Source organism: Demequina sediminis, assembly GCF_039545075.1.
Taxonomy (GTDB): domain Bacteria; phylum Actinomycetota; class Actinomycetes; order Actinomycetales; family Demequinaceae; genus Demequina; species Demequina sediminis.
The window spans coordinates 1-97,812 of the sequence record NZ_BAABRR010000012.1 but is presented as its reverse complement, the minus strand read 5'-3'; the positions used below and the strand labels follow the sequence as shown (position 1 = coordinate 97,812).

The window sequence follows — 97,812 nt, the reverse complement described above, 5'->3', positions numbered from 1 at the left end:
TTATGGGCGCGGGGGGGGGGGGGGGGGTGATTTTGCCATTTGGGGGCGGGGGGGGGGGGGCGCCCCCCCCGGCGGGGGCCCGGGCGGGGGGGGGGGGGGGCCCCCCCCGCCCCCCGCGTCGCTCACGACGTCTCGCTAGAGGAAGGGCTTGGGTGCCGCGATCCCCGTGACGGGAGCGTCGTCGGTGCCCTCGGCCTCGAGAGGCTCGACCGGGCCGTCCGCCGGCGCCTCGGGATCGACCTCGTCCTCGTGTGGGTCGGGCAGGTCGAACTCGCTGCGACCCTGCTCGCGCTCCTGCTCGACCTCGTCGGCGAGATGCTGCAACGCAGCCGTGCCTTCGTCCATGCTCTGGTCGTCGGTGTCGGACATGTCCGCCTCCTCGTTTCCATTCGAGGACGGCCGGGCGACCGCCCCACTACGTGAACGTCTCAGTCCGGTGCGACGTCCCACGAGAACAGGTCCTCGAGCGTGTCGCGGCGCACATGCACCGTCGAGGCGCCGTCCGCGACCGAGACCACCGCGGGCCGCAGCACCGCGTTGTAGTTGTTCGCCATGACCCTGCCGTATGCACCCGTCGCGGGCACCGCGAGCAGGTCGCCCCGCGCGATGTCGCTCGGCAGGTCGACGTCGCGCACGACGATGTCCCCGCTCTCGCAGTGCTTGCCCACCACGCGGCTGAGCGCGGGCTCGGACTCGGACAGCCGCGACGCAATGGTCGCTGTGTACTCCGCGCCGTACGTGATGGTGCGCATGTTGTCGCTCATGCCGCCGTCGACCGCGACGTACTGGCGCTGGCCGCCGTCCTCGAGACCCACGTGCTTGACCACGCCCACGCGGTACAGCGTGAGGCCAGCGGGACCGGCAATCGCACGACCGGGCTCGATGCTGAGGCGCGGCCACGTGCCGCCCACGCGCGACATCGCGGCGGCGACGGCCTCCGCCATCCCTGCCGCGGCATCGTGCGGGCTCAGGGCCTCTCCCGCGGGGGTGTACTGGATCGCGTAGCCGCCCCCAAGGTCGACCTCGGGGAGGTCGACGCCGATCTCCGCGCGGAACGCGGCGCGCAGGCCCAGCATGCGCTCGGCGCTCTCTTGGAACGCCTCGAGAGAGAGGATCTGGCTGCCGATGTGCGTGTGGATGCCGCGCAGGTCGATGCCCTCGGCGTCCTGGCACGCGACCAGCGCATCGAAGGCCGCGCCCGAGGCGAGCGACAGCCCAAACTTCTGATCCTCGTGAGACGTCGCGATGTACTCGTGGCCGCCGGCGTGCACACCCGTGGTCACGCGCACGAGCACCGGCGCGCGCGTCCCGAGCCCGCGCGCGATCTGGTCGAGCGTCTCGATCTCCGTGAACGAGTCGACGACGATCCTCCCCACGCCGGCCTCGAGGGCGCGGCGCAGCTCGTCGTCGGACTTGTTGTTGCCGTGGAGGCCGATCCGTGCGGCGGGCATCCCCCCGCGCAGCGCGATCTCGAGCTCGCCGCCCGAAGCGACGTCCATGAACAGGCCGTCCTCATGCATCCACTTGGCGACTTTCGAGGACAGGAAGGCCTTCGACGCGTAGAACACGTCGACCTCCGCGCCGTGGGCGCCGAAGGCCGCCGCGAACTCGTCGCGGAAGGCACGCGCTCGGCCCCGCATGTCGTGCTCGTCGATCACGTACAGCGGCGTGCCGTACTGGCCCGCGAGCGCGCGCACGTCCGCGCCGCCCACGGCAAGCGCGCCGTCGTCCTGACGCACCACGGTGCGGGAGAAGACTGCGCTCACCGCCATCGCTACATCCTTTCGGGGGCCGAGACACCCAGGAGGCGCAGGCCGTTGCGCAGGACCTGTCCCGCGGCATCGTTCACCCACAGGCGCGTGCGGTGCACGTCCGAGACCTCCTCGTCGCCCTGCGGGGTGACGCGGGTGCGGTCGTACCACTGGTTGAAGGCCGCGGCGACGTCCTCGAGGTAGCGGGCCACGCGGTGCTGCTCGCGGAACTCGACGGCCTGAGCGACCACGCGCGGGAACTCGCCCAGGATGCCGAGCAGCTTGGACTCCGACTCGTGAGTCAGCAACGACGGGTCGAAGCCGTCCTCGCGGCGGATGCCGTACTCGGCCGCGTTGCGCGCCACGCCCGCCGAACGCGCGTGGGCGTACTGCACGTAGAACACCGGGTTCGCGTTGGACTGCGACGCGAGCAGGTCGAGGTCGATGTCGATCGTTGAGTCCGCACTCGAGCGCGCGAGCGCGTAGCGCGCGGCATCGACGCCCACGGCCTCGACCAGGTCCTCGATCGTGACGACGTTGCCCGCGCGCTTCGACATCCGCACCGGCTGGCCGTCCTTGACCAGGTTGACCAGCTGGCCGATCTTCACCTCGACCGTGTCGGCATCGTCGCCGAAGGCCGCGGCGGCGGCCTTGAGACGGGCGATGTAGCCGTGGTGGTCCGCGCCCAGAAGGTAGATGCACAGGTCCGCGCCGCGGTGGCGCTTGTCCTTGAAGTAGGCGAGGTCGCCCGCGATGTACGCCGGCTTGCCGTCCGACTTGATGACCACGCGGTCCTTGTCGTCGCCGTAGTCGGTCGACCGCAGCCACCAGGCGCCGTCCTTCTCGTACAGCGCGCCCGTCTTCTTCAGCTGCTCGACGGCCTCGTCGACCGCGCCGGAGTGGTGCAGCGAGTCCTCGTGGAAGTAGACGTCGAAGTCGACTCCGAAGTCGTGCAGCTGACGCTTGATCGAGTCGAACATGAGGGCCACGCCGTGCTCGCGGAAGAACTCGAGCTGCTCCTCGCGCGGGAGCTCGAGCGGGTCGCGGTAGCCGCCGGCTGCGGCCTGCATCATGACCTCGTTGGCAATGTCCTGGATGTACTCGCCGCCGTAGCCGTCCTCGGGGGCGTCCTCGCCCGTGACGACCGCGAGCAGCGACGCGGCGAAGCGGTCGATCTGCGCGCCGTGGTCGTTGAAGTAGTACTCGCGGATGACCTTCGCGCCGTGGAACTCGAGCAGGCGCGCGAGCGAGTCACCCACCGCGGCCCAGCGCGTGCCGCCGATGTGCACGGGTCCGGTCGGGTTGGCCGACACGAACTCGATGTTGACCGTCTTACCCGTGAGCGACTCGCCGCGTCCGTAGTCGTCGCCGTAGTCGACGATTCCCTTGGCGAGCAGGCCCGCCGCGTCCGCCGCGAGGCGAATGTTGATGAAGCCGGGACCCGCGACCTCGGCCGCGTCGATTCCGTCCTCCTGCACGAGGCGCTCGACCAGGGTCTGCGCGAACTCGCGAGGATTGGTGCCCGCCTGCTTGGCGAGCTGCATCGCGACGTTGGTCGACCAGTCGCCGTGCTCGCGCTGGCGGGGGCGTTCGACGCGCACCTCCGGAACATCGAAGGGCGACAGCTGGAAGTCGCTGTCGTCGATTCCGGCGAGGATGGCGGCGCGGATGGTCGCGGAGAGCTCTTCAGGGGTCACCCATCGAGTCTATCCGTGCGCGCGTGTGTCGCTCACGCGGGTGGGCCTCCAGGGGTCGCGTCGGCTTCCAGGGTGTCGCGCACGCGGCGCGGCAGCTTCGCACGCACCACCTCGTAGCCGGCCTCGATGGCCTCGACCACGACGTCGCGCGGCACGGAGGCGTCGTCATCTACGGCGAGCGAGATCCACAGCCGCTTGTCCGCGTAGTAGCCGGGCGAGACGTCCTCGTACCGCGCGACGAGCGTCGCGTTGACCTCCGGATCGCCCTTCACGGTGACGATGCGCCTCCCCTCAGGCGACCCGCCCACCCTGCCGAAGTGCTTGCCTCCCACCTGGAAGGTCTGCGAGCCCCAGTCGGGGTAGGGCACCACGTGCGCGCCGGGAAGACCGGCGATCACCGCCGCGATCCACTCCTCCACCGGCGCGAGGCCGTCCTGCATCGTCTCCATGCCACGACCCTAGACGCGCCCTCCGACAGCCGCCGCGCGGCCCCCGAGTCGCACCGCGGCTCCCTTGTCCAGGAGGACGATGCGGGGGCGGGCGGGGTCGTCCGCGAGCGCCGCGCGCAGGGCCGGACGGGGCTGGGAGAAGTGCGCCCAGTCGTCGATGTGGACGGGCACCACCGTCGCGTCGGGCCAGAGGTCGGCGACCGCACAGACCCGCGCGGCGTCGGCGGTCAGCAGCGCGTCGCCCAGCCGATCCACTCGCGCGGCGCCCGCGCACACGAGCGCGACCCCGACGTCGGGGAAGCGGTGTGCGACCGCCGCGGCGGCGTCGAGTTCCGAGTTGTCTCCCGAGAAGTACACGGTGGGCCAGCCCGCCGCCCGCAGGACGAATCCCGCAACCTCGCCCAGGGCGTCGGCCACCCCGGGAGGACCGTGCAGCGCGGGAACCGCCGTGACGCACACCGGAGCGTGCGCGCCGTACAGCGTGACGCTGTGCCACGGCTTGAGGCCCACGACACCGGGGACGCGCGAGGCCGCGCCAGGGGTCGACACCACGTGGCCGGCATGTGCGAGCAGCTCGCGTCCCGCGGTGTCGAGGTTGTCCTCGTGCTGGTCGTGAGACAGCAGGACCAGGTGCACGTGGCCGATGAAGGCGGGCTCGAAGGCGGGTCCGGCGAGCTTGGTGAGGGTGCCGTACGTGCCCGGTGGGTCGAACGTCGGATCCGTGACGATCGTGAGACCTGCGTAGCCCAGCACCACCGTGGGCCCGCCCACCAGAGAGATCTCGACTGGGCTGAGGTCCGCGTCGCTCATGGGTCCAGTGTCGCGCTCGGCGCACGCGCGCGCTAGGGAAGGAGGCGTCCGTACGGGTCCGCGCACTGGACGGGGAAGGACTCGGCGCACGCGTCGACCCACACCTCGAGGCGCTCGCCCACCGCGACGTCGGACGCCGCGGCAGGCTCGCCGTCCGGCCGTTCGAGCGCACCACCCTCCGCGAACGCGAACGTGGTGCCCTCGAAGTACTCGTAGCCGGGATCTGGCGCGAACACCACCGTGATCGCGTCGCCCAGGGTCTCCACGCTCACGACCGTGCCCACCGCATCGGGCTCGCGCGCGTCGCGCGGGTCCCCTCCGGCGTCCCCGCACGCCGCGACGCCGGTGGCCAGGCCGCTGGCAAGGATGAGGGCCGCGAGGAACTGCGACGTCTGCGTGCGCATGTCTCAGCATCGCACGGGCGGGAGAGCGCAGCACGGGAGAGCCCTGCCTGCTGATATCCTCATTCGGCCCGGTCCGTCCGGGCATGCCCCCGTAGCTCAGCGGATAGAGCGCCGGTTTCCGGTACCGTAGGTCGCAGGTTCGACTCCTGTCGGGGGCACGATCCGCACACGCAAGGCCCCTCCTCGGAGGGGCCTTTGTGGTTCCCCGGCGCTAGGGTCGAGACAGACCCCACCGACGAAGGAGCCACGCATGCCAACGCTCGCGATCATCGGCGCAGGACCCGGCCTCGGAGCGGCGGTCGCGCGCCGGTTCGGGCGCGAGGGATTCTCGATCGCCCTCGTCTCCCGCGACCAGTCGAAGCTCGATGCGCTCGCGGGCGAGCTCGCGCAGGACGGGGTCACCGCGGCGGGCTTCGCGGCCGACGTCCGCGACGGCGCCTCGCTCGAGGCGGCGCTCGCCGACGCCTCCGCACGCCTGGGCCCCGTCACCGCGCTGCAGTACAGCCCACTCCCCTCGCGGGCCTACCTCGAGCCGGTGCTCGACCTCACGCCCGAGCTGGCCCTCGAGGCCCTGCGGTTCTCCGCGCTGGGCCTCATTCACGCGGCCCGTGCCGTGCTGCCCGCGATGCGCGCGGCGGGAGAAGGAAGCATCGTCCTCATCAACGGCGGCACGTCCGTGAAGGCCCGCGCGGGATTCTCGGGAACGTCCGTCGCCTTCCCCGCCGAGAGCGCCTACGGCGAGATGCTGCACGATGCCCTCGCGGGCGAGGGGGTCCACGTCGCCCAACTCGTGATTCCCGGCGCGATCCCCAAGCTCCGCTACACGCTTGAGGAGGTCGCGGACCGCATCTGGGACCTCCACCGCGGACCCGGAGACTTCCGGACCATGCTCATCCCTCTCGAGGAGGGGCGGGAGTAGGGCGGTCAGTCCGCGACGGGCACGGCGCCGGTCACGGCACCGGTCGCGAAGTCGCCGAGGCTTCCCAGCGTCGCCGAGGAGTCAAGCGCACGCCCGTCCTCGACGTCGACCGTGCACGCCAGGTGCTCCTCGGACTCGAGCCACCACACCACCGTGACGCGGTCGCGCCCCGCCTCCGCGAGCGCCGCAGCCGAGGCGTCGACGGACGGCGCGATCGCAGCAGCGACGTCCGTGCCGGCGGAGTCGAGGACGCCCTGCGCCTCGAGGAACGACCGCAGGTCGCGCCAGTCGGCGCTGCCGTAGACGTCGCCCGCGACGATTTCGGGGGCGCCGTCGCCCGCCTCGGCGTACGCGGCCTCACATGCCCTCACCGCATCGGCGTGGGCCGGGCTCATGCGCGACGTCAGCCACGTCGCCACCACCGCCCCCACGATCACCAGGACCGCGACCGCGGCGGCCGCGGCAAGGGGAAACCAGGTGCGACGCGGTTCGGCAGGGGTGTCGGACATGACATCCAGCCTATTCGCGCCGCCCCGCCTACTCTGAACGGGTGACCACCGACCTTCGGTACGAGCCTCACCTGGGACTGGCCCTGGGGGGAGGCGGCGCGCTCGGTGCGGCCCACGTGGGCGTCCTCCAGGTGCTCGCGGAGCGCGGGATCACGCCCTCGCTCGTCGTGGGGACGTCGGCGGGATCGCTGATCGGAGGCGCGTATGCCTCCGGCATGGACCCGTACACGATCGAGGCCATGGTGCTGCGCGCGGAGTGGGGACACTTCGGATCGCTCACGTTCCGCCCGGGCCTGGGCATCCTCGACACGGCGGGGCTGCGTGCCACGATCGAGGCGATCTCCGGCGGGGATCCGCGCATCGAGGACCTGCCTGTGCGCTACGCGGCCGTCGCCACGGACCTCACCACGCGCCGCGTGGTCCTGCTCGATCACGGCAGCCTCGCGGATGCCATGAGGGCGTCGATCTCGGTGCCGGGGCTATTCCGGCCGCTGAGGCTCGACGGTCACCTCCTCGCGGACGGCGGCCTGCTCGAGAACCTGCCGCTCGAGGCGACGTTCGAGCTGGGCGCACGCCACGTCATCGGGGTGCGTCTCGCGCCCGAGTGGGAGGCTCCGGGCTTCGAGACCACGCTCAAGGTCCACGCCCTCGAGATCCGCGCGGACGTCACCCTCATCTCCCCCCAGCTGGGCGGCCGCTCGCAGTGGGTCCGCGAGGACATGCCCGGCCTGATCGCGCTCGGGCGCGCGGCCGCGGAGCAGGCACTCGACGCGTATCCGGTCGTGGCGCCGCGACCCGAAACGCTTCCCGAGGTCGAGGTGCCCACGCCCGCGCGGCTCCCGGAGCCGCTGCGCGACCTGCTCGAGCCGCGCTCGGAGTGACCTATCTGCCGAGCGCCTGGGCGACCGCGGGATGCACCACACTGCCGGCGCGCACGTTGATCCCGCGCGCCAGGGCGGGATCCGACGCGACGGCATCGTCCACCCCGCCCGCGAGCCTCACCACGTAGGGCAACGTGACGTTGGTGAGCGCGCGCGTCGCGGTCGCCCCCACCGCGGCGGGCATGTTCGCGACGCAGTAGAGCAGCGACCCCTCGACCTCGAGGACGGGGTTGTCGTGCGTGGTGGGGCGCGAGTCCTCGAAGCACCCACCCTGATCGATCGCGATGTCGACCAGCACGCTGCCGCGCCGCATGTCCCTCACCATCGCGTGAGTCACGACCTTCGGGGCCGGGCGACCGGGCACGAGGACCGCGCCGATCACGAGGTCCGAGCCGAGCACCTCCTCCTCGACCTCGTGGGGCGTCGACACCACGGTGCGGACGCGACCCGCGTACCTGTCGTCGAGCGCCCTCAGCCGCCCCACGGCGAGGTCGACGGCGGTGACCTCGGCGCCCATCGCGACGGCCTGCGCCACGGCATTCGAGCCGGCGACGCCTGCCCCCAGCACCGTGACGCGGGCGCCAGGCACGCCGGGCACACCGGGCAGGAGCACGCCGCGCCCGCCCTGCGGGTTGAGCAGGTGGTGCGCGCCCGCGAGCACCGACAAGCGGCCAGCGACCTCGCTCATCGGGGTGAGCAGGGGCAGCGATCCGTCCTCGAGTTGCACCGTGTCATAGGACAGCGCGGTCGTGCCTGCCGCGCACAGCAGGTCGGCGAGCGCTGGGTTGGCCGCGAGGTGCAGGAACGTGAAGAGCACGTTGTCACGCAGCAGCGCGTACTCGTGCGGCTGCGGCTCCTTGACCTTGAGGACCACGTCGGCCGCCCACGCCTCCGCGGCGCCGGCGAGCGTCGCTCCCGCCGCGGCGTAGTCCTCGTCCGCGATCGCCGAGCCGCGACCCGCCCCCTCCTCGATCACCACGCGATGCCCGCGTTCGACGAGCGCGCGCACGCCCGCAGGGGTCAGCGCGACCCTGGTCTCGCTGTTCTTGGTCTCCGTGGGGACTCCGACCAGCACCGCGGCCTCCTCAGCGCTCGGGCGACACCGCGCGCGGCTCGTGGCCGGCGCATCGTCGCGCGGGGGCGGGCGACCAGGGATGATGGCCGCCCTCGTCTCCCTTCCTACACCTCGGGGAGACGCGCCACGCGCTGGTTCGGACACCGCGCACGGCGTGCGCCCACGTCGCGACAGTCCGCTCGGAGCCAGGCAGCCTGCCCGGCAACGCCCTACTCGTACGCGGTGAAGGTCTGGTACTCCCAGTGCCAGGGCTCGTACTTCGACGTCTTCGCCCAGTCCGGGTTCCAGAAGCCGTAGGTCGCGGCGTTGCGCTTGAACCACGACAGGTACACGCCCGAGGCGTGAGAGCGGCAGAAGTCGACCGCGAGGCCCAAGCCATGCATCGAGGTGCCCGGCGTCGCGGCCAGGTAGCCGCGCGTCGCCTTGGTCGAGTACTGGTCCGAGATCGAGCGGTACGTGTCGGCGATGCAGATGTCCGTGCCGAACTCGGTCTTGAAGCGCTCGTTAAGCGCCGCGAGCGCGAGTGCGGCGTCGGGTCGCATCTGCTCTCCCGAGACCCACAGGTTGCACAGCTGGTCGCTGCTGAGCTGGCCGTTGCTCATCGGGCCGGAGAACTCCGGGTCGCAGTCTGGAAGCAGGTTCGACGCGACGGGGACGTCGGCCGACGTGAGGACCGCACCCGACTGGTCGTCGACCGTGGGAAGCGGAAGGTCGGAGGCCTCGAACTGCGGGCCGGCACCCAGGATCGCCGTGGCGGTGGTGGGGGACTCGCCCACGACCACACCGGGCAGCTGCTCGGCTGCGTTCGCGTAGGGGGCGATCGTGCCCATCACGGGGTAGACCACCATCGCGGCCACGAAGCCCACAAGCACGCCCGTGCGCGTCGCGATCTTGCGTCGCAGGTGGGTGGTCCGGATCTGGATTTCCTGCGTCTGCTCGATGCGCCGCTCCTTGCGCGACGGGTGCCGCGCGGGGTGGCGAGAGGGGTGGGCGGAACGCGGCGTGTGCAGTGCGCCGCGCATGCTCACCATGTCCTCCCGGACGTCTCGGAAACAGAAGATTCGTGCCCCGCCAAGCAACGGGGACCGGGTCAATTATTACCAAATGGTAACGATGAGGCCAACCCCCCTGTGTGTCACGTCAGTCACATCGGCACGATGCCGGGGGAACCTGAGCCCGTCAGGCGCCGCTCTCGCGGCGAGCGAGGGAGTCCCTCACCTCTCCGACGAGCTCCTCGATGATGTCCTCGAGGAAGACGATGCCGAGCGTCGTCGAATCCCGCGTCACGGCGGCCACGTGGGCGCCCGAGCGGCGCATGAGCGCGAGCGCGCTCTCTACCTGCGCGTCGTGGGCGATCGTCGGCAGATCGCGCACGCGCCACGCCTGGATGGGTTCCTCGCGCTCTCCCGGCCGCGCGTAGAGGGCGTCCTTGATGTGGAGGTAGCCCACGAGCGCGCCGTCTTCGCTCACCGGGAAACGCGAGAAGCCGGTGCGCGTCGCCGCGTCCTCGAGTCCGTCGACCGTCACCCCGCGCGGCACGGCATGCACCTGGTCCGCGGGCACCATGACCTCCTCGACCGACCTCTCCGAGAACTCGATCGCGGTCGTCAGCAGCCCCGTGGGGTCCGAGATCGTGCCCTCCGCGGAGGACCGTTCGACGATGCTGTGGACCTCGTCCGCCGTGAAGGCCGAGGTCACCTCGTCCTTGGGCTCGAAGCCCAGCAGCCTCACGATCCCGTTGGCCACCCAGTTCAGCGCCCCGATGATCGGCCGCGCGGCGCGCGCGATCGCGACGAGCGGCGGCCCGAAGACCAGCGCGGCCCGGTCGGGGCTGGAGACCGCGGCGTTCTTGGGCACCATCTCGCCCACGATCACGTGGAGGCCCACGATCACAAGCAGCGCGATCGCGACGGCGATGCCGTGCGTCGCCGCGAGCGGCACGCCCAGCGACTCGAGGACAGGCTCGAGCGCGTGGGCGAGAGCGGGCTCGGCCACCACGCCCAGCGTCACCGAGCACACCGTGATGCCCAGCTGGGCCGTCGCGAGCATGAGCGACACGTTCTCCATCGCCCACAGCACCGTGCGTGCCGCGCGCGATCCGGCGGCGGCGCGCGGCTCGATCGAGCTGCGGCGCGCGGAGATGATCGCGAACTCGGCGCCGACAAAGAAGGCGTTCGCGAGCAGCAGTCCCACGACCGCGAGCGTCATCCCGGGGCTCACGACTCGTCCTCGTCTCGCTCGGGAGACACGGGCTCGAGGCGCAGGCGATCGATCCTGCGACCCTCCATGCGCTCGACGCGCAGACGCACGTCCGCGCCGTCGACCGTGTCGCCCGGCTCCGCGACGCGCCCCAGTGCGGCCATCACATAGCCACCGACGGTCTCGTACGCTGGCGACTCGGGGATCACCAGTCCCGTGCGCTCGTGCACCTCGTCCGGCCGCAGCTCGCCTGGCACGATCCACGCCCCGCCGGGAGCGCGGTGGACGGCGGCGCGCCTGCGGTCGTGCTCATCGGCGACCTCCCCCACGAGCTCCTCGACCACGTCCTCAAGCGTCACGAATCCCGCGGTACCGCCGTACTCGTCAACCACGATCGCGCACTGGTACCCGAGGCCGCGCAGTTCGACCAGGAGCGGGCCCATCTGCAGGGTCTCGGGGATGCGAGGGGCGTCGACCATGAACGCCCTCACCGACCGCCGCGCACGCTCATGGGCCGGCACCGCGATCGCGGAACGCAGGTGGACCAGCCCCACGACATCGTCCGATCCGTCACCCACCACGGGGAAGCGCGAGTGGCCGCTGGCGCGCGACGCCGCGATGACATCGGCCGCGGTCGCGTCCCTGCCGAGGGTCGCCATGCGCGTGCGGTCCGTCATGACGTCGATCGCGGCCAGGTTGTCGAGCTCGATCGAGTTCTTGAGCAGCAGCGCGGTCGACGGCGCGAGCGTGCCCGCCTCGGCACTGCGACGCACCAAGGCGGCGAGTTCCTGCCGCGAACGCCCGCCCGCGAGTTCCTCCCGGGGCTCGATGCCCAGCAGCCGCAGGATCGCGTTCGCCGCGCCGTTGAGTGAGGCGATGACGGGACGCAATGCGGCCGTGAAGGCCATGTTGAGTGGCGCGGCGATCTTTGCCGTGCGCATGGGCTCGGCCAGGGCCATGTTCTTGGGCACCAGCTCGCCCACGATCATCGAGAAGGCGTTGACGATCACGAGCGAGAGCGCTCCGGCGAGCGCCGCGACCGCGGCACGCGACGCGACCGTCGTGGACAGCGGCACCTCGAGGAGCGACACGAGCGCCGGCTGCGCCGTGTAGCCCAGCAGGATGGTCGTGAGCGTGATGCCGACCTGCGCGCCGGACAGTTGCGTCGACAGGTGGCGCAGCGCACGGCGCACGCGCTTGCCGCGCAGTGAGTCCTCGACGTGGGCCGGGTCGAGAGCGACCAGCGAGAACTCGGCGGCGACAAAGATCGCGGTGCCCAGCGTCAGCAGGACGCCAAGCCCGAGGAGGACCCAGGCGGTCATCGAGGACGGGAACTGTCAGGGTCCATGGTGATGAAAGGATAGACGGACGCCAACGACGGAGGGAAGACGATGCGGGGTCCGTTGATCGAGGTGGAGTCGCTGACCAAGCGCTTTGGTGCCGTCACAGCGGTCGAGGGCGCCACGTTCGAGGCCAAGCCAGGGCGCGTTACCGGCTTCTTGGGACCCAATGGCGCCGGGAAGTCCACCACGCTGCGCGCGCTGCTCGGCCTGGTGACGCCCACGTCGGGCGACACGCGCATCGGCGGCGCGACGTATCGCGACCTCTCCTCTCCCGGCACGGTCGTGGGCGCGCAGCTCGAGCCCGCGTTTCACCCCGGGCGCACCGCGCGCGACCACCTCCGGGTGGTCGCCCCGCTCGTCGGCGCCACCGACGCCCGCTGCGACGAGGTGCTGGGCCTCACGGGCATGAGCGACGCCGCGAACCGGCGTGTGGGCGGCTTCTCGCTGGGCATGCGCCAGCGGCTGGGACTCGCGACGGCGCTGCTGGGCGACCCGCAGGCGCTCATCCTCGACGAGCCAGCAAACGGCCTCGATCCCGCCGGCATCACCTGGATGCGGGCCTTCCTGCGTGCCTATGCGGCGCGCGGCGGCACGGTGCTGTTGTCCTCTCACCTGCTCGCCGAGGTCGAGCAGACGGTCGACGACGTCGTGATCATCGCGCGCGGCCGCGTGCGCCACGCGTCGGCGCTCGCGGACCTGCGCGGCCTTGCCCGCCCCAGGGCCACGCTGCGCTCCCCCGACGCGGAGCGGCTATCACGCCTCGCGGCCGACCTCCCCGGCGCCACGCTCGCCTCCACGCACGAGCTCACGGTGCCCGACATCACCGCGGCCGACCTCGGCGCACGCGCGTTCGCGGCTGGACTCGAGGTCCACGGGCTCGAGGGCGGCGGCGAGAGCCTCGAGACGGTGTTCCTGCGCATGACGGAGGAGGCGGCATGAACGCGGTGCGATCCGAGCTGCGCAAGGCCCTCACCACGCGGCTGTGGTGGGTCCTGCTGGTCATCCAGTCCGGAGCGGTCGCGTTCTTCGCGGCGGTCTTCGCCTTCGCCTTCGCGTTCGGCGGCACGGCGTCGGGTGCCGCGGGCGAGCCGGGCGCCCTCGCGCCCGAGCAGCTCGCGCTCACGGTCTACACCGCGGGCGTCTCGCTCGCCTACGTCTTCCCCCTCGCGTTCGGCGCACTGCTCGTCACGTCCGAGTTCCGTCACCGCACGATCGAGACCACGCTGCTCGCCGAGCCGCGCCGCGCGCGCGTGATCCTCGCCAAGGTGGGTGCCGCGCTTCCGTTCGCGGTCCTCTACGGGCTCGCGACCGCAGCGGTGTCGCTCGGGGTCGGGTCCGCGTCTCTCGCGGCGGCGGGCCAAGAGACGATGCTCGGGGAGCCCGACACCTGGAAGGCGTTGGGTCTCACGGTGGTCGCGATGGGCGCGTGGCTGCTCGTCGGGGTGGGCTTCGGATGCGCCGTCACCAACCAGGTGGTGGTGATCGTGGGGCTGCTCGCGTGGACGCAACTGGTCGAGCCGCTGCTGCGCGTCGCGGCGGGCTTCTGGGAGGCCGCCGCTCCCGTGGCGCGCTTCCTGCCGGGCGCGGCGGGTGAGGCGATCGTGGGATCGAGCCTCTACTCGGCCTCGGGACTCGCGTCGCTCCTGCCGTCGGGGGCCGGACTCGCGGTCCTGCTGGCCTATGGTGGAGTGGCAGCACTGATCGGCTGGCTCACCACGTTCCGGCGCGATCTCACGTAACGATTTACCCAAATGGCGGGCACACGGTTCCGGGCCCGCTCGTTGAAGGACGAAGATAGGACCACCAGTCACCACCGACGCTGATGCGCCAAGAAAGTGAGCGGCCTCAACGTGTCCCCAGACACCTCCGTGCCCGAGACGGACCGCGTCTCCGTCACCCGAGCAGCAGGTGCCCCGTCCGTCGCGTCGCTCATTCTCGGCAACGCGCATGGGGCCGCCGGCGCCGACGAACCGGCATCTGCCTCCGACGCAGACGCCCCGGCACCGGCCTCCTCGCAGGCGGTTCCCCCGCCGCCACCACCCCCGCCCGCTCCCCCGGCTCCCGCGCCCTCTCAGCCTCAGGCATCGTCCTCACCTCAGGCATCGTCCCCGCCCCAGGCATCGTCCTCACCGGCCAACCCGGCCGCCGAGGAGGCACCCGCGTCCGCGCCAGCCGAGTCCGCCCCCGATGCCGACCCGAGCGTGACCCAGCCCATCGCGACCGCGCAGGCACCCACCGCCGCGTACCTGCAGCGCCCCGACCACACGCCGCTCGAGGCGAAGGACGTCGAGCAGGGCATCTCGCGCCTGCGCGGACCCGCCGCGCGCGTGGTCGAGAACATGGAGGCGAGCCTCGCGGTGCCCACCGCGACCTCGGTGCGCACCATCCCCGCGAAGCTGCTCATGGACAACCGCGTCGTGGTCAATAACCACCTCGCGCGCACCCGCGGCGGCAAGGTCAGCTTCACGCACCTCATCGGCTTCGCGATCGTCGAGGCGATCGCCGAGTTCCCCGCGATGAACGTCGCGTACGTCGAGGAGGACGGCAAGCCCGCGCTGCAGACGCCCGCGAGCGTCAATCTGGGCCTCGCGATCGACCTCGCGCGACCCGATGGCACGCGCCAGCTGCTGGTGCCGTCGATCAAGGGCGCCGACCAGATGGACTTCGCGGCCTTCTGGGCCGCCTACGAGGACGTCGTGCGCCGCGCGCGCGGCGGGGCCCTGCAAGCCACCGACTTCCAGGGCACGACGCTCACGCTCACCAACCCCGGCACGCTCGGCACGGTCCACTCGGTGCCGCGCCTCATGCGCGGCCAGGGCGCGATCGTCGGCGTGGGGTCGATGGACTACCCCGCCGAGTTCCAGGGCGCCTCCGAGGAGGTGGTCGCTCGCCTCGGCATCTCGAAGGTGATGACCCTGACCTCGACGTACGACCACCGCGTGATTCAGGGCGCGCAGTCGGGCGAGTTCCTGGGCCTGGTGCACCGCAAGCTCCTCGGCCTCGACGGCTTCTACGACCGCGTCTTCTCCTCAATCCGGATCCCGTACGAGCCGGTGCGGTGGGTCCAAGATTCCGCGACGGACCCCGCGGCCGAGGCTGCCAAGCCCGCGCGCATCGCCGAGCTCATCCACGCGTACCGCTCGCGCGGCCACCTCATGGCCGACGTCGACCCGCTGTCGTCCCGCCCGCGCAAGCACCCCGATCTCGACGTCCAGACACACGGCCTCACGCTGTGGGACCTCGACCGCTCGTACCAGACCGCGGGATTCGCCGGTCAGGACGAGTGGACGCTGCGCGGCGTCCTCGGGCGCCTGCGCGACGCGTACTGCCGGACCATCGGCCTCGAGTACATGCACATCGCGGATCGCGAGCAGCGTCAGTTCTTCCAGGAGCGGCTCGAACACGGCTACACCAAGCCCACGCGCGAGGAGCACCTGCGGATCCTGCACCGCCTCAACGCCGCGGAGGCGTTCGAGGCCTTCCTGCAGACCAAGTACGTCGGACAGAAGCGCTTCTCGCTCGAGGGCGGCGAGTCGCTCATTCCGCTGCTCGACTCCGTGATGAGCGCCGCGGCCGAGGCCGGGGTGCACGAGGTGTGCATCGGCATGGCGCACCGCGGCCGCCTCAACGTGCTCGCGAACCTCGCGGGCAAGAGCTACGGGCAGATCTTCTCGGAGTTCGAGGGCACCGCGGTGCCCGGCTCGGTCCAGGGCTCCGGAGACGTCAAGTACCACCTCGGCACCGAGGGCACCTTCACCGCCGAGTCCGGCGCGACCACGCGCGTCTACCTCGCTGCCAACCCCTCGCACCTCGAGGCGGTCAACCCCGTCCTCGAGGGCATCGTGCGCGCGAAGCTCGACGCGCTGGGTGCCGACCCCGCGACGGACGGCTACCCCGTGCTTCCGGTCCTCATCCACGGTGACGCGGCCTTCTCGGGCCAGGGCGTCGTGATGGAGACCATCAACATGGCCCTGCTCAAGGGCTACCGCACGGGCGGCACGGTCCACGTCATCATCAACAACCAGGTGGGCTTCACCACCGGGCCCGAGAGCTCGCGGTCGACGCGCTACTGCACGGACATCGCCAAGGGCTACCAGATCCCGATCTTCCACGTGAACGGCGACGACCCCGAGGCGTGCGTGCGCGCCGCGCGGCTCGCGTTCGAGTACCGCGAGCGCTTCGGTCGCGACGTGATCGTCGACATGGTCTGCTACCGCCGCCGCGGCCACAACGAGGGCGACGACCCCTCGATGACGCAGCCGCGCATGTACGACCTCATCGAGGCCAAGCGCTCGGTGCGCCACCTCTACACGGAGTCGCTCATCCGCCGCGGGGACATCACCACGGAGGAGGCAGAGGCGGTCTCGAAGGACTACCTGTCGCAGCTCGAGCGGGTGTTCATCGAGACGCGTGAGGGCTACAAGCCGGCGGAGCACGCCGAGTCTGTGGCCGGCCTCGAGCTACCCGCCTCGCAGTCCTCCGATGCCGGCGTCATGGTGGGGTGGAAGACCGCCGTCACCGCGAGCCAGATCGAGAGGATCGGCCGCGCCCACGTGCGCCCGCCCGAGGGCTTCGCCGTCCACCCCAAGCTCGAGAAGTTGCTCGAGAAGCGCGAGCAGATGAGCCGCGAGGGCGGCATCGACTGGGGCTACGGAGAGATCCTGGCCTTCGGCACGCTGCTGCAGGAGGGCGTGCCCGTGCGCGTCTCGGGCCAGGACAGCCGCCGCGGCACGTTCGTCCAGCGCCACGCGGTCTATCACGACCGCAACACCGGCGCCGAGTGGACCCCGCTGCTGTATCTGTCCTCCGACCAGGCGCGATTGCACATCTTCGACTCGCCGCTGTCCGAGTACTCCGTCGTGGGCTTCGAGTACGGCTACTCGGTCGAGCGCCCCGACGCGCTCGTGTTGTGGGAGGCGCAGTTCGGCGACTTCGTCAACGGCGCACAGACCATCATCGACGAGTTCATCTCCTCGGCAGAGCAGAAGTGGGGACAGTCCTCGTCCGTCGTGTTGCTGCTGCCGCACGGCTTCGAGGGTCAGGGACCCGATCACTCGTCGGCACGCGTCGAGCGCTTCCTCCAGCTGTGCGCGGAGGAGAACATGATCGCCGCGATGCCGTCGACCCCGGCCAGCTACTTCCACCTGCTGCGCCGCCAGGGCTACAACCGCCCGCGCAAGCCGCTCGTGGTCTTCACCCCCAAGTCGATGCTGCGCCTGCGCGCGGCGCAGTCCTCGGTCGAGGACTTCACCACGGGCACCTTCGAGCCCGTGATCGGCGACCCCAGCGTCGACCCGGCGAACGTGGACCGCGTGCTCATGTGCGCGGGCAAGGTGTACTACGACCTGGTCGCCGAGCGCGACCGGTCGGGCGACACCTCGACCGCGATCGTCCGCTTCGAGCAGCTCTATCCGCTCGTACCCGAGTCGATCAAGGAGGCGCTCGCGCCATTCGACGGCGCGGAGCTCGTGTGGGTCCAGGAGGAGCCGCACAACCAGGGCGCATGGTCGCGCATGTCGCTCAGCCTTCCCCAGGTGGTGGGCTCGACGGTGTCGGTCGTGTCGCGGTCGGCCTCGGCCTCCCCCGCGTCGGGGCTCGCCTCGCGTCACGCGGCCGAACAGACCGACCTGGTCCGGCGGGCGTTCGCGCGATGAGAAACGTCTTCCTCGTGGGCGACGAGCTCGTCGCGGGCCACGGCGACCCCAAGGCGATGGGATGGGCGGGACGGGTCGCGGCGCGCACCCTGCCACTCGCGCCCGACCTCGCGTTCCACACCCTCGCGGTGCCGGGAGAGACCACGGGAGAGCTCACGAGCCGCTGGGACGAGGAAGCGCTGCGCCGCACTCGTCACGCCGAGGCCGAGACCAGCTACGTGCTCTTCGCGATCGGTCGTCACGACGCGCTGCGCGGCGTGTCCGCCACCATGACGCGGCTCAACGTCGCGAACTTCCTCGACCGCGCGCACGCGCTGGGCTTCGAGACCCTCATCGCGGGCCCTCCCCCCGGTCGTGACCAGGACAACCCTCGCATCGCGGAGCTCGCGGCCGTGTGCGAGGACGCCGCCTCCCGGCGTGGGGTCGGATACGTCGACATGTACGGGCCGCTCGTACGCCACGAGCAGTGGGCGGCGGACATGGCCACCGGCGACGATGCGCTCCCCCGCCAGGCCGGCTACGGCCTCATGGCGTGGCTCGTGCTGCACTCGCGGTGGCACTCGTGGCTCGGAATCGAGCAGCCGGCCGTCTAGCCCGGCGTCCCAGGCCCGAGCCTCCCATCCGAGCCGCCGATCCGAGTCTCAGACCCGAGCCGCGGACCTGTGCTGCGGGCGCTGCGCGGATCCGTGCGCGATGGAGGCCGGATCGACCCGGATCGCGGGCGACCGACGCGACTCGCCCGCGCTTCAGGCCGCCCGGCCCGCGTCAGTCGACGATTCCCGCTCCGCGCAGCTCAACCAGCAGGTCGTGCGGGCGGGAGGCGATCGCCACGGCATCGTCCAGCCCCACCACGCCGTCGCGCACGAGCGCGAACAGGTGCTGGTCGAAGGTCTGCATCTTGTAGTACTCGCCGTCGGCGATGAGGTCGAGGATGGGCGGCTGGCTCGAGGGATCCACGATCGCCTCGGCGGTGCGGCCCGTGTTGACCATGACCTCCGCGACCAGCGTGCGTCCCGTGCCGTCGCCGCGGCGCACGAGGCGCTGCGACACGATTCCGCGCAGCGTCTGCGCGAGCGTCGCGCGCACCTGGCTCTGCTCGTGCGGGGTGAAGAAGTCGACGATGCGGTTGATGGTGTCCTGCGCATCCACCGTGTGGAGAGTCGCGAGCACCAGGTGGCCCGTCTCGGCGGCCGAGAGCGCGGCGCGCACCGTCTCGATGTCGCGCATCTCGCCGACCATGATGACGTCGGGGTCCTGGCGCATCGCGGCCCGCAGCGCGCTCGTGAAGTCGAGCGTGTCGGAGCGCACCTCGCGCTGGGAGATGATCGCCTTCTTGTCCGCGTGGAGGACCTCGATGGGGTCCTCGATCGTGACGATGTTGACCTCGCGGTACGTGTTGATGAGGTCGATCATCGACGCGAGCGTCGTGGTCTTTCCGGATCCGGTGGGGCCCGTCACGAGCACGAGCCCGCGCGGCTCGAGAGCGAGGTCCGCGATGACGGGCGGCAGCCCCAGCTCCTCGAAATTCTGCGCGCCCACCGCGACACGGCGGAACACCAGGGACTCCGTGCCGCGCGCGACGTATGCGTTGACGCGGAAGCGACCCACGCCGGACAGCGAGAACGCGAAGTCGGCCTCGTGCGTGTCGCGGAACACCGCCACCAGGTCCTCCGGCAGCACCTGCGCCACCATGTGTCGCGTGTCGTCGGCGGTCAGCGGCGGCACCTGCAGCTTGCGCAGGCGCCCGTCGACGCGCACGCGCGGGGCAGAGCCGACCTTGCAGTGCAGGTCGGAGCCGCCCGTCGAGGCGAGCGCGTGCAGGAACGGGATCACGGACTGGGGCTGATCACTCACGGTCACTCCATCGGCATGAGCGGGGGGCGGCTTGAGGCGAGCGTAGCGTCCCGCACGGCCCGCCGATGCGGGGGTGTGACGAGTCCGTCAGGTGTGGGAGGATAGGGGGTCTGAATTCGTGTCCAGAAAGGGGAACGCAAGTGAGCAAGCGAGGCCGCAAGCGCAAGTCGCGCGCGAAGTCCGGCGCCAACCACGGCAAGCGGCCCAACGCCTGAGCCGCGTCCGCCCGGATCTACGACGAAGCCGCATCGGCAGTGCCGATGCGGCTTCAGTCATCTCTAGGGGCTCCCGCGCCCGGGTGACGGTCGCGCCCCCGCGAGCGCGGCATCGTCCCTGGGGACGATGCCCTGCCTAGTTCCCGCCGACATCCGGGCGCGCGGCCCGGATGGTCATGAGGATGCGATCACGCAGGTCCTCCGGAGCGACGTCGTGGCCCGTGCGGTTGACGAGTCGCTTGATCTTCTCGTTGATCTTGTGCTCCGCCTCGCACGGAGGGCACTCCTTGAGGTGCTCACCGATCCGGTGAATCTCCTCCTCGGGGAGCTCGTGATCGATGTACTCAAAGAGGCGATCCAGGGCCTCTTCACACTCTGGCTTAGGCACGGCACACGCCCCCGTCCTCGTCCTTCTTCACCGGGGTCCTTTCGTAGAGACCACGCTCGGCGGCGTAGTCCCGAAGCTTCTCGCGCAACAGCTTGCGTCCGCGGTGCAGGCGCGACATCACCGTCCCCACCGGTGTGTCCATGATCTGCGCGATCTCCTTGTAGGCGAACCCCTCGACATCCGAGAGGTAGACGGCCATGCGGAAGTCCTCCGACAGCTCCGACAGCGCGCGACGAATCTCGTCGTCGCCCAACGCATCGAGGGCAGAGTCCTCGGCGGACGCGAGCCCGCTCGAGGTGTGTTCCGCCGCCGCGGCCAACTGCCAGTCCTCGACCGTCTCCGCGTCCGAGCGCTTGGGTTCGCGCTGCTTCTTGCGGTACGTGTTGATGAAGGCGTTGGTCTGGATGCGGTAGAGCCACGCCTTGAGGTTGGTGCCAGGCGTGAACTTGTCGCGTCCGGCGAAGGCCTTCGCGAAGGTCTCCTGCACCAGGTCCTCGGCGTCGGCCCCATTGCGCGTCATGCGTAGCGCGGCGGCATAGAGCTGGTCCATGTAGCCCAGCGCCTCTGCCTCGAAATCGAAATCCGTCGTGTCAGTCATCGCCTGCGAGCGTACAGCGGCGCGCGCGGACGCGACAGTCGCGGGTCGCGAGGTCTGCTCCACGGTGGTCGTCACGGGGGTGGAACGGAGAGATGACGCGTCACATTCCCGCCCCGCGCGGCGGCCTATGGCGGGGGCCTTGCCCGCACCGCGTCCGCCGCCCTGACGCCGGACGGCGGTGTTGATAGCGTAGGAGACATGTTGCGCGCTCTTGCCAGGCCTCTGCTCGCCTCGTGGTTCATCTACGGAGGTGTGCAGTCCTATCTCGATCCCGAGCCCCGCGCGGCGCGCGTCGCGCCCGCCGTGGAGCCCGCGCTCAAGGAGCTTGGCCTCGAGGAGGTGCGCGCCACGGACCTGGTGAAGGCGCACGGCGCCGCGTCGATCGCCTTCGCATCGGCGCTCGCGCTCTCGCGCAGCCCGCGCTCCGCCGCGCTCGGGCTCGCGGGACTCGCGACGGCCACGGCGGTGCTCGCACACCCGTTCTGGAACGAAACGGACGAGGCCCGCCGCGAGGCCGAGCTCGAGCAGTTCCTCAAGAACGTGTCGCTCGTGGGCGGGGTGCTGCTCGCGGCGACCGCCGGCCACAGCGCTCGCCACATCGCGCGCAAGAAGGCCAAGAAGGTCAAGGCCAAGGACAAGGCCGCGGCCGCAAAGATCAAGGCCAAGGAGGCCAAGATCGCCGCCAAGGCGGCGGTGTCCAAGAAGCGCTCCGCGTGAGCGGCGCCTCGACACTTCCCCAGGGCACGGGACTCGGCGAGGTCTGGGACGCGCCCGTCGCGAGCGCCCCGCTCGACGCCACGGTGTCCGTCCCAGGGTCGAAGTCTCTCACCAACCGCTACCTGGTGCTCGCGGCCCTCGCCGCCGAGCCCGTGACCGTGCGCGGCGGTCTGCGCTCGCGCGACTCCGACCTCATGATGAGTGCGCTGCGCGCGCTCGGAATCGGCATCGACGACTCGACCGACGAATGGCTCGTCACGCCCGCCGCGGTGCGCGGCGGCGCGCACGTCGACTGCGGCCTCGCGGGAACCGTGATGCGCTTCGTCCCCCCGATGGTCCTGCTGGCCGACTCGCCGGTGTCCTTCGACGGCGACGAGGGCGCGCGCGTGCGGCCCATGGGACCACTCCTGGACGCGCTGCGTCTCTTGGGCGCGACGGTCGATGACGACGGTAGGGGCACGCTGCCCTTCACCGTCACTCCCCCCGCCGAGGTTCCCGACGTGGTCGAGGTCGACTCGTCGTCCTCCTCGCAGTTCGTCACGGGGCTCCTGCTGACGGCGCCGCGCCTGCCGCAGGGGCTCACCATTCGCCACACGGGCGCGACTCTGCCGAGCCTTCCGCACATCGACATGACGTGTGAGACGCTGCGCGAGGCCGGAATCGTGGTCGACCAGCCCGACGAGCGCACGTGGGTGGTTCACCCCGGCGACCTCCGCCTGGGCGACGTGCGCGTCGAGCCTGACCTCTCCAACGCGGGACCTTTCATGGCGGCAGCGCTGGTCGCGGGCGGCACGGTGCGCATTCCCGGCTGGCCGGCAACCACCACGCAGCCCGGCGCGTACTACCCCGAGCTGCTCACCCGCATGGGCGCCACCTGCACGCTCGAGGGCGACGTCATGACCGTGACGGGCACGGGAACCCTGCGCGGAATCGACGCCGACCTCTCCCCCGCCGGCGAGATCACCCCCACGATCGCCGCGCTGTGCGCGCTCGCCGAGGGGCCCTCGCGGCTCACGGGAATCGGGCACCTGCGCGGCCACGAGACCGACCGCCTTGCGGCGATCGCCACCGAGGTGAGCCGTCTGGGCGGCGACTGCACCGCCGACGCGGACTCGCTCACGTTCGGCGGCCTGCCCGCGGGCGTGAGCGCGGCCGACGCGCTCGGCGGCGCCGTGATGGAGACCTATCACGATCACCGCATGGCGACCTTCGCCGCGATCATCGGGCTGGCGGTGCCCGGCGTCAGCGTTCTCAACGTCGGCACCACGGCCAAGACGATGCCGGACTTCCCCGCGCTGTGGCGCGGCATGCTGGATGGCTGAGTGACGCCGCGCGAGTACGACGAGTCCGACGCCAGGGTCAGGCCCAACCGGCGCGGCTCGCGGCCGCGCACCAAGATCCGGCCCGCGCACGAGGACGCCGTTCCCGGCACCGTTGTGGGGGTGGACCGCGGCCGCTACACCACGCGCGTCGACGGCACCCAGGTCATCGCGGTCAAGGCGCGTGAGCTCGGCAGGCGCGGGCTGGTGATCGGCGACGCGGTGGGCATCGTGGGCGACGTCTCGGGCCGCCCCGACACGCTCGCGCGCATCGTGCGCCGCGACGAGCGCCGCACCGCGCTGCGCCGCACGGCCGACGACACGGACATCACCGAGCGCGTGATCGTCGCCAACGCCGACCAACTCGCGATCGTGACCGCGCTCGCCGACCCCGAGCCCAACGCGCGCATGATCGATCGCTGCCTCGTGGCCGCCTTCGACGCACGCATGACCGCGCTCCTGGTGCTCACCAAGGCCGACCTCGCGAGTGCCGACCCCCTGCGCGCGGCGTATGAGCCGCTCGGCGTGAGGGTCATCGAGACGTCGGTCCTGCGCGCGGGCGGGCCCGCGGCGGATCCCGGCTTCCTCGACCTGCGCGCCTCCCTCGCGGGCCTCACGACCGTCATGGTGGGCTACTCCGGCGTGGGCAAGTCGACGCTCGTCAACGCGCTGGTGCCCGACGCGGGCCGCGCGGTGGGCGTGGTGAACGACGTCACGGGCCGCGGGCGTCACACGTCGACGTCGGCCGTGATGTACGAGCTGCCCGGCGGCGGGAGGATCGTCGACACTCCCGGCGTGCGCTCGTTCGGCCTCGCGCACGTCGACCCCGAGCACTTCATCCTGGCCTTCCCCGACGTGGCCGCGGCGGCCGACGAGCACTGCCCGCGCGCATGCGCGCACGAGTCGGCGGAGTCCGGCTGCGCTCTCGACGCGTGGGCGGCCGGCTCCCCCGACCGGCACGTGCGCGTGGAGTCCATTCGCCGCCTGCTCGCGTCCCGCGCCGCGGGCGACGCCTACTGATCCCCACCCCAGGCATCGTCCCCCCGCCGGTAGCCTGGGCGCATGACGGACGCCCCCTACGCCGACGATCTCCTGCTGGCCCTCGCGATCGCCGACGAGGTGGACCGCCTCACGCTCGCGAACTTCGCGACCGGCAATCTCACCGTGGAGACCAAGCCCGACGACACCCCGGTGACGGCCGTCGACCGCGCCGCGGAGCAGACGGTGCGCCGGCTCATCGCGCAGCACCGTCCCGCGGACGCGTTCGTGGGCGAGGAGTACGGCACCGCGGGAGAGGCGGCGCGGCGCTGGGTGGTCGACCCGATCGACGGCACCAAGAACTTCGTGCGCGACGTCCCCGTGTGGGCGACGCTGATCGCCCTGCTCGATGGGGACGATGCCGCGGTGGGCGTGGTGAGTGCCCCCGCCCTGGGACGGCGCTGGTTCGCGGCGCGCGGCCAGGGCGCGTGGGCGGGCCAGTCCGAGGCGACCGCGCGCAGGCTGCACGTATCGGACGTCGCCGCGCTCGAGCGTGCGTCGGTGTCGTACTCGTCGCTCAGCGGCTGGCGAGAGATCGGACGCTACGGGCAGTTCCTTGACCTGCTCGACGCGGCGGGGCGCACGCGCGCGTACGGCGACTTCTGGAGCTACATGCTCGTGGCCGAGGGCGCGGTGGACATCGCCGCGGAGCCCGAGCTCGAGCTCTACGACATGGCCGCGCTCGTGGCGATCGTCGAGGAGGCTGGCGGGCGGTTCACGGGGGTGGATGGCACGCCGGGGCCGTACGGCGGCAACGCACTCGCGACGAACGGCCTGCTCCACGACGAGGTCCTGAGCCGCCTCGGCTGAGGGCCCGGCACGCGGTCCACGGACGATGCACGGCCTACGTCAGCGGGAAGTTCGCGAGCTCTGACGCGTCGTACCAGAGCAGGTCGCGCTCCTCGAGGCGATCGAGGGCATCGTCCGAGCCGCCGACGGCGTCCCGCACGTCGCCCGCCGCGGCGGACTCGTCGACGAACGCGCACGCGATCGCGCTCGCCGGGATGCGTCCCGAGACGCGCACGGCCGCGGGGTGCAGGTCGGGGTCGGGAGTGAGCTCGGCGCGCGTGAGCTCGGCGACCACCACGACGCGCAGGGGCGACCCGACCTCGATCACCGAGGCGCGAGCGGCCTCGTCGCGTGCGATCTCCGCGAGCTCGTCGGCGTCGTCCGTCTCGGTGATCTCGAGCAGCCTCTCGGTCACGGCATAGGCGAGCGGCGGCTCCCACAACCCGTCCGCGCAACGCGGCAGATCGACGACCGTGGCGGGAATGTAGACGCGCATGCCTTCAGTCTGGCATCGGGACGGACACGCCACGCGAGGCGCGCGCGGAGGCGAGCACCGCGGCCCCCATCGCGGCGATCGCGCGCACCAGCGGAGACCGCGGGGCGACCTCGGTGAGCGTCCGTCCGTCGCGCACCGCGGCGTCGCACGCGCGCTGATCCCACGGCAGCGGCCACACCTCCGTGATGCCGGCGTGACGGCCCAGGGTGGCCGCGATCGCATCCTCGGGGCGTGCCCCTGCCACGGACGCGCGGATCCGGTTGACCGCGACGACGGGAGGAGGGCCCTCACGGTCGAGCAGCGCATGCACGAGCCTGACCAGCTGGTGGGGCTCGGCTCCGCCGACGGCGATGACCGTGTCGGCCTCGTCGAGGGTCGCGACGGTCGCGGTGTCGCGATGGGGGGCGGTGCCGGCGTAGGGTCCGCCGTCCTCGGCCGGCGCGGCCAGGTCGACCACGATCAGCTCGGCAGCGGCGCGCAGCGCGGGCCACAGCCGCTCGAGTCCCGCGCGCGTAATCTCGGGCCACCGCGCCGCCCGCGTCAGCCCGGTGAGCACCGTGAGGGAGGGCGCCACCGTCACGGTGTGGCGCGCGAGGACGGCGGAGGGATCCTCTCCCCTGGCGGCGGCACGCACCACGGCCGCGACCCCCGGCGTCTCGTCGGCCAGGCCCCACGCGGTGGCGACCGACGCGCCGTAGGTGTCGAGGTCGACCAGCAGCGTCGAGACCCCTGACCTCGCCGCCTCGGTCGCCAGGGTCACGGCGACGGTCGTGCGACCGGGAGCCCCACCCGTGCCCCACACGGCGACGACCACCCCGCCGCCGAGCGCTGGCGGGGCGATCAGCTCGGGTGCGGGTCGCTCGATCGCGGCGAGCACCGCCTCGGCGAGCGGACCGGACGGCACGGGCACCCCGAGGGATGCGAGGCGTGCGGCGTCGGGAGAGGCCACCCCCAGCACCCGCACGCCCGCGCCGCGGATTGCCGCGAGCGCGTCGCCATCCAAGTGGGGCTGGTCCGACACGATCACGACCGCGCCCAGCCCGGCCTTGGCGGCGCCCACGGCCTCGGCCAGGTCCGCGCATCGGCGCACCACCGCAAGGCCGGGATGCGCCTCGATCTCGGCGACCACCCTGGCCTCCTCGGGGCCCATCACCGCGACCACCACCCCCACGGCCGCCATCAGCCGATCCCCACGACCGCGACCTCCGCCGCCGAGGCCAGCGCGTCGAGCATCGTCCCCACGTCCTGCGCGGGCACCACCACATACACGGTTTCGCCGCCCAGCGAGAAGCCGCCCTCCTCGCGGTCGATCGCGGAGACCACGAGCGCCTCGCCCATGCGCGCGGACGGCGCATCCTCGGGCGTGACCCACACGTCGACGAGCGTGCCGGGACGGACCGCCTCGGCGACGGGTGCGGTCGTGACCACCGCGACGGGACGGCCGTCGAAGCGGTCGGGTTCTGTGAGCGCCGATGCGGGGATGAGCTCCCCGTCGGCGACGGTGCGGGTCAGCACCCTGCCGAACGGCGCATCGGCGGGCGATTCGAGGTATCCCTCGCCTACCCGGACGTGCACCACCGCCACGGTCGACTCGTCGAGCACCGTGCCGGGCACGAGCGTGCCGTGGGCCGCGTACACCGGCACCGTGCGGTCTGCGTCGCGCAGCACGCTCACCACCGCGACCACGGCCACCGCGATGAGCACGAGCCCCACCACGAGCCGCGGGTCCTTCCACGTGGGTGGGCGCACCCTCGCCGCCACCGGTCGAGTATCTCCGCTCATCGGCACCCCCCCCTTTGGCCGCTCGCTAGGTTCATCATGCCTGGTGCAGAGCGTCCTCGCGAGGGCTGTGGACACGACGCATGCCGCCGTGTGGCGTGTCACAATGCTGAGGTGCAGTCTCGGTTCCTCAAGCTCAGCGACGTGCAGGAGATTCTCAACATCTCCTCGCCGCAGGCCTACGCCCTCGTGAGGTCGGGCGATCTGCCCGCGATCCAGGTCGGCGGGCGCGGCCAGTGGCGCATCGAGCGCACGGTCCTCGAGGAGTACATCGCGCGCCAGTACGCCGCGACCCGCGAGCAGGTCCGCGAGCGCGAGACGCACTAGCCGCCGCTTTCGGCGCCCCCTCGGGCGGCGTCGCTTTCGCTAGGGCGCGGCCCTCACCATGAGCACCGCCGCGAGCGGAACCGCCCGTTCGCCGCGCGGACCCGCGAGGTCGACATGGTCGGCTCCCACTGCGACGATCACCCCTCGCCACTGATCGCCGTCGACCTCCACGATCACCGGCACGCGCGCCTCGGCAAGCTCACGCAGCACGGTGCTCATGCGGAGGCGTGCGTCCACGGCTCCCACGGCGGCAGCGACGCGCGGCAGGCCCTCGACGGACGTGACGGCGGCGAGCGGGACGAGCGCCTCGCCCGTCACCGACTCCACGAGCGCCCACGTTCCCGCCCCGTCCACGAGGGTGCCCGCCACGCGCGTCCCTCCGCGCACCACCAGCACGATCCGCCGACCCTTGGCCGCGAGCAGTCGGGCGGCCAGCGCGACGTCGGCACGCTCGTCGCGTGCGCGCTCGTCGATCTCGGCGTCGAGTTCGGCGCGCTCGGCCGCGGTGAGCCGCGCCTCGAGGTCGGCGAACAGGAGTTCCCAGCGCATGGCGCCACGCTAGCCGCGCCGTCCACAGTTGCGCCGTTCGAGTGGACAGGCCACCTCAGCTATGCACATCATGTTTCATCAAACTGCACCAAACAGCATGACACGAGGGGTGGAAGATGCGCGACGTGGGGGGCACGGCAATGGCGCAGGGGCGCGCGCGACAGGAGCAAGGCGGATGGCAGGCGGCGCGAGCGGCGGCGGGAGCGGCGGCGGGAGCGGCGGCGGGAGCGGCGGCGGCCGTGGTCGCCGTGGCGGCGCTGGGGACCGCGGGGGCCGCGCTGTCGTGGCGGCTCGCGAGCGCGACGGACTGGCGGGCCTGGGAGGCGGCGGACGTCATCGCCATCGCCGCGGGGGCCGTGGCGGCTCTCGCGGCGGCGCGGTTTCTCGTCGAGGTCGTGGCCGCGTCGGCGGCGCGGCTGCGAGGCCGCGCCGCGCCGCGATGGACCGGGCGCGTGGCGCGCGGCGTGGCGGGCGGGCTCGTGGCCGCCGCGTTGAGCGCGGGAGCGGCGCATGCCGCGGATCCGCCGCCTTCCGCGGGATGGCTGCCCACCTCACCCGCGCCCTCCGCCGCCACGTCCCAGCCCCCCTCCCCCACGCCTGCACCCGTCGTGTGGGCGCCCGCCACCGAGGCGCCGTCGCCGGTCCCGCCAGCGCACCACGCGGAGCAGCCAGCGTCGGGGCGGGAGTCCGAGCCGGCGCCTGAACCGGCGCCGCCCCCGTTTCGCGTGGTGGTGGCGGGCGACTCGCTGTGGTCGATCACCGCGAGCGCCCTCGGCGAGGGAGCGCGTGAGGCGGAGATCGCCGCGGCGTGGCCGGCGCTCTACGACGCAAACCGCGAGGTGATCGGCGATGACCCTTCGCTCATCCACCCCGGCCAGCGCCTCGAGCTGCCCTCCGCTCTCACGGGAGAGCGCTCGTGAGCGCCGAGCCGGAGTGGGCGCCCAGCCCCGCTCACCGCGACATCTACGGACGCGCCCGCCCGAGCCTGGGAGACCCGACCCCGCTCGCCTGCACGGTCGCGTTGACGGCAATCGAGGTGGTGCATGGCGGCGGCGGGCTGGACACGCTGCTGCGATGGATCACGCCCGAGGTGCGTGCGTCGCTCGCGCGGCAGTACTCGCTCGCGCGACGCGCCGGCAGGCGCGGGGGCGTCGAGCCACAGATCCTGCGGGCGCGTGCGTGCCGCGTGTCGCGCGGCGCCGCGGAGGTGGGAGCGGTCGCGCAGATCGGCACGCGCTCCCACGCGATCGCGATGCGCCTCGAGGACCTCGCGGGACGGTGGGTCATCACCGTGCTCGACATCGGCTGACCTCCCCCGCCAACGCGACAGGGCGGCACTCCGGTGGAAGGAGCGCCGCCCTGTCGCGGGTGAGAAGCGGGGCTACAGCTCCGCGTTCTCGTCGTTCTTGCCGTGGCACATCTTGTACTTGCGACCCGAACCGCACGGGCACGGCGAGTTCTTGCCCGCGCCCTCAAAGACGCGGCCGTCCTCCCAGGGCTTCGAACCCGACGCGGCGGGCTTCGCGACCTTCGCCGTTCCGGTGCCGTCCTGAGACGGGCCCGAGAACGTCAGCGCACCCATGTTCGCCTGGACGGGACCGCCCACCGAGCCGGTGGCCGGCGTGGCGACCAGTCGCTGCCCCGCTGGGCCAGGCACCGTCGCCGCGCCACCGCCGGGCGCCCGCGGCGCGGGGCTCGCGGCACCCTGGCGCTGCGCCTGAGCCGTCTGCGCCGCCTGCGGGGTCTGAGCCGCGGAATCCGCCGTCACGCCCTGCTGCGGCTGCGCCTCGCGCTTCTCGACCCGGTACAGGATCGAGACGGCCTGCTCCTTGATCGCCTCGGTCATCGACTCGAAGAGACCGTAGCCCTCGCGCTGGTACTCGATGAGGGGGTCGCGCTGGCCCATCGCGCGCAGCCCGATTCCCTCCTTGAGGTAGTCCATCTCGTAGAGGTGCTCGCGCCACTTGAAGTCGAGGACCTGCAGCAGCACCTGGCGCTCGACCTGACGCATGACGCTCTCGCCCAGCTTCTGCTCGACGAGGTCGTACTGGAGCCGGGCATCGGCCTTGATCTCGCGCTCCAAGAAGGCCGTCGAGAGACCGGACAGGTCGCCGGCCTCTTCGACGACCTCGTCGATCGTGAGGGACACGGGGTACACGGTGCGCAGGTCGCGCCACAGCGCCTCGAGGTCCCACTCGTCGGGCGAGCCCACCAGGGTCGACGCACGCACGTAGCCGCCCACGACATCGTCCACGAAGCCCAGCATCTGGTCGCGCAGGTCCTCGCCGTCGAGCACGCGGCGGCGCTCGGCGAAGATGATGTGACGCTGCGAGTTGAGGACGTCGTCGTACTTGAGGATGTTCTTGCGGATCTCGTGGTTGCGACCCTCGATCTGCGCCTGCGCGCTGCGCACGCCGCGCGTGAGCACCTTCGACTCGATCGGAAGGTCGTCGGGCAGCGCCGCGGAGTTCATGACGGACGCCGCGAGTCCCGACTGGAACATGCGCATGAGGTCGTCCTCGAGCGACAGGTAGAACCGGCTCTCGCCGGGGTCGCCCTGGCGTCCCGAGCGTCCGCGCAGCTGGTTGTCGATGCGGCGCGACTCGTGACGCTCGGTGCCGAGCACGTACAGGCCGCCCGCCTCGAGCACCTCCTCGCGCTCGGTCTCGACGTCGGCCTGCGCCTGCGCGAACACGTCCTTCCAGGCGCGCTCGTACTCCTCGGGGTTCTCGTGCGGGTCGAGCCCGCGCTCCTGCATCTGCGCGACGGCACGGAACTCGGGATTGCCACCGAGCATGATGTCGGTACCGCGGCCGGCCATGTTGGTGGCGACCGTCACGGCGCCCTTGCGGCCCGCCTCGGCGACGATCGCCGCCTCCTTCTCGTGCTGCTTCGCGTTGAGCACCGTGTGCTGGATGCCGCGCTTGCGCAGCTCCTTCGAGAGCGTCTCCGACTTCTCGACGGAGACGGTGCCCACGAGCACGGGCTGGCCCTTCGCGTTGCGCTCGAGGATGTCCTCGATCACCGCGTCGTACTTGGCCTTCTCGGACTTGTACAGCAGGTCCGACTTGTCCTCGCGAATCATCGGCCGGTTGGTGGGGATCGGGATGACGCCCATGCCGTACGTCGAGTGCAGCTCCGCCGCCTCGGTCTGCGCGGTACCGGTCATGCCCGCGAGCTTGTCGTACAGGCGAAAGTAGTTCTGCAGCGTGATCGACGCGTAGGTCTGGTTCTCCGCCTTGATCGGCACGCGCTCCTTGGCCTCGATCGCCTGGTGGAGGCCCTCCGAGTAGCGGCGGCCCTTGAGCAGGCGGCCCGTGTGCTCGTCGACGATGTCGACCTCGCCGTTCTGCACCACGTAGTCGCGGTCGCGGCGGAACAGCTCCTTGGCCTTGATGGCGTTGTTGAGGAAGCCGATCAGCGGCGTGTTGGCGGGGTCGTAGAGGTTCTCGATGCCGAGCGCCTTCTCGATCTTGTCGATGCCGGGCTCGAGCACGCCCACGGCGCGCTTCTTCTCCTCGACCTCGTAGTCGACCTCGGCCTCGAGCTCGCCCACGAGCCGCGCGAACTCGACGTACCAGCGGTTGTTGTCGCCCGACGCGGGACCGGAGACGATGAGCGGCGTGCGCGCCTCGTCGATGAGGATCGAGTCGACCTCGTCGACGATCGCGAAGTGGTAGCCGCGCTGCACGAGCTGCGACGGCTGCAGCGCCATGTTGTCGCGCAGGTGGTCGAAGCCGAACTCGTTGTTGGTGCCGTACGTGATGTCGGCCTCGTACTGGCGCCTGCGCACCTCGGGAGTCTGGTTGGCGACGATGCACCCGGTGGTGAGGCCCAGGAAGCGGAACACGCGCCCCATGAGCTCCGACTGGTAGCTCGCGAGGTAGTCGTTGACGGTGACGATGTGCACGCCCTTGCCGTCGAGCGCGTTGAGGTACGCGGGCAGCGTCGCGACGAGGGTCTTGCCCTCACCGGTCTTCATCTCGGCGATGTTGCCGTGGTGGAGGGCGCCGCCGCCCATGATCTGGACGTCGAAGTGGCGCAGGCCGAGCGTGCGGCGCGAGGCCTCGCGCACGGCGGCGAATGCCTCGGGCATCAGCGCCTCGAGGGTCTCACCGTCGCTGCGACGCTGCTTGAACTCGTCGGTCAACGCGCGCAGGTCCTCGTCGGAGAGCTCCTGGTACGCGTCCTCGAGGCCGTTGGTGAGTGTCACCACCTTCTGGAGACGGCGCAGTTCACGCCCCTCGCCCATCCGGATGATGCGGTCGATCAATGCCACCTTGCGCTCCTCGTTCTCCGAGTTTGGTCCCCGACCATCGTAGGCGGTCAGGCGAGGGGTACCGGCGCGTCTCGCTGAGGGCGCAACACCACGACAGGCGATCCGAGCGCGAGCGCGCCTACGATCTGCCACGGACCCAGGGATTCGGAGAACGCGACCACGCCAATGACGGCGGCAACCAGGGGCTCGAGCAGCGCGACGATGGTCGCGATGACGGCCGGCACGGTCGCCAATCCCGCGTTGAAGAGCGCGTGGGGAATCGCCGTGGCGATCACCGCGAGCGCGCCCACAAGGACCCATCCCGTCGTGCTCGACGGGACGCCCCAGCCGGTCGCGAGCGCGAGGGGAAGGAGGGTGAGGCCGCCGCCCGTGAACGCGACCGCCGTGAGGCGCGCGCCTCCCCACTCGGGCACCGCAGCCGAGGCCACGATCGACACCCCGGCGAAGGCCCCGCCGGCCACCAGCGCGAGCCCCACGCCCGCGATCGCGTGACTTCCGCCTCCGGCCTCCGCGGCGCCGCCCGTGAGGGCCACGAGTCCCGCGAGGGCGAGCGCGAGCGCGGCGACCGTGCGAGCAGAGGGACGATGCCGCCGCACCACGACGTCAAAGGCCGCCACCGCGAGGGGCGAGGAGCCGATGGTCACCATGGTCGCGAGGCCCACTCCGGCACGATCCACCGCCGCGAAGTAGGCCGCCTGGAAGACCGCGAGGAAGACAGCCATGACCGCCGCGCGCCGCCACATGGCGGGCGTCACGGCGCGCAGCCGCAGCCGCCCCAGCACCTGCAGCACGGCGGCAAGAACGAGGCCGGCGAGCAGGATGCGCCACATCGCGACCGCGACCGAGGGCACGGCGGAGTCACGCGCCAGCGCGTGTCCAAGCGCGCCCCCGGTGCCCCACAGCGTGGCCGCGAGGACCACGAAGGAGAAATGGCGGGGCCGCACCCGAGAAATCTAGCGGGGCGCGTGCGCCCGCGGATGACTCGGATGCGGCCCGGCCGCGTCAGTTATGCGCTCTCGCGCTCGTCCTCCGCCTCAGAGTCTGCCTCGCCTTCGGCGGTCTGCGACAGGTGGATGACGCCGTAGGTCCACCCGCGGCGCCGGTAGACGGCGGACGCAAGCCCAGACTCGGAGTCGTGGAACAGGAAGAAGTCGTGACCGACGAGTTCCATCTGGTCGATCGCCTCAGCCACGCTCATCGGCGCGGCGCTGTGGCGCTTCGAGCGGATGACGATGGGGGTGCCGTCGATCGGAATCTCGCGGTGCGATCCCTCAGGGGCGCCCTCCCATGCCTCGGCGCTCGCGAGCGCCTCCGGCTCGGCGGGCGTCCCGGCGGGCGCTCCGGACGGCGGCACCGCGGGCACGGGCGGCACGCTGTGCAGGCCCGTCTTGCCCTGGTGGCGGTGCACCTTGCGCTCATGCATCTTGCGCAGCTGCTCGACCAGCTTCTGCATGGCGCCGTCCAGCGCGATGTATCGGTCCTCCGCGGCGGACTCGGCGCGCACGACGCCAGGGCCGTGGACCGTGATCTCGACGCGCTCGCGGTCGCTCGCGTGCTTGGGGTTCCTCTCATGGACCACATGCACGTCGGCACGCGTCGCGCGGGGGGCGAGCGCCTCGACCTTCTCCATCTTCTCGAAGATCTTCTGGCGCATGTCCTCGGAGACCTTGGTGTGCCGTCCGACGATGGCGATTTCCATGACGAAAACTCCTTCACTGTCGCGGTGGCCCTGTGCGGGCCAGGGGGCAAGGGGCGGCGGCGCTTCTCGCGCCTGCGGCATCACCTCCTCGCCTGGAAGGTGTACGACGGTCGTCGTCCTGGAACTCCTACAGTAGCGCGCCCGGAGGGCGGTCGCGCCACCTCGTCGGGCCGGGCGCGGAGGCAAGCACGATGCCCGCCACGGGCACCAGCCCGGACGCGCCCAACGCCCGCGCGGCCCGCGCCAGGGTGGCACCCGTGGTGAGGACGTCGTCGACGAGTACCACCGGCGCCACGCCCTCGCGGTCGGCACCCCGGCGCAGCGCGGCGCCGCCCGCTCGCCATCGTCCCCTGTCCCCCGCACCGCGCGACGAGCCGCGGCTGGGGGCGAGCACATCCGCGACGCTCACCCGCACTCCCGCGGCCTCCAGGCCGGCCGCCGCGGCGCGCGCGAGACCGAGCGGCAGGTTCGCGCCGCGCGAGCGCGTGTGCGCGGCGCGTGCCGGGCACGGCACGACGCACCACCGGTCGACGCCACCGACCGCGGCGAGCGCGGGAGCGATCCGCGCCGCCGCCCTTGCCATCGCGGGCTCAAACAGCCGCGCGAGGTCGCGCCTGCCCGCGTCCTTCCACGCGCCGATCAGCGCGTGCGCCGGGCCGTCGAGTTCGGTGACGGACCACACGGGCAGGCGCGGCGCGAGGGCACCGAGCCGCGGGGCACCGCTGTCGCAGCGCAGCGGTTCTTCCCACCACTGCGACTCGCACTCCTCGCACCACTTCACGTCGGGCAGCCCGCAGCCGGGGCACTCGACGGGCACCACGAGGCGCGCCACGCGCGCGAGCGGTCCCGGCGGCCTGCCCTCCACCCCTCGAGGGTGCCGGGGCGCGCGCGCCGGAGCCCCAGCATCGTCCCTGCTGTGGATGCCAGCCCGCTCGAGCCGGGCCGGGGACACCGGTCAGCCGGCGTACGCGAGCTCGGAGACGCCCGAACCCACCCCGGACCAGCCGGTGCCCGCGCGCTCGCGCACCGTGCCATCCGCCGACACGAGCGTGATGGACCGGTCGCCGTGGCGCGCCGAGATCGCGACCGCGTCCGGCACGGCCGCGTCCTGCGTGGTCCGGCCTCCCACCGACACGACCCACAGCGGCGTGGAGTCCGCGCCATCGCTGCTGCCCAGCAGGGCGACCGAGACGTCGTCGACCCAGATCGCGTCGACCACCACCCCGATGTTCGCGCCGATCCTCAGCGGCTCGCCCACGCTGAGCGGAGCGCCGTCCTGCGATCGCACCACCGCGGCGACCTCGACCACCGTCTGCGCGCCGGCTCGCGACACGACCAGCACTCGCGCGCCGTCACGCGACGGCACCATCTCGAGCACGGTACGGCCCGCGAGCCACCGCGCCTCGAGGGTGATCGGATCCGCGCCGGGGGCGGCCACGGTGATGGTCTCCGGCAGCGATCGCTCGCCGGTCCACAGCCACCCGTGACGGTCGAAGCTCGGCGGCAACAGTTCCTCGCCCTCGATCACGGTCGACACGTCCATCGCGACGTCGGGGACCGCGGCCTCGGGGTCGTACGGCTCGAGGGTGTCCGTGCCGCCCGTGAGGGCGTCCGTGGTGACGATGCTCGAGTCGCCCAGGCGGAAGGCCACCCTGGTGCCCGAGTAGGACGTGGCGAGCGCATTCGCACCCGCCGGCAGCGCGCCGCGCTCCGCGGGCACGGCCCACATGTCGTCGCCGTCCCACATGCCCAGGCGTCCCTGCACGAAGACCGCGGCGACGCTCTCGGGGACGGGCTCGCGCGCGAGGGTGTCGGAGGGTTCCGCGACGAGCGGCACGCCACCGGCCGTCACCTCGACATCGCGCACCCCCGGCAGGGCCGACAGCGTGAGGCGGAGCTGCTGCTCGGCGAGCGCGCGGTCCTCGAGGCTCCCCGCGGACTGCGCGGTGAGCTGGACCCGCGCGAGCCCCTCGGTCACCACGACCGAGTCGACCTGCAGCGCGGACCCCGCCGGGAAGCCCGTATGGACCGCGTTCGTGAGCCACGGCGACGGTCCGGCGACGAGTTCGCGTGCCGCCCACGTCGCGACATTCGACTGCGGCAGCCAGCGCTGTTCCGGCACCGCGGTCGTGAGGTCCTGAGAGGTGAAGATCAGCGGCACGGAGAGGAAGACGCGGTTGAAGGTGGCCTCGGCGAGCAGCGCGCCATCCTCCAGGTTCGAGATGCGCCACTCTCCCGAGTCGTCCTGCGTGACCTGGAACTCGAGCGTGGTCTGGGTCTCGGCCTCGGCCTCGACCATGCGACCCGCATCGTCGATCCACGCGGCGACGGGCACCGCGTAGGTGACGCGCCCCGCGGCCTCGTCGTAGTCGGGGGTTAGCGCGCCGGAATCGAAGACCGTGATGCGCGCGACCGGGTCCCACTCGGCGCTGGCCTCGGCGGTGAGGTACTCCCTGGCGACGGAGAAGTCCGAGGCGAATCCCGCCGCAGAGGCGCGGATGAAGCCCGACACGATCGCGTTGACGCCGTCACCGGGCCGGGGACCCTCCGCGAAGGGCACGAAGGGCTCGGCGCCCTCGACCTCGCCGCTGCCCTCGTTGACGGGACCCGTGGTGGGAATCGAGGCGCATGCCCCGAGCGCGAGCGCGACGGCCGCGCACAGCGCGGCGAGACGGATGTTCACGGTGCGACCTCCCTACGCTCTCCCTCGACCGGGATGCGCCGCGCGATGGTGCCGTAGTCGAGCTCCGCGATGACGAGCGGCAGCGGCGGGTCCTGACCCAGGCCGCGCGACGTGCGCGGCAGCTGGAGGCGGAAGCTCGCGCCCTTGCCCGGCAAGCCCCACGCCTCGAGCTTGCCGCCGTGAAGCTGCGCGTCCTCGCGCGCGATGGACAGGCCGAGCCCCGTGCCGCCCATCGTGCGCGCGCGAGCCGAGTCGGCACGCCAGAAGCGGTCGAATACCCGCTGCGCCTGCTGGGGCGTGAGCCCGATCCCGTAGTCACGGACCACGACGGCGACGGTGCGCGTCGAGGACGACACCACGATGTCGACGGGCCGCCGCTGCGCGTGCTCGATCGCGTTGGACAGCAGGTTGCGGATGATCCTCGCCACCCGGGGCCGGTCCATCGAGGCGGTGTGCGATCCGGACGCCACCCACAGCCGCAGTTCGACGCCCTGGCGGCGCGCCGCGGGCACCATCGCCTCCACCTGGTCGCGCACCACGTCAGCGAGGGACATGTCGTCGAACTCGAGCTGGGCCGCACCCGCGTCGATGCGCGAGATCTCCAGGAGATCCGCCAGCAGCGACTCGAAGCGGTCGATCTGCGTGTTGAGCAGCTCCGCCGAGCGGGCGACCTCGGGGGGAAAGTCCTCGCGCGCATCGTGCAGCACGTCCGAGGCCATGCGGATGGTGGTCAGTGGGGTGCGCAGCTCGTGAGAGACGTCGGACACGAACCGCCTCTGCAGCCTCGACAGCTCCTCCATGCGCGTGATCTGGCGCTGCAGCGACTCGGCCATCTCGTTGAAGGTGCGCGCGAGCGTCGCCATCTCGTCCTGACCCCGCACGGTCATGCGCTCGCTGAGGATGCCCTCCGCGAGACGCGACGCGACGCGCGCCGCCTGGCGCACGGGCCGCACCGTCTGCCGTGTCACCTGGAAGGTGAGGACCGCGAGCAGCGCCATGAGCCCCGCGGCGCCGCCTCCGAGGATTCGCTGGATGAGGCCGAGCGTCGCCTGTTCGTCCGCGAGCGAGTACACGAAGTACAGCTCGTACTCGCCCGCCCCGCGAATCTCGAACGGCACGCCCACCACGACCCCGGGTTCGCCCGTCTCGGGCATCGCGACGAACTGCCAGGACTGCGCCGCGCCGCTCTCGACGGACGCGCGGATCTGCGCGCTGATGACGCTCACCAACTCGGTCGAGGACACGGGGGTCGACAACAGCACCCCGGACGTGTTCGCCGGGTCACGCAGCAGCACCAACCCGCGCGTGTTGCCGCCGAGCGTGCCCAGGCCGTCAAGCAGGTCGTAGACGAGTTGCTGGAGGTCGCCAGGGCTCTCCGCGGTCGAGGCCTCAACGTTGGCCGTCGCGCCCGCGGCGTCGCGCGCGGTCTCCGACAGGATGCGATCGACGCGGGTCTGCACCAGGCCGTCGCGGATCTCCGTCGAGATCACCGCGCCGATCACGACCACGGCACCCAGACCCAACACCGTGGTGGTCGCCACCACGCGTAGCAGGATCGAGCCGCGGAACCTGCGCCACACGCGCCGCGGGCCCCGGGCGAGGTTCGCCCACACGGAGCGCGCGCTGAGCCTCACGACCCGACGCCACCGGCCTTGTAGCCCACGCCGCGCACGGTCACGATGATCTCGGGGTTCTCGGGGTCGCGCTCGACCTTGGCGCGCAGACGCTGAATGTGGACGTTGACCAGCCGCGTGTCGGCGGCGTGGCGGTATCCCCACACGTCCTCGAGGAGCACCTCGCGCGTGAACACCTGGCCCGGGCTGCGCGCGAGCGTGACCAGCACGTCGAACTCGAGCGGCGTCAGCGGAATCATCTCGCCGTCGCGCGTCACGCGGTGGCCCGTGACGTCGATCTCGAGGTCCGCGACGCGCACCACCGCGGGAGTCGCGTTGTCGTTGCGGCGCAGTCGCGCCCGCACGCGTGCGATCAACTCACGCGGCTTGAACGGCTTCGGCACGTAGTCGTCCGCGCCCGACTCGAGGCCCAGGACCACGTCGACGGTGTCTGACTTGGCGGTGAGCATGATGATCGGCACACCCGACTCCGCGCGGATCTCGCGGCAGATGTCGATTCCCGACCGTCCCGGCAACATCAGGTCGAGCAGGATGACGTCGGGATTGGTCGCCCGGAAGGCCGCCACCGCCTCGTCGCCGTGGTCGCAGAACACCGTCTCGAATCCGTCACCGCGCAGCACGATGCCGAGCATCTCCGCCACCGCCGGGTCATCGTCGACCACCAGGATTTTTGCCGTCATGTCCCCATTATGCCGAGCGGCTCACGAGACGCCGTCAGGCGCGTGGCAAGATGGGCGGGACCGGACCTGGGAGGACGTCATGGAGCAGCGCGAAGACGCGGTCGCGTGGGCCGCGCCGGCACCCGTCGAGGGCGCGCCGCCGGCCCCACCGATGCCGCCGCCGGCCGCGGTCCCGCCCATGGCATCGGCCCCCTACTCCGGCGCCTCGCCCGCGGCGCCTCCGCCGCCCGCCTATGCGCCGCAACCCGCGTTCGCCACCCCCACCTTCGCCTCGTGGCAGCCCGGATTCATGCCGCTGCGGCCGCTGAACTTCGGGGACCTGCTCGCGCTGCCGTTCAAGGCGATGCGCTTCAACCGCGGCGTCATCGTGGGCGGCCCCCTGCTGCTGACGCTCGGCGCGACCGTGCTGATGTCCGCCGCGATGTGGCTGCTCTTCACGGATCCCTCGCTCGGACTGCTCGACCCGTTCTCCCAGTTCAACTCGATCAGCCCCACCACGGTGGTCGTGATCGTGGTCGCCGTGATCGCCGCGCTGCTCGCCGACGTCTTCTCGAGCGCGATCGTCGCACCCGGCGTCGCGCGCGGCGCGCTCGGCGAGAAGATCCGCATCGCCGAGGCCTGGAAGGTGCTGCGCCCCCGCATCGGCTCCCTGCTCTTGCTCTACCTGTTCGCAACGCTCTCGTTGCTCGTGGTGATCGGGATCGCGATCGCGCCGTTCTTCATCGCCGCCGCCACCGAGGAACCAGGGCTGATTGCCCTCGGCGTGGTGCTGCTCGTGCTGGTGGCCTTCCCGACGGGCGTGATCATCACCACCGTCGGAGGCATCGCGCGACCCATCGTGGTGCTCGAGAAGCGCGGCGCCGTCGCGGCCATCCGCCGCACGATCGGGCTGCTGCGCGGGCGCTTCTGGTGGGCGTTGCTGGTCGTGTTCGTCGCCGCGGCGCTCATCGGCCTCGTCTCCGGGGTGCTGCAGCAGGTGGGCAGCTTCGGCGCGGTCATCGTCTCGCTGTTCGCGCCCGACAACATGGTGCTCCTGGGCATCGCGTTCTTCCTCATCACGGGCCTGTCGTTGGTCGTGTCGTACGTGCTCACGTACTCGTACCTGGGTTCGCTGTTCACGCTGCTCATGATCGACCTGAGGATCCGCCACGAGGGCTTTGACCTCACGCTCGCCCAGGCGGCGGAGGCTCGTCGCGCGTGAGCATCGACACCCCACCGCTCCTGCCGGACGCGGACACCGCCAGACGCTGGGCGGAAGAGGAACTCGCGAAGGACGAGTACACGCGCGGCGGAGAGTCCTGGCTCGCCAAGTTCTGGGACTGGCTCATGCGCGCGTTCGACGACTTCGGAAACGGCGTGGGCGGTGCTCTCGGGTCGACGGGGACCATCATCGCGATCCTCGTGGGCGCCGGCCTCATCGCGCTCGTCGTGTGGCTCGTCGTGGGGCCCCTCCGCCGGTCGCGCCGCGCAGTCGCGGAGGACGGGTTGTTCGAGGACGACAGGACGGCCGATGCCCTGGGCCGGTCCGCGGAGGCCGCGGCCGCCGCCGGGGAGTGGGCCGCCGCGACGCTCGACATGTACCGCGCGCTCATCCGTCGCCTCGCGGAGCGCGACATCATCGCGCTCACGCCGGGCCTCACGGCTCACGAGGCCGCGACCCAGGCCGGCGCGGCGGTGCCTACGATCGCGAGCAGGGTGGGCGACGACGCGGACGCGTTCGACGGCATCCGCTACGGCCATGTCGGGGCGAGCGCCGAGACGTACGCGCACGTGCGCGAGACGTGGGTCGCCTGCGCGCACGTGCGCCGCACCCTCGACACGGCCGACTCCGCCAGCGGCGCGACCAGCGAGGCGCGCGCATGAGCGCCGCGACCGAGTTCCGCACCGCCCCTCCGCCGGTCGGCCTGCGCGAGCGCGCCGGTCGCGGCAAGCTGGGGATCGTCGCGCTGATTCTCTTCGTCGCGCTGGTGGCCGCGCTCGCGATCGGCGCACGCCCAGGCGACTACGTGGCGTTGTCGACCGAGAACTCGACGCCGACGGGCACACGCGCGGTCGCGCAGATCCTGCGCGATCACGGGGTCGCCGTGCGCCAGGTCGACCGCCTCGCGCAGACGCGCGTCGCGGACCCCGCCGCCACCACCGTCGTGATCGCCGAGCCCCATCTGCTCACGACGGGACAGCTCGGCTCGCTGGTTGACTACCCCGGCGACTTGGTGCTGCTGGGGTCGTCGGACGAGTCGCTCGAGGCGCTCGGGGTGCCCGCTCGCGAGCAGATCGTCGGGCTCCCCGAGACCGCGGCGGCGCAGTGCGAGGACCCCGACGCGATCGCCGCCGGCTCGGTCCGCGTCGACGGCTGGGGGCTCGAGGCCCTCGACGACGGCTCCGACCTGTGCTTTGTCCAGCGCGGCGGACTCGCCGCGTTCGCGCGCGTCGATGACGGCGGCCGCACCGTGACGGTCATCGCCTCGACCGCGCTCGTCACCAACGATGCTCTCGCGGAGCACGGTCACGCCGCGCTCGCGGTGCGCGCGCTCGGACGCCACCCCGACGTGGTCTGGTACGTCGCCGACGGGCTCGACCCGAGCCTGCTGACGTGGGCCGGTTCCGGGACCGATGGCGAGGTGCCCACCGAGGTCGAGGCCACCCCCGACTTCCTTCCGCCAGGGACCGGCAACGCGATCTACGCGCTCGCTCTCACTGCGCTGCTCGCCGCCTTCTGGCAGGCGCGACGCTTCGGCGCACTCGTGCGCGAGCCGCTGCCCGTCGTGGTCCGCGCCTCCGAGGCCACTCGCGGCCGCGCGCGCCTGTACCGCCGCGCCCGCGCCACGGGGCGCGCCGCCGCCTCGCTGCGGGCGGCCGCCGCGCTGCGCATGGGCCGCAGGATCGGGGTGGGACGCGCGGACGGCAGGGAGGCGCTGGTCTCCGCCGTCTCGCGCGCCACCGGCCGCACCACCTCGGACATTGAGCGGCTGCTGTACGGCCCGCCCCCGGCGGACGACGCCTCACTCCTCACCCTGATCTCCGAACTCGACGCACTGGAAAGCGAGGTTCACCGACCGTGACCGACACCACCCCTCCCGAGGGCGACGCAGCCGCTCCCGCCACACCGGCATCGTCCCCCGTGCCGCCCCAGCCCGTGCAGGAGTCCGCACCCGTACACGAGCCCGTGCCGGCCCCCGCCCCCGCGCCCGACCCGTCGGCGGGCGCGCGCGAGGCGCTGGGACGCCTGCGCACCGAGGTCGGCAAGGCGGTCGTGGGCCAGGACCAGATCGTCACGGGACTCGTGATTGCGCTGCTGTGCCGCGGCCACGTGCTGCTCGAGGGCGTGCCCGGCGTCGCGAAGACGCTGCTCGTGCGCGCGCTCGCCGCGTCGCTCGACATGGACACGAAGCGCGTGCAGTTCACTCCCGACCTCATGCCGGGAGACGTCACCGGCTCGCTCGTCTACGACGCGCGCACGGCGGCCTTCTCGTTCCGCGAGGGACCCGTGTTCACCAACCTCATGCTGGCCGACGAGATCAACCGCACGCCCCCCAAGACGCAGTCCGCGCTGCTCGAGGCGATGGAGGAGCGTCAGGTCACGGTGGATGGCGAGGCACGCAAGCTCCCCGACCCGTTCCTCGTGATCGCGACCCAGAACCCCGTGGAGTACGAGGGCACCTACCCGCTGCCCGAGGCGCAGATGGACCGTTTCATGCTCAAGCTGCCCGTCGCGCTTCCCGACCGCGCGACCGAGGCGAGCGTGCTGCAGCGCCACGCCGCTGGATTCGACCCGCGCAACCTCGCGGCCGCCGGCCTGGCTCCCGTCGCATCGGTCGCGGATCTCGAGCAGGCGCGCGCCGCGGTGGCCTCGGTGGAGATCTCGGCTGACGTCATCGGGTACATCGTGGACCTGTGCCGCGCGACGCGCGAGGCGCCCTCGGTGTCGCTCGGCGTGTCCCCTCGCGGCGCGACGGCGCTCATGGCGACCGCGCGCGCGTGGGCGTGGATGCGCGGGCGCACCTACGTCTCCCCCGACGACGTCAAGGCCCTCGCGGGCTGGACGCTCGCTCACCGCATGCGGATCCGCGCGGAGGCGGAGCTCGAGGGCGTCACCGCGACGTCCGTGCTCACGTCTGTGCTCACCACGGTGCCCGTGCCGCGCTGACATGCACATCACCGGTTGGACCGTCGCGCTCGCGGCGCTCGGGGCGATCCCCGCGGCGCTCGCCGAGTCGCGCAATGTCGCGTGGCTGTGGATCATCGGCGTGGTCGCGCTCGCGCTGCTCGACGTGTGGATGGCTCCGCGCACGTCGCGCGTGGGTGTGCGGCGACAGGCGCCCGGCGCGGTGAGGCTCTCGCAGTCGGTGCGCACCACGCTCGACGTCGCGAACCTGGGCCGCCGCCGCGTGCGGGGCGCGGTGCGTGACGCGTGGCAGCCCTCCGCGGGGGCCGCGTCCACCCGCCACGCTTTTTCGCTCGCCCCCGGCGAGGTGCAGTCGTTCGGGACGATACTCCGGCCCACCCGCCGCGGCGACCGCCAGGCGGGGGCGGTGACGGTGCGCACGTACGGCCCGCTGCGGCTCGCGGGTCGCCAGCGGTCGATCGAGGCGCCCGCCCACGTGCGGGTACTGCCCGAGTTCGCGTCGCGGCGCCACCTGCCGTCGCGACTGGTGCAGTTGCGAGAGATCGACGGCCGCACGGCCGTGCGCCTCAAGGGCGCGGGGTCGGAGTTCGACTCGCTGCGCGAGTACGTCATCGGCGACGACGTCCGCAGCATCGACTGGCGCGGCACCGCGCGTCGAGGCGAGGTGGTGGTGCGCACGTACCGCCCCGAGCGCGATCGCCGGGTCGTGATTGCTCTCGATACCGCGCGGCTGTCCGCCGCCCGGGTGGGCGACGCCCCTCGGCTCGATGCCTCGATCGAGGCCACGCTGCTGCTGGGCGCGCTCGCATCGCACGCGGGCGACAGGGTGCAGGCGACGGCCTTCGACCGCGTCGAGAGGGCGCGCGCGGCGTCGAGCGGGCCGCAGCTGATGGCCGAGCTCGCGGATGCGCTCGCGACGGTCGAGCCCAGCCTGCTCGAGCCCGACTGGCCCGCTCTCGTGAGGCTCGTGCAGTCCCGCGTCTCCCAGCGCTCGCTCGTGGTGCTGCTCACGACCGTCGATACCTCGGCGATGGACTCGGGTCTGATCGAGGCGGTCGCGGCGCTGCAGAAGCGACACCAGGTGCTCGTGGGCTCCGTGGAGGACCCCGAGCTGGGCGCGATGCTCGCGGATCGCTCGGACGCGGAGGCGGCGTACGGCGCGGGGGCCGCCGCGCGCGCGATGCTCGAGCGTGAGGCGGCGGCGACGCGCCTGCGCCAGCTCGGAGCCGAGGTCGTGCTGTCCCTCCCCGATGACCTCGCTCCCGCGGTGTGCGACCGCTATCTCGCCCTCAAGGCGGCGGGCCGGCTGTAGCGAGCGCGGCGCTGTGCCCAACGCGGCACTGTTCCCAACGCGGCTCCGCCACACCGTTTCGCGGCTCCGCCACACAGCAGTCGGCGTGTCGTCGGCGAGTCGCGAGCTGAAGTCGCAGATTGCGCACGTTTCCGCCCGCCTCGTGTGGCGGAGCCGCGGGGTGGGGGCGTGTGGCGGAGCCGCGGGGTGGGGGCGTGTGGCGGAGTCGTGTGGCGGAGCCGCGGGGCGGGGGCGGGAGGAGACGGCGCGAGGACGATGCCTATCCCGCCAGCGCCACCTCATCGGTCGCGAAGTCGCCCTCGGAGTCGCCGGTCACTCCCGCCCGGTGCGCGACGCGCCCGGCCACGAAGATGTACATCCAGAAGGCCGTCACCGCGATCACGCCGATCACGATCTTGAGCCACCACGGCATCGCGGAGCCGGTGACGTAGCCCTCGATCAACCCCGAGGCAAACAGCGCGAGCACCAGGCCGAGCGCGACACCGATCGCCGCCCTCCCCTCCTCCGCGAGCGCACGTGCACGCGGGCGCGGACCCGGCACGAGCATCGTCCAGAAGAGGCGCAACCCCGTGCCCGCTGCCACGAACACCGCGGACAACTCGAGCAGCCCGTGCGGGGCGATGAGCTGGAAGAACACGTCGAGCGCGCCATGCTCGGCCATGACGGCCCCCGCGACGCCCAGCTGGATGACCGTGTTGTACATGAGGATGAGCGGGAAGACGCCGGTGATGCCGAAGGCGATGCACTGCGCCGCGAGCCAGCCGTTGTTGGTCCATACCGTCGCCGCGAAGGACGTCGAGTCGTACTCCGTGTAGTAGCTCGCGAACTCCTGCTCGGCGATCGCCGCGCGCGTCTCGGGCGGCCCGATCAGCTCGAGGGACTCGGGATGCGTGAGCGTCCACCAGCCCGACAGGAACGCGAGTCCCACGACCGCCACGGTGACCCCGACCCCCCACCACCGCACGCGGTAGAGCGCCCCTGGCAGACCCCACACGAGGTACCTGACCCCCTCGCGGGTCGAGGTCGTGTGCGCGCCGGTAAGCCACACGCGAGCGGTGGCGAGCAGCACGGACAGTCGCGAGACGACGGACGGCTCGGGCGCGGAGGATCGCACCGTCGCGAGGTCGCCGGCGGTGGCCTGATAGAGGCGGGTGAGCTCGTCGGCCTCGGCGCCGGTGAGTCGGCGTGCCCGAGTGAGCTCGCGCAGCCTGGTCCAGCGCGCCTCGCGAACGGCGCCAAAGGAGTCGATGTCCACGCCGCTACGATGCCACAGGAGAGACGGAACAGGGGGAGCCCATGACGGACGAGGACTCAATCCTCATCGGCGAGGGAGTCGTGCTCGACTCCGGCGCGGCGCCTGTCCCACTACGCATGGTCTCGGGTGCGATCGACATGGTCGCGACCCTGATGCTCCTGGTCGCCGGGTTCGCGGCGCTCGACAACCTGTTGCCCGCCGTCAACGACGCGTGGCAGCGCGCGATCGTCATCGCGTGGACGGTGGTGGGGCTCGTGGTCGTGCCCGTCCTGGTCGAGACGCTCTCGCGCGGGCGATCGCTGGGGCGCTGGGCGATGGGCCTGCGCGTGGTGCGCGACGACGGCGGTCCCGTGAGCGCCCGCCACGCGACCGCGCGTGCCCTCCTGGCGGTGCTCGAGGTCTACGGCACCGCGGGCATGCTCGCCGTGACGGTGTCCGCCCTGGGCTCGCGCGGCAAGAGGATCGGCGACTACGTGGCAGGCACGTACGCGATGCGCACGCGCGGGGCCAAGCGAGCGTTGCCCACCCTCGCGATGCCGGTGGGCCTGGGCGAGTGGGCGCGCACCGCCGACATCACCCGCCTCCCCGACGGCCTCGCGCTGACCGCGCGCATGTTCCTCGCGCGCGTCGACAGCATTCACCCCCCGTCGCGCGTGCGCATCGGCACGCTGTTGTCGCAGCAGGTCGCGACGCACGTCGCTCCCCCACCGCCGCAGGGCACCCACCCCGAGGCCTTCCTGGTCGCGGTGCTGGTCGAGCGACGCGACCGCGAGTGGCGGATCGAGAGCGCCCGCATGGCGCGCTCGACGAGCGAGGGTGAGGCGCTGAGGCGTCTGCCGTTCGGCATCCCGGACGCCGACTAACCTCCGCGCCGAGTCGTCACTGTCCCGAATGGGGACTGGGCTTGGGAGACGTCGGACGGGCAGGGGTCGTGGGAGACGATGCGGGGGCGGGGTCGTTCGCCCGGCGCACGTCGGTCTCGATGAAGATCAGGCGGGCGGCGGGGACCGCCTCCCGGATGAGCCGCTCGGCGGTGTCGGTGCGTGCGGACAGCGCGTCGAGGGTGGCATCCGCCTCGGCGGCCACCTTCGCGGTGACCAGGACGTCGTCGGGCCCCAGGTGCATCGTGCGCAGGTGGATGACGTCGGGGTAGCCCGCCTCGGCAAGAGCCGCGCGGATCGCGGCGACGTCCTCCTCGACGGCGGACTCCCCCAGGAGCATGCCGCGCGTCTCGCGACCGAGCACCACCGCGATCACCACCAGCAGGAGGCCGATCATGAGCGTGCCGATCGCGTCCCAGCGGCCGTCGTGCGTGATGAGGGTCATGCTCACGCCGAACAGCGCGAACACGAGCCCCACGAGCGCGCCGAAGTCCTCGAGCAGGATGACGGGCAGCTCGGGAGAGCGCGAGCGGCGGATGAAGCGGCCCCAGCCGACCTTGCCCCGCACCTTGTTGGACTCGACGATCGCGGTGCGGAAGGACATGGTCTCGAGGCCGATCGCCACCACCAGCACCAGCAAGGGGACCCAGTGCCACGACTCGATCGGCTCCGGATGGCTGAACTTGTGCCACGCCTCGTACAGCGCAAACAGACCACCGAGCGAGAACAGCACGATCGCGACGAGGAATGCGTAGTAGTAGCGGTAGCGCGAGTACCCGAACGGGTGCTCCTCGGTGGCCTCCTTGCGCGCGCGGCGTCCGCCCACGAGGAGGAGCACCTGGTTTCCCGAGTCCGCGACCGAGTGGATCGCCTCGGCGAGCATCGACGACGCCCCCGTGAGCCCCCACGCCGCGAACTTCGTGATGCCGATTCCGAGATTCGCGGTGAGCGCCGCGACGACAGCCTTGGTGCCGCCCTCGGTCGACACCTCAGGCCTCCCGGATGACGGCGAGGACCGCGTCGCGCACGCGCTCCATGAGCGCCTCGCCGTCGGCCTCGGCGTTGAGCCGCAGCAAGGGCTCGGTGTTGGAGGGGCGGACGTTGAACCACCAGCGCTCGCCCTCGCCCGGCGCGGGCCAGTGCTCGACCGTGAGCCCGTCGAACTCGTCGACCTCGACGTCCTCGGTCACGAACGCTGCACGCACCCGCGCGAGCGCATCGGGCACGGAGTCCACGCGGGAGTTGATCTCGCCGGAGGCGGTGTAGGGGTGATACGTCTCGAGCATCTGCGACAGCGTGCGGTCCTGAGTGCCCAGCGCCGCGAGCACGTGCATCGCCGCGAGCATCCCCGAGTCGGCGAAGAAGAAGTCGCGGAAGTAGAAGTGCGCCGAGTGCTCGCCGCCGAAGATCGCGTTGAGGCGCGCCATCTCGGCCTTGATGTAGCTGTGGCCCACGCGCGAGCGCACGGGGACCGCGCCGGCGGCGGACAGCTGCTCGCGCACCGCACGCGAGGAGATGAGGTTGTGGATCACGGTGGGCTCGCGACCCTCGGCGAGCTCGCGCGCCGTCTCGCGCAGACCCACGAGGCACGTGATGGTCGACGGCGTCACCACCTCGCCGCGCTCGTCGACCACGAAGCAGCGGTCCGCGTCGCCGTCAAAGGCGAGGCCGATGTCCGCGCCGTGGGCACGCACCGCGGCCTGGAGGTCACGCAGGTTGTCCGTGTCGAGCGGGTTGGCCTCGTGGTTGGGGAACGTGCCGTCGAGTTCGAAGTACAACGGGATGATCGTGAGGGGGAGCTCCCCCAGCCCGGCCTCGGTGCCCAGCACCGCAGGCACCGTGTAGCCGGCCATCGCATTCGCGGCGTCGACCACGACCGTGAGCGGGCGGATGCCGTCGAGAGGCACGAGCGAGCGCAGGAACGCGCCGTACTCGCCCACCATCTCGCGGGTGGACTCGGCGCCGCGCACCGGGGCGGTGGCGGGCGGCTCAACGAGATAGCGCGAGGCGAGCGCGCGCACGTCGGCGAGGCCCGAGTTCTCCCCGACCGCACGGGCGCGCGAGCGGCACAGCTTCATGCCGTTGTAGGCGGCGGGATTGTGGCTCGCGGTGATCATCACGCCGGGCAGGTCGAGCGCGCCCGACGCGTGATAGAGGCCGTCGGTCGAGCACAGCCCGATCCTCACGACGTTCACTCCGCGACACGTCAGGCCCTCCGCCACCGCGTCGGCAAGCCACGGCCCGCTGTCGCGCATGTCGTGACCGATCGCCACGGTGGTTTCTCCATCGGGCAGCACAATGGCGTCGGCGAACGCCGCGCCGATCGCCGTCGCGACCTCCGCGGTGAGATCCTCGCCCACGATTCCGCGGACGTCGTAGGACTTGATGAGGCCGGACAGGTCGGGTGCGTCAGTCACGGACCCAGGGTACCGGTGCGGCCGTCCTCGCGCGCCGGCGCGGCCGAGAGACGATGCGGCGGCACCGGAGGGCGATCAGGCCTCGTTCGAGATGACCCTGAGATGACCGCGGCGCGGCTCGGAAGCGAGGGGCACGGGAGGAGTGAATGCGGCGGCGGGGCGGGGCCGACCGGCCTCGCGGACAGCGCGCGCCAGAGCCTCGAGGTCGTCGGTCGACGGCTCGGGGTCGACCAGGTCGCTGTGGAGGTGCACCACATCCCAGCCGCGGGGCGCGGTGAAGCGGTCCGCGTGGTGAGCGCACAGGTCATAGCAGTGCGGCTCGGCGGTGGCGGAGAGCTGGCCCACCACCACGGTCGAGTCCGCGTACACATACGTGAGCGTCGCAGCCGCCGGGCGCGAGCACGACGAGCGCGAGCACTGCCGGGTTGCCATCACGAACAGTGACGCTACCCGCGCATCGTCCGTCGCGGCGCAAGCCACGCCGGGACGGCCCGGCGCTCGCGGTAGCCTCGCCCTATGTCCAGCCGCGATCGCCACGGCCGTGGCCTGCGCAGGCCACTGCTCCCCTTCGGCGCGCCCGGCCATCGCACGCGCGCCGAGAGGTTCGACGACCTCGTGGCCGACGCGGTCGACCGGCTGGAGCCGCGCTGGGGAGACCAGTGGGGGCGCGTCGAGTTCGGGACCGAGGACGTGCCGCCGTCGGATCCCACGCCATGGGAGGAGGGCGTGCCGCTCGGCAGGCTCTTCCCCGCCGACCTCGGTCAACCCTCGCGGGTGGTGCTGTACCGGCGCCCGATCGAACAGCGCGCGGAGCCGGCCGACCTGCCCGCGCTCGTGCGCGACGTCGTGACCGAGCACGTCGCCCACCTCGTGGGCCACCCGCCCGAGGACGTCGATCCCGAGTACGGCTCCTAGGGGGCGGAGGCCCCGTTCAGTCCTCGCGGACCGCCACGGGCCCCACGTACGGGCGCTGGCCCACCTCGACCACGAGCGGCTCGACATCGGTGCGGCGCGGCGCCACGCGCGCCAGGAAGCCGGGCTCGTCGTCGAGGACCAGCACCCACGTGAACCGGCCCTGCGCGGTGAGCGTCGTGCCGGGAGCCACCTCGAGCGGGATCGTCGCGCTCGTGCGCGCGGTCACGGTGGCCGAGGCCACCACCGCGCCCGAGGCATCCGTCAACTCGAAGTCCGCCGTCGCGGGAGCGTGCACCGTGACCGCGGTGACGTGATCGGTGACGACGACCGAGCGCGCGAGTCGGTCGGATACGTCCTGGGCGGCGGTCCACGCGAGGTCGTACGCGAAGGAGCCGGCCGGGCCGTCCTGGATCTCGCGCGGCTCGCGCATCATCGCCGCGGCGACCACGGGGGAATCGGCGCTGATCTCGATCGCGCCCCCCTCGACCTGGGGAATCTCGACCTCGGTCACGACTCCCGGTTCGAGCGAGAGCGCCGTCACCCCACCCCACTCGACGATTCCGTCCTCGCCCGTGAGCGTGAGGCTCGCCGTCGCGCCCTCGGGGGCCATGATGCGCAGCGTGGACTCGGCTTCTGCACCGCCGACACCCGCCACCACCAGAGAGGTGGACGGCACGGCGCCGCGTCCCACCCAATCCGTGCCCGCCGCTTGGAAGCCGTCGAGGCGAGAGTCCTGGAGGTGGGCGACGACCCCCGCACCCGTGGCCACGATCCGCATCGCGAGGGCGGAGACCTCGGGGACCACGCCCTCGAGCAGGATCTCGCGCTGGGCGCCGGCCGCGAGGGTCGCCACGGTGCGTTCCTCGAGCTTGCCGAGCGGCCCGTAGTACGTGACGGTGGCCTCCGTCGTGGCATCGGACGGGTTGGACAGCACCAGGCGGGCGCTCGACCCAAGCGTCGTCGACCCGCCGACGAGCCACTGGTCGCGCGTGGGTGCCACGCATGAGGCCGCGGCGAGGCCCGCGACATCGCCCGCGCCGATCCGCTCGACCGATGCGCCCGCGTCGCCGCGCACCAGGAAGCCCGCCCCGAGCGGCTCCGTGCCGGCCGCCCCGCCCTCCCCGGCATAGGTCCGGTCATCGGAGCCCGAGCCGAGGGCCGGATCCCCTCCCTCGATCTCGCCCACGGGAATCTCGACGGGACCGGGGCACGCGACGGGCTGCGCCGCCGGGGTGACCTCGCCGGAGAAGGGCGCGGCGGGCATCGGCTCCTCGCCGCCGAGTCGCGCCGACACCACGACCGCTCCGATCGCCGCGACGGCCGCTGCCGCCACCACCACCCGCCGGATCATCGTCGCACCGCCACGTAGCGGCGGTCATGGAGCGGCACCATCCCGATCATCGCCCAGGCGACGGCAACCGCCGAGGCCCACCACCAGAACCGATAGCCCTCGTCGACATACGCATAGGTGACCGTGTCCACGCCCGCGGGCACGTCGAAGGCCACGCGCCCCTCGGCATCCTCGACCGCGGCGAGCGCGCGGCCGTCGCCGGTGGCGCGCCACCCGGGGTCGGCGGCCGCGGCGATGACGAGCGTCCCGCCCGCGCCGCCAGCGTCGCGGGTGGAACCCGATCGCGAGTCGGATTCCAGCGTGACGGTTTCCGCCCCGGACGACTCGATCCACGCACGCGCGACCACGGTGTCCTCCTCGGGCTCGACGCGGAAGGTCGTGCCGTACTCGCTCGCACCGATGAGGTGAAGGCCGGGAATCTGGGCCAACGCCCCCGCGATCATCGGGGACTCGGGGGCCGCGACCACGACTCCGATGCCCCACGTCACGAGCCGCTCCTCGGCCCCCGTGCCCGCCCCGGCCATCGTCGCGACTACCGGCGCGAGTGTCTCGGGGGTCACGGCGGGCGTGCCGGAGCCCGCGAGCGCGGCACCTTCCGCGTCGCGCTGCGCCCGCCCCGTGAGGGTCACCGTGCCCGCGCGCTCGAGCACCGCGTAGTCGACGCCTGCCTCGGTATCGGTCAGCACGAGCGCGCGCTGGCGCGTCGCCAGCTCCTGTTCGAGCTCAGCGACCAGCGGCAGCACCGTGGCGTCGGAGGGGTGGACATCGCCTCGCTCGGGCCGGGTCGGCCACGCCTCGACCACGACGACGCAGACCAGGGTTGCGGCGAACGCGGTGACCACAAGCGACGACACGAGGCGAACCGCGGTCCGACGGGGTCCGGTGCTGCCGGCCCAGAGTCGGGACGATGCCGCGGCGGCGGCGGCGATGAGGCCGGCGGCGGCAAGAGACGTGCCCGGTCCCGCGAAGCCGTTGGCGGCCGCCTGACCCGCCCCGTCGGCCGCGACGACGACGGTCGCCTGCGAGGCGGCGGCCGCCAGCACGCCGAGAGCCGCGGTCAGCAACCCACCTGCGACGGCCCACGGGGCGCGACCCGAGAGAGCGGCGAGCGCGGCCGCGGCGACGATGCCGATTCCCACCGCACTCGCGGCGAGGGTCGCGGCGGCGTCGGGCAGGCCGGGAGTCAGGGCGGTCTCGCCCGTCAGGCCGAGCACGAGCCGCCACGGCTCGACGCTCTCCGCGGCGAGAGCGGGTCCATTTTCGCGCGCGAGGATCGCCCACGCGTCGCGGGACACGACGCCGGCGTGCCAGGCGGCGACCAGCGCCGGCGCAGAGACCACGAGCGCGGGCACGGCGGCGGACCACACGCGCCAGCGCGCACGGCCCGCGACGGCGCCCGCCGCCGCGAGGATCACGACGAGCGGCACGAGCAGGGCCGGCGCGGCGGTCACGATGACCGCCGCGGAGAATGCCGCCCCCATCGCGGCGCTCGGACTCGCGTGCCGGCGCGCGGGGAACTCCTCGCCGCCGCCGACCGCCTCACCCCGATGCCAGCCCGCGGCGCGCGCGAGTCCCAGGGCGAACCACGGGAGCATGAGGTGCGCGATCACCGCTCCGAGGCGACCATCCGAGATGGCCTGGAGGTGCAGCGGCCACAGCCCATAGGCGAGCGCGCCAAGCGCACGCGCCCACACCGACCGCGTCGCCGCTCCCAGCGCCCACCACGCGGACACGACCGCGATCGCGACGCCAAGGCCAAGCACCAGGCCGACCCAGACCCGCACGCCGCCCGGTAGGACGGCGGCGGGCAGCAGCATCGCACTGAAGGCGCCGTCGAGAGCGGGTGATCCGAATCCGCTCGGATCCCATCCCGACCACGTGCGCTCCCACAGCGCCGCGAGGGAGACATTCGTGGCGCCCAGCGCCTCGCCCACGAGCATGCGCCCCGAACCCAGCGCGGTGAGCCACGTGCCGTGCAGCGCGACCGAGGCCGCGATCGCGGCGAGAGCGAGCGCCGCGAGTCCCGTACGGCGGCGGATCGCCGCCTCGGCCAGCTCGGCGCGGACCATGTCTGACGGCGCGGACTGCGCCCGCCACCTGTCGTAGGCACGCATCTCTCGCGAGCGCACGTGCGAGGCGACGGCGCGGGCACCGACGAGGAAGGGGCGCACGACCGCGCGCGGCCTGGTCACCGTCCGACGGATGCGCGCACGGATGCCGGGTAGCCGAGGGAGGCGGGTCAGCACCCGCCACGGCACCGCGAGGTCCGCGCCGACCATCCGCGACTCGTTCTGCGCGACGCGAAGCACGGCGCGCAGCGCGGCGGAGAGGAAGCTCCACACGACAAGGAAGGGAACGGCAATCGCCGGCGACCACGACAGCGCGTGGATCCACTCGCCCGTCCGACCCGCGCCGTATGCGCGCGCACGACCACGCAGCGCGCCGCCGCGTTCGCCCGTGAGGGACTCCTGAGCGTGCCGCACCTTCGCCGCGGGGACGATCACGACGTCGTAGCCCGAGCGCCACGCGAGCCGGCAGAAGTGGAGGCTGTCGCCAAAGCCGCGATACGCGGGCTCAAGCCCGCCCAGCCGCTCCCAAGCGTCGCGACGCACGAGCGCCGCGGCGAGCGATGCCGCCAGGACGTCGTCGCGCTCGTCGTACTGGCCCTGGTTGATGTCGTCCTCGTCCACCAGGTCGATGCGCCGGGCACCGATCACGGTCGTCGTGACGCCCAGGCCGACCAGGCGGCTGACGTCGTCCCACCTCACCTGCGCCGGCGCGACCACCGCGGCCGCGGTGCGCTTCTTGGCCGTCGCGGCCAGACGCGCGAGCGCGTCGGGCAGGGGTGCGGAGTCATCGTGAAGCAGCCACACGTACTCGTGGGGGTGACTCGGATGCGCCGCCAACACGGCGTCGACGCCCTCGGCGTACGTGCGTCCTCCCACGACCCAGTCGATCTCGAGTCCCTCGGGGGTGCGCGGTCGCTCGGCGTCAGCGGGCAGCACGACGTGCAAAAGATCGGGCCGCTGCGTCTGAGCCGCGACAGCCGCGAGGACGTCGGGAAGGCGCTCGGAACGCGTGTCGGAGACCACGATCGCGCGCACCAGCAGGCGCGCAAGGCTCATCGTGCTCCCACGCAGGCTTTCCGGCTAGACCGCGCGCCGCTTGAGTTTGCGGCGCTCGCGCTCCGACAGCCCGCCCCAGATACCGAATCGCTCGTCGTTCTCCAGCGCGTAGTCGAGGCACTCTGAGCGCACGTCACACGACCCGCACACCTTCTTGGCCTCGCGCGTTGAGCCACCCTTTTCAGGGAAGAACGCCTCCGGGTCGGTCTGAGCGCACAGCGCGCGCTCTTGCCACCCCAGCGGTCCGTCATCATCGGTACCGCCGAAGATGTCCACCACCGACGCCAGTGTCGATGCCGGCTTGCCTGCGTCCGAGGGCACTGAGCCGTCGTAGATATTCCACACGGTCCCCACCTCCGATCGCGACGAGATGAAACCCGTCACAAGGAATTACAGCCGTGTAATCACCACGCGTCAAGTCGAGTGTGGCGTATCCCACGCAAGTGCCGACACGCGCGACCGGGCGTGTCGGCGCCACGGGGCGGCCCACGGGCCGCCCGACGCGGCCCGCGCCTCACCGCCGGCGCATCGTCCCCGCCCTAGAATGCGGCTACGACAAGCCCTGGGGGATGGATGACGGACACGAGCGTGCCGCAGGCTCGCCACGCGCGGCCGGGGCTCATGCAGCGCGTGATCTGGATTGCGACGCTCGTGATCGTCGCGGTGCTGGGATTCACGCTCGTGTACGGCAATACCGTGGTCGATCAGGTGGGCGGCGCCCTCAGCGCGAACTCGCAGGAGTTCGAGTCGCTCGTGGGCGAGCGGCCCGACCGGCCCGTCGACTCGGACGCTGGCGAGGCCGTCAACCTGCTGCTCATGGGCTCGGACGCGCGCGACGGCGCGAACGGCAACATCGACGGCGGCGGCGTCGTCGAGGGCATGCGCAACGACACGACGCTGCTCGTCCACATCTCCGCCGACCGCACGCGCGTCGAGGCAGTGTCCATCCCGCGCGATGCGCAGGTCGACATCCCCGAGTGTGCGTACCTCGACGGCGACACCGTCCCTGGCGGCTACGGCGACTTCAACACCGCCTTCGCGAATGGAGGACTGCGCGGCAACGCCGCGGAGGCGGCGGCGTGCTCGATCAAGACCGTCGAGCAACTGTCGGGCGTCTACATCGACCACTACGCGGTAGTCGACTTCACGGGCTTCGTTGGCATGGTCAACGCGCTCGGCGGCGTGCCGATGTGTATCCCCGAGCGGCTGGTCTCCGAGAAGGCACACCTCGACCTTGCGGCCGGGCCCCAGACGCTCGACGGCAAGACCGCCCTCGCGTACGCTCGGCTGCGCACAGCGGAGCAGGGCGGGGTCTCGGGCTCCGATCTCCAACGCATCACGCGACAGCAGCAGCTCCTCGAGCAGGTGGCGGCGACGGCGCTGTCGAAGAATCTGCTCACCGACGTGGGCGAACTCACCCACTTCCTGCGCGCCGCGGCGGAGTCGCTGACCATGGACCCGGGCCTCGCCGACACGTCCTATCTCCTGGGCCTCGCCTACAGCCTGCGCAACCTCGACCTCGGCGCGGTGCGCTTCGAGACCGTGCCGTGGGCGTACACCGAGGACCGGCTCAACGTCGAGATTCTGCCCGACGCGGAACAGATGTGGGACGATATCCGCAACGACCGACCCATCTCCGTCACGGTTGAGGGTGACTCGAGTTCGACGTGGGACGACGGCAAGAAGGACGAGCAGCCCTCCGAGCCGACCGCCTCCGCGACAGCAGAGCCCGCCGTCACCCCGTCCCCCGCCGGACCGGAGTCCCTGCTCGACGCGTGCCGCTGACGCGACGGAGGGAACGCGCGACGCCCCGCGTGCGTTGGGTCGCCAGTACCGACACGCGTGCGCGCGCACGCCGAGCCCAGGAGCATGTATGACCGTCGAGGTCACCGACCCTCGCAGCCGTCGCCGCCTGCGCCACGCCACCCGCATCCCGTCGCGTCGTGCGGTCGGCGCGGTGCTGGGCGTCCTCGCGGCGGCCGCCGGCTTCGGGCTCGTGTTCGTCGAGACCAGCCTCAACCGGATCGACAACAGCTTCACGACGCAGGACATCAGCGGCCTGCTGCCGTCGCACACCCCCGAGCCGGAGGCGACCCCCGAGGATGCCTCGGCGGGCAAGGCGCTCAACATCCTGCTCATGGGGTCCGACACGCGCCTGGGCGAGAACTCGGACCTCAGCCACGACTCGGTCGACGGCATGCGCAACGACACCACGATCGTCATGCACGTCTCGGCCGACCGCTCGCGCGTCGAGATGGTGTCGATCCCGCGCGACTCGCGCGTCGCGATCTCCGACTGCCAGATGCTCGACGGCTCGACCGTGCGGGGGTGGACGGGCAAGTTCAACATCGCGTTCGCCAACGGCGGCCAGAACGGCAACGTCGCGGAGGCCGCGGCATGCGTCGCGACGACGCTGTACGACCTCACGGGCATCCTCATCGACCACTATGCCGTGGTCGACTTCTCCGGCTTCGTCAACATGGTCGACGCGCTCGACGGCGTGCCCATGTGTATCCCGAACGACGTCAGCTCCTCGAAGGCGAACCTCGACCTCGAGGCGGGCGCGCAGGTGCTCGACGGCACCACGGCGCTCGCGTGGGCCCGCGCCCGCACCGGCGAGGGACTGGGCGACGGCACCGACCTCATGCGCATCGAGCGCCAGCAGGAGTTGCTCACCAACATGGCGCGCAAGGCGCTGGGCCTCAACCTGCTCACGGACGCCACCAAGGGCACCGAGTTCATCACGGCCCTTGCGGAGTCGCTCACGATGGACCCCGAATTCGGCGACTCCCACTACCTGCTGGGACTCGCGTGGAGCCTGCGCAACTTCGACACCGCGAACCTCTACATGACGACGGTGCCGTGGGAGTATGCGGGCGACTCGAGCGGCGACGTGCTGTGGACCGAGCCCGATGCCGCCGAGATGTGGGCATCGCTCAAGGCCGACGAGACCATCAACCCCGCGCTGCTCGAGCCCACCACGGACCCCAGCGCCTCGCCCGACCCGTCGTCCTCGGCCGCACCGACCCCCACCGCCTCGGGTTCCGCGACGCCCTCGGTGTCGCCCAGCCCCGAGCGCGAGACCGAGGACGAGATTCTCGACAGCTGCGTGCTGCCGTAGCACGCGGCGCGCGGAGGCCGGTCATCGGGACGATGCCGCGGCCGGCTTCGCGTGCCAGACCTCCTGTGTCAGGCTTCCCGCGTCAAGCCCGGCGGAGCGCCTCGCCCTTCGCGTAGGCGACCTCGCGGAGCTCGTCCTGGAAGGCCTCCATGCGCGCGCGGATCCGCGCGGCCTCGTCGCCCTCTCCCGCACCCAGGATGCGCGCCGCCAGCAACCCGGCGTTGCGCGCTCCCCCGATCGACACAGTGGCGACGGGCACGCCCGCCGGCATCTGGACGATCGACAGCAGCGAGTCCATACCGTCGAGGTGCTTCAGGGGCACGGGCACGCCGATCACCGGCAGCGTCGTCACGGACGCCAGCATGCCGGGAAGGTGGGCGGCGCCGCCCGCGCCGGCGATGATCACCGCGAGCCCGCGCGACTCGGCCTCACGGCCGTACGCGATCATCTGCTCGGGCATGCGGTGCGCGGACACCACGTCCTTCTCGTATCCGATGCCGAACTCGGCGAGCGCCTCGCCCGCCGCCTGCATCGTGGGCCAATCGGAGTCCGACCCCATGACCAACCCCACTCGAATCGCGCTCATGCGCCACCTCCGTCCCTCACGATAGCGGCGGCCGCGACGGCCCTCGCGTAGGCCTCCTCGCGGGTGCCAGCGGACACGTTCACGTGGCCGACCTTGCGCCCGGCCCGCACCCCCTTGCCGTACAACTGGATCTTCGCCCCGGCATCGTCGACCTCCGCGAGAGCGCTCGCGAGCGCGATGCGCGCCCCGCCCAGCACGTTCGCCATGACGGTCCACGGCGCCGTGGGGGTGGTGTCTCCGAGCGGCAGGTCGAGCACGGCACGCAGGTGCTGCTCGAACTGGCTCGTGCGGGACCCGTCGATGGTCCAGTGACCCGAGTTGTGGGGCCGCATCGCGAGCTCGTTGATGAGGATGCGGTCGCCGGCGACGAACATCTCGACGGCCAGCACCCCGGTCACGTCGAGGCCGTGGGCGATCTCGGACGCGATCCTGGCGGCCTCGTCCGCGACGGCCCCGTGCAGGTCGGGGGCGGGAGCGATGACCTCGGAGCACACCCCGGCGCGCTGGATCGACTCGACCGTGGGCCACGCCCGCAGCTCGCCCGAGGGCCGGCGCGCCACGAGGACCGCGAGCTCGCGATCGAACGGCACCTTCTCCTCGATGAGCACGCGCGGGCCGCCGTCGGCCGCCGCGCGGAGCCAGTCGGTGGCCTCGCCGGGTGAGCCGATCACCCTCACTCCCTTGCCGTCGTAGCCACCGCGCGCGGTCTTGAGCACGCCCGCGCCGCCGTGGACGGCGAGGAAGGCCTCGACCTCGTCCTCGGTCTCGACATGCGCCCATGCGGGGTTGGGAAGCGCGAGCGCATCCATGCGGGCCCGCATCTCAATCTTGTCCTGCGCGTACAGCAGTGCGTGGAGACCCGGCCGCGCGGGCACGCCGGCGGCGGCCGCGGCGTCGAAGACCTCGGCCGGGATGTGCTCGTGCTCCCACGTGAGGGCGGCGGGGCGGGGGTGGGCCAACAGGCGGGCCACCGCGTCGGGGTCCGTGGGAAGGCCCACCACGGTCTCGTGAGCGGGCAACGCCGCGGCGGCCTCGCTGGACTCGACGAGGACGCGGAGGGTGATGCCGAGTGCGGTGGCGGGAGCGGCCATCATGCGCGCGAGTTGGCCTCCGCCGATGACGGCGACGATCGGGGTCATGGCACCAAACTACCGGGGGCTAGGCTCGTCACTCGTGACGGTGGTCGGATGGGTGCGCGCGCGGGTCGGTGAACTCACACGCTTCGGCATCGTCGGCGTGGCCGGGATCGTCGTCAACCTGGGTGTGTTCAACCTGTTGCGGCTGGGCCCGCTCGCCCCGGACGCGACCGTCGCGGGCGACGACGACCGCGTGGTGACGGCCAAGGTCATCGCGACCGCCGCGTCGATCCTGTTCGCGTGGGTGGCCCACCGCGAGTGGACGTACCGCGGGCGCGGCCGCCACCGCCCGGCCCGCGAACTCGTGCTCTTCGGCCTCGTCAACGGCGCCGCCCTGATCATCGAGGCGGGCACGGTCGCGCTGAGCCACCACGGCTGGGGACTCACGAGCCTGCTCGCGGACAACGTCGCCTCGCTCGTGGGCATCGCGCTCGGCACGATCGCGCGCTACGTCGGCTACAGCCTGTTCGTCTTCGAGGCGCCCGCCCCCGCGGTACTGGGGGACGATGCCGGGGCGGCGGACCCCCGCACCTCGCCCCGATAGCGGGTCACCGCCTGCGGCGGCGGCGCTCGGACTGCTGTGCGTGGGGGACGATCTCCTCGAGCTCGACCATGCGCGGGACCCCCTGCAGGAAGACCGCGAACGTGGCGGGCACGCGCTGAGCGAGCTCGAGCCTGCCGCCATCGGCGGTCACGAGGTCGCGCGCGAGCGCGAGACCGAGCCCCGTGCCGCGGCCCGAGGTCACCTCGCGCTCGAAGATGCGCGGCGCGATCGACTCGGGGACGCCCTCGCCCTCGTCCGTGACCTCGATCACGACCGCATGGTTCTGTCCCGACTCGCGCGCGGTGACGCGCGTGGTGCCGCCGCCGTGCTTGAGCGAGTTCTCAATGAGCGTCGCGAGCGCCTGGGCCAGGCCGCCCGGGGTCGCGAACACGGTCGCGTGTGTGGGCGCGATCACGAGTCGCCTGCCCGCCCCCGTGAACGCGGCGGCCCACTCGGCGCGCTGCTGCGCGAAGACCTCGTCGAGCTGCACGAGTTCCGTACCGGAGCCGAGCGCGCGTCGCGACCGGCCCAGGAGCTCGTCCACGACCCCCACCAGGCGTTCGACCTGCTCGAGAGAGCGGTCCGCCTCCTCGCGAACCTCGTCCTGCTGCGTGAGCGCGGAGATCTCCTCGAGCCGCATCGACAGCGCGGTGAGCGGCGTCCTGAGCTGATGCGAGGCATCGGCCGCGAACTGGCGTTCGGTGGCGAGCCGCGCTGCCATGCGGTCCGACGACCTGGCAAGCTCCTCGGCCACCAGGTCGATCTCCTCGATGCCCGTGCTCTCGAGGCGCGGGCGCACCTGACCCGACCCGATCTGCTCGGCGGAGGCGGCGAGGTACACGAGCGGGGCGGAGAGTCGATTGGCCTGCCAGATCGCCATCGCGGCGCCCGCGACAATCGCGACCGAGCCGCTCGCGAGCACCAGGCCCACGACGCGCGCGATCTGCCAGTACACGTCCCACGTCGACAGGTAGGCCAGCACCACGATCCCCGAGTCGGTCGCGTGGCTCTCCGAGTAGGCGGGCGAGGGCTCCTCGCCCGCGGTCAGCACCGTGCCGTCGGGCAGGCGCACGTAGATGTACTCGGGGGCGCCGGGGCGCTCGCTCACGAACGAGTCGACGTTGCTGGCCGTGATCGGCTCGCCCGAGAGGTAGCGCACCTCGAGAGAGCGGGCGGCGGTGCTCGCGCGCAGGTCGAGGTCGCGCAGGGCGTCGTCACGGATGATCTGGGCCGCGGCGACGGCGAGGGGAATGCCGAGCATGACCACCGCCACGGCCAGAGCGGAGAAGGTCGCGGCGAGGACGCGGCGGCGCACGGCTCCCCTTAGGTGCCCGTCTCGAAGCGGAAGCCCATCCCGCGCACCGTCGTGATGAAGTGCGGGTGAGCGGCGTCGTCGCCGAGCTTGCGGCGCAGCCACGACACGTGCATATCGAGGGTCTTGGACGGCGCACCGGGATCCGCCGACCACACCTCGCGCATGAGCGTGTCGCGCGAGACCACGGAGCCCGCGCTCGCGACGAGCACGTGCAGCAGGTCGAACTCCTTGCTGCTCAGCTGCAGCTCGACGCCGTCGAGGTACGCGCGGTGACCCGCGACATCGATGCGCACCCCCGCCGCCTCGAGGTCGGCGCCGGACTCCGAGCCGGTGCGACGGCGCAGCAGCGCGCGCACGCGCGCGAGCAGCTCGGCGAGCCGGAACGGCTTGGTGACGTAGTCGTCCGCGCCTGCATCCAGGCCCACGACCAGGTCGACCTCGTCGGCGCGCGCAGTGAGCATGAGGATGGGCACCTGCAGGCCCTTCTCGCGGATGCGCCGCGCGACATCGACGCCGTCGATGTCGGGAAGACCGAGGTCAAGGATGACAAGGTCCGCGTCGTCTGATCCTTCGACGCCACCCATGCCCGTCCCATGCCACTCGACGTCGTACCCCTCCCGGCCCAAAGCACGGGTCAAGGGTTCTGAAATGGTCGGGTCATCTTCGACCAAAACAATTCGCGTCATGACGACACCCTACCCGCGCCCCGCGACATTGCAATGACCCACAGGGACGCGCGTGCCCCAGCGCGGATACGCTGGGTGGCCGTGACGAGACATGCCTCCTCCCTGGCGTCCACGCCCTCCCGGCCAGGGCACCCCTCGCGAGGCGCGGTGGCCCTCGTCACCGCACCCGAGCGGATCGTCCTCGTGCTCGTGGCGCTGTCGCTGTCCGCCGGCGGGTGGGTCAGCGTCGGCCTGTTCTCGCCCTGGACCGTGCTGCCGACCGCCGCGGTCATCGCGGCGCTCGCCTGGCGCATCGTCCCGCGCCCCACGCGCGTCGCGGCGGCGGACAGGGCCGGCGCGATCGTGGCGCTCGCGGGGGCCGGCGTGTGGGCGGTGGTCAACGCCGTGCTCGCGGCCGAGTACCTCATCGTCGTGCGGGATCCGGGCTTCCTCACGCTGACCGGGCTGTGGTTGGTCGACCACCCCCACGCCGACATCCCGAGCCTGGGGGCGATCGAGGCGGCCGAGGTCGACCCGACCGTGCTCGCGGACGCGTCCCAGGCCTGGAACCTGCGCGGCGACGCGATTCAGCCGCAGGGCGCGCGCCTGCTGTCCGCCGTCATCGCGGTGGGCGGGTGGATCGCGGGCGACCGTGGAGTGCTGGTCTTCAACCTGCTGATCGGGGCCGTCGGGATCCTGGTGGTGTACGCGCTCGCACGCCGCATGCTGGGCCCGCTCGCGTCGCTCGCCCCCGCCGCGGCCGTCGCGCTGTCCGTCGCGCATATCGGCCTGTCCCGCTCCGCGTACACCGAGCCTCTCACCCTCGTGCTCGCGCTGTCGGCCGCGCTGTGGCTCTGGCGAGGCGTGGAGGAGGGACGAGCCGGACCGCTCGTCCTGGGAGCGGCCGCCGGCGGCGCGACATCGTTCATCCGCATCGACGGCGCCGCCTTCGCGATCGGGCTACTCGGCGCCGCCGTGCTTGCGCTCGCGCTGTCGGACCTGCCGCGCGCGCGCCGTGCGGGGCTCGGGCTCCTCGTGATCGGGGTGCAGGCGGCGATCCTGCTCGCGGGCTACGCCGCGCTGTGGCGATGGAGCGAGGGCTATGCGGAGCGCCTGGGGGACCAGGCCCGCACGCTGACCCTGGGCTACGCCGTGGCGGCCGCGGTGCTCGCGGTGTGGGTGCTGACGTGGCTCGCGGGTGGCGAGCGCCTCGCGACGGGCGTGAGGACGATGCTGGGACGGCGGGGCGCGGTCGCGGCGGGTGTCGCGGTGTCGGGCCTCCTCGCCGTGCTCGCGTCGCGGCCCCTGTGGTGGGTGTCGCACCGCAGCACGGACGACCCGGTCGACCAGTTCACCAGCTCGGTGGTGGAGTCCTTCCAGCGCGCCCAGGGACTCGAGGTCGATCCCACGCGCACCTACGCGGAGCACACGGTCGCATGGGTGAGCTACTACCTCACCTGGCCGATCGTGATCCTCGGCATCCTGGGCCTCGGCCTCGCCACCGTGTGGATGCTGCGCGGACGTCCCGCGTGGGCGCTTCTCCTGGGTGCCGTGTTGCCCACGTCGCTCCTGTACTTCTGGAACCCCGAGGTGGTCCCCGACCAACTGTGGGCCTTCCGTCGCTTCGAGGCGGTCACTCTTCCCGGCTTCGCGATCGCGGCCGCCGTCGCCGCATGGTGGCTCGCCGGCCGGCTCGCGACCGCCGAGGCGCGCCTGCGTGCGAGGCGCATCGCGGCAGGGGCCTTCGTGGTCCTGCCGCTCACGACGTGGCTGTCGGTGGACCTCGGGGACGACCTTCCCGTGTCGGGCGCGACACCCGTGTTCGTGAGGGAGATGAGCGGTGCGTACGACCAGATCACCTCGCTGTGCGAGGTGGCGCCCGACCGCCCCATCGTGCTCGCGGGGACCTCGTCTCACTTCGGATCGCTGAGGGTGATGTGCGACGAGCCCACGGTGCTCGCGCTCGCCGAGCTCGAACCGGACGAGCTCGCGACCCTCGCGCAGTCATGGGACACCGCGCCCGTGGTGCTCACGCGCAATCCCGAGTGGTTCGACTGGTCGACGGATCCCGAGGCGGTCGTCGAGTCGCGCGTGCGCCAGGCGAGCTACACGCTGCAGGCGATCCCGCGCACCTACTTCGATCGCGACTACACGTGGTACGCCGGGATCGTCGGCAGCGATGGCGTGCTCGATCCCGTCGCGCCCGCCGCCGATGTCACCAGCCCCTGATGTGACACCCGCCGTCCCCCATCATCGGCTCGTCCCTCGCGTCACGGCCGCCGCGTGCGATGACATCGGAGCATGCGCGTCACGGTGGAGGGGGTCGGAGACGTCGACGTGGACCCCGGCACGGCCCTCGCCAAGATTCTCGACGCGGTGCGCGCTCCCGCCGCCGTGTGGTGCGGTGGCACGCGGCTCGACGCGGGCCACGCGGCGGGACGCTCCCCGCTCGTGCATGCCGCGCTGCTGACGACCTCACCCGGTCTGCCGTCGCAGCAGCCGCTCGGGCCACACCTCGAGGTCGTCGCGGGGCCGGACGCCGGCGGGCTGGTCGCGGTGGGCCGCGACACGCTCGTGGTCGGTCGCGACGGCACCGGGGTGGGCTTCGCCTTCGACGACCCCGCGATGAGCGCGCGTCACTTTGCGGTGGACGGGGCCGGCAGGGCGCGCGACCTCGGGTCGACGAACGGCACGACGCTGGTGCGCCGGGGACGCCCCCGCCGCGTGGGGAGGTGGCCGCGCGCCCTGCGCGACGGTGACGTCCTCCTGGCCGGCGGCTCGGTGCTGCGCTGGCGCGCGACGGGTCGCGCCGCCGCCGAACCGGCGGGGAAGGCGGAGTACTCGGACGCGCCCACGCGATCCGCTCCCCCGTCCCGGCCGGGCCTGGCGTGGCTCGGGGGCGTCGGCGGCACCGCGGGCGGACTCGCGCTCGCCGCCTCAACCGGCCGCTGGCAACTGGCCGCCGTGGCACTCGCGATGCCGGCGGCGATGGGCGTCGCGGCGCTCGTGGCGGGCCGGCGCAACCGGGCGGCACGCGAGGGTCCTCCGAACGACGGACTGGTCGACCTCGCCGGACTGCCCCTACCGATCGCGATCCGGGGCGAGGCGGAGGCGGCCCGCGCGGCCGCACGGGCCGTCGCCCTCGCGCGCGGAGCCCTCCCTGGCAAGCTCGAGGAGCCGTGGATGCGCTGGCTCGAACGCGCGCTCGCCCCTGGCGCGATCGTGCTGCTCGACCGCTCGTCCGCCGCGCCGAGCGATGCCGCGACGGTGCTCGACGTCGACCGCGCGACGGTCGAGATCCATGGCCGTGCGGGCCCGTGGCGGCCCGCGCTGGTGAGCGCGACCGCGGCCGATGCGGCGGGGCGCCGCCTCGCATCGTCGCGCGAGCCCGACCTTCCCGCCTCCGTGCGCTGGGCGGACCTACGCGCCGCAGCACCGACCCGCGCTCCCGGCGAGGGCCCGCGGCGGCTGCTCGCCGCCCTCGGGACGTCCGGCACAGGAACCGTCACGCTCGACCTGGACCGCGATGGCCCCCACGTACTCGTGGCGGGGACCACCGGGTCGGGCAAGTCGATCCTCCTCGAGACGCTGGTGGCCGCTCTCGCGCATGCGCACGGGCCCCAGGACCTGGGAGTCGGACTCATCGACCTCAAGGGCGGAGCGGGGCTCGCGGCGCTGCGCGACCTACCGCATGCGCGCGGGCTCCTCACGGACCTTGCCCCGACTCACGCCCGACGCGCCCTGCTGGGCATCGCGCACGAGCTGCGTTCACGCAAGGGCGCGCTCGCGGAGCGCGGGCTCACTTCGTGGGCACAGTGGGAGGCGCGCGGGCGCGAGGCGGACCGCGCCCCCGCGCGCCTGGTGGTCGTGGTCGACGAGTTCCAGGAGCTGGGAGCGATCGACCCTGGCTTTGTCCCCGAGCTCGCGCGGCTCGCGGCGCAGGGCCGATCCCTGGGCATGCACCTGATCCTCGCGACACAACGACCTGCGGGCGCGGTGACCCCGGAGATCCGCGCAAACGTGTCGACCGTGATCGCCCTCCGGACGGCCACCGCCGGCGAATCGCAGGACCTCATCGGCGACAGGTCCGCGGCGGACTTGCCGGTGGGCGCGCCGGGGCGCGCGATCGTCGCGACGGCGGCGGGCAGGGAGACGATGCAGGCGGCGCTCCCCGTCGCGCGGCCGCGCGGCGCCGTGCGCATCGTGAGCGAGCCCGGCCCGGCGGGCGTCAGCCTGGCGACTGCTGCCGCCGCACGCTGGGAGGGCGCCCCTGCCGTCGAGCCTCTCTGGCTTCCACCGCTGACCAGCGATGCCGAGCCGCGCGCGGGCGCGCTCGGCTGGGTCGACCTCCCCGAGGCCAGGACGCGCATGCCCCTGCGCTGGGACACGACCGCGGGGCCGTGCGTCGTCGTCGGGCCGCGCGGCTCGGGGCGATCGTCGATCCTCGGCGCCATCGCGTCCACCACGCCGCAATGCGTCGCGCTGCCGGAGGACCCTCGCGAGGCGGCCAGGACGCTCGACCTCGCGGTCCGCCACGGCGTGGCATTGATCGTCGACGACGTCGAGCGCACGGTGGCCGGCCTCGACCCGATCCTGCGCGGCGCGGAGCAGGCCCTCGAGGACGTCGCGCGGCGCGTTCCCGTCGCCGTCGCGTGCGGTCCGGGCTGGGGCGCGCGGTGGTCAGGCCGCGCGGGCCTCAGGATCGTCCTCTCGGGCCTGGACCCGATCGAACAGACCCTGTGGGGAGTGCCACCGTCGCTCACGCGGCTCGCGCGCGAGCCGGGGCGAGGGGTCGCGATCGGCGTCGACGGCACGGGAGAGTGCCTCGTCACCCGCCGAGAAAGGGGGCAGGATGGGCATGGCCGACGCCTGGTCGTCCCGCTCGTGTGCCCGCCCGATCTCGCACCCGATGCGGTGGGGGTCGTGGGAGACGCGGCGCGGCCGCTCGTGGTGACCGATACCCCCGTGGCCGTCGTGGGCCCCGCCGGACCGGCGCGCGCGGAGGCGATCGCGGTGCTCTCCGCGGCGGGAGTCTCCTGCCACGCCGTCACTCGCCTCGAGCACGGGGACTCGACCGGCCGTGTCGAGATCGTGGTCGAACCCAGTCCCGCGCACCTGGCGACGCTGGGGCTGCGTGCCTTTCCCGGGCTCGTCGACGCCGCGCCGCCGCGCGGGAGGGTCGTGGTGCGCCGGGGCGGGATCCTCGAGGCCGCTCAGCTGCGCTCGCCTGAATAGCGGGCGGGGCCCTCGTGAGCCGCGCTCAGCCCGCGGGACGCAGCGCGTCGCGGCCCGCGACGACCACGGCGACGCCGACGGCGATACCGAGGATCGCGGCGACGGAACCGATGAGCGGCTGCGTCCCCGCAACGGTCACCCCCGCGAAGGTGAGCAGCACCTGCCACGTCACGGCGGCGGACACCGCCCACCGCGCGCCGCGCGCGAGGCCACGAGCCACGGGCACAAGCGTCATCGCGACGATCCCGGCAAACGCGGCGAGGCCCGCGGTGAACTCCGGCTCGGGCGACGAGAAGGCGTAGATCGCGTAGGCGACGGCCGCGACACCGAGCAATCCCGCCTCGAAACCGAGCCCCGAGGCGGCCGCTCGCGACCACCCGCGAGACCGGGACGTGGGGCCGTGGTGGGGCTCCGTCATCCGTGGCCTCGGCACGTTGTGAGAGAACCCACAGGAAACACCTCTTGAAACATGTTCGTTACTTATGCGAATCTTAAGGAAGTCGAACGTGATGGCGCGACGAATCCCACCACCCTTTGGGCCTCGTCGCGCCATGCTACCCCCCAAGGAGACCCCATGGATTGGCGCAACCGCGCAGCGTGCCTCGAAGTCGACGACCCCGAGCTGTTCTTCCCGGTCGGCAACACCGGACCCGCCCTCGTGCAGATCGAGAAGGCGAAGTCGGTGTGCCAGCGGTGCGAGGTGCGCGACACCTGTCTGCAGTGGTCGATGGAGCACAACCAGGACTCGGGCGTCTGGGGCGGCCTCTCGGAGGACGAGCGTCGTTCTCTCAAGCGTCGCGCCGCGCGCGCACGCCGCGCCGCCAAGTAAGCAGGCCTCGGGCCACCACACCCGTCGCGTCAGCCCCGCCCGGTTCGCCGGTGCGGGGCTGACGCCTTTCTCCGTCCGCTACAGGCGCGGGTCGGAGGCTCGCTCCTCGACACGCACGCGCAGGTCGACCACCGAGCCGTCCTCGATCTTGCGCCACTCGATCGACCCCGAGAGTTCGTTCTGCACGAGCGTGCGCACGATCTGCGACCCGAGGCCGGTGGGGTCCCCCTCGATCCCCACGCCGTCATCGGCGATCTGCACGTGCAGCGCATGTCCGTCCCGCTGCGCCGTGACCGTGATCGTGCCGCGCGCACGGCCCTCGAAGCCATGCTCGACCGCGTTCGTCACCAGCTCCGTGATGACGAGCGCGAGGGACGATGCGTACTGCGCGGGGATCAGCCCGAACTCGCCCGTGTTGAGGATCCTCACCTGCGTGTCGGGCGAGGCGACGTCGGCCGCCATCCGGATCGACCGCGACACCAACTCGTCGAAGTTGACGAGCTCATCGAGCGTGCCCGACAGGGTCTCGTGCACGAGCGCGATCGTGGCAACGCGCCTCATGGCCTCCGCGAGCGCCTCCTTGGCCTCCGGCGCCTCGACGCGACGGGACTGCAGCCTCAGCAGGGCCGCGACGGTCTGGAGGTTGTTCTTGACGCGGTGATGGATCTCGCGGATCGTCGCATCCTTGGTGATGAGCTCGCGCTCTCGCCGACGCAGGTCGGAGACGTCCCGGCACAACAGCACCGCGCCCACCCTGCTGCCGTGCTCGGTCACCGGAATCGCGCGCAGCGACAGGCACGCGCCGTTGGCCTCGAGGTCCGTGCGCCACGCGGCGCGACCCGCGACCACCATCGCCAGCGTCTCGTCGACCACGCCCTGGTCCTCGAGGAGCTCGCTCGTGACGCGAGGAAGGGACTTGTTCATGAGCGAGCCGTGCACGCCCAGGCGGTGGAAGCACGACAGCGCGTTGGGCGACGCGTAGGTGACGTGGCCCACCGCGTCGAGGCGCAGCACGCCGTCCCCGACGCGCGGCGCGCCGCGGCGCGGACCCGTGATGGACGTGTGCAGCGGGAACTCACCGCGCGTCACCATCCGCAGCAGATCGTCCGCCGCGCCCTTGTAGTTGAGCTCGAGGCGGCTCGACGAGCGCGACACCGCCTGCGACACCTCTCGCGTGATCACCGCGATCGCGCGCCCGTTCATGACCACCGGCAGCGCGTCCTCGCGCACCGCGTAGGTCTCGTCCCATCGCGGCTCACGCGACGCGACAATCCCGCCCTCCTCGAGGGCCCTGCGCAGGTGAGCCACCCTGCCGCCCGGCGCCAAGGTGCCCACGACATCGTCCAAATGCACCGTGGGACCCGTGGACGGCCGGCACTGGGCGACGGCGACAAATCCCTCGTCGACCGCGCGCCACAGCACGAGATCGGCGAACGACAGATCCGCGATGATCTGCCAGTCGGACACCAGCAATGCGAGCCAGTCGGCCTCCGCATCCGTGATGGGGCCTAGTTCTTCGATCGTCTCGCGCAGGGTTGCCACGCCACTAGCGTAGGGCGGTCGCCGCCTCGCGCTAGCCTGGGCCCAGGGGGTTCCACCGGTGAAGATCACACACAGGCACGATTTCGAGGCCACGCTCACGGACGTCTCGTCCATGCTCACGGATCCGGCATTCGCTCGCGAGCGAGCGGCCGCGCTCGGCACCGAGGCGCAAGAGGTCGACATCGACGCGCGCGAGGACGGCACCGAGACAGTGGTGTTGCGTGCGCGCGTCCCCGCGACATCGATTCCCGCCGAGTTCCGGTCCTTCCTGGGACGGGACCTCACCGTCACCTACACCGAGGTCTGGGAGCCGCTCACCGATGCGGATCGCGTGGGCACCTTCGCCGTCGAGATCGCCGGCGCGCCGGGCCACGTCTCGGGGGCGATCGGGATCACCGCACGCGGCGCCGCGACGGAGCTGCTCGCGACGGGTGACGTGATCGCCAACGTCCCCCTCGTGGGCCCCATGATCGAGCGCGCGGTGGCCGGCGCCGTCGAGCGCGCGTTCACGGACCAGCTGAGCGTCGCGGACTCCTGGCTGACTCGATGACCCGTGCCGCCCAGCTCGCCCTGGTGTTCGCGGGCGGGGCGCTCGGGGGGGCGGCACGCATCGGCGTCATGGAGGCGTTCCCCTCGACCGCCGGCCCGGTGCCATGGGACCTGCTCGCGGTCAACGCGCTCGGCGCGCTCGCACTGGGCTTCGTGGTGGCCCGCACGCAGGCGCGCGGGCCGTGGCGGGCGTTTCCCGCGATCGGCCCGGGCTTCCTGGGCGGCTTCACGACCTTCTCGGCCTTCGCGGCCCTGCACTGGTCGACAAGCGCACGTCCCTCCCTGGCGCTCGCGGTGCTCGTCGCGACCATCGCGACCGGGATCGCAGCGGCCGCGCTCGGCTGGTGGGCAGGGGACAAGCCACCGACCCCGGTCGATGAGCACGCGATCTTTGTCGAGGAGAACGAGTGAGCGCGTGGGTCTACCTGGCCGCCATCCTCGGATGCGGCGCGGGGGCGTGCCTGCGCTTCTCGATCGGCTGGCTCGATCGTGCGAAGACGTTCCCCTGGCCCACGATCGCGGCCAACGCCCTTGGCGCGGCGCTGGTCGGGGCGGTGATGGCCCTCGCGGACGATGCCCTGCTCACCCCGGGTTGGACCTTCGCCCTGGCCACGGGCGTGGCAGGAGGCCTGTCGACGCTCTCCTCGCTCGCGGTGGACGTCGTGGTGCTCGCCAAGGATCGCCGCGCCCGCGCGGCGGTCGCGTACCTCGTCCTCACGCTCACCCTGGGCGTGGGCGCCGCGTGGCTCGCGTACGCGGTGGCCGCCTCGGTTGCGTGACGCCGCGGCCACGTGGGACTACGGAACGACCGTGACCCCGCGCCAGAACGCGATCCTGCCGCGGATGTGCTCGGCCCTCGCCTTGGGCTCGTCGTAGTGCCACGCCGCGTCCCGATTGACCTCGTCCCCCACCACCACGTCGTAGTAGGCCGCGGTGCCCTTCCACGGGCACACCGAGGTGAGTTCCGAGGCGCGCAGGTGCTCGGGACGCACCGCATCCGCGGGGAAGTAGTGGTTGCCCTCGACCACCACCGTGTCCTCGGACTCGGCGATGACCGTGCCGTTCCAGAGTGCCTTCATGGCGATCCTCCCGTCGGAATGTGTGACGGGTCAACCATGATGGCGGTCCGAACTATTCCCTCGGTCGGCGCACGGCGATGGCCCTCACGGCGGCGGCCGCCACGAGCAGCGCCGCCGCGGACGCCACCGCGACACCGGGCAGCGACGCCATGAGCGCCACGCAGATGGCCACGGCCACCGCACTGAGCGGACGCGGCATGCGCCATCCCGCGACACGGCCAGCCCCCGCGGCCCTGAACGCGGCGGTTCCGGCGACCGCATAGTAGAGCAGCACCGCGAACGACGACATCGCGATCGCCAGCGTGAGGTCGCCGCGCCACGCGAGACCCACGGCCGCGAGGCATGCGAGGCCCTCCGCGAGCACCGGCACGCCGCCCGAGGTGCGCGACAGGACGCCCGGCAGGTCCCCCTCTCGCGCCATCGCCATCGCGGTACGACCGAGCCCCGCGGTGAGCGCCAGCAGGGACCCGAAGGCGGCCGCGATCGCCGCGACCGTCACGAGCGGCGCCGGCAGCCACGACCCGGCCACGGCATCGGCCACGGGCGCGTCGGACGTGACAAGGCGCTCCCCCAACGCCGCGGGCAGCGCGAGCGCGAGCGCGAGGTACAGCGCGAGCACCGTGCCGAGCGCGGTCGCGATCGCGCGCGGAATGGTGACCGCGGGGCGCACCACCTCCTCGCCGAGCGTCGCGATGCGCGCGTAGCCCGCGAAGGCGAAGAACACGAGCGCGGCCGCGCCGAGCACCCCGGTGAGCGCGCCGTCGGGTGCCGCGAGCGGTGCGGCCGGAGCCGCGGCGCCCCCACTCGCGACCACGGCGAGCACGAGCACGCCGATCGTGAGCGAGGCCAACACGACTGCCGCCGCGCTCGTGCGCGTGATGCCTCGCGAGTTGAGCGCCCACGACGCGAGGATCGCGAGCGTCGCGACCACGGCGGGCCGCTCGGGCCACACGTAGTGGCCCATCGCGAGGCCTATCGCCGCGATCGAGGCGGTCTTGCCGACCACGAACCCGATTCCCGCCACGAAGCCGGGCCACGCGCCCAGCTCAGCGCGGCCGTACGCGTACGCGCCGCCAGCTACGGGATAGACGGCGGCGAGTTGGGCGGTCGAGCCCGCGTTGAGCATCGCGGCGACTCCTGCGAGCACCACCGCGACGACCAGCAGCGAGCCGGCCTGGGCAGAGGCGGGCCCCCACACGGCGAACACGCCCGCGCCGAGCATTGCTCCGGCGCCGATCGCGGTGGCGCCGGGCAGCCCGACGACGCGCACGGTCATCGGGCGACGGCGCCGGGATCGAGGTCGTCCTCGACGAACTCATCCACCTCCGCCTCGCTCGCCTCGGCCTCGGCCACCGCGAGCGCCGCGCCGCGCGGCCTGCCCGCGCGCACCCACGCCCAGTACAGGCCCCCCGCGACCACGAACGTCGCGGAGAGCGAGCCGATCGCGGCGGGCCTGGTGAGGTTGGCCACCAGCGTGAAGGCGACCGCGAGAGTCGCGACCGCGTTGAGCACGAACCACCCCAGGTGCCGCTCGCGGAGGGCGAACGTCGCCATCGCCACCAGTCCCATGAGGAAGCTCACGAACACCGCGACCGCGTAGAAGATCACCAGCCGCTGGTCTCGCGCGCCGGCCGCCGCCACGACGGCGGCCGAGACCGCGAGGAAGACGAGCACGCCGGTGACGGGGACGTGGTGCACGTTCGTGCGGCCGAGGAACGCCGGCAGCACGCCGTGGCGCGAGGTGCCGTCCGCGGAGCGCGCGAGCGCCTTGAGAAGGCCGGGGCCGGCCTGGAAGGAGGACGATGCCGCGGACAGGAGGAGCAGCGCGGTCGCGCCTTGGAAGGCGGCGAAGACCGCGGGGGTGTCGGCCGCGCGCGCGAGTTCCGCGACGAGTGTCGTGTCCTCGTGGGGCACCTGGATTCCCAGATGCACGACCGCCGCGGTGATGGACAACGTGAGGGCTCCCACGATGCCGAGAGTGAGCCACAGCGCCCACCGTCCAAACGAGCGGCGGCCGTCGTCGTCGAGCTGGCCGAGTTGAGCGATCGCGGACGACGGCGCCTCGACGCCCGTCGCGAGCGCCATCGCCACAGGGAAGGCGAGCGCGACCGCAAGGGGCGCACCGTGGGTGGGGCCGGCAACCGGCTCGGCAGGGACCGCGTCGAGCCCGAGCACGGGGGCGAGCACCGCGACCGCCACCACCAAGAACGCGAGCGTGAGGAGCGCGAAGATCGCCCGACCCAGGTGACCGAACCACATGAGACCCGCGACGGTGACGAGCAGCAGGAGCGCGAGCAGGAGGCGGTGGGGCGCGAGTCCCGGCACGTAGGCAATGATCGCCGACGAGCCCGCCGACACCGAGATCGCGATGGTGAGCACGAAGTCCACGATGAGCGCGCCCATGGGCACGAAGGCATAGCCCTCGCCAAAGGCCTTGCCCGCGGCGGCCGCGGATCCGCCGCCCTCGGGGAAGCGCGCCACGAGCTGGTGATAGCTCGCGACCACCAGGGCGACCACGAGCACCACGGCGCTCATCGCGGGCATGAGGAGGGTGAGGTTGCCGTCGAGCGCGCGCAGCGCGGCCTCGATCGCGTAGGCCACCGAGGACACGGGGTCCGCCATGACCGAGAACGCGAACGCGATGAGGAGCGCGGTGCGCCCGTGCCACCAGTGCATGCCCGCGCGGCGGGTCGTCGTGGCGGTGGTGGTCGAGGTCACGTTTCCTCCAACTGCTGACCGGTGGACCGGCGCCCTCGCGTCGTCACCGCAGGCCAGCGTAGACCCGCGCGTGACGCCGCAACAGACCGGAGGTCCCGAGCCGGCCAGTCCTCACGCGGGAGCCCCCTCCCAGGCGTCGAACGCCTCGCGCGCGAGGGTGCGGCCGAGGTCGATCATCTCGGTGCCGCGGTGGAAGTCGAGCGTGCCGCACGCGTCCGCGGGCACGTTGACCATGACGTCGGGTGGATAGCCGGCGAGGCGATAGCGCTGGACGGTGTTCTCGAGCGTCTGGAGGGAGCGATCGATGACGTCGAGCGTGCTCACCTCGATCGCCGCCGCCGCTCCGGGCGGCCCGTGCGTCTCCACGGGCACCTGTTCCAGGGCATCGTCCCCCAGCTCGCCCTTGGCGCGCAGGCGGTGCGTCATCATGCTCAGCAGGCGCGGCTCGGCGACGTTGAGGGACGGCAGGCGCAGCCGCGGCAGGCGCATGAGCGGCGGTCCGGGAGCCACCGGCGGCTCGGGGGCGTTGCCGCCGCGCGAGTTGCCCGACAGGTTGACCGCGATCACCGCGTCCGCGCGCACCGCGGCGAGAGGGATGACGGGAACGGGGTTGAGGATGCCGCCGTCGGCGAGCAGCCGCCCGTCTCGCTGGACAGGGGTGATGACCATCGGAATCGCGATCGACGCGCGGATTGCGTCGACCACGGGTCCCTCGGTGAACCACACCTCGGCCTGCGCGATGAGGTCGGTCGCGACGGCGGTGTACGGCACGGGGAGATCCTCGATGAGGCGGCCGTCCAGGATCTCGTCGATGCGGCGCATGATGCGGTCCGCACGGATGGCCCCGGCGCCCTTGAATGCCGGGTCCATCATGCGCAGCACGTCCCGGCGCGACATGGACTCGATCCACTCGCGGTAGGCCGGCAGGCCCCCGGCGGCGTACAGGCCGCCCACGAGCGCACCCATCGAGGCTCCCGCGATGCCGACGACCTCCCAACCGCGGTCCTCGATCTCGTCGATCACGCCCACGTGCGCGTAGCCGCGCGCGCCGCCGCTACCGAGCGAGAGGGCAATGCGGGGGCGGTCGCCTGAGGTCACACGAGCAAGGCTAGCGGCCCCTCGCCGCGGGCGTCCGAGGCGCACCCGGGACCTCGGATGCGGCGTCTCCTGCCCGCACCCCGTATGGTTTTGTCGAACGTTCACATCGGACGTCCGCCCGTGCGGACGCATGACAAGGAAGTGGTGACCCGATGACTCACGCGCAGGCGGCCGGCCTGGTGGCGGCAATCACGGCGGGGGACACCTCGCTCGGCATCGAGCTCGGTTCGACGCGCATCAAGGCGTGCCTGATCGGCCCAGATCACACGGTCATCGCGACGGGCAGCCACGCGTGGGAGAACGAGTTCGTCGACCGCATGTGGACCTACTCGATCGATGCGATCTGGGAGGGGCTGCGCGCGAGCGTCGCGGACCTGCTCGACGCGGTCGAGGCCGCGCACGGCGTCCGGCCCACCACCGTGGGCGCGCTGGGCGTGTCCGCGATGATGCACGGCTACCTTGCGTTCGACTCCGAGGGCGAGCTGCTGGTGCCCTTCCGCACGTGGCGCAACACCACGACGGAGCGCGCCGCGGCGGAGCTCACGCGGGAACTGGGCTTCAACTTCCCGCTGCGCTGGTCCGCCTCGCACGTCTACCAGGCCATCCTGGACGACGAGCCGCACGTTGAGTGCCTCGACTTCCTCACCACTCTCGCGGGCTACGTCCACTGGAGGCTCACCGGCCGCAAGGTACTGGGCGTGGGCGACGCGTCCGGCGTGTTCCCGATCGACCCCGCGACGCGCGACTACGACGCCGCGATGCTGGCGCGGTTCGGCGAGCTAGTTGCCGCGCATCGTCCCGGCCTCGACGCCGCCGCCCTGCTGCCCGAGGTGCTGGTCGCGGGCCAGGAGGCGGGACGCCTCACCGCGGAGGGGGCGGCCCTGCTCGACCCCACCGGCACGCTGCTGGCCGGCATCCCCGTGTGCCCGCCCGAGGGCGACGCCGGAACCGGCATGGTCGCGACCAACGCGGTCGCGCCGCGCACGGGCAACATCAGCGCCGGGACGTCGATCTTCGCGATGGTGGTGCTCGAGCGCCCGCTCGCGAGCGTCCACGAGGAGCTCGACCTGGTCACCACGCCGGCGGGCGACCTGGTGGCCATGGTGCACTGCAACAACGGCGCGTCGGAGTTGGGCGCGTGGGCCGGGGTGTTCACCGAGTTCGCCTCGGCTCTTGGCGTCGAGGGCGGCGCCGATGCCGTCTTCGAGACCCTTTTCACCGCGGCCCTGCAGGGTGAGGCCGACGGCGGCGGGCTGCTGGCCTACAACTACCTGTCGGGGGAGCCGATCACCGGGCTCGCGGAGGGCCGCCCGCTCGTCGTGCGCACTCCGGGCAGCCGACTCACCCTCGCGAACTTCATGCGCACGCAGCTCTACGGCGCCTTCGGCACACTCAGCGTGGGCATGAAGGTGCTCACGGATGAGGGCGTCGAGCTCGACTCGATGTTCGCGCACGGCGGCATGTTCCGCACCGCGGGCGTGGCGCAGCGCCTGCTCGCCGCGGCGATCGACGCCCCGGTCACGGTGGGCGACACCGCGTCCGAGGGCGGTGCGTGGGGCATCGCTGTGCTCGCTGAGTACGTGCGCACCGGCGCGCTCACCACGCAGGGCGAGGACCTGGGCACATACCTGAGCACGCGCGTCTTCGCGGGCGCAGCGCTCGACGTCGCTCAGCCCGACCCTGCCGATGTCGCGGGCTACGCTGCCTTCCTCGAGCAGTACGTGGCCGGACTCGCGATCGAGCGCGCCGCGGTCGAGGCGATCCACTAGGGGCCGGAGGGGGCGCGAACCGGTTCGCCCGCCCACGCTTCCGCAAGTCACACATCTGACGACCGGTGGCGGGCCAACCCCGCACGAACCCACGAAACCCGGCGCCAGATGTGTGACTTGTGCACGGGAGCGAACCGGGCGGCGAGCGACGGGCAGGGTCGCGCCCCGGGGAAAGCAAAAGGCCCGGACCGTATGGTCCGGGCCTTGCTTTCGTAGCGGGGACAGGATTTGAACCTGCGACCTCCGGGTTATGAGCCCGGCGAGCTACCGAGCTGCTCCACCCCGCGTCGGCCTGATAAGCATACATGGGTCCCGCCTCACCTCCTAATCGCCCCAGTCTCGCTAAGGTCGAGGGCATGACCGAAAACGATCCCTTCGCCGCCCGTCCGGGCGATGTCGCGCCGCCCGCGGCATCGTCCCCTCAGCCCCCCGCCGCGCCCGGCATGATCCCCGGCGCGATGCCTCCCCCCTCGTACTCCCCCGATTACACGGTGCCGTTCGATCGCAGCGGCGTGCCGCTCGAGAAGCCCGAGGGACTCGCGAAGGCGCTCATCATCGTCGCCGCGCTGTACACCGTGACCGCGCTGCTCTTGGCCGTCTTCGCGCAGAGCGACATCGACGCGATCCGCCGCACGGCGGAGACCGGCGAGATCGCCTTCGGCGCGGGGACGCTCGTGTCGTTCCTGAGCCTCCCGCTCCTCATCGCGTCGTTCGTCGTCTACGGCCTGTGGATGACCCGCATGCGTCGCAACCGTGAGGCACTCGGCACCAAGCCGGGCATGGGCGCCGTCGAGTGGTGGGGCTGGTTCATCCCGCTGGCCTCCGCCGTGCTGGTGCCGCTGGGCGCACGCAAGGTCACGGGCCGCGCGGTGTCGATCGGACTGCTCCTCGGCTGGTGGCTTCCGTGGCTCTTGTCGGGCATGGTCGGCGGCGCGGCATCCGCGATGACGCAGTTCTCGGTCGACCTGACCACGGGCGAACTGGTCCGTCCCGAGCTGCTCGACGCGTACCCGTCGCTCATCTGGGCGTCCTTCGCGCTGACCCTCATCTCGCTCGCGTTCTTCGTGCAGTTCATCCGCTCGGCCACGCAGCGCCACCTCGAGTCCTAACCCACCGCCCAAGCCACGAGGGCCGCATCCCGTCACCGGGATGCGGCCCTCGCTACGTCGAGGCGAGGCTCGCTAGGGGCTGACGATCTCCGGCTCGGGCGAGGCCTCCGCGGTCGCGGACGGGGCCGCCGAGGGAGTTGCCGACGGGCTCGACGAGCCCTCGCCCGACGCCCCGCTCGGCGTGGCACCCGCGAGGATCGCCTCCGCCTCGAGGGCGTCGGTGATCGCGTCCTGGAGCCGCTCCTGCGCCTCGCCATAGGCGGCGAAGTCGCCCTCCGCGAGCGCGGCCTCGCCGTCCTGGATGGCCTGGTTGGCGCGATCGAGCGCGTCCCGCAGCGCGGCCTCCGCGGCGGGGTCGAGCTCGCCACCCGTGCCCGTGCCGGGGTCCGGCTCCTGCTCCTCGCCCGTGTCGGGATCGGGCTCGGCGCCCACGCCGTCGTCGGGATCGCTTCCCGCGGCACCCTCGCCCGCGCCGGCACCGAACACCTGGTCGAGCGCCTCGGGCAGCGTGTCCGCAAAGCCCACCTGGTCGCCGAACGAGACGAACACCTTGCGCAGCAGCGGCACGCGCGTGCCCTCCTTCGACTGCACGTATACCGGCTGCACGTAGAGCAAGCCGCCGCCCACCGGAAGCGTGAGGAGGTTGCCGTTGACCACGTCCGTCTCGCCCTGACGCAAGAGGTTCAGCGTCTCCTGGGCATCGGCATTCGAGTTGAAGTTGTTCTGCACCTGGCCGGGGCCGGGGATCGTGGTGTCGCGCGGCAGCTCGAGGAGCCTGAGGGTGCCGTAGTCCTCGTCCACTTGACCCTCGGTCGACCCGGTCTCCGAGTTGACCGCCAGATAGCCGGTGAGGATGTTGCGGGGGTTATCGCCGCCCTGGATGAAGTTGCTCGTGAGCGAGAACGAGGGCTCTTCCTGGTCGGGCATCTGCAGCGTGAGGTAGTACGGCGGCTGCAGCCGCGTGTCATCCGTCGGGTCGGCGGGGCTGCGCCAGAAGTCCTGGCCCGAGTAGAAGGACGATGCGTCGGTCACGTGATAGCGCGTGAGCTGGAAGCGCTGGATCGAGAACAGGTCCTCGGGGTAGCGCAGGTGGCTCATGAGGTCGCCGCTGATGTCCGACATCGGCTGGAGTGACGTGGGGAACACGTTCTGCCAGGTCTGCAGGATCGGGTCCTCGGCATCCCACGCGTAGAGCGTCACGGTGCCGTCGTAGGCGTCGACGGTGGCCTTGACGGAGTTGCGCACGTAGTTGAGCACCGTGCCCGTCACCGGCACCTCGGACTGCCGCGCGAACAGCGTGTCCGAGGAGATGGGCGCGGAGTACGGGAACTGGTCGGTGGTCGTGTAGCCATCGACCACCCACACCACGCGGCCGTCGACCACCGCGGGATATGTGGTCGCGTCGAGCTCGAGGTACGGCGCGACGCGAGAGACGCGCTCCACGGGGTCGCGGTAGTAGAGGATCTGCGACTCGGGCGTGACGCGATCGGAGAAGAGGATCTGCTCCTCGCCCAGGCGAATCGCGTACATCAGCTTGGCGAACATCGAGCCGATGCTCGGGCCGCCGTCGCCCGTGTAGGTCGTGTTGACCTGGCCCGTCGCGGAGTCGTCGTCGGGGAAGTCGAGCTCCCACGGCGCGGTGCCGGCGGGGGCGCCCACGATCGAGTAGTCGGGCAGCGTCCGACCGAAGTAGATGCGCGGCTCGTACTCGCCGAGCTCGCCTCGCGACGGGATGCCGCCCTCGAAGAAGCTGGGCTGGCCGTCGACCGTGGTGCGGTTGCCATACGCGGCCACCACGCCGAAGCCGTGGGTGAAGACCGTGTGGTCGTTCACCCAGTTGCGGCTCTCGGTGCCCAGGCCGTCCAGGTTGAGCTCGCGCACCGCGATGACGGTGTCCTGCAGCTCGCCGTCGATCTCGTAGCGGTCCACATTGAGCAGGTCCGCGAAGTTGTAGTACTGCTTGTTCTGCTGCAGCTGCTGGAACGCGGGCGAGACGATGTTCGGGTCGAGCAGGCGGATCTGTGCGGTGGTGTCCGCATCCGAGCGCAGGGCGTCGGCCTCCGCCTCGGTGGTCGCGCGGTACGGCGTGGTCTCGACCTCGTCGATGCCGTACGCGAAGCGCGTCGCGTCGATGTTGCGCTGGATGAAGGGCGCCTCGAACTCCTGCTCGTTGGGCGCGACCTGGAAGCGCTGGACGATCGCGGGGTAGATGCCGCCGATCGCGACGGCGGAGAGCACCATGAGGCCGATTCCGATCGCGGGGATCCGCCAGTCTCCACGCCAGATCACCACGAGGAAGACGAGCGCGACGATCACGGCGATGCCGGCGAGGATGGATCGCGACGGCAGGATCGCGTTGACGTCCGTGTACGCGGCGCCGTAGAACCGCTCGCCCGACTTGGTCAGCAGGCCATAGCGGTCGAGCCAGTAGTTCGCGGCGATCGACAGCATGACGATCGCGCCGAGCACCGCGAGCTGGATGCGCGCGCCCTTCGAGGCCACGTACGAGCGACCCGTGCCCGCGATGCCGCCGTAGAGCAGGTGAACGAACCCGGCGATGAGCGTCGAGATCACGGCCAGGGTGAGCACCAGGGTCACCACGAGGTTGAGCAGCGGCAGCGTGAACACGTAGAACGAGACGTCCTGCCCGAACTGCGGGTCCTCGACGCCGAACTCCACGTGGTTCATCCAGGCGACCACGGTCTCCCACTGCGACGACACCGCGAGACCGGTGACGAGGCCGATCACGGCGGGCAGCGCGATCATCGCGAGCCTCTCGAGGGGCGCGATCTGCTCGCGCATCTGATCGAGCTGGCTGCGGCCTCCTGTACGGGCCGGACGCACGCGCTTCGCGACCCACAGGTTGAGCCAGATCACGAGCGCCGCGAGCAGTCCGGCCCCCAGGAACAGCACGATCCGCGCGATCCACTGGATGCGCCAGACGTCGGTGAAGCCCACCTGCTGGTACCAGGCCACCTCCGTCCAGAGATTGGCCACGGCGATGCCCACCAGCACCAGCACACCCATGACCACCGCGGTGATGGCCAGGGGCGAACGGCGCTGAGGGACCGGGGCGGGCCGCACGGGCCGGGCGGGGCGGTCGTCGTCGAACGTCACGGGGTGTCCTTCGGGTTGGGGTGGCTCTCGCCTGCCATGGTCAGCATCCGGGGAGGCCGGCGGTGTCGCCCGCCCCGATGCGTGTGATCGCCTCGTATGCGTCATCGAGGGTGTCGACGGCCACAACGTTCAGGCCGTCGGGAATGTTGCCGCGGACGTCCGCGCAGTTCTCAATGGGCGCGAGGAACCAGGCGGCTCCCGCATCGGCCGCGCCGTACAACTTCATGCGGATTCCGCCGATCGGCCCCACGTCTCCCGTGGTGTCGATCGTGCCGGTGCCCGCGACGCGGGCGCCCGCGAGCTCGTCGACCTCGGTCAGGCGGTCCATGATCCCGAGCGAGAACATCAGGCCGGCCGACGGCCCTCCCACCGAGTCGATCTGCACCGTGACGTCGATGGGGAGGTCGAACGTGGGATCCACGTAGACGCCGATCACCGCGTCGCCGTCGTCGTCGAGCGTCGCGAACGTCTCGGTGACCTCGGCACCCTCTCGCTCGACCGTCACCGCGATCTCGTCGCCCGGGCTGCGAGCGCCCACGGCTTCGGCGAGTTCGTCGAAGGTGTCGACGGCGCCGCCGTCGATCGCGACAATCACGTCACCCTCGAGCAGCAGCCCCTCCGCGCGGGACCCGTCCGCGGTCCCCGCCACGAGCATCGTCGCGGGAACCGGATGACCCAGCGCCTCGAGCGCCGACACCGTCGCGCTCTCCTGCGACGTGATCCAGTCGACCTGCGCCTGTTCCTCGGCCGCCTCCTCCTCGCCGGGGGTCCCGAAGACCTCCTCCTGGGGCACCACGTACTGCCGGGGCGAGGCCCACGCGGCGAGCACGCGCCCGAGCGTGAACGGCTGGGAGCCGGCCCGGGACACGGAGACGGTGGTGAGCCGCAGCTCGCCCGTCGAGTCGAATGTGGGCGCTCCGGAGATCTCCACCAGCGGGACCCCGTCGGCCTCGCCGAGCGTGTCGAACGTGGGCCCCGCCCCGCCGACCGCATACGGCGACGGCACGACCGTGAGGGCCGCGATGAGGACCGAGGTCGCGAGTCCCGCGACGGACATCACGGTGCCGCGGCGGGTCGTGGTGGCGCGCTCCGTCGATGCGGGGGACGTGGGCTCGGCAGTCGTCACCGTCCCATTGTCGCCGATGCTCGGGGCGCCAGGGTGCGGCATTGCTGGTAGCGAACGCTGCCGCACCCGCGGGCCGTCCTTCGTTACCGTGGTGGAAGCACGCATGCGGCGTGCGCGGACGGAGTGAGCGTGAGCGACGAGTCGACGCCATGGATGCGGCTGCTGCGGGAGCTCTTCGGGGATGATGCCGAGGCGGCCCTCGAGGAGCTCACGCGGATGGGGATGGATCCCGATGCACTCGCGGCATCCGCCGGGCTGTCCGCGAGCCCCGCGATGATGGAGCACGTGCTGGGGCAGATCCGGGCCCTGGTCACGCAGTCAGCGGGCGAAGACGTGAACTGGTCCCTGGCACACGACGTCGCGCGCGGCGTGGCGTCGCAGGGCGGCGACCCGAGCGTGAGCGCCGCCCAGGCCAACGCCCACCGCGCCGCGATCTCGCGCGCCGAGCTCTGGCTCGACGCGGTCACTGACTTCGATCCCACGCGCCTCGAGCCGCGCGTGTGGAGCCGTGCGGAATGGGTTGAGGCGACCCTTCCCACGTGGCGCACCCTCGCCGGCCCCGTGGCCGTGAGCGTGTCGCAGGCGCTGAGCGGCCTGCTCGAGCGGTCCTCCGAGTTCGAGGAGCCCTCCCCCACCGGAATCGACGCGGGCGGCCTCATTCGATCGGTGAGCCCCACCGTGTGTGGCATGCACATGGGTCAGGCCGCGGGTGAGATGGCACGCGAGGCCTTCGGCGCGACGGACCTGGGAATCCCGCTGCTCGCGGAGCCGCGCGTGGTGCTGGTGCCGCGCGCGATCACCGACTTCGCCAGCGGCCTCGAGATCGACGAGGACGAGGTGCGCACCTTCCTCGCGTTGCGCGAGGCGGCACACGTGCGCCTGTTCGCGGCCGCTCCGTGGCTGCCGGGGCAGCTGCACGCGCTCATCGAGCGCTACGCGCAGGGCATCACGATCGACCTAGAGGCGCTCGAGGAGGCCGTGCGCGACGCGGGGATGGGCGACCCCGCGCGCCTTCAGCAGGCACTCAACCGCGGAATCTTCGCCTCCCAGCACACCCCCGAGCAGAGCGCGACCCTCGAGTCGATCGAGACGCTGCTCGCGCTCATCGAGGGCTGGGTCGACGACGTCACGCTGAGGGCCGCTGCTCCGCACCTGCCCGAGGTGGGCGCGCTGCGCGAGATGATGCGCCGTCGGCGCGCCGCGGGAGGGCCGGCCGAGGACGCCTTCGCCAACCTCCTCGACCTCGAACTGCGCCCGCGCCGCATGCGCGATGCCTCGGCGATGTGGGCGGCGCTGCACACGCGCCTGGGAGCCGAGGGACGCGACGGCGTGTGGTCGCACCCCGACCTCCTGCCGACCTCCGAGGACCTGGGCGCATGGCAGGCCTGGGTCGACGCATACGTGTCTCGAGGCGAGGACGACGACGTCGATCGCGAGCTGAGGCGACTTCTGGGCTCCGACGACGGGTAGTGTGCTCACGGAGTTCCCCGCGACACCGGCGGCGCGAGGGGCGCAAAAGCGCCTCGCACGTCTACGCTGGGGGACCAAGGGCCCACGGTGGCCCGCAGACGTGCGGCGCGTCCCGCCGCGCCTACGAGAGAAGGAGAGCCGAATGGCTGACAAGTACTCGGGCGAGTTCTACTGCGTGAAGTGCAAGGAGAAGCGCGAGACCGAGGGCGACGTGGTCGTCTCGGAGAACGGTCGTCGCATGGCGAAGGCCACCTGCCCGGTGTGCGGCACCAAGCTCAACCGCATCCTCGGCAAGGCGTAGCGCCAGACGAGTTCGGCACAGGGCCGGCACCCCACTGGGGTGCCGGCCCTGTGTGCATTCCGGATGCGTCGCGGATCGGCCTGTGGACAGCCGATGCCGTGGCCGGGTCCCGTGCGACGGTGGACGCATGCAGCCGGAGATTTTGCGCGCGCGTCTCCGCCCCGTCGCATCCCTTGCGGGCGCGCACGTGCGCATCAGGGGCCTGGGCGCGATCGGGGTGAGCGCCGCCGAGGCCGCGGTGCGGTCGGGTGTGGCCTGCCTGTCCCTCGTCGATCCCGACCCCCGCGACGCGGGCCCGGGCACGACCCCCGCGCTCGCGCGCGGCACGAGGGCACGCAGGGCGGCGCGCCTCGTGAGCGACCTGGATCCTCGCGTCAGGGTGGATCTCGACACGTCGAGGCGCGTCGACGGAGAGGTCGTGGTGGCGTACGTCGCCGTCGAGCCGTGGACGGTCCACGAGCTCCTGCTGGGCGGCCCGCACGTCGCGGTCCTGGTCGACGAGGCAGGTGCAGCTGTCATCCCGGTCGACCCGGGTCGCACGCCGTGCCTGCGGTGCCTCGATGTCGCGCGGACGGAACGCGATCCCGCCTGGCCCACGCTTGCGGCGCTGCATGCGGCCACGGACCCCGCCACCGATCCGCTCACGGCGACGCTGGCGGGTGCGATGGCCGCCGCGAGCCTCGCGATGCTGATCGCGCGGCAGCCCGCGCGCGCGTGGCGCATCGAGGCGGGAGTGCCGCGGCGCACGCGACTCTCCGCGCGGCCCGAATGCGGGTGCGGGGCGGCGTGAGACGCCGCGCGTTGTCCCGAGCGGGCTAGTGCGCGGCGACGATCTCGAGGATCTGCAGCCCGTACTTGTCGAGCTTCGAGGCGCCGATCCCGCTGACGCCGGCCAGCTCGCGCAGGTTCGCGGGGCGGTCGCGCGCGATCTCCACGAGTGACGTGTCGACCATCACGGTGAACGCCGGCTTGGAGTCGGCCTGCGCGACCTCGAGTCGCCACCGCTTGAGCGAGTCGAACAGGCGTAGCTGTTCGGCGTCGAGATCGGCGAGCTTCGCGGACGTCGACTGCCGCGCGACACGCGCGGGACGGGCGTCGGGCCACTGCTGCTCGAGAAAGCGCGTGCGCTTGCGGGTGGCCTTGCCTCCCGCCTTGCGCGACCGCGCAAAGCTCAAGGCGAGGTGCTCCCTGGCGCGCGTAATCGCGACGTACAGCAGCCTGCGCTCCTCCTCGACGGCCTCGTCGGTCTCCGCGAGGCTGATGGGCAGGAGGCCTTCCGAGCATCCGACGATGAACACCGCGTCCCACTCGAGGCCCTTGGCCGCGTGCATCGTCGTGAGGGTGACGCCCTCGACCGAGGGCGCATGCTGGGCCTGCGCGCGCTCGGCCAGGTGTTCCACGAAGTCGCGCACGGTCGCGGCCCCGCCCGCGTCGGAGTCGACGTCGTCGGCCAGGTTGACGAGCGCCTGCAAGGCGTCCCACCGCTCGCGCACCGCTCCCCTCGCGGCAGGGGGATCCTCGGCCCAGCCGAGCTCGCCGAGCGTGTCGCGCACGCGCTCACCCAAGGGGCGCTCGTCGGGGGCCACCGCCGCCCCGCGCAGGAGCACCACCGCGCGCTTGACCTCGTCGCGATCGAAGAAGCGCTGTCCACCGCGCACGAGGTAGCCGATTCCGCGCTCGGCGAGCGCCTCCTCCAGTGCCTCGGACTGGCTGTTGGCGCGGTAGAGGACCGCGATCTCGGAGGCGGGCACGCCGGAGGCGATGAGCGTCGCGATGCCCGTCGCGACCCCCTCGGCCTCCGCGGCATCGTCGTCATACGCGCGATAGCCGGGCGCGGGTCCCGACGGCCGCTGGGCCACCAGCTCGACCCCCGCGCCCGCAGCGCCGCGGCGCCGCATGAGCTCATTGGCCAGCCGCACCACCTGCGGCGTCGAGCGATAGTCCCGCACCAGCCTCACCGTCGTGGCATCGGGATACGTGCGGGAGAAACCCAACAGGTGCTGAGGGCTCGCGCCGGCGAACGAGTAGATGGTCTGAGCCGGGTCTCCCACGACGCACAGCTCGCGGCGCCCGCCGAGCCACTGCTCGAGAAGGAACTGCTGCAGCGGCGAGACGTCCTGGTACTCGTCGACCACGAAGTGCCGGTACTGGCGGCGGATCTGGTCGCCCACCTCGGGGTGGCGGCCGATCATGTCCGCGAGCAGCAGCAGGATGTCCTCGAAGTCGAGCACCACTGCTTGGGTCTTCACGTCCTCGTAGGCCCGCATCACGTCCTGGACCTGCGCCGGCGCGAGGCCCGCGGGGGTGGGGCGGCCGATCCGCGCGACCTTGGCGGGATAGTCCGCCGGGTCGACGAGCGACACCTTGGCCCACTCGATCTCCGAGGCGAGGTCGCGCACCGTGAGGCGGTCGGGGCTGATGCCCGCGTCCCGCGCGGCGCGACCCACGAGCGACGCCTTCTGCTCGACGAGGCGCGGAATCTGACCACCCACGACCTCGGGCCAGAAGTAGGACAGCTGGCGCAGCGCGGCCGCGTGGAACGTGCGTGCCTGCACGCCGTCGACACCCAATCCGCGCAGACGCTGTCGCATCTCTCCCGCCGCGCGCGCGGTGAACGTCACGGCAAGCACCGACTGCGGCGTATACGCGTTGACCCTCACCCCGTACGCGATGCGGTGGGTGATGGCGCGGGTCTTGCCCGTGCCTGCGCCGGCGAGGACCACGACGGGTCCGTGCAGGGCGGTCGCGACCTCCCGCTGTTCGGGGTCGAGGGCGTCGAGGATCTGATCGGCTGACATCGTGGCCATTGTCGCAGTGCCCGCCGACACCGCGCGTCGGCGGCGAGCAGCTAGACGTCCACCGGGCCCCGCGCGTGGGGCTCGGGGAGCTCGCCCCCGAACCAGTCCTCGAGCATGCGCCGCGCGATCGAGCCCTTGGGGGCCAGCACCATCTCGCCGTCGCGCACCAGGCCAGCGACATCGTCGCGCGACACGAACCGTGCCTCGGAGATCTCGACGCCATCCACGGCGATCTCGGTGGTGAGGGCGCGTGCGCGAAAGCCCACCATGACCGATGCGGGGAAGGGCCACGGTTGAGAGCCCAGGTATTCGACGCCCGTGAGCGTGAGCCCCGCCTCCTCCGCGACCTCGCGGTGCACGGCCTGCTCGAGGGTCTCCCCCGGCTCGACATACCCCGCGAGGTGAGAGAACCGGCGCGGTGACCAGTGAGCGGCGTGCGCGAGGAGCAGCCGGTCCTCGTCGTCCGTGATCGCGACGATGATCGCGGGGTCCGTGCGCGGGTAGTGGTCGCGGCCGTCCTGGTCGCAGCGGCGCACCCAGCCTCCCATCGCGGGCACGGTGGGCTCGCCGCACAGGGAGCACCGCGGATGCGCCGCGTGCCAGTTCGCGATCGCGATCGCCGTGGTCGCGAGCTCGTGGTCGCGCTCGCCGTCCGGCCCGCGGTCCCAGAATCCCGCGAGTAGATCACGCAGCCCGCGCAGGCGCTCGCCCCCGATGCCGTCGGGATCGGAGCCGAATGCCGGGTCCTCGGGCACCAGCGCGACCAGGTCGCGGCCGCGGTCGACGCCCAGGTAGATGCGCAGCATCGCGGCGGGCTGATGCCCGGGAGCGAGTTCGACCAGCCGACCGTCGGCGGTCATGACGCTGCCGTCCCTCACGATGATCGCGTGGCACGCCTCGAGGTCGACCACCGATCTGCGCTCCGCGGCCCGGTCGATACGCGAGGGGTGGTCGAGCGGCCAGGGATTTCTCACCCGCCCACCGTACCGGTGGGTGCGGGGACGATGCCCCGGCGGGGGGCATCGTCCCCGCACGGCGTGGAGCGTGGCGCGCGGTCGCCGTTCGCTCTACCGTGAGGGCGTGCCACGTTCACCCCTCGCGCTCGCCGCCCTGGCGTCCGTCGCCGTGCCTGGCCTTGACGTCTACGACGTCCTGCGCAGCCCCCACACGGACGCGGACTTCGAAGTCGTGGTGGTGAAGGACGCGACCGGTCGCCGGTGGATCGTGCGGGCTCCCCGCCGTGCCGCCGCGGGGGCCGCGCTCGAGGCGGAGAAGGGTCTCCTGGGTGCGCTCGCGCGCGCCGAGGAGGCCGGACTCGTGACCTTCGCCGTGCCCCACCCCGTGGGCGCCGCGGAGCTGGGCGGCGACGAGGGCAGGGCGATCGTCTACACCGAGGTGCGCGGTGCACCGCTCGTGATCGCGGCGCTGCAGCCGGGACCCGGCCTCGCGGCCGCGCTGGGCCGCACGCTCGCCGAGATTCACGAGCTGCCTGCCGCGGTGGTCGAGGATCAGGGTCTGCCCTCCTACACCGCCGAGGAGTACCGCGAGCGCCGCCTGGCGGAGCTCGACGCCGGGATTCAGACGGGCAAGGTGCCGCCGCGCCTGGCCGACCGCTGGGAGCACCAGCTCGAGAACGTGTCGTGGTGGCGCTTCGAGCCCACCGTGGTGCACGGCGACATGGGCGAGCACCAGGTGTTCGTCGCCGATGGCTCGGTCACGGGGATCGTGGACTGGATGGACGCACGGGTCGCCGACCCGGCGGACGACCTCGCGTGGCTCGTCGCGTCCGCTCCCGAGGACGTGCTCGACACCGTGATCGAGGCCTACACCGTGGGGCGGCGCGAGACCCGCGACCCCCACCTGCTCGATCGCGCGCGGCTCGCGTCGGAGATGGCGCTCATGCGGTGGCTGATGTACGGCGTCCGCACCGACAATCCTGACGTGGTCGCGGACGGAGAGGGCATGCTCGCGGACCTCGAGGCGATGATCTTCGAGGACTGACAGCCTCGCATTACTGCGTCACGCGCGCCGCCAGCAGCTCCTCGATCTCGGGGCGGGTCAGCAGCCGCGCGGGCCGCACGGTGGCGCCGTCGCCCACGTAGTGGAACGCGGCGTCGACCTGCTCGAGCGGAACGCCCGTCCACTCGGCCCACGCGAGGCGATAGACCGCGAGCTGCACCTCGCGCGCCGCCCGCTCCTTGGGGTCGCGCGGAGCGGTGCCCGACTTCCAATCCACCACCGTGACGCGGTCGAGCCCCTCGCCGGGCGGGAAGACGGCGTCGATGCGCGAACGGATCGTGACGCCGGCGACGGGGAGTTCGACATCGACCTCGATGTGGCTCGGGGTGCGGTGCGCCCACTCGGATCGCGCGAACGCCTCGCGCAGACTCGCGAGGTCGCCGTCGTCCTCGGAGGGGCCAAGGTCGTCGAGAGAGAGCAGCGGGGTGTGGCCGTAGTGCGCCTCGATCCACGCGTGCAGGAGGCTGCCACGGCGAGCGGCCGGGGTCGGCTCGGCAGGCAACGGGCGACGCAGCTGAGCGGTGAAGGCGTCCCTGTCGCGCCGCAGCGCGACGAGCGCCGAGGTCGACAGGTGGGTCGGCATCGCGACGTCGCCAGTGCCGGCCGCGCGCTCGGTCCTCTCCGCGAGCATCGCGGCGATCTCACGCCCCAGGGGCAGTCCCGTCCAGTCGTCATCCGGCTCCACCGACCCCATCGCGTCACGCACCTCGCTCGCGAGAGCGCGTCGCGCGAGCTGGGCCGGCGTCGGCGCGGGCGGCCACTGCGCGGTGACGGGGACGTCGACAGGCCGCTCGTCGGGGTCCGGCGCGGGCGCCCACGCCTCGTCCGACACGAGCCCCTGCTCGACCAGCTCGCGCAGGTAGCACGACGGCGTGCGTACCCGCGCGCCCCCGGTGCGCCACGAGGCCGACAGCAGCACGTGGCTGCGCGCCCGCGTGATCGCGACGTAGAACAGGCGCCTCTCCTCCGCGATCCGATGCGCCCCGCAGTCCTCGAGGAAGGCGTCCACGGAGCCGGCCAGGTCGCGGTGATCGACGGCATCGTGCCATCGCCACTGCGGGAGATCCGCGCGGTCGAGCCGGAGCTCGTAGGGCAGCGCGCCGAGTTCCCCGAGCCAGCCCGGATCCGTGTAGGCGGGCCTGCGCTGCGACGGCTCCTGCACGGCGGGAAAGTGGCCGTCGACCAGGCCGGGCACCGCGACGATGTCCCACTCGAGTCCCTTCGCGGCGTGCACCGTCAGCACCTGCACCGCGGTGGGGTCTGGCTCGGTGACGGGCGCGTCAAGCCCGCCCTCCTTGTCGCGCGCGGCGTCGAGCCATGCCAGCAACGCTCCGAGTGTCGCGCGTTCGGCCCCCGCCGCGAAGCGTCGGCACGCATCGACGAATGCGTCGACATGGCGCACCGCCCTGCCGTCGGGGCGCGCGACGGCCGCCTCGATGTCGAGGCCCCAGACCCGCTCCGCGGTGACGACGAGCTCGGGCAGCGACAGGTAGGCGCGCGTGCGCACGACGTCGACGGCCGCCTGCAGCGCGTGAATCCGCGCGCGCGCCGCCGCGCTCAGCTCGCGCCCCTCACGCGACGTCCAGCCGGGAGGAGGCGGGGAGGCGATCGCGTCGACCAGGCTGGTGTCGGCCTCCCGCGTGTCGCGCGGCCCCGCGAGCTCGCGCGCCCAGTCGCGCAGCGCCGCGAGGTCCGCGATCCCGAGCGCGACCCGCTCCGAGGCCAGCAGCCTGATCGCGGAGTCCCCTCGCGACGGGTCGTGGGCGATCTCGAGCAGCGCGATGAGATCGGCCACCTCGGGGGTGTCGACCAGTCCGCCGAGGCCGACGACCTCATAGTCGAGTCCGTGAGCGACGAGTGCGTCGATCACCGCGGCGAACTGGGCGCGGCGTCTGCACAACACGGCCGCCGTCGGGACCCCGGCCCCCGCGCCGCGCTGCCGCCCGAGCTCGGCACGCCTGTCGCGGATGTAGCGCGCGACCTCGGCGGCCTCCTCGACGTGATCGGGCAGGACCATCGCCTCGACCGCGGCGGCGCGACGCACAGGTTCCGGCGTCCCGAGGTGCTGACCGCGCGAACGGAGCTCGCGCACCGCCACGCCAGACTCGGCGCGCAACGGCGCGGCCGCGGCGTTCGCCGCCTCGAGGACGGCCCGCTCATTGCGCCACGACACGGACAGCCCGGCCTGGCGCACCGCGGCATCGCCGCCAAACTCGGAGACGAACATCGGCAGCGCGCTCTCCGAGGCACCCCTGAAGCCGTAGATCGCCTGGTGTGGATCGCCGACTGCCATAACGTGGTGGCTGCCGCCGAAGAGGCGAGCAAAGAGCCGCAGCTGGCCGGGCGACGTGTCCTGGAACTCGTCGAGCAGGACCGCGCGGTAGCGCCCGCGCTCCACGTCCTGGACCGCGGGCAGCCGGGACAGGTGAGCGCCGATCGCGACCTGATCCGAGAAGTCGAGCTGTGAGCCGGCGTGCTTGCGGCGCTGGAACTCCTCGACCAAGTCCGCGAGGGAGACGAGCGAGTGGAGCCGCCCCACCCTGCTGCGCAGCTCCTGAGTGAACGCGCCGGGCGCGGCGTCTCCCTCCTTCTTGGGCAGCGCCTCGAGGCGCGCGAGCGCCGCACCCGCCCAGTCGCGGAGGTCGGAGGGGGACAGCTCGTGATCGCTCAACTGGGACGCGAGGCGCGGCACGGCTGCCGTCACGGAGGACACCGCGGCATCGATCGCAAGCGGGCCGGTCCAGCCATCGACCACGTCCTTGGCCAGCTGCCACAGAGCCGCCTCGGTCAGCGTGGTCGCGTCGGGATCGACGCCCAGTCGCAGCCCGTGCTCGGCGACCAGCTGAGCGGCGTAGGCGTTGTAGGTCGACACCGAGGCGGGAGGGCGCGAGGGATCGGCGCCAAAGACCGCCGCAATGCGCTCCTCCGCGCGCTCGGCGATCTCGGCCGCCGCCTTGCGCGTGAACGTGAGGCACAGAATCTCGTCGGGAGAGATGGGCGTGCCGAACAGGCGCTGCGCATGATCGAGCAGGTAGACGATGCGCAGCGACAGGGTCTCTGTCTTGCCCGATCCCGCCCCGGCGACGACGAGCATGGGGTCGAGCCCCGCGCCGATGATCGCGGCCTGCTCCTCCGTGGGCGGGCGTCCAGGGGTGACGATCTCCGCGAGGTCTCCGACGTCGCGCCCGCGCCCGGCCACGACACCGTCCACCATGCCGTCCACCACGCCGTCCTCGGCGCTCACGAGTCCGTCACCTGGCGACCCGTCGCCCACGCGGGGCATGAGCGACGCGCGGGACAGTGCCCGCACAGGTCGTTCTGCCGCGCCTCGAACTCCGCCGCCACCATGACCTCCACGGCCTCGGCGAGCCGCGCCGTCGTCGCCTCGACGTCGATCGCCGGCTGCTCCCGCAGCGTGGGCCCCTTGGAGGTGCCACCCACGTAGACGAGCGCCGCGCCGTCAGCGTGATCGACCCCGGGGAACGCCCCGTGCGCGGCGGCCAGCTGATACATCGCCAGCTGCGCGTGGTGCGCGGCCTCGGCGGCACTCGGAGCGGACGCTCCCGTCTTGAGGTCGACGATCCTCGTGACGCCGTCGCGCGTCTCGACGCGATCGGCGCTGCCCGCGACAACCGCACGGTCGATCTCGACGGCGAACGGCTGCTCGACCTCGACCGCGGACGCGGCCGAGGAGGCGACGTATGCGCCCAGCCGCCTGATCATGGAGTCGGCCCGCTCTCGCAGCACGCGATCGGGCCAGGTGTCGGTGCCACCGACCTCGCCCCACCTCTCGTCGAGCGCACGCGCGAGCTCGGGCGCGGTGCCGTGCGGGAGCGCGGCCGCGATCTCGTGGATGACGGTGCCGAGCACCTGCTTCTCTCCCGCCTCCGCGGTGCCGCCCACGGTCTCAACCGCCCACCGCAGCGGGCATCGCTCGAGCGATTCGAGGCGCGACGGCGACACCCGCACGGGTTGTCCGTCGTGCCACATTCCGGACTGGCTCGACCACTCGGGGACGCCGTGCCACTGACCGGGGTCGGCGCCCGCCACGCCCTGCCGCGCGAGCCTCGCCAGGGTCTCGACGTGGGCGGCCCGCGTCGCGTCGCGCGCCGAGAGCGCACCCACGCGCACCGCCGCGACCGCGCCGCGGAGGTCGGCGATGCGGCGATCGAGCTCGGCCGGTTGCGGTTCAACCGCGGCGGCGACGCTCGCCCACGCGACGTATCGCGAGGGCCGCTGCTCCTCTCCGTCGACGCACGTGAGGACCAGACGCCGGCGCGCCCGCGACACCGCCACGGCGAAGGAGCGGGTCTCGTCGTCGATCACCGCACGCCGCGCCACGCGTGCGGAGTCCGCACGTGCCGCCGCGGGCAGCGGCACGGCCTCCGCGCGGCCGGCGAGGATCTCCGCGAGATGCTGCGCGCCGAGCACGGCGTCGCGAAGCCGCGTGTCGGGCCACACGCCCTCCTCCAGACCCGCGACCACCGCAACCTCCCACTCGCGCCCCGCGGCGGAGGCCGGCGTGCAGAACGCGACGGCGTCCCGCACGCGCGCCCGCGCCCCCAGGGAGTCGGCCGCGAAGTCCTGCCCCTCGAGGTGATCGACGAAGGACTCGACGGAGGCCGACGGCATCCGCTCGACGTACAGCGCCGCCGCCTTCATCACCGCGACAACGGCATCAAGGTCCGAGTCGTCGCGGGCCGATCCCGCGAGCGCCGCCGCGCGCCACTCCTCGGCCACTCCGAGCGCGTTCCACACGGCCCACGCGACGGTGGCCGGCGTGCCGTCCCGCGCGGCCTCGGTGCCCGCGCGCAGCGCCGCGGAGGCGCGCTCCGCGAGCCGGGCGTCCGGGGTCGCCAGCGTAGCCCAGCGGGCGGGGTCCGTGATGGCCTCGACCAGCAGTTCCGCGGAGCCTCGCGACCCGCCCCCCAGCCGCTCCTCCTTGACCAGCGCGCGCCGGAGTCGTCGCAGCGCGACCGGGTCGAGGCCCACCAAGCGCGAGCCGAGCAGGGCCATCACCTCGTGCTCCTCCCACGGAGACGCGCCGCCGCGCGCGGACTCGGCGGCCCTGCGCATCAGGGTCAGCAGGGGCGCCACGGCAGGCTCGGCATGGAGCGCCGCGCCGTCTCCCAGCGTCTCGCATGGGATGTCGGCCGCCGCGAGGTCGGCACGCAACTCGCGAAGCCGGGCGGTCGACCGCGCGATCACCACCATCTCGCTCCACGGCGTGGGCGGTCCGTCGAGACCGTGGCGCGCGCGGCGCAAGGCGTCGGCCACCGCACGCGAGTGCGCATGGCGATGCGCCGCGGTCAGCACCTCCACCTCGCCGTCCGCAAGGTCCCAGGTTCCCCTCTCCCGCGCCGAGCCGACACCCGAGGTGCCGATCCTCGCGACCACGGCGGACGTCACGGCGGACAGCGCCTCACGCTGGCGATGCCCAGGCCCGAGCCGCGCGAGGCCCGCGCCCAGGCCTCGCGGCGCGGGCGCTACCGCATCCGCGAGTGCGGTCGGCAGCGCGCCCCGGTAGCCCTGCACCGCCTGGTCCGCATTGCCCACCAGCACGATCCGCGCACCGCCCTCGGCGATGGCGCGCACCAGGCCCACTCCCGCCGCGGTGAGCTCCTGCGCATCGTCGACGATCACCAGGTCCCACGACGGCCTCGCGAGCTCGGCATCCCACCCGGCAAGGGCATCGGCCGCCTGCGCCACCACGACCGCGGGATCGAAGCGCGCACCCTGATCCTGGGTCATCGATCGCCACCCGAGGACAGCGTCGTACTCGTCCATGACCGAGGCCGCGGCGACCCACTCGGGTCGCTCGGTCGCGCGGCCGAGCGCCGCGAGGCGGTCGGGAGTGAGGCCCCCCTCGCTCGCGCGCATGAGAAGGTCCCGCAGCTCGGCCCGGAAGCCGGGCAGCAGCGTCGCCTCTGGGGGAATCACACCCGCCCAGTCGGGCGCGGCGCCCCTGCCACTCGCGTGCCCCTCGAGCAACTCGCGCAGGATCTGGTCCTGCTCCGCACCCGTGACGAGCACGGGAGGCGGCTCGCCGTGGGCCGCGGACTCGGCGGACAGGATCGCGTGCGCCGTCGAGGCGGCGGTGCGCACGACGGGCGCACCCACGGGGCGGTCCAGCGCGAGAGAGACGCGGTCCCGCAGCCGGGCGGCCGTCGTGCGGGTGGCCGCCATCACGAGCACACGCGACACGTCCGTCCCGCGCCGCACGGCCTCCACGGCGATGCGCGCGGCGACAGTGGTCTTCCCCGATCCGGGCGCACCCACGATCACGAGGTGACCCGGGTCGCCTGGCACGCGATCGGCGAGCGCATCCTCGAGGGCGGCGGCCTGCCTGCCGTCGAGCTCCGGCACCTCCCGAGGGGCCGCGGGCGCCAGCAATCGCAGCGCTGCTCCCCCGGGTGACGTCATGTCCACATCCCATCAGAGGGGTCCGACACCGAGGCCGACGCCACGCCTGCGCCCGGCGCGCGGCGCGGAATCAGCCGGACGTGTCCGCGTCGGGGAACGGCCACTCGTTGACCTGGCAGCCCTCGGGAAGAGGCTGCGACTGGTCCACCATGACGGACGCACGGCCGGACTCGCACGCGACGTCCGGCTCCCCGAGCACGTGACCCACGCCGTGATTGAGCAGGTGGACGCGCGACTGCGATCGGTTGTCGCCGTAGGTCGCGAGTCCCGCGGTCCAGTCGTAGACGGAGATGGGCACGATTCCCTGAACGGCACACGGCACCGTCACGGCAGGAGAGGCCGATGCGCTGGGCATGGGCGTCGCCGAGGCGCTGGGCTCGGGGGTGGCCGAGCCCCCACTCAGGGTGGCGGGAATGTGGGGATCGGGACACCGGGACACGACCGTGTGCGGGCTCGCGAAGACGATGCGGATGTCGGCCGCGCCCTCGGTCAACACGAACTGCAGGCGGCCGGCGGAACCCCAGCCGCGAGGATCGTTGAGGGTGGTCATGACGTAGTCGACGAGCGCCACGTTGTCGAGGGTCACGCCGTCCTCGACGTCGATCCTGACGTAGCGCACGGGTCCCGCGTCGTCGACCTCGGCGGTGATGCCGGGAATCGAGCTGAACGTGCCCGCACCGCGCGTCACCACGGCGGTCGTCACCACCCCGGCCGCGGCATCGTCCTCATCCAACTCCCTGGTGATGGGCTCGAGGGGCGGCAGCGAGACGTCGACCTCGGGGCTCGCGCTGACCGACGGCGAGGGGGACGGCGACGGGCCCTCGCGCCACGCGCGGTAGGCGTCGGGGACGTAGCCCGAGAGCCACCCTGTGCCGAGCCCGAGCGCGAACGCGACGATGACCGTCACGACGGTCACCGCGAGGCCGGGAAGGGCGATTCCCCTGCCCGCGAACAGGCCTCCGGAGCGCCGAGTCATCGCCCTAGGATAAGGGCGGAGAGCAGCACGCTAAGCATTGGAGCGCACCGTGGAGATCAGGATCGGCATTCAGAACGTCTCGCGTGAGATCGCGATCGACACGGACATGACCTCGGACGCGGTCGCCAAGGCGGTCGCCGAGGCCGTCCAGGGCGGCACGCTCGACCTCACCGACGCCAAGGGTCGGCGCGTCGTCATTCCCGCGAGCGCGCTCGGCTATGTGGACATCGGCGAGGAGACCAAGCGCCGCGTCGGCTTCGGCGCCTGAGGCACACGCCGCACGGACCTACCGCGACGTCAGCCCTGGCCGGTACACTGGCTACCGACCCGGGGCTGACCGGTCGTCATGTGAAACGCGGTACCGCTGAAGACAGCGACGAGCCGCTCTGAAGATGATTCGCGATCGGCTGCCCGCCTTACGGCGCCACGCGCCCACGAAATCATCGGAGCATCATGACCGAGACGCATGCCAGCATGCAGAAGTCCGACACCACCTTCGCCGACTACGACGTCGACCCGAGAATCGTCGAGGCCCTCGCCGAGAAGGGGATCGTCGCCCCCTTCCCGATTCAGGCGATGACCCTTCCCGTGGCCCTCGCTGGACACGACATCATCGGCCAGGCCAAGACCGGCACCGGCAAGACGCTGGGATTCGGCATCCCCGCGCTGCAGCGCACGGCGGCCCCCGGCGAGGAGGCCTACGAGGCCCTCGGCGAGGCCAAGGGCAAGCCCCAGGTGCTGATCGTCGCCCCCACGCGTGAGCTCGCCGTGCAGGTGGCCGGCGACCTCGAGATGGCATCGCGCAAGCGCGCCGTGAGGATCGTGCAGATCTACGGAGGCCGCGCATACGAGCCCCAGATCGAGGCGCTCCAGAAGGGTGCCGACGTGATCGTGGGCACCGCGGGCCGCCTGATCGACCTCCTCAACCAGGGTCACCTCGACCTCCGCTACGTGCGCACCGTGGTGCTCGACGAGGCCGACGAGATGCTCGACCTGGGCTTCCTTCCCGACGTCGAGAAGCTGCTGTCCGCGACGCCCGCCTCGCGCCACACCATGCTCTTCTCCGCGACCATGCCGGGTGCCGTCGTGAGCCTCGCGCGCCGCTACATGACCCAGCCCACGCACATCCGTGCGGCCGACCCCGACGACGACGGCGCGACCGTCAAGGCCATCAAGCAGGTGGTCTACCGCGCCCACGCCCTCGACAAGGTCGAGGTGCTCGCACGACTCCTGCAGGCGAACGGCCGCGGCCTCACCGTGGTGTTCGCGCGCACCAAGCGCACCGCTGCCAAGGTCTCCGATGACCTGCGCGAGCGCGGCTTCGCAGCCGGGGCGATCCACGGCGACCTGGGCCAGGGCGCCCGCGAGCAGGCCCTGCGTGCGTTCCGCACCGGCAAGATCGACATCCTCGTGGCGACCGATGTCGCGGCGCGCGGCATCGACGTCGAGGACGTCACCCACGTGGTCAACTACCAGTGCCCCGAGGACGAGAAGACGTACCTCCACCGCATCGGCCGTACGGGCCGCGCGGGCAAGACCGGCACCGCCGTAACGTTTGTGGACTGGGACGACCTCCCGCGCTGGTCCCTCATCGACAAGGCGCTCGACCTCGGCTACCCCGAGCCGCAGGAGACGTACTCCTCCTCGCCGCATCTGTACGAGGACCTGGACATCCCGGCCGGCACCAAGGGACGCCTGCCCCGCGACCAGCGCACGCGCGCCGGACTCGAGGCGGAGACCCTCGAGGACCTCGGTGAGACGGGCAAGAAGCCCGCGTCGGGCGGTCGCGACGGTGGCCGCGGCGGTCGCGACGGCGGCCGTGGTGGTCGTGACGGTGGCCGCGGCGGCGAGCGTCGCCGCTCGGGCGCGAGCGACTCCTCGGGCGAGGGCACCAGCGAGCCCCGTGAGCCCCGCGCTCCTCGTGCGGAGTCCGCCGAGGGCGAGGCCGCGCCGCGCCGCAACCGCAACCGTCGTCGCCGCCGCTCGGGTGGCGGCTCGGGCGAGGGAGCCGCGCCGGCTCAGGCACAGCCCGCGGGCGAGTAGCACGAATCGTCGCAGAAGGGGGGGGGGCCCCGCGGGGGCCGCCCCCCATCGCCCGGGGGGCGGGGGGGGCCCCCCCCCCCCCCCCCCCCCCCCCCCCCCCCCCCCCCCCCCCGCCCCCCCCCCCCCC

General features: G+C 72.4%; 87 protein-coding genes and 2 tRNA genes. 39 read left to right on the top strand and 50 right to left on the bottom strand.

Translation table 11 applies throughout. The features are described 5' to 3' along the window. Positions 1–135: 135 nt before the first annotated feature. The 6 genes from ABEA62_RS10940 to ABEA62_RS10915 are packed head-to-tail and all read right to left on the bottom strand — an operon-like array spanning position 136 to position 5,111. Positions 136–369, bottom strand: coding sequence for a hypothetical protein (locus ABEA62_RS10940; RefSeq protein WP_286215258.1), 234 nt, complete (start codon positions 367–369; stop codon positions 136–138). 59 nt (positions 370–428) lie between these two features. Next, positions 429–1,772: a diaminopimelate decarboxylase gene (lysA, locus tag ABEA62_RS10935; RefSeq protein ID WP_345380106.1), complete on the bottom strand. Its 1,344-nt coding sequence runs from the start codon at positions 1,770–1,772 to the stop codon at positions 429–431. Positions 1,773–1,774: 2 nt separating this feature from the next. Further along, positions 1,775–3,448 carry an arginine--tRNA ligase gene (argS, locus tag ABEA62_RS10930; RefSeq protein ID WP_286215257.1) on the bottom strand — a complete coding sequence of 558 codons (1,674 nt, stop codon included), beginning with the start codon at positions 3,446–3,448 and terminating at the stop codon, positions 1,775–1,777. Positions 3,449–3,480: 32 nt separating this feature from the next. After that, on the bottom strand, positions 3,481–3,897 hold the full coding sequence (locus ABEA62_RS10925) for an MmcQ/YjbR family DNA-binding protein (RefSeq protein WP_286215256.1): 417 nt from the start codon (positions 3,895–3,897) through the stop codon (positions 3,481–3,483). A 9-nt stretch (positions 3,898–3,906) separates the two neighbouring features. Continuing rightward, positions 3,907–4,707, bottom strand: coding sequence for an MBL fold metallo-hydrolase (locus ABEA62_RS10920; RefSeq protein WP_286215255.1), 801 nt, complete (start codon positions 4,705–4,707; stop codon positions 3,907–3,909). 32 nt (positions 4,708–4,739) lie between these two features. Beyond that, positions 4,740–5,111, bottom strand: coding sequence for a hypothetical protein (locus ABEA62_RS10915; RefSeq protein ID WP_286215253.1), 372 nt, complete (start codon positions 5,109–5,111; stop codon positions 4,740–4,742). 85 nt (positions 5,112–5,196) lie between these two features. On the opposite strand from ABEA62_RS10915, the gene ABEA62_RS10910 reads away from it, so the two are divergent. Next, positions 5,197–5,269 (top strand) — tRNA-Arg (locus ABEA62_RS10910). 92 nt (positions 5,270–5,361) lie between these two features. Then, positions 5,362–6,030: an SDR family NAD(P)-dependent oxidoreductase gene (locus tag ABEA62_RS10905; protein WP_286215252.1), complete on the top strand. Its 669-nt coding sequence runs from the start codon at positions 5,362–5,364 to the stop codon at positions 6,028–6,030. A 5-nt stretch (positions 6,031–6,035) separates the two neighbouring features. On the opposite strand, the gene ABEA62_RS10900 is transcribed toward ABEA62_RS10905, so the two are convergent. Then, positions 6,036–6,539 (bottom strand): hypothetical protein, encoded by a 504-nt coding sequence (locus tag ABEA62_RS10900; RefSeq protein ID WP_286215250.1) that lies wholly within the window; start codon positions 6,537–6,539, stop codon positions 6,036–6,038. 41 nt (positions 6,540–6,580) lie between these two features. On the opposite strand from ABEA62_RS10900, the gene ABEA62_RS10895 reads away from it, so the two are divergent. Further along, a complete protein-coding gene (locus ABEA62_RS10895) occupies positions 6,581–7,420 on the top strand; it encodes a patatin-like phospholipase family protein (RefSeq protein WP_345380101.1) in 840 nt (279 codons plus the stop codon). Position 7,421: 1 nt separating this feature from the next. On the opposite strand, the gene ald is transcribed toward ABEA62_RS10895, so the two are convergent. The 4 genes from ald to ABEA62_RS10875 form a co-directional block, all read right to left on the bottom strand. Then, entirely contained in the window at positions 7,422–8,495 is a 1,074-nt protein-coding gene (gene ald / locus ABEA62_RS10890; protein ID WP_286215248.1) for an alanine dehydrogenase, read from the bottom strand. A gap of 209 nt (positions 8,496–8,704) precedes the next feature. After that, the gene (locus ABEA62_RS10885; RefSeq protein ID WP_345380098.1) at positions 8,705–9,526 is read right to left on the bottom strand and encodes a M15 family metallopeptidase; all 822 of its coding nucleotides are present in this window, start codon (positions 9,524–9,526) and stop codon (positions 8,705–8,707) included. A gap of 148 nt (positions 9,527–9,674) precedes the next feature. Further along, a complete protein-coding gene (locus ABEA62_RS10880) occupies positions 9,675–10,715 on the bottom strand; it encodes a hemolysin family protein (RefSeq protein ID WP_286215246.1) in 1,041 nt (346 codons plus the stop codon). Then, positions 10,712–12,016 (bottom strand): hemolysin family protein, encoded by a 1,305-nt coding sequence (locus ABEA62_RS10875; RefSeq protein WP_286215245.1) that lies wholly within the window; start codon positions 12,014–12,016, stop codon positions 10,712–10,714. The genes ABEA62_RS10880 and ABEA62_RS10875 overlap by 4 nt, the downstream gene beginning before the upstream one ends. Positions 12,017–12,085: 69 nt before the next feature. Between ABEA62_RS10875 and ABEA62_RS10870 the strand changes: the two genes are divergently transcribed. The 4 genes from ABEA62_RS10870 (at position 12,086) to ABEA62_RS10855 (ending at position 18,284) form a co-directional block, all read left to right on the top strand. Continuing rightward, positions 12,086–12,976, top strand: a complete 891-nt coding sequence (locus ABEA62_RS10870) for an ATP-binding cassette domain-containing protein (protein ID WP_286215244.1) — start codon at positions 12,086–12,088, stop codon at positions 12,974–12,976. Next, entirely contained in the window at positions 12,973–13,776 is an 804-nt protein-coding gene (locus ABEA62_RS10865) for an ABC transporter permease (RefSeq protein WP_286215243.1), read from the top strand. The genes ABEA62_RS10870 and ABEA62_RS10865 overlap by 4 nt, the downstream gene beginning before the upstream one ends. Positions 13,777–13,968: 192 nt before the next feature. Beyond that, complete coding sequence (locus ABEA62_RS10860) at positions 13,969–17,691, top strand: multifunctional oxoglutarate decarboxylase/oxoglutarate dehydrogenase thiamine pyrophosphate-binding subunit/dihydrolipoyllysine-residue succinyltransferase subunit (RefSeq protein ID WP_425558032.1); 3,723 nt, start codon at positions 13,969–13,971, stop codon at positions 17,689–17,691. Then, the gene (locus tag ABEA62_RS10855; protein ID WP_345380093.1) at positions 17,688–18,284 is read left to right on the top strand and encodes a GDSL-type esterase/lipase family protein; all 597 of its coding nucleotides are present in this window, start codon (positions 17,688–17,690) and stop codon (positions 18,282–18,284) included. The genes ABEA62_RS10860 and ABEA62_RS10855 overlap by 4 nt, the downstream gene beginning before the upstream one ends. A gap of 172 nt (positions 18,285–18,456) precedes the next feature. Here ABEA62_RS10855 and ABEA62_RS10850 read toward each other — a convergent pair whose 3' ends face one another. After that, on the bottom strand, positions 18,457–19,545 hold the full coding sequence (locus ABEA62_RS10850) for a type IV pilus twitching motility protein PilT (protein ID WP_286215242.1): 1,089 nt from the start codon (positions 19,543–19,545) through the stop codon (positions 18,457–18,459). Between the two features lie 140 nt (positions 19,546–19,685). On the opposite strand from ABEA62_RS10850, the gene ABEA62_RS12715 reads away from it, so the two are divergent. Next, on the top strand, positions 19,686–19,760 hold the full coding sequence (locus tag ABEA62_RS12715; RefSeq protein WP_425305726.1) for a 50S ribosomal protein bL37: 75 nt from the start codon (positions 19,686–19,688) through the stop codon (positions 19,758–19,760). A 136-nt stretch (positions 19,761–19,896) separates the two neighbouring features. Here the strand turns inward: ABEA62_RS12715 and rsrA are convergent, their stop codons facing one another. Both rsrA and ABEA62_RS10840 read right to left on the bottom strand, forming a co-directional pair. After that, positions 19,897–20,148, bottom strand: a complete 252-nt coding sequence (gene rsrA, locus ABEA62_RS10845) for a mycothiol system anti-sigma-R factor (RefSeq protein ID WP_286215241.1) — start codon at positions 20,146–20,148, stop codon at positions 19,897–19,899. After that, positions 20,141–20,875, bottom strand: coding sequence for a sigma-70 family RNA polymerase sigma factor (locus ABEA62_RS10840; RefSeq protein WP_286216784.1), 735 nt, complete (start codon positions 20,873–20,875; stop codon positions 20,141–20,143). The genes rsrA and ABEA62_RS10840 overlap by 8 nt, the downstream gene beginning before the upstream one ends. A gap of 69 nt (positions 20,876–20,944) precedes the next feature. Here ABEA62_RS10840 and ABEA62_RS10835 point away from each other — a divergent pair, with 69 nt between their 5' ends. Genes ABEA62_RS10835 through ABEA62_RS10820 form a run of 4 tightly spaced genes read left to right on the top strand, consistent with a single transcriptional unit; the run spans position 20,945 to position 24,630 of the window. After that, positions 20,945–21,463, top strand: coding sequence for a DoxX family membrane protein (locus ABEA62_RS10835; protein ID WP_286215240.1), 519 nt, complete (start codon positions 20,945–20,947; stop codon positions 21,461–21,463). Next, entirely contained in the window at positions 21,460–22,785 is a 1,326-nt protein-coding gene (aroA, locus tag ABEA62_RS10830; protein ID WP_345380089.1) for a 3-phosphoshikimate 1-carboxyvinyltransferase, read from the top strand. Before ABEA62_RS10835 ends, aroA begins: the two co-directional genes overlap by 4 nt. Continuing rightward, entirely contained in the window at positions 22,786–23,802 is a 1,017-nt protein-coding gene (gene rsgA / locus ABEA62_RS10825; RefSeq protein WP_286215239.1) for a ribosome small subunit-dependent GTPase A, read from the top strand. A gap of 42 nt (positions 23,803–23,844) precedes the next feature. Then, positions 23,845–24,630: an inositol monophosphatase family protein gene (locus ABEA62_RS10820; protein WP_286215238.1), complete on the top strand. Its 786-nt coding sequence runs from the start codon at positions 23,845–23,847 to the stop codon at positions 24,628–24,630. Between the two features lie 34 nt (positions 24,631–24,664). On the opposite strand, the gene ABEA62_RS10815 is transcribed toward ABEA62_RS10820, so the two are convergent. The 3 genes from ABEA62_RS10815 to ABEA62_RS10805 are packed head-to-tail and all read right to left on the bottom strand — an operon-like array spanning position 24,665 to position 26,866. After that, a complete protein-coding gene (locus ABEA62_RS10815) occupies positions 24,665–25,105 on the bottom strand; it encodes a DUF6912 family protein (protein ID WP_345380085.1) in 441 nt (146 codons plus the stop codon). Between the two features lie 4 nt (positions 25,106–25,109). Beyond that, positions 25,110–26,285 carry a CpaE/TadZ family protein gene (locus ABEA62_RS10810; RefSeq protein ID WP_345380083.1) on the bottom strand — a complete coding sequence of 392 codons (1,176 nt, stop codon included), beginning with the start codon at positions 26,283–26,285 and terminating at the stop codon, positions 25,110–25,112. Continuing rightward, a complete protein-coding gene (locus tag ABEA62_RS10805; RefSeq protein WP_345380081.1) occupies positions 26,285–26,866 on the bottom strand; it encodes an SAF domain-containing protein in 582 nt (193 codons plus the stop codon). Before ABEA62_RS10805 ends, ABEA62_RS10810 begins: the two co-directional genes overlap by 1 nt. Before the next feature lie 132 nt (positions 26,867–26,998). On the opposite strand from ABEA62_RS10805, the gene ABEA62_RS10800 reads away from it, so the two are divergent. Next, positions 26,999–27,211 (top strand): helix-turn-helix domain-containing protein, encoded by a 213-nt coding sequence (locus ABEA62_RS10800; protein WP_286215235.1) that lies wholly within the window; start codon positions 26,999–27,001, stop codon positions 27,209–27,211. 39 nt (positions 27,212–27,250) lie between these two features. Here ABEA62_RS10800 and ABEA62_RS10795 read toward each other — a convergent pair whose 3' ends face one another. Beyond that, positions 27,251–27,760 (bottom strand): hypothetical protein, encoded by a 510-nt coding sequence (locus ABEA62_RS10795; RefSeq protein ID WP_286215233.1) that lies wholly within the window; start codon positions 27,758–27,760, stop codon positions 27,251–27,253. A 116-nt stretch (positions 27,761–27,876) separates the two neighbouring features. Here ABEA62_RS10795 and ABEA62_RS10790 point away from each other — a divergent pair, with 116 nt between their 5' ends. Together ABEA62_RS10790 and ABEA62_RS10785 are read left to right on the top strand one after the other, a co-directional pair. Beyond that, positions 27,877–28,680 (top strand): LysM peptidoglycan-binding domain-containing protein, encoded by an 804-nt coding sequence (locus ABEA62_RS10790; RefSeq protein WP_345380078.1) that lies wholly within the window; start codon positions 27,877–27,879, stop codon positions 28,678–28,680. Beyond that, the gene (locus tag ABEA62_RS10785; protein WP_286215231.1) at positions 28,677–29,069 is read left to right on the top strand and encodes an Rv3235 family protein; all 393 of its coding nucleotides are present in this window, start codon (positions 28,677–28,679) and stop codon (positions 29,067–29,069) included. The genes ABEA62_RS10790 and ABEA62_RS10785 overlap by 4 nt, the downstream gene beginning before the upstream one ends. Positions 29,070–29,141: 72 nt before the next feature. On the opposite strand, the gene secA is transcribed toward ABEA62_RS10785, so the two are convergent. From secA to mtrA, 7 genes are all read right to left on the bottom strand, one after another. After that, on the bottom strand, positions 29,142–32,039 hold the full coding sequence (gene secA, locus ABEA62_RS10780) for a preprotein translocase subunit SecA (protein ID WP_286215230.1): 2,898 nt from the start codon (positions 32,037–32,039) through the stop codon (positions 29,142–29,144). A gap of 47 nt (positions 32,040–32,086) precedes the next feature. Next, positions 32,087–32,983: a DMT family transporter gene (locus ABEA62_RS10775; protein ID WP_286215229.1), complete on the bottom strand. Its 897-nt coding sequence runs from the start codon at positions 32,981–32,983 to the stop codon at positions 32,087–32,089. Between the two features lie 62 nt (positions 32,984–33,045). Further along, on the bottom strand, positions 33,046–33,738 hold the full coding sequence (gene hpf / locus ABEA62_RS10770; protein WP_345380075.1) for a ribosome hibernation-promoting factor, HPF/YfiA family: 693 nt from the start codon (positions 33,736–33,738) through the stop codon (positions 33,046–33,048). A gap of 127 nt (positions 33,739–33,865) precedes the next feature. Further along, positions 33,866–34,603: a ComF family protein gene (locus tag ABEA62_RS10765; RefSeq protein WP_286215226.1), complete on the bottom strand. Its 738-nt coding sequence runs from the start codon at positions 34,601–34,603 to the stop codon at positions 33,866–33,868. 90 nt (positions 34,604–34,693) lie between these two features. After that, on the bottom strand, positions 34,694–36,421 hold the full coding sequence (locus ABEA62_RS10760; protein WP_286215225.1) for an LpqB family beta-propeller domain-containing protein: 1,728 nt from the start codon (positions 36,419–36,421) through the stop codon (positions 34,694–34,696). Then, positions 36,418–38,055, bottom strand: a complete 1,638-nt coding sequence (gene mtrB, locus ABEA62_RS10755; protein ID WP_345380071.1) for an MtrAB system histidine kinase MtrB — start codon at positions 38,053–38,055, stop codon at positions 36,418–36,420. Before mtrB ends, ABEA62_RS10760 begins: the two co-directional genes overlap by 4 nt. Next, positions 38,052–38,735, bottom strand: a complete 684-nt coding sequence (gene mtrA, locus ABEA62_RS10750; RefSeq protein WP_286215221.1) for an MtrAB system response regulator MtrA — start codon at positions 38,733–38,735, stop codon at positions 38,052–38,054. Before mtrA ends, mtrB begins: the two co-directional genes overlap by 4 nt. 79 nt (positions 38,736–38,814) lie before the next feature. Here mtrA and ABEA62_RS10745 point away from each other — a divergent pair, with 79 nt between their 5' ends. Genes ABEA62_RS10745 through ABEA62_RS10725 form a run of 5 tightly spaced genes read left to right on the top strand, consistent with a single transcriptional unit; the run spans position 38,815 to position 44,173 of the window. Then, the gene (locus tag ABEA62_RS10745) at positions 38,815–39,936 is read left to right on the top strand and encodes a hypothetical protein (RefSeq protein ID WP_286215219.1); all 1,122 of its coding nucleotides are present in this window, start codon (positions 38,815–38,817) and stop codon (positions 39,934–39,936) included. Further along, on the top strand, positions 39,933–40,598 hold the full coding sequence (locus ABEA62_RS10740; RefSeq protein WP_286215218.1) for a DUF4129 domain-containing protein: 666 nt from the start codon (positions 39,933–39,935) through the stop codon (positions 40,596–40,598). The genes ABEA62_RS10745 and ABEA62_RS10740 overlap by 4 nt, the downstream gene beginning before the upstream one ends. Then, positions 40,595–41,797, top strand: coding sequence for a DUF4350 domain-containing protein (locus ABEA62_RS10735; RefSeq protein ID WP_286215216.1), 1,203 nt, complete (start codon positions 40,595–40,597; stop codon positions 41,795–41,797). The genes ABEA62_RS10740 and ABEA62_RS10735 overlap by 4 nt, the downstream gene beginning before the upstream one ends. Next, positions 41,794–42,882 (top strand): AAA family ATPase, encoded by a 1,089-nt coding sequence (locus ABEA62_RS10730; protein ID WP_425558029.1) that lies wholly within the window; start codon positions 41,794–41,796, stop codon positions 42,880–42,882. The genes ABEA62_RS10735 and ABEA62_RS10730 overlap by 4 nt, the downstream gene beginning before the upstream one ends. A gap of 1 nt (position 42,883) precedes the next feature. Further along, the gene (locus ABEA62_RS10725; RefSeq protein ID WP_286215215.1) at positions 42,884–44,173 is read left to right on the top strand and encodes a DUF58 domain-containing protein; all 1,290 of its coding nucleotides are present in this window, start codon (positions 42,884–42,886) and stop codon (positions 44,171–44,173) included. 259 nt (positions 44,174–44,432) lie between these two features. Here the strand turns inward: ABEA62_RS10725 and ABEA62_RS10720 are convergent, their stop codons facing one another. After that, positions 44,433–45,428, bottom strand: coding sequence for a stage II sporulation protein M (locus ABEA62_RS10720; RefSeq protein WP_286215263.1), 996 nt, complete (start codon positions 45,426–45,428; stop codon positions 44,433–44,435). A gap of 41 nt (positions 45,429–45,469) precedes the next feature. Between ABEA62_RS10720 and ABEA62_RS10715 the strand changes: the two genes are divergently transcribed. After that, entirely contained in the window at positions 45,470–46,291 is an 822-nt protein-coding gene (locus ABEA62_RS10715) for an RDD family protein (protein WP_345380066.1), read from the top strand. Between the two features lie 16 nt (positions 46,292–46,307). On the opposite strand, the gene ABEA62_RS10710 is transcribed toward ABEA62_RS10715, so the two are convergent. The 3 genes from ABEA62_RS10710 to ABEA62_RS10700 all read right to left on the bottom strand — a co-directional run bounded on the left by ABEA62_RS10710 (position 46,308) and on the right by ABEA62_RS10700 (position 49,158). Beyond that, positions 46,308–47,297, bottom strand: coding sequence for a cation diffusion facilitator family transporter (locus ABEA62_RS10710; protein WP_286215213.1), 990 nt, complete (start codon positions 47,295–47,297; stop codon positions 46,308–46,310). A 1-nt stretch (position 47,298) separates the two neighbouring features. After that, positions 47,299–48,726 (bottom strand): phosphomannomutase/phosphoglucomutase, encoded by a 1,428-nt coding sequence (locus tag ABEA62_RS10705; RefSeq protein ID WP_345380063.1) that lies wholly within the window; start codon positions 48,724–48,726, stop codon positions 47,299–47,301. Positions 48,727–48,801: 75 nt separating this feature from the next. Beyond that, positions 48,802–49,158, bottom strand: a complete 357-nt coding sequence (locus ABEA62_RS10700) for a DUF3499 domain-containing protein (protein ID WP_425558028.1) — start codon at positions 49,156–49,158, stop codon at positions 48,802–48,804. Positions 49,159–49,242: 84 nt separating this feature from the next. On the opposite strand from ABEA62_RS10700, the gene ABEA62_RS10695 reads away from it, so the two are divergent. After that, entirely contained in the window at positions 49,243–49,641 is a 399-nt protein-coding gene (locus ABEA62_RS10695) for a metallopeptidase family protein (RefSeq protein WP_286215211.1), read from the top strand. Positions 49,642–49,657: 16 nt separating this feature from the next. Here ABEA62_RS10695 and ABEA62_RS10690 read toward each other — a convergent pair whose 3' ends face one another. The 3 genes from ABEA62_RS10690 to ABEA62_RS10680 are packed head-to-tail and all read right to left on the bottom strand — an operon-like array spanning position 49,658 to position 54,405. Further along, entirely contained in the window at positions 49,658–50,992 is a 1,335-nt protein-coding gene (locus ABEA62_RS10690) for a DUF5719 family protein (protein WP_345380061.1), read from the bottom strand. After that, positions 50,989–54,117, bottom strand: a complete 3,129-nt coding sequence (locus ABEA62_RS10685; protein WP_286215205.1) for a glycosyltransferase family 2 protein — start codon at positions 54,115–54,117, stop codon at positions 50,989–50,991. The genes ABEA62_RS10690 and ABEA62_RS10685 overlap by 4 nt, the downstream gene beginning before the upstream one ends. A 24-nt stretch (positions 54,118–54,141) precedes the next feature. Beyond that, positions 54,142–54,405 carry a WhiB family transcriptional regulator gene (locus ABEA62_RS10680; protein WP_425558031.1) on the bottom strand — a complete coding sequence of 88 codons (264 nt, stop codon included), beginning with the start codon at positions 54,403–54,405 and terminating at the stop codon, positions 54,142–54,144. A gap of 285 nt (positions 54,406–54,690) precedes the next feature. Between ABEA62_RS10680 and ABEA62_RS10675 the strand changes: the two genes are divergently transcribed. Next, positions 54,691–55,902, top strand: a complete 1,212-nt coding sequence (locus ABEA62_RS10675; RefSeq protein ID WP_286215203.1) for an LCP family protein — start codon at positions 54,691–54,693, stop codon at positions 55,900–55,902. 88 nt (positions 55,903–55,990) lie between these two features. Continuing rightward, positions 55,991–57,238 carry an LCP family protein gene (locus ABEA62_RS10670; protein WP_345380057.1) on the top strand — a complete coding sequence of 416 codons (1,248 nt, stop codon included), beginning with the start codon at positions 55,991–55,993 and terminating at the stop codon, positions 57,236–57,238. Positions 57,239–57,320: 82 nt separating this feature from the next. Here the strand turns inward: ABEA62_RS10670 and purE are convergent, their stop codons facing one another. Both purE and ABEA62_RS10660 read right to left on the bottom strand, forming a co-directional pair. After that, positions 57,321–57,824 (bottom strand): 5-(carboxyamino)imidazole ribonucleotide mutase, encoded by a 504-nt coding sequence (purE, locus tag ABEA62_RS10665; RefSeq protein WP_286215201.1) that lies wholly within the window; start codon positions 57,822–57,824, stop codon positions 57,321–57,323. Beyond that, positions 57,821–58,963 carry a 5-(carboxyamino)imidazole ribonucleotide synthase gene (locus ABEA62_RS10660; RefSeq protein ID WP_286215200.1) on the bottom strand — a complete coding sequence of 381 codons (1,143 nt, stop codon included), beginning with the start codon at positions 58,961–58,963 and terminating at the stop codon, positions 57,821–57,823. Before ABEA62_RS10660 ends, purE begins: the two co-directional genes overlap by 4 nt. Here ABEA62_RS10660 and ABEA62_RS10655 point away from each other — a divergent pair. Further along, positions 58,962–59,504, top strand: a complete 543-nt coding sequence (locus ABEA62_RS10655; RefSeq protein WP_286215199.1) for a GtrA family protein — start codon at positions 58,962–58,964, stop codon at positions 59,502–59,504. The genes ABEA62_RS10660 and ABEA62_RS10655 overlap by 2 nt on opposite strands. Positions 59,505–59,508: 4 nt before the next feature. Here the strand turns inward: ABEA62_RS10655 and ABEA62_RS10650 are convergent, their stop codons facing one another. Together ABEA62_RS10650 and ABEA62_RS10645 are read right to left on the bottom strand one after the other, a co-directional pair. Beyond that, the gene (locus ABEA62_RS10650; protein ID WP_286215196.1) at positions 59,509–60,819 is read right to left on the bottom strand and encodes an ATP-binding protein; all 1,311 of its coding nucleotides are present in this window, start codon (positions 60,817–60,819) and stop codon (positions 59,509–59,511) included. An 8-nt stretch (positions 60,820–60,827) separates the two neighbouring features. Next, the gene (locus ABEA62_RS10645; RefSeq protein ID WP_286215195.1) at positions 60,828–61,505 is read right to left on the bottom strand and encodes a response regulator transcription factor; all 678 of its coding nucleotides are present in this window, start codon (positions 61,503–61,505) and stop codon (positions 60,828–60,830) included. 147 nt (positions 61,506–61,652) lie between these two features. On the opposite strand from ABEA62_RS10645, the gene ABEA62_RS10640 reads away from it, so the two are divergent. Both ABEA62_RS10640 and ABEA62_RS10635 read left to right on the top strand, forming a co-directional pair. Then, complete coding sequence (locus ABEA62_RS10640) at positions 61,653–63,713, top strand: glycosyltransferase family 39 protein (RefSeq protein ID WP_286215194.1); 2,061 nt, start codon at positions 61,653–61,655, stop codon at positions 63,711–63,713. 72 nt (positions 63,714–63,785) lie between these two features. After that, positions 63,786–66,719, top strand: a complete 2,934-nt coding sequence (locus tag ABEA62_RS10635; protein ID WP_286215193.1) for an FtsK/SpoIIIE domain-containing protein — start codon at positions 63,786–63,788, stop codon at positions 66,717–66,719. Positions 66,720–66,744: 25 nt separating this feature from the next. Here the strand turns inward: ABEA62_RS10635 and ABEA62_RS10630 are convergent, their stop codons facing one another. Beyond that, positions 66,745–67,137, bottom strand: coding sequence for a hypothetical protein (locus ABEA62_RS10630; RefSeq protein ID WP_286215192.1), 393 nt, complete (start codon positions 67,135–67,137; stop codon positions 66,745–66,747). Positions 67,138–67,293: 156 nt separating this feature from the next. Between ABEA62_RS10630 and ABEA62_RS10625 the strand changes: the two genes are divergently transcribed. Then, on the top strand, positions 67,294–67,548 hold the full coding sequence (locus tag ABEA62_RS10625) for a WhiB family transcriptional regulator (protein WP_286215191.1): 255 nt from the start codon (positions 67,294–67,296) through the stop codon (positions 67,546–67,548). A 78-nt stretch (positions 67,549–67,626) separates the two neighbouring features. On the opposite strand, the gene ABEA62_RS10620 is transcribed toward ABEA62_RS10625, so the two are convergent. Continuing rightward, on the bottom strand, positions 67,627–69,090 hold the full coding sequence (locus tag ABEA62_RS10620) for a sensor histidine kinase (RefSeq protein ID WP_286215190.1): 1,464 nt from the start codon (positions 69,088–69,090) through the stop codon (positions 67,627–67,629). A 58-nt stretch (positions 69,091–69,148) separates the two neighbouring features. Here ABEA62_RS10620 and ABEA62_RS10615 point away from each other — a divergent pair, with 58 nt between their 5' ends. The 3 genes from ABEA62_RS10615 to ABEA62_RS10605 are packed head-to-tail and all read left to right on the top strand — an operon-like array spanning position 69,149 to position 70,418. Beyond that, complete coding sequence (locus ABEA62_RS10615; RefSeq protein ID WP_286215189.1) at positions 69,149–69,640, top strand: DUF2505 domain-containing protein; 492 nt, start codon at positions 69,149–69,151, stop codon at positions 69,638–69,640. Continuing rightward, entirely contained in the window at positions 69,637–70,050 is a 414-nt protein-coding gene (locus ABEA62_RS10610; RefSeq protein WP_345380046.1) for a FluC/FEX family fluoride channel, read from the top strand. Before ABEA62_RS10615 ends, ABEA62_RS10610 begins: the two co-directional genes overlap by 4 nt. After that, positions 70,047–70,418: a FluC/FEX family fluoride channel gene (locus tag ABEA62_RS10605; RefSeq protein WP_286215188.1), complete on the top strand. Its 372-nt coding sequence runs from the start codon at positions 70,047–70,049 to the stop codon at positions 70,416–70,418. The genes ABEA62_RS10610 and ABEA62_RS10605 overlap by 4 nt, the downstream gene beginning before the upstream one ends. A gap of 18 nt (positions 70,419–70,436) precedes the next feature. On the opposite strand, the gene ABEA62_RS10600 is transcribed toward ABEA62_RS10605, so the two are convergent. From ABEA62_RS10600 to ABEA62_RS10585, 4 genes are all read right to left on the bottom strand, one after another. After that, positions 70,437–70,718: a DUF427 domain-containing protein gene (locus ABEA62_RS10600; protein WP_286215186.1), complete on the bottom strand. Its 282-nt coding sequence runs from the start codon at positions 70,716–70,718 to the stop codon at positions 70,437–70,439. Between the two features lie 52 nt (positions 70,719–70,770). Further along, on the bottom strand, positions 70,771–71,994 hold the full coding sequence (locus ABEA62_RS10595; RefSeq protein WP_286215185.1) for an APC family permease: 1,224 nt from the start codon (positions 71,992–71,994) through the stop codon (positions 70,771–70,773). After that, positions 71,991–73,436 carry an amino acid permease gene (locus tag ABEA62_RS10590; RefSeq protein WP_286215184.1) on the bottom strand — a complete coding sequence of 482 codons (1,446 nt, stop codon included), beginning with the start codon at positions 73,434–73,436 and terminating at the stop codon, positions 71,991–71,993. The genes ABEA62_RS10595 and ABEA62_RS10590 overlap by 4 nt, the downstream gene beginning before the upstream one ends. Before the next feature lie 111 nt (positions 73,437–73,547). After that, the gene (locus tag ABEA62_RS10585; protein WP_286215183.1) at positions 73,548–74,534 is read right to left on the bottom strand and encodes a patatin-like phospholipase family protein; all 987 of its coding nucleotides are present in this window, start codon (positions 74,532–74,534) and stop codon (positions 73,548–73,550) included. A gap of 152 nt (positions 74,535–74,686) precedes the next feature. Between ABEA62_RS10585 and ABEA62_RS10580 the strand changes: the two genes are divergently transcribed. Next, positions 74,687–76,303 carry a xylulokinase gene (locus tag ABEA62_RS10580; protein WP_286215181.1) on the top strand — a complete coding sequence of 539 codons (1,617 nt, stop codon included), beginning with the start codon at positions 74,687–74,689 and terminating at the stop codon, positions 76,301–76,303. 213 nt (positions 76,304–76,516) lie between these two features. Here ABEA62_RS10580 and ABEA62_RS10575 read toward each other — a convergent pair. Next, a tRNA-Met gene (locus ABEA62_RS10575) sits at positions 76,517–76,590 on the bottom strand. A gap of 69 nt (positions 76,591–76,659) precedes the next feature. Between ABEA62_RS10575 and ABEA62_RS10570 the strand changes: the two genes are divergently transcribed. After that, complete coding sequence (locus tag ABEA62_RS10570) at positions 76,660–77,412, top strand: DUF4328 domain-containing protein (protein WP_345380039.1); 753 nt, start codon at positions 76,660–76,662, stop codon at positions 77,410–77,412. A gap of 72 nt (positions 77,413–77,484) precedes the next feature. On the opposite strand, the gene ABEA62_RS10565 is transcribed toward ABEA62_RS10570, so the two are convergent. After that, entirely contained in the window at positions 77,485–80,439 is a 2,955-nt protein-coding gene (locus tag ABEA62_RS10565; RefSeq protein WP_425558030.1) for a UPF0182 family membrane protein, read from the bottom strand. A gap of 130 nt (positions 80,440–80,569) precedes the next feature. Beyond that, positions 80,570–81,655: a YlbL family protein gene (locus tag ABEA62_RS10560; protein WP_286215175.1), complete on the bottom strand. Its 1,086-nt coding sequence runs from the start codon at positions 81,653–81,655 to the stop codon at positions 80,570–80,572. Positions 81,656–81,784: 129 nt separating this feature from the next. Between ABEA62_RS10560 and ABEA62_RS10555 the strand changes: the two genes are divergently transcribed. The 3 genes from ABEA62_RS10555 (at position 81,785) to ABEA62_RS10545 (ending at position 84,216) form a co-directional block, all read left to right on the top strand. Next, positions 81,785–83,125 (top strand): zinc-dependent metalloprotease, encoded by a 1,341-nt coding sequence (locus ABEA62_RS10555; protein WP_286215172.1) that lies wholly within the window; start codon positions 81,785–81,787, stop codon positions 83,123–83,125. 142 nt (positions 83,126–83,267) lie between these two features. Next, a complete protein-coding gene (locus ABEA62_RS10550) occupies positions 83,268–83,426 on the top strand; it encodes a DUF5679 domain-containing protein (RefSeq protein ID WP_169746536.1) in 159 nt (52 codons plus the stop codon). A gap of 127 nt (positions 83,427–83,553) precedes the next feature. Continuing rightward, the gene (locus ABEA62_RS10545) at positions 83,554–84,216 is read left to right on the top strand and encodes a hypothetical protein (RefSeq protein ID WP_286215168.1); all 663 of its coding nucleotides are present in this window, start codon (positions 83,554–83,556) and stop codon (positions 84,214–84,216) included. 25 nt (positions 84,217–84,241) lie between these two features. Here the strand turns inward: ABEA62_RS10545 and ABEA62_RS10540 are convergent, their stop codons facing one another. Together ABEA62_RS10540 and nudC are read right to left on the bottom strand one after the other, a co-directional pair. Next, a complete protein-coding gene (locus ABEA62_RS10540; RefSeq protein ID WP_286215166.1) occupies positions 84,242–86,224 on the bottom strand; it encodes an ATP-dependent helicase in 1,983 nt (660 codons plus the stop codon). A gap of 50 nt (positions 86,225–86,274) precedes the next feature. After that, positions 86,275–87,198: an NAD(+) diphosphatase gene (gene nudC, locus ABEA62_RS10535; protein ID WP_286215164.1), complete on the bottom strand. Its 924-nt coding sequence runs from the start codon at positions 87,196–87,198 to the stop codon at positions 86,275–86,277. 106 nt (positions 87,199–87,304) lie between these two features. Between nudC and ABEA62_RS10530 the strand changes: the two genes are divergently transcribed. Continuing rightward, complete coding sequence (locus ABEA62_RS10530; RefSeq protein WP_286215162.1) at positions 87,305–88,225, top strand: phosphotransferase; 921 nt, start codon at positions 87,305–87,307, stop codon at positions 88,223–88,225. A 10-nt stretch (positions 88,226–88,235) separates the two neighbouring features. Here the strand turns inward: ABEA62_RS10530 and ABEA62_RS10525 are convergent, their stop codons facing one another. The 3 genes from ABEA62_RS10525 to ABEA62_RS10515 all read right to left on the bottom strand — a co-directional run bounded on the left by ABEA62_RS10525 (position 88,236) and on the right by ABEA62_RS10515 (position 95,642). Beyond that, positions 88,236–91,553, bottom strand: a complete 3,318-nt coding sequence (locus ABEA62_RS10525; protein WP_345380035.1) for an ATP-dependent helicase — start codon at positions 91,551–91,553, stop codon at positions 88,236–88,238. After that, entirely contained in the window at positions 91,484–94,666 is a 3,183-nt protein-coding gene (locus ABEA62_RS10520) for a PD-(D/E)XK nuclease family protein (protein ID WP_345380033.1), read from the bottom strand. Before ABEA62_RS10520 ends, ABEA62_RS10525 begins: the two co-directional genes overlap by 70 nt. A 70-nt stretch (positions 94,667–94,736) precedes the next feature. Then, complete coding sequence (locus ABEA62_RS10515) at positions 94,737–95,642, bottom strand: DUF3152 domain-containing protein (RefSeq protein WP_286215153.1); 906 nt, start codon at positions 95,640–95,642, stop codon at positions 94,737–94,739. 49 nt (positions 95,643–95,691) lie between these two features. Between ABEA62_RS10515 and ABEA62_RS10510 the strand changes: the two genes are divergently transcribed. Beyond that, entirely contained in the window at positions 95,692–95,910 is a 219-nt protein-coding gene (locus tag ABEA62_RS10510; RefSeq protein WP_286215152.1) for a DUF3107 domain-containing protein, read from the top strand. A gap of 185 nt (positions 95,911–96,095) precedes the next feature. After that, a complete protein-coding gene (locus ABEA62_RS10505; RefSeq protein WP_286215151.1) occupies positions 96,096–97,685 on the top strand; it encodes a DEAD/DEAH box helicase in 1,590 nt (529 codons plus the stop codon). Positions 97,686–97,812 lie beyond the last annotated feature (127 nt).

Bases quoted from the DNA above. Each gene is read 5' to 3' on its own strand.
- ABEA62_RS10905 (WP_286215252.1), top strand. From the start codon at position 5,362: ATGCCAACGCTCGCGATCATCGGCGCAGGACCCGGCCTCGGAGCGGCG.
- ABEA62_RS10920 (WP_286215255.1), bottom strand. From the start codon at position 4,707: ATGAGCGACGCGGACCTCAGCCCAGTCGAGATCTCTCTGGTGGGCGGG.
- ABEA62_RS10925 (WP_286215256.1), bottom strand. From the start codon at position 3,897: ATGGAGACGATGCAGGACGGCCTCGCGCCGGTGGAGGAGTGGATCGCG.
- ABEA62_RS10645 (WP_286215195.1), bottom strand. From the start codon at position 61,505: ATGACGCGAATTGTTTTGGTCGAAGATGACCCGACCATTTCAGAACCC.
- lysA (WP_345380106.1), bottom strand. From the start codon at position 1,772: ATGGCGGTGAGCGCAGTCTTCTCCCGCACCGTGGTGCGTCAGGACGAC.
- ABEA62_RS10835 (WP_286215240.1), top strand. From the start codon at position 20,945: ATGTTGCGCGCTCTTGCCAGGCCTCTGCTCGCCTCGTGGTTCATCTAC.
- ABEA62_RS10660 (WP_286215200.1), bottom strand. From the start codon at position 58,963: ATGACCCCGATCGTCGCCGTCATCGGCGGAGGCCAACTCGCGCGCATG.
- ABEA62_RS10900 (WP_286215250.1), bottom strand. From the start codon at position 6,539: ATGTCCGACACCCCTGCCGAACCGCGTCGCACCTGGTTTCCCCTTGCC.
- ABEA62_RS10635 (WP_286215193.1), top strand. From the start codon at position 63,786: ATGCGCGTCACGGTGGAGGGGGTCGGAGACGTCGACGTGGACCCCGGC.
- ABEA62_RS10545 (WP_286215168.1), top strand. From the start codon at position 83,554: ATGCAGCCGGAGATTTTGCGCGCGCGTCTCCGCCCCGTCGCATCCCTT.
- ABEA62_RS10630 (WP_286215192.1), bottom strand. From the start codon at position 67,137: ATGACGGAGCCCCACCACGGCCCCACGTCCCGGTCTCGCGGGTGGTCG.
- ABEA62_RS10735 (WP_286215216.1), top strand. From the start codon at position 40,595: ATGAGCGCCGCGACCGAGTTCCGCACCGCCCCTCCGCCGGTCGGCCTG.
- ABEA62_RS10580 (WP_286215181.1), top strand. From the start codon at position 74,687: ATGACTCACGCGCAGGCGGCCGGCCTGGTGGCGGCAATCACGGCGGGG.
- ABEA62_RS10915 (WP_286215253.1), bottom strand. From the start codon at position 5,111: ATGCGCACGCAGACGTCGCAGTTCCTCGCGGCCCTCATCCTTGCCAGC.
- ABEA62_RS10820 (WP_286215238.1), top strand. From the start codon at position 23,845: ATGACGGACGCCCCCTACGCCGACGATCTCCTGCTGGCCCTCGCGATC.
- ABEA62_RS10540 (WP_286215166.1), bottom strand. From the start codon at position 86,224: ATGTCAGCCGATCAGATCCTCGACGCCCTCGACCCCGAACAGCGGGAG.
- purE (WP_286215201.1), bottom strand. From the start codon at position 57,824: ATGAGCGCGATTCGAGTGGGGTTGGTCATGGGGTCGGACTCCGATTGG.
- ABEA62_RS10810 (WP_345380083.1), bottom strand. From the start codon at position 26,285: ATGGCGGCCGTGGGGGTGGTGGTCGCGGTGATGGGCCCCGAGGAGGCC.
- ABEA62_RS10940 (WP_286215258.1), bottom strand. From the start codon at position 369: ATGTCCGACACCGACGACCAGAGCATGGACGAAGGCACGGCTGCGTTG.
- ABEA62_RS10505 (WP_286215151.1), top strand. From the start codon at position 96,096: ATGACCGAGACGCATGCCAGCATGCAGAAGTCCGACACCACCTTCGCC.
- ABEA62_RS10655 (WP_286215199.1), top strand. From the start codon at position 58,962: ATGGCACCAAACTACCGGGGGCTAGGCTCGTCACTCGTGACGGTGGTC.
- mtrA (WP_286215221.1), bottom strand. From the start codon at position 38,735: ATGACGGCAAAAATCCTGGTGGTCGACGATGACCCGGCGGTGGCGGAG.
- ABEA62_RS10570 (WP_345380039.1), top strand. From the start codon at position 76,660: ATGACCGAAAACGATCCCTTCGCCGCCCGTCCGGGCGATGTCGCGCCG.
- ABEA62_RS10595 (WP_286215185.1), bottom strand. From the start codon at position 71,994: ATGACCGTGCGCGTCGTCGGGCTGCCCGGCGCCACCGCGATCGGCGCC.
- ABEA62_RS10745 (WP_286215219.1), top strand. From the start codon at position 38,815: ATGGAGCAGCGCGAAGACGCGGTCGCGTGGGCCGCGCCGGCACCCGTC.
- ABEA62_RS10685 (WP_286215205.1), bottom strand. From the start codon at position 54,117: ATGAGCCTTGCGCGCCTGCTGGTGCGCGCGATCGTGGTCTCCGACACG.
- ABEA62_RS10875 (WP_286215245.1), bottom strand. From the start codon at position 12,016: ATGACCGCCTGGGTCCTCCTCGGGCTTGGCGTCCTGCTGACGCTGGGC.
- ABEA62_RS10725 (WP_286215215.1), top strand. From the start codon at position 42,884: ATGCACATCACCGGTTGGACCGTCGCGCTCGCGGCGCTCGGGGCGATC.
- ABEA62_RS10610 (WP_345380046.1), top strand. From the start codon at position 69,637: ATGACCCGTGCCGCCCAGCTCGCCCTGGTGTTCGCGGGCGGGGCGCTC.
- ABEA62_RS10870 (WP_286215244.1), top strand. From the start codon at position 12,086: ATGCGGGGTCCGTTGATCGAGGTGGAGTCGCTGACCAAGCGCTTTGGT.
- ABEA62_RS10885 (WP_345380098.1), bottom strand. From the start codon at position 9,526: ATGGTGAGCATGCGCGGCGCACTGCACACGCCGCGTTCCGCCCACCCC.
- ABEA62_RS10790 (WP_345380078.1), top strand. From the start codon at position 27,877: ATGCGCGACGTGGGGGGCACGGCAATGGCGCAGGGGCGCGCGCGACAG.
- ABEA62_RS10550 (WP_169746536.1), top strand. From the start codon at position 83,268: ATGGCTGACAAGTACTCGGGCGAGTTCTACTGCGTGAAGTGCAAGGAG.
- hpf (WP_345380075.1), bottom strand. From the start codon at position 33,738: ATGGAAATCGCCATCGTCGGACGGCACACCAAGGTCTCCGAGGACATG.
- ABEA62_RS10700 (WP_425558028.1), bottom strand. From the start codon at position 49,158: ATGGCAACCCGGCAGTGCTCGCGCTCGTCGTGCTCGCGCCCGGCGGCT.
- ABEA62_RS10520 (WP_345380033.1), bottom strand. From the start codon at position 94,666: ATGACGTCACCCGGGGGAGCAGCGCTGCGATTGCTGGCGCCCGCGGCC.
- ABEA62_RS10515 (WP_286215153.1), bottom strand. From the start codon at position 95,642: ATGACTCGGCGCTCCGGAGGCCTGTTCGCGGGCAGGGGAATCGCCCTT.
- ABEA62_RS10690 (WP_345380061.1), bottom strand. From the start codon at position 50,992: ATGATCCGGCGGGTGGTGGTGGCGGCAGCGGCCGTCGCGGCGATCGGA.
- ABEA62_RS10865 (WP_286215243.1), top strand. From the start codon at position 12,973: ATGAACGCGGTGCGATCCGAGCTGCGCAAGGCCCTCACCACGCGGCTG.
- ABEA62_RS10695 (WP_286215211.1), top strand. From the start codon at position 49,243: ATGTCCAGCCGCGATCGCCACGGCCGTGGCCTGCGCAGGCCACTGCTC.
- ABEA62_RS10600 (WP_286215186.1), bottom strand. From the start codon at position 70,718: ATGAAGGCACTCTGGAACGGCACGGTCATCGCCGAGTCCGAGGACACG.
- ABEA62_RS10855 (WP_345380093.1), top strand. From the start codon at position 17,688: ATGAGAAACGTCTTCCTCGTGGGCGACGAGCTCGTCGCGGGCCACGGC.
- ABEA62_RS10565 (WP_425558030.1), bottom strand. From the start codon at position 80,439: ATGGGTGTGCTGGTGCTGGTGGGCATCGCCGTGGCCAATCTCTGGACG.
- ABEA62_RS10670 (WP_345380057.1), top strand. From the start codon at position 55,991: ATGACCGTCGAGGTCACCGACCCTCGCAGCCGTCGCCGCCTGCGCCAC.
- ABEA62_RS10715 (WP_345380066.1), top strand. From the start codon at position 45,470: ATGACGGACGAGGACTCAATCCTCATCGGCGAGGGAGTCGTGCTCGAC.
- ABEA62_RS10625 (WP_286215191.1), top strand. From the start codon at position 67,294: ATGGATTGGCGCAACCGCGCAGCGTGCCTCGAAGTCGACGACCCCGAG.
- ABEA62_RS10795 (WP_286215233.1), bottom strand. From the start codon at position 27,760: ATGCGCTGGGAACTCCTGTTCGCCGACCTCGAGGCGCGGCTCACCGCG.
- ABEA62_RS10815 (WP_345380085.1), bottom strand. From the start codon at position 25,105: ATGCGCGTCTACATTCCCGCCACGGTCGTCGATCTGCCGCGTTGCGCG.
- ABEA62_RS10675 (WP_286215203.1), top strand. From the start codon at position 54,691: ATGACGGACACGAGCGTGCCGCAGGCTCGCCACGCGCGGCCGGGGCTC.